Below are 115,343 nucleotides of genomic sequence, written 5' to 3'. Positions count from 1 at the left end.
TGCACCTTGGCGCACATGCATAATGGTTACGCCTTTCGGGCAAATAGCTTGTACTTCATCCAGCAACTGGCGCTTTACGCGTTTTTCGAGAATAGATTCGAGCTCAAAACTGGTATCAAAGTGATTCTCAATCGAGTTTTTGCTGGAATGGGTTACTAGAATAATTTCCGTGAGGCCAGCGGCCGCACATTCGTTCACAATGTATTGAATTAGCGGTTTATCTACTAAGGGCAGCATTTCCTTTGGAATGGCTTTCGTTGCTGGCAGCATCCGTGTGCCCAGGCCCGCAACAGGAATGATTACTTTGGTAACGGGTTGTCCTGATGTTGTCATGTGAAATCCTTGATTTAGTTTTTTAACAGTTTTTGCGCCTGCACCATGGGTATTAAAAAAGCGCTGAAGGAAGCATATGTTGCAAGTGTACAATAGGTTGCTAGCAAACAGAAAGTGTATGCTGTGTTACAATGTTGTGAAGCAAACAATTAAGGGTTAAAGATATGATTTACTTCTCTCCTCGGAATATTCCAGCATTGCGCTCGTATTCGGCTTTGGAACGTATTCATATTGTTTCGAATGCGGCGAAGTTAATGCCTTTTGGCCGCAAAGCGGTGGCTAATGTTTTAAAAGTTATTTTGTTAGTAGCGCTATTTTGGGCCCTGCTATACGTGCAAGGCATTGCGTTAAAGATTGTGGCGTTATTGGCTGTGGGCTTACTTTATCCATTGGTTTTACAACCCATAACTACCTCGCTGGCGGTGCCTTATGTGCCAGAAGCTGTGCGGGAATTTGAGCGCGGTAAAGCATATTCAAAAAATGAACCCGGAGATGATGTTGAGGAAGATGAAAGCTCGTAAAAGCTCATTACTTCCTCAAGTAAACATCCCCGTAAAAATAAAGGCAGCTTTGCGCTGCCTTTATTTTTATCGTTTTTTCGAGCCTAACCCTATCCTTAACCACGGGTGGCAATAATTACCGCACGCTTCGGTGCAGGATAGCCCTCAACGGTTTTGCTTCGATCACTGGCATCAAGAAAATCAGCCAACGATTGGTTTTCCATCCATTCTGTTGCTCGTTGTTCTTCTAAGCTAGTTACGCATTCATCTACTACGCGCACATTCTTCATGCCTAAGCGCTCAAGCCAATGCACCAAAGCCGCCGATGAAGGAATAAACCATACATTGGGCATTTGTGCATAGCGTTCACCGGGTACAAGTACGGTGTTCACATCGCCATCAACCACTAATGTTTCTAGCACTAGCTCGCCTCCTGGCCGCAGCTGATCAATACATTGCTGCAAGAAATCGATTGGCGAACGGCGGTGATAGAGCACGCCCATACTAAATACGGTATCGAAGGCGGCAAGTTTCGGCATTTGCTCAATACCTAGAGGTAGCAATTCAATATTGTTGGCGAGTTTCTCGGGAACAAAACGGCGAATAGCACGAAATTGGCTAACAAATAACTGGCCGGGATCGATTCCCACTGCTAGTTTTGCTCCGGCTCCAAGCATGCGCCACAAGTGGTAGCCGCTGCCGCAACCAATATCAAGAACATTGCGGCCTTGTAAATCGGCAAGGTGGGGTGCTACTCGATCCCATTTCCAATCTGAACGCCACTCGGTATTAATGTTCAGGCCGAATAAATCAAAAGGGCCTTTCCGCCAAGGCATTAATTGCTTCAACAAGCCGTTCATGCGTGCACGATCGTTATCACTGGCTTCGATTTCCGCACCGATACGAACGGCATTTTCAATATCAATATCAGTGGCGGTGAGTTCTGGTAGCAAGGCGATAGTGCGTTGCCACTTTTTAAAATCACCGTGCTGGCTTTGTTGTTCCCAATCACGCATTGTTGCCGGCAATGTTTCCAGCCAATGGGCCAAATTGGTTTGCGTTAAACGCGCATAAAAGCTGTTGTAATCACTCATAGCCATTAGCCTTCAGCCTTACTATCTTTGATGGCAATCCATGAAGTGAAATTGAAGCAGCGGAACCATTCCTGCACGGTGCTGAAACCGGCATCGGTTAAGCGTTGAATGTGTTCTTCAGGCGTATTTAGGCGCATTACGTTTTCTAGTGCAGCACGCTTTTGGCTGATTTCTAGATCGCTGTAGCCATTATTGCGTTTGAACTCGTGATATAAATCGATTAACAGGTTATCCGCCACGGTATCCTGGTGTTTTACTTTCTCGGAAATAACCAACAACCCACCAGGCAACAATTGATCAAATATTTTTTGGATAATTTCATTTCGCTGTTCCGGCGGCACGAATTGCAGTGTAAAATTCAAAACAACCATGCTGCAGGGTTGCATCGATAATGTGGCGATATCGGCACATTGCACCTGCACTGGAATATCTCCACGATAGGCGTTTACGTAGTTTTGGCAACGCTCCACCATAGCTTCAGAATTATCTACAGCAAAAATTTCCACACCTTCGGTGCGGCAATGTTGCTTGATAGATAAACTGGCAGCGCCTAGCGAGCAGCCTAAATCATAAACTACGCTATTCGGTTTAACATATCGTGTGGCAAGGCGGCCGATGGTATCAATAATAGTAGCGTACCCAGGAATCGAGCGGCTTATCATATCTGGGAACACATCCGCTACTTTCGTATCAAAGGCAAAATCACTAACTTTATTCAGTGGTTGCGCGTAAACAGAATCACGCTGTGATGATTGATTTGGTTTCATTTACGTATTCTTACATTAATTGTGTGCCTAACAGGCTACACTAGAGATATAGAAGTAACTGAGAATGAATAAATTGTACCTGAAACTAAAGTTTGCAACCATAGCCATGGTGTTTGCCCTAATTGTAGTGGGCATCAACGTGTTCGGTGCGGTTTCTAACGTGAGTGCGCAAACCACTATTAATGAACCAATTCAGAAAATTATCCAAAACACTTCCCCCATTTCAGTGCCTACTGATACCTATACTGTTTTTGAACAATTGTGCTTAGCCGATCATATTGAATATTCCGAAGATGCCTTAATGGGATACGTTATCGGAGTGCCCGATAATACAACCCGATTCCGTTTACTACGTGCTTATCCGGAATTAACGTTCCGTGTTTTTAATGCCGAACAAGGCTTAATTGGCAGGCCGCTGGCAGATGTGATAGCGGCAGATGCGCTTTATGTTTGGTGGTGCAGTGCGGAACAAGCTGCGCAACATGTGAGCCAAGGCAGACGAGTATTGCAGCTTTCACGGCCAATCGTTAGTTCAATTAGCCTCAGTAATGAAGTGTTGAGTGATTACTTTTATTCAAATGCCGAGCTTATTTCTCTGCGGCCGGAAGAAATCGAACGATTGGCGGCTGTAGGCACTATACAAATTGGTTTACCCGATGATTCTTCACCCATCATTTCAAGAGATAACAATGGGAATCCGATAGGCCTAGATCACGATTTTATTACGCTAATTGCGCAGCGCCTTAATTTGAGGGTTGCGTGGGTAAACTGTGGTGGTTGGCAAGAATGTGTGCAGGCCTTAGAAGCTAGAGATATCGATGCACTTACTTTCATGACACCCACACCAAGCCGATTATTATTCAGTCAGTTTACTGTGCCTTATTGGCAAGTTGATTGGGCGCTGATGAGCTTAGAAAATAGGCCGATTCGGTTGGATGATTTTTCGACAGAGAAACAGTTAACGATCGCTGTTTTGGCCAGTTACAGTATATTAGAAACGGCAGATGCAGCGGAGAACGTTACCGTGCTAGCGGTGAATTCACCGGAAGAGGGATTAAATGCCGTTTTAGAAGGCCGCGCCGATGCATATTTAGATAGCTTACCGTTGCTAATGAACCGCATTCGGGAATTAAACCTGACAGGTGCCGTAGTGCATATCGCCCGTGATTTGCAGGGTGATCAGGTGAGCATTGGTGTACGTTCTGATTGGGCGGCTATTGTGCCTTTACTCGATCGTTCAATACTTGCCATTACCGATGATGAAACAAGAAGAATTGAAGAAAATTGGTTCGATCCTGAACTCCTGCGTGAAGGCTTGAATCGCGAGGTTGTTAAGCGTTGGGCAGTGATTATGGCGATAGCTGTATTATTGGTTTTATCGGTAATATTAGCTTGGATGTCACACCTACGCCGAGAGATTCAACGGCGGAAAATTCGTGAAGCTGAAATTCGCTACAAGGCTTATCATGATGAGCTTACTGGGCTTCCTAACCGCATGCATGTTATTGAAAAAGCGCAAAAAACATTAATTACTCACGCGCAGAACAAACGAAAATGTGCGCTTCTATTTATCGATCTTGATGGCTTTAAAGCGATCAACGATAACGAAGGCCATGATGCCGGTGATGAATTGTTAGTTGCGGTTTCACAACGTTTGCAAAGGGTAATAAGAAAAACCGATACAGTAGCGCGTTATGGCGGCGATGAATTCGTTATTTTAGTTACCAGCCTTACTTCGGTAAAACAAGCGCTAAATATTGCCGAGAAAGTATTGAGCCGAGTTTCTATGCCTTATCGCTTGGCTACTGGTGAAGCTAAAATTGGTGCCAGTATCGGGGTGGCTATCTTCCCTGATCATGGCCATGAATATGATGAACTCCTCAGTGCCGCCGATGATGCCATGTACGCGGTAAAAGAATCTGGAAAAAATGGTGTTGTGCTAGCTGAAGTAAGATCAGCCGATTAAGTACAAGCTAATCAATAACGGCGGGTGACTTTACCCGCCGCTCTCCTTTATACTTACCCATTAATTAAGCAATGCCCCAAACGCAAATTCTTGAATAACGGAAGTGGATAAACATGCGCAGTCATTATTGTGAGCAGGTAAACGAACAAGAGCTTGGAAACCAAGTAACCGTAGCCGGTTGGATTCATAAACGGCGTGATCTCGGCGGGCTAATTTTCGCTGATGTACGCGATCGCACTGGTTTACTGCAAGTGGTGTTCGATCCTGATTTACAGGAAATGTTTGCCGAAGCGAATAAGTTGCGCCAAGAGTTTTGCGTGCAAATTAAAGGCGAAGTGCGGGCGCGTCCTGAAGGGCAAATTAACGAGCGCATGGCTACCGGTAAAGTAGAAATGCTAGCCAAAGAAATTACTATTTTGAACCGTTCCGCACCCTTGCCAATCGATTACAACCAGCAGGTTAGTGAAGAACAACGTTTGCGCTACCGGTATCTTGATTTACGCCGGCCAGAAATGAATGAAAAAATCCAGTTTCGTGCTCGGGTAGCAAGCGCGGTTCGCCGTTACATGGATAGCCGAGGTTTCCTTGATATCGAAACGCCTATGCTCACTCGCGCAACCCCTGAAGGCGCGCGCGATTACTTAGTGCCAAGCCGCACGCACAAAGGCAAATTTTTTGCGTTGCCACAATCGCCACAGTTGTTTAAGCAGTTGTTGATGATGTCGGGCTTCGATCGTTATTACCAAATCGTGAAGTGCTTCCGTGATGAAGATTTGCGTGCCGATCGGCAACCTGAGTTTACCCAAATTGATATTGAAACCACGTTCATGTCGGCAAACGATGTGCGTGCGCTTACTGAAGATATGGTGCGCAATTTGTTTCAAGAGATGTTGGATGTTGATTTAGGTGATTTCCCAATCATGCCGTATAGCGAAGCCATGAGCCGGTATGGTAGCGATAAACCCGATTTGCGTAACCCGCTAGAATTAGTTGATATCGCTGATTTAGTAAAAGATATTGAATTTAAGGTGTTCTCGGGCCCAGCCAACGATAGCAAAGGCCGAGTAGCCGCTATTAAAGTGCCCGGTGGCGCGAGCTTGAGCCGTAAACAAATCGATGAATACACCAATTTTGTCGGCATTTATGGCGCGAAAGGCCTAGCGTGGATGAAAGTGAACGAGCGAGCGAAGGGTATGGAAGGCCTGCAATCGCCGGTATTAAAATTCTTTCCAGAAAACGTGGTTAATGAGCTTTTAGCACGGGTTGATGCCGCTGATGGCGATATTTTACTGTTCGGCGCGGATTCGAAAAATGTAGTAACTGAAGCCTTAGGTGCACTGCGCTTGAAGCTTGGCCAAGATTTCGATTTAGTAGAAGATAGCTGGAAACCATTATGGGTAGTTGATTTCCCAATGTTCGAAGAAACCGAAGAAGGTTTCTTTGCATTACATCACCCATTCACTGCGCCTATTGGTGTAACCGCTGAAGAACTGAAAGCGAACCCAGCTACAGCCCTTTCAAATGCCTACGATATGGTCCTTAACGGCTGTGAAGTGGGTGGGGGTTCTGTGCGTATTCACGATAACGCCATGCAGCAAGCAGTATTCGGCATTTTAGGTATCGATGAAGCGGAAGCTCAAGAAAAATTTGGCTTCCTACTCGAAGCTTTAAAATACGGAGCGCCACCGCACGCAGGTTTAGCATTCGGCCTTGATCGCTTAGTAATGCTCATGGTGGGCGCAAGCTCAATTCGTGATGTTATTGCCTTCCCGAAAACTACTACCGCGCAGTGCCCGTTAACCGATGCGCCGGGGTATGCAAACCCATCAGCGCTTGCTGAACTTGGTGTAGCGGTTATTGAAAAAGGTAGTGAAGGCTAATTGAAGAGCAGCGGCACGGGAGGTATCAATGACACGCATTGTGCTGGGAATTGATCCTGGGTCGCGTATTACTGGCTATGGTGTGGTGCAATTGCATGCCGGCAAGCTTACTTATTTAGGCAGTGGTTGCATCAAATTGGCACGAGCGGGTGGTTCAACCGATATCCCATTGGCGAGCCGCCTGAAAATGATTCACGATGGCGTACAAGAATTGGTAAAGCAGTTTGAGCCCACTGAGTTTGCCATTGAGCAAGTATTTATGGCGCGCAACCCTGATTCTGCTCTTAAACTTGGCCAAGCTCGGGGTGCCGCCATAGTAGCGGCGGCTATCGCAGAATTGCCAGTGCACGAGTATGCAGCACGAGCGATAAAGCAAGCAGTGGTGGGCACCGGCGGTGCCGCGAAAGAGCAAGTGCAGCACATGGTAAAGCACATATTAAAGCTACCGCGCATGCCACAGGCCGATGCTGCCGATGCGCTGGCCGTAGCCATTTGCCACCTAAATACAAATCTTCTTTTAACCAAGCGTTAAGCTAAAGGCAATGTCATGATCGGACGATTACAAGGCACACTAATAGCAAAACAAGCCCCAGAGCTGGTGATTGATGTTCATGGCGTTGGCTATGAAGTACAAATGCCCATGACGTGTTTTTACGAACTTCCTGAAATTGGCCAACCGGCTACCTTATGGGTGCATTTCGTGGTGCGCGAAGATGCGCAGTTACTCTTTGGTTTTAACACCCTTGATGAACGCGCGTTATTTCGTCTATTAATAAAAGCGCAGGGTGTTGGGCCCAAAATGGCACTTGGAATTATGTCGGGCATGAGCGCGCCGCAATTCGTGCAAAGTGTGCGCACTGGCGATTTAACAACCTTGGTAAAAATTCCTGGCGTAGGTAAAAAAACCGCGGAACGTTTGCTGGTAGAAATGCGTGATCGATTAAAAGATTTCCGCGGTGCGGAAATGGATACCGGCTTGCCTGGTGCAGCCGCAGTAACGCCATTGAATTATACTGATATGCCGCCCTCGGCACGCGATGAAGCATTAAGCGCGTTATTGGCGCTCGGTTACAAAGAAAACCAAGCACAACCGATTTTGAAAAAAGTATCTGTAGAAGGTATGAGCTCAGAAGAGTTGATTCGTGCCGCACTAAAAGCAATGATGTAGCCTGAACCATTGAAAATAATGATGCACGTTTGCTATCAGCGCGGCATGAAGCAGTACCCTAAATAACTAAAATATTATGCATGGTGTGAATAATGATTGAAGCAGATTCGATGATGCCAGAACGTCCGGTGCAACCAAAAGCAACCGGTGATGATGAAATCATTGATCGCGCCATACGGCCGAAACGGTTAGCCGATTATACCGGCCAGAAACATGTTGTAGAGCAACTCAGTATCTACATCGAAGCGGCGCGAGGCCGCAGCGATGCCCTTGATCACGTGCTTATTTTTGGGCCACCCGGCCTAGGTAAAACTACACTTGCGAATATTATTGCCAACGAAATGGGCGTGGGAATTAAAACCACCTCTGGCCCAGTATTGGAAAAAGCCGGCGATTTAGCCGCGCTACTCACTAATTTAGAACCCCACGATGTATTGTTTATTGATGAAATTCATCGATTAAGCCCAGTAGTAGAAGAGGTGCTTTACCCAGCTCTGGAAGATTATCAGCTTGATATTATGATCGGCGAAGGCCCGGCTGCTCGCTCGATTAAACTCGATTTGCCACCGTTTACGTTGGTTGGTGCTACCACTCGTGCCGGCGCGCTTACTTCGCCTCTGCGCGATCGCTTCGGCATTGTGCAGCGCCTCGAGTTCTATTCAATTCCTGAACTTACCTCCATTGTGCAGCGCTCAGCAGGCTTCTTAGAAATGGATTTAGTGCTTGATGCTGCCAAAGAAGTAGCAATGCGTTCGCGTGGAACACCGCGTATCGCAAATCGATTGTTACGCCGTGTGCGCGATTATGCACAAGTAAAATCGAGTGGGCCGATTACTGCAGAAGTAGCTTCGGCAGCGCTTGATATGATTGATGTGGATAAAGCAGGCTTTGATTACATGGATCGTAAGCTACTGAAAGCGATTATTGAGAAATTCATGGGCGGCCCCGTTGGTTTAGAAAACTTAGCGGCGGCTATCGGTGAAGAAAAAGATACCATTGAAGATGTGCTGGAGCCTTATTTGATACAGCAAGGATATGTTCAACGCACACCACGTGGCCGAATTGCAACGAACCATGCTTACGCCCATTTTGGTTTCAGTAAACCTTAGTTGTTGATTGGCGTTTAATTACACCTTATCTTGCTCGATCTCGGCTACTCGACTACGAAGCAAAAAAAAGCCCGCTCTAAAAAGAGCGGGCAAAGGTTGTAACAACAACAAGGAGGAAATCTTACATCAGGGAACTATTTACAACAGGAACTACTTACAACAGGAACTACATTTAAAACTATTTCGTAAGCTTTCGCTTACTAGTAAGGTACGCGACAATCGAACCTTAAATTTGTTGTCCAAGGCCGTGCCTTGAACTTGGGGCGTATTATAAGGCTTATCCGACCAGTATCAAACGAGAAAAATTACCGGTTCGCATTAATATTTTTAATGTGTTAAAGGTTTGTAATGGTTGTTTTTGCAGCAACAAATTCGCAACAAATAGTAATAATCCATTTAAATCATAAAGATAGATAACGCGGCTGTTTTTTGAGCGATAAGAAAAACTCTTGTGAACTTAATAGCTGCCGAACTGCTGATTAGCGAGCCATTGCCGTTGGGCGTTTAAAACTAACTAGAAAAGAATATTTAAATTTATTTTACCTTAATTGTACCCTGCTTAATTTCCGTTAATGAGTGAGGTATAGTACCTTGCAGCATCGCTGAGCAATAAAACATGCTGAAGAAAGCGCTGGAAAACGCGGTAGCTAAGATTATAAAAAGGGCTGTAATGGCGGAAACAAACGAGATAGCGGATACACAGGCATTTTCTTGGCCAGTTCGGGTGTACTACGAAGATACTGATGCAGGTGGCATTGTCTATTATGCCAATTACCTGAAGTTTTGTGAGCGAGCACGCACTGAATGGTTGCGATCATTAGGAATTGATCAAGATGTTTGGTTGGATCTACAAATTGGTTTTGTAGTTCGCCACGTAACACTTGATTTACGTGCGCCGGCTCGCTTTAATGATGCCCTATTGGTAACCGTTGAGCCCCAGCGTATACGCAAAGCATCGCTTGAATGCGTACAGCAAATTTTTAATCAGCAAGGCGAATTATTGTGTGTTGCCGAAGTCAAAGCAGCATGCGTGAATTTAAGTACTATGAAACCGGTAGCAATTCCCGGTCCAATATTAGAGGTAATCCGGCGTGGAAGCTGATATGTCCTTCATTGGCTTGTTTTTAGAAGCCAGCTTAGTTGTAAAAGCAGTAATGATTTTATTGGTTTTGATGTCTATTCTTTCGTGGGCACTCATTATTCAACGCCGAAAAATATTAAATGGCGCTCAACAAAACGCGTTGGAATTCGAAGAACGCTTTTGGTCCGGTGTCGATCTAGCCAAGCTCTACAAAGAAGTAACTGCTCGTGGGGGCAAGGCTGCTGGCACTGAACATTTATTCCAATCGGGCTTTCGTGAATTTGCACGATTACGGCAAGTGCGTAGCATGGATGCGGTAAGCGTTATGTCTGGCACCCAGCGGGCCATGCGCGTGGCTCATAGCCGTGAAGTAGATAGCCTCGAAAAAAATCTTTCTGTGTTGGCCACTATAGGTTCCATAAGCCCTTACATTGGTTTATTCGGCACCGTTTGGGGCATCATGAATTCATTTATTGCACTCGGTAGCGTGCAGCAAGCTACGTTGCAAATGGTTGCACCGGGTATTGCCGAAGCACTTATTGCTACGGCAATGGGCCTCTTTGCCGCCATACCTGCAGTAATTGCCTACAATAAATTTTCCACGCAAGTAGCGGCTATTGATGGTAGCTACATTAACTTTGCCGAAGAATTTACCGGTATCCTTCAGCGCCAAGCGGCTACCGCCCCGGGCCAAACTGCAGGCCGTGAGCAGGGTGCAACGCGGGAACAGGAGGCGTAATAATGGAAGCCTTCATTCCGCGCAAACGGCGTAAGCCGGTATCGGAAATCAACGTAGTGCCCTATATTGATGTAATGTTGGTGTTGCTCATTATCTTCATGGTTACCGCGCCCTTGATTACCCAAGGCGTAGAAGTTGATTTACCGCAAGCGCAATCGGAAGCGATTAGCGATGATACACGGCCGCCAATTGTGGCCTCTGTGGATCGCGATGGTAACTACTTTTTGAACGTAGGTGGGAATGCTGAAGAGGCAATGTCGGCGGTTGATTTAGCTACTATAGTAGCGGCACATTTGCAGCTTGATCCAGAAACACCGGTAGTGGTGCGCGGCGATGGTGCCGTGCCATATAATCAAGTTATTCAGTTAATGGTGTTATTGCAACGTGCAGGGGCTACTCAGGTAGGCCTCATGACACGTCCGCCGGAGTAATGGAATGGCCAAGGCAACAGGGAAAACACTAGGAAAGCGCTTTAGTAACGGAATCAACAAAGATTTGCCATGGCGGCCGATTGGCTTTTCGGTGTTGCTACATTTTGTTTTAGGCACCGCTATTGTGGTGAGCATGGATTATACACCCACGTTGCCTGAAGTGCGTGAGCAACCAACATTGGAAAGCTCAGCTGATGATTCGCAAGCGGCACCACCGCAAGAAATTGTGAATGCTGTAGCGGTCGATCAAGCGCAGCTAGAAGCGCAAGTGCAGCGTATTCAGGATCAACGAGCTGCCGCACAGCGTGCGGAAGAACAGCGCATTGCAGATTTAGAACGCCGCGCTCGTGAAGCCGAGCAACAACGGCAACGCGAAGAGCAGCGAGCCCGGCAAGTAGCCGCGGAGCGCGAGCAAGCTGCGGAACAAACACGGCGAGCTCGGGAGCAAGCACAACAAGCTGAACGTGAACGCGCCGAAGCCGAGCAACAGCGGCAACAAGCGGCTGAACGCTTACGCCAGCAGCAAGAAGCGGAGCAGCGCGCAGCCGCAGAGCGGCAACGGCTAGAAGAAGAACGCCGAGCGCAAGAACAAGCAGCACGAGAACGAGCTGAGCGCGAACGGCAGTTGCAAGAACGCTTAGAGCGGGAGCAAGCAGAGCGGAACAGAGCACGGCAACAACGGGTGCTTACCGAGGTAGAGCGTTACCAAGCCCTGATTCGCAGTGCCGTGCAACGCAACTGGATAGTAGATTCAAGCATGCGGGGGCAATCGTGTGTATTAACCATTAGCCTTGCCCGCGATGGCTTTGTAACCAACGTACAAGTAGGAGAAGGTGATAGAGCGGTATGTGAATCAGCTCGCGCCGCGGTTCTGCGGGCAGGGAATTTGCCTGTATCAGATGATGCTGATGTTTATGAGCAGTTAAGAAATTTCCGATTGCGGGTAGAACCGCAATTTAATTAAGTGGAGAGCCGATGAAACGCGTATTGATTGGAATTTTAGTAATTTGGGCATCGATAAGCGCCGCATATGCGCAAAGTACCCTCGAAATCGTGATTACCGAAGGCCAGGATAGCGCTCGGCCAGTGGCTATCGTGCCATTTCAATGGCTCGGTGAAGGCGAAGCACCTTACAATTTTGCTGAAATTGTAATCGCTGATTTACGCCGTAGCGGCCGCTTTAACCCAATTGATACCGCGCAAATGCCGGGGCAGCCGGGTAAAGATTTGGATGTTGGCGATTATGCAGCATGGGGCCGTTTAGGCGTAGAAGCTATGCTTGTAGGCGAAGTGAGCCCGCTCTCTGGTAATCGCTTTCAAGTAACTTACGAGCTTATTGATCCGCTTCGCGGGCAAATAACCGGCGGTACAGCGCAAGCTTTGGTTGATGGTGCGTTAATCAATAGCAACGATCATGTTATTGATGGCCGTAGCTCGGTTGTGAGCCCAAGTCAGTTCCGCCAATATTCGCATCGTATTTCTGATGTTGTTTACGAAGCATTAACGGGCGAGAGAGGGGCATTTTTAACCAGAATCGCCTATATTTACGTAGATTTCGATGAAGAAAACCCTTATCACTTAATGGTAAGTGATTACGATGGTTACAACGAACGAGTATTGTTGCGTTCACCAGAACCCTTGATGTCGCCGAGTTGGTCGCCAGAAGGAAACCGGTTAGCCTATGTAAGCTTTGAAAATGGCCGCCCTGAAATTTTTATTCAAGATATTTATACCACTGAGCGGGTAAAACTTACCTCATTTCGAGGTATCAATGGCTCACCTTCGTGGTCACCCGATGGTACTAAGATGGCCATGGTGTTATCGAAAGATGGCGCACCAGATATATACGTGATGGATATCGCCAGCCGCCGGGTTGAGCAGATAACCGATCATTGGCGTATTGATACGGAACCGTATTGGACACCAGATGGTAAATCACTTACGTTTACTTCAGAACGGGGTGGCCGGGCTCAGATTTATCGAGTTGATTTAGATTCAAAACGCATTCGCCGCGTTACCTTTGATGGTGAAGCCAACTTAGGTGGCGTGGTAACTCCCGATGGTAAGGGAATGGTGGTAGTAAACCGAAACAATGGGCAGTTTCACATTGGTCGGCAAGAATACCCCAGCGGGAATTTTCAAGTGCTCACTGAAACGAGCTTGGATGAATCGCCAAGTGTGGCACCGAACGGCAGTATGATTATTTACAGTACCACCTACAACGGTAAGCAAGTGTTGGCGTTGGTATCGATGGATGGGCGTTTCCGAGCTCGCTTACCTTCCCGTGATGGCGAAGTTAAAGCTCCGGCTTGGTCACCGTTTCTCTAAACTGAAAAACGTGATATTTTTAAACTAATGGTTCACTTTCAACTTTGAGCAGGTTCGCAAAATGCAGTTAAATAAATTTTTAAAAACATTAGCAGTTTTAGTTTCCGTAGCCACTTTGGCCGCATGTTCTAGCTCACCAGATGAAGATATGGATAGTTCAAGCTCTGGCCGCACTGGCAGTGAGCAAACCGATGGAACGCGTGGTGGTGTAACAACAGGTGCTGCAGATCGCATGCAATCACCAGAAGAACAACGCCAACAGCGTTATGCTGAATTGCGTCAAGAACACATCATTTACTTTGATTTCGATGAATCAACAGTGCGTGGTGAGTTCGCTGAATTGTTAACAGCACACGCTGATTATTTAGCGCGGAACCCATCAGTAACGGTTGTTATTGAAGGCCATACCGATGAGCGTGGCACGCCAGAATACAACATTGCTCTTGGCGAGCGCCGTGGTAACTCAGTTGCTACTTACTTGCGTAACTTAGGTGTGCTTTCTTCACAAATCGAAGTGGTTTCATTTGGTGAAGAAAAACCATTAGCGCGTGGAAGCAGCGAGCGTGCTTGGTCACAAAATCGCCGTGCGGTTCTTGTTTACTAATTCTGGTTTACTAGTTCTGGTTTACTCGTGCTAGTGTGCTAAGAAAGGCCTTTACGGTTAAAGCTACACGTCCGGTAAGCAAGGTAAAAGCTGCTTACCGGCATGTATAGGAAGAATAGAAAATATGTTGATGAAACTCTCAGGCTTAGTAATTGCTATTGGTTTTAGCACTGCGGTTTTTGCCCAAGGTGCACCGGTGGTAAGTGTGGCGAATGCTCAAGGTAATGAAACAGTGCAGGAACGCCTTGATAGGCTTGAGCGTTTACTGGCAGGGAGAAACCAAGGGCAAGGCGAAATGCTGGAACAGCTTGGCCGTTTGCAGCGTGAACTCAGTGATCTTCGCGGCACTTCAGAGGAACACGCGCACCAACTCAATCAGATTTTGCAGCGCCAACGTGATATTTATCAGGAGCTCGATAGGCTCTCTCAACAAATTCGGCAATCTGCGGAAGCACCAGCAGTAACGCTACCGAATTCAAATGTGAGCTATTCTGATAATGAAAGCGAGAATGTGGCTTACGATCGAGCCGTAGCGCTTGTGTTACAAGAGCGCCAATACGAACGTGCGATTCCGCAATTCCAAGCATTTTTAGAGAACTACCCAGGCTCTTCGTATACCAGTAACGCTCGCTATTGGTTAGGGCAGCTATTTTATGCGCAAGAAAACTATAGCGAAGCAAAAGCAAACTTCACCACTGTGGTGCGTGATTTCCCCGAATCGAATAAACGGGCAGATTGCCTACTTAAACTAGGTATGATCGCTGCAACCGAGAATAACCGTAGCGAGGCACAACGTTACTTTAATCAGGTGCGCTCTGAATATGCAAACTCCACCGAAGCTGAAATGGCTGGCCGCCAGTTGGAGAATTTGTAATCAGCGGAAAGTTAAAGAAAAGTTAGAAAATACAGGTTTCGATTATAAATCGAGCGAAAGGGCCGTTAAAAGCAAAAAAATACAAATTAACGGCCGATTCTTTCTTGCATCACAGCGATATTTCAGTAAACTATGCCGCCGTTGCCACAGCAAAGTGTAAACACTTTATATTTCGTTTTTGGTGATAGAAAAGTTTGAATGTGGGTCGTTAGCTCAGTTGGTAGAGCAGTTGACTTTTAATCAATTGGTCGCAGGTTCGAATCCTGCACGACCCACCACTTTTTCAATCCGCATGTAGTGTAGCGTCACGTGAAACATTCAAATCTCGAATGTGCAGCATCGATATGCATCATCGCAAAGTATCAAATAGATCGTTAGTCCAGATGGGTCGTTAGCTCAGTTGGTAGAGCAGTTGACTTTTAATCAATTGGTCGCAGGTTCGAATCCTGCACGACCCACCATCTCAACGTTCTGATCTCCCATTGTAATATGCACGTAACCTCCTGAACTAAACCACACATCTTTATCGAAATATAAATTCTATTCAATCGCTTTTGTAGCTTAGTGTTTGCCGTGAACAAAGCCTGCACATGCGTTATACTATATACAACGCAAGCCTGCCCGCTAATTAGGCTTTTGAAGCGGCTTATTATGAGTAGCGAGCAACATACTAGCCAAGTGAAAGTGGAAGAGACATGACCCAAGCACAAGTTTTAGCGCCGTTGGAGTTTGATTTCCCAGCCAAGCCTAAACCGCTTAGTGAAGCGGAAAAAAGCGCACATCGCGAGCGAATTAAAGCATTGCTGAAAGCAAAGAATGCCGTGCTGGTGGCGCACTATTATACTGACCCAGAAATCCAAGCCCTGGCTGAGGAAACGGGTGGCTGTGTAGCCGATTCATTGGAAATGGCGCGTTTCGGTTCCGAACACCCGGCGGAAACCCTAATTGTTGCTGGTGTGCGCTTCATGGGCGAAACGGCAAAAATTCTTACGCCGGAAAAAACCGTGCTTATGCCAACACTTGAAGCTACCTGCTCGTTAGATTTGGGCTGCCCGATTGAAGAGTTTTCAGCATTTTGCGATCAGTACCCTGACCACACCGTTGTGGTGTACGCCAATACGTCGGCAGCGGTAAAAGCTCGTGCGGATTGGGTTGTTACTTCCTCTATTGCGGTTGATTTGATTGAGCACCTCGATAGTGCCGGTGAAAAAATTCTTTGGGCACCAGATCGCCATTTAGGTGGATATCTGGCCAAGAAAACCGGTGCAGATATGGTGCTTTGGCAGGGCGCTTGTATTGTACACGATGAATTTAAGGCAAATTCTCTACGCCAGTTAAAACAACAATACCCAGATGCAGCTATTTTAGTACACCCAGAATCGCCGGCTGCTATTGTTGATCTAGCCGATTCTGTAGGTTCTACATCGCAGTTGATTAAAGCCAGCCAAGAGTTGCCGAATAAGCGTTTTATTGTAGCTACTGATAAAGGCATTTTTTATAAAATGCAGCAACTTTCGCCTGAGAAAGTATTTATTGAAGCGCCAACAGGTGGCGATGGTGCAACTTGCCGAAGCTGTGCACACTGCCCATGGATGGCAATGAACGGTTTAGCAGCCATTGAAAATGCATTAGAAAATGGCGGTGCCATGCATGAGATTCACGTAGATGCAGCACTTGGCGAACGCGCTATGCAGCCACTAAATCGTATGTTGGATTTTGCCCGCTCTTTGCGTTAACCGGATTGAAAGCAATAACGGCAATGATAATGAATAACCTAAGGGCTGAGATTTCTCGGCCCTTATTGTATGAGGTGAAGAACGATATGCATGATGCTCTCGAAAAAGAAGGCGAACACGAGCACGGCCCGCATTGTGGCCACGAGCATGGCGAAATAAGCGATGGCGATGAACAACCAAAAGCATTGCTTATTGGCTATGGCGATATCGGCAGCCGCTTAGCGCCGATGTTAGTGGAGATTGGTTTTGCCGTAACCGGCGTGCGCCGCAATGCGAATTCAGCCAGTGAAATTGAAGGCGTTGTCGTGCAAGCGGGCGATGTAAGCCATGCGGATACTTGGGCAAAGCTCATGCAAGAGCAATGGGATCTTATCGTAGTAACCCTCACACCCTCGGAATACAGTACTGAAGGCTATCATCAAGGGTATGTAGTGCCTATGCAGCAACTTGTGCAACACCTGCCAGCAGAGAGCGATACACTGATTCTCTATGTTTCCAGCACTAGCGTATACGGGCAGCGTGAAGGTGAATGGGTGGATGAAAGTTTACCCGCCGAACCAAGTTCAGCCAGCGGTGAGCAATTGTTAGCAGCTGAGAATACGTTACGAGCGGGTTTGGCTGGGAAAAAAGCACACCTAGCTATTGTTCGTGCAGCCGGTATTTATGGGCCAGGCCGTGAACGCATGTATCGTGCAATTAGCGAAGGCACTTACACCATTACACCGGTGTGGCATAACCGCATTCATGCTGATGATTTGGCTGGCGCGCTCGAGCATCTGGCGTTGCAACATTTTATGGGTGCAACCCTAGAAGAAGTGTATATTGCCTGTGAAGATGAGCCGCTGTTTGGCGAAGATTATGTGCGCCGCATAGCCGCACAAATCGGGCTAGATCCAGCCACTGTAGTGGCTAAGTTGCCCAGAAGTAACGAAGTGGGCCCTCGCGGCAGCAAGCGCCTGAGCAATATGCGCTTGCGCAAATCTGGGTGGCAATTACTGGGTGATGAGTAAGCCGCAGAGTGCCATTACGCGTCTTTATTTATTTTGTAAATAAAGTAAATAGCGTAAAAAATACAAATAGCCAACACTGTTGCTAAACCAGTAAATGAAAAGAAAATCACTGGGTCACGAAAGAATTCTTGTAGTAAGTTCATAGCAATGCTCCGCATTTATTGGAATGGGCTTAGTATAAGAATTCCGCTATGCGTTTGAGATGATACAGATCAATAGTTGGCTCGATGATTTTCATGTTGTTTGTGGTTAGAATGCTGTATTCATTAGAAAACAGATAATATAAAACACGCATCAGGGAAGCTCATGGTTAATGAAGAAGTGAAAAAATGGCGGCTAGCACCCAGCCAAATCATTCTCGGGCCGTTAATTGCCGCCATTGTGCTTGCTGCCGTAACCCTATCTGGCATGCCAGCACCAGCTGCTTGGACATTTGCTGTAGTAGTTTGGGTGGCCTGGTGGTGGATAACCGAAGCATTGCCATTACCGGTAACCTCATTACTCCCTTTCGTGTTGCTGCCGCTGGGCGGTATCTTAAGTTTTCAAGAATCTAGCCGCGCTCTTGGCGATCCAGTTATTATCTTATTTATGGGCGCATTTATGCTCGCCAAAGCTGTGGAAGCTAGTGGCGTTCACCGCCGTATGGCGCTCAATCTAGTTGCCTTTGTTGGTGCTTCCGATGGCCGCCGGCTTGTGCTTTCGTTTATGCTGGCTTCAGCGGTGTTATCTATGTGGATATCGAATACCGCTGCCGTGCTAGCCTTGTTACCAGTGGCGCTAGCGCTTGCAGAAGCCAGCGATGATCACCGGTTTCAACGCGCATTATTGCTAGGGTTAGCTTATTCTGCATCGCTCGGCGGCGTAGCTACGTTAATTGGTACACCACCAAACCTTATTTTTGCCTCAATCTATGAGCAAATATCCGGTGAATCCTTTGGTTTTGCGCGCTGGATGGGCATCGGTATTCCTATGGTGTTACTTGGCCTCCCGGTTATCGGCCTATGGCTAACCCGAGGCTTGAAACTGAACGTGCCATTAGAGCTGCCTAAACTTGGCAGCATCAGCGCCTATGAAAAGCGCGTGCTGATGGTGTTCGGTGCGGTGATTTTCTTATGGGTGTTTCGCACGGAACCCTTCGGTGGTTGGACAGGCCTAACCGGCACCCCGCTAGTGGGCGATTCCACCATTGCACTCGCAGGCGTTGTGGCTATGTTTATGGTGAGCAATGGCCGCGAAGGGCGCTTGCTAACCTGGGAACAAGCAGTTGATATTCCATGGGGTATTTTATTGCTATTCGCTGGTGGTATTTGTTTAGCGGCCGGTATTATGCAAAGCGGTTTAGGCGATATTATTGGTGGTGCGCTCAGCAACTTTGGTGGTATGCCATTGTGGTTGTTCGTGTTTATTTTAACCATTAGCGTATCGTTCTTAACCGAGGTTACCTCGAATACCGCCACCGCCACATTGCTGATGCCTATTTTAGCGGCCACTGCGATGGCTACCGGTTTGCCGATTGAGGTGTTAATGATTCCAGCTGCCATTGCTTGCAGCTGTGCTTTCTGCCTACCTGTAGCTACACCACCAAACTCGATTGTATTCGCCTCCCAAAAAGTAACGATCAAAGAAATGAGTCGCGAAGGCTTCGTATTAAATATTTTCTTGGCGGTAATCACTACCTTTGTGGTGATGGTGTTTGTTTAACATCCTACCGTTTTGTCGAACGAAGGGTTCTCACCAAATCCGCACTCACCATCAGATACAAAAAAACCGCCACAAGGGCGGTTTTTTTGCTTGTGCGGGTCGGGATTGACTCGGGCCATCCATGGCCCTTCGCCCTGCGGGCGCACTCGCTTTGCTCGCTCGTCCAAAACGGCACTCCTGCCGTTTTGTCGAACGAAGGGTTCTCACCAAATCAGCACTCACCATCAGATACAAAAAAACCGCCACAAGGGCGGTTCTTTTGCTTGTGCGGGTCGGGATTGACTCGGGCCATCCATGGCCCTTCGCCCTGCGGGCGCACTCGCTTTGCTCGCGCGTCCAAAACGGCACTCCTGCCGTTTTGTCGAACGAAGAGTTCTCACCAAATCCGCACTCACCATCAGATACAAAAAAACCGCCACAAGGGCGGTTCTTTTGTATCTGGCGGAGAGAGAGGGATTCGAACCCTCGATACGGGGTTACCGTATACACACTTTCCAGGCGTGCGCCTTCAGCCGCTCGGCCACCTCTCCTGCAAGGCGCGTATGTTAGGGAATTAAGCTGTGGGAATCAAGCGAAAACGGCTAATTTTTACGAATGCGAGCAAACCGCAGAAAAAACGCTCAATTCGTCGCTGTAACAAAAAGTAACAAATTATTGTTTTACAAGGTGCACCAAAATCGAGACACTCAGCGCAGGATAAAAATAAACGAAAGGAACCCGTAAATGAAATATTTTTCTCGCAAAAATTCCATTCAATCAAAATTAGCAATAGCGGCATTAATTGGTTCAGCAACTATGCTTTCAGCAGCTGCAGCCGCCAATACAGCGCCAAATTTTAATAACGTGGGTGTTAGCTACGTTAGCTTCGATATTTCTAATCAAAGTATCAGTGGCTATGGTTTCGAATTTGAAAACATGCTCACGGATAAGCTATATGTTGATGGCGATTATGTAACAGGCTCAGATTCATCTACCTTAACGATCAATAATACGCAGGTGCGGAGTAAATTCGATTTCGGAATCGTTACCGCAAATATCGGTTACCAGTTCTTTCAACAAGATTCGGTTGTTGGTTATGTATCGGGCGGTTTTGCGAACCTAAACTCTGAAACAACCATTACTTTAGATAACGCACGGAACCGAGAAACTAGCAATAGCAATGGCTGGAACGCGCAAGTGGGCCTGCGCCAAGCGCTTACCGAGCGCCTTGAACTTGATGCAAGCGTTCGTCATATCCAAGCTTCTGGCGAGGATGATCAAATTATCAGCTTGGGCGCTCGCTACAAGCTAGCTGATAAGTTTGCAGTGGGTGTTAACTACTCTCAACTGGGTGGTGATTTTAGTTACTTAGCAGCTACTATAAGCTATCGTTTTTAAGATACGCAGGCTTGAAAAATCATAAGCGCTGAAAGCTTTAAAGGCTTCAGCGCTTTTTTTAAAGTAATTCAGCATGTGCCGCATGGGTTGCTGGTGCCCAAACGCTCTGTTGCACATAGCCAATGTGTGGAAGCTGCATTATCCACATAACCAAGCGCGATTGGCCAATGCCACCCCCCACTGTTTGCGGTAGTTTTTCGGCTAGCAATAACTGATGCCAAGGCTTCTCAGCGTCATCGGCGCGGCCGGCGCTTTGTAGTTGTTTTAACAATGCGGCACGATCAACGCGAATGCCCATGGAGCTGAGCTCAAGCGATTTGCCCAGCACTGGGTTCCACACCAAGATATCGCCATTTAATTGCCAGTCATCGTAATCAGGCGCGCGTATATCGTGAGCCTTACCATCGCTGAGTGCAGCGCCAACGTTTTGAATGAATACCGCGCCATGTTCTTTGCTGATCGCATGTTCACGTTCCTTCGGGCTAAGGTTAGGGTAACGTGTTAAGAGTTCTTGGGTAGTAACAAAGTGAATTTTAGCGGGCAGGGTTAGTACCGGTATGCGGGTAGTGAAAGTTTCGGTATAGCTTTTTAAGGTATGTTGAAGTGCTGCATATATTTGCTGCACGGTATAATGCAATTGCGCCTCAGTGCGCGTTGTTTTCGCGATCACCTGTTCCCAATCCCACTGGTCAACTAACACCGAATGAATTTCCGAAAGCGCTTCTTCATCAGGCCGCAGCGCTTTCATCTGCGCCACTATGCCCTCACCAACAGCAAAATCGTAGCGGCCAAGCACCGCGCGCTTCCACTTCGCCAGTGAATGCACCACTTCATATTGTTGCTGTAAGGAGCTCACAGAAACTTGCACCGCCTTCTCGTAACCCGAAAGTGTATCTTGCGTGCCTTGGCTCGGGTCTGTGAGCAGGGGGGCCTGCACCTCGGTGAGGTTCAATGCTTCACTGAGTGCTTCAGTGAAAGTTTGTTTAATGTAGCGAATTTCCTGCTGACGGCTGATAAAAGTTGCTTTCATAGTTGTGCTCCAATGCGTTATTTTGTGTTATTAGTTTTATCGCTAACTAGAGCTTATGTTCAATACTGAATCATAAATTAGCTATTGCGGTATAATTAAATTAAAGATAAAAGCTAAAAGGTTAGATAAAATCTAATTATTCATTGAGATTGGGGCAGGGTATTAGATGATCGATAATTTAGATAAATCCATTTTGAACGCATTAACCGAAAATGCGCGGCAATCCTACGCCGAAATTGCCAAAGAAAACGGTGTTTCACCGGCAACTATTCATGTTCGGGTAGAAAAATTGAGGAAAGCAGGGGTTATTACTGGCGCACGGCTAACCATTGATCCGAAAAAGTTAGGCTACGATATCACCTGCTTTATCGGCATCACTTTGCGGCAAGCGGGTGATTATCCATCTGCTTTAAAAAAGATCGAGGCGTTACCTGAAGTAACAGAAGCCTACTACACCACGGGCCAATACAGCGTATTTATCAAGGTAATGGTCCGCAATATCGAAGATTTGCAAAAGCTACTCATCGAGCGCCTGCAAGTAATCGATGAAATTCAATCCACAGAAACCTTAATCTCCCTGCAAACCCCAATACAACGCAGTATCCGGGCTTGAGCTGCTTTTTCGGGGGAGGTAATGCCTTCTCATGGACGCCGTGAATACATCCATGTAGGCTTGGCTGCCGCATCCCTGCGGCAGACACCCTGCGAAGGCAATATCCTCCCCCCGAACCGCAGCTCACCTCAGCCTTTGCGCAAATGCAGCAATATCTGCCTCTAGCTAGTGCCGATGCCGCCTATTGCCTAGTATTTGGCAAAGAAATTTCTTTATCAAACTTGAGCTTTGTGGTTTAGTAGGAACTCACAATAAAAACAAGGAGATAGAAGAATGTCTAGTGTTCAAGGAAAGTTCGGCCCGGCTTTTATTCAAGCGTTAATTTTATGCGTTGTGCGTTTCTTTACCATTCCATGGAGAATCTGGAAAGGTGCTACCTTTCGCTTGGCGGCGATGCGTGAAATGAACGAGGAAGATAAAACAGCGGATGAAACATCTGAGTTTCCGGTGTTTACTTGGATTAAAACTGCGTGGGACGGCATCATATTTTTAAGCTGGCCTGTAGTGGCGCTTATTGCTGTTATTGTATTGCTCGGTGGCTTGTTCACCAGCTATGCAGCTACTGCGCTAGGTGTTTTTGTGCTTACGTTGATTTACGGGTATTTCTCGGTGATCATGTTGTCTTTGTTCAAAGAAAGCCTAATTTTATTGCTAACTATTGCAATCAATGTTGAGCGTATTAGCAAAAAAGGTACGTTCAATAGCACAAACGAAAGTTAATTCTTTCGTTCAATTAAAAGGCTAATCGCTTCAGCGGTTAGCCTTTTTTTATGCCCGTGCTTTACCGAGAATGGCTTTACCAAGAGTAGCTTTATCGAAGCACCATTCGAATTAGCCTTGGCGTTGCAAAGGCATTATTGCGCTTTTAAGGGCTTCACAATAATTGCGCTGAGGGCTAGGAATAGGGCGGAAATGAGCAGGCAGGCAACAAACCCGGCAGTTTGGAATACTAGGCCCGATAGAATAGTGCCGATGAGGCGGCCCATGGCGTTAGCCATGTAGTAGAAGCCAACATCGAGTGATACGCCATCAGCGCTAGCGATACGTATTATTAAGTAGCTGTGCAACGAGGAATTGATAGCAAATAGCATAGCGAACAGCAGTAGGCCAATGACAATGCTTAATTGTGGGCTAACTCCCCAGGCGCCGCCAAATTGCAATAACACGGCTATGGTAAGTGGCACCAAGGTAAGTAATGCCGCCCATAAAAACGCAGAGGCATCGGCTTTGGCTATCTTCGGGGCTATGGCTTGGATAAAACCGTAAAAAATAACCCAAATCGCCAAAAATGCGCCTACTTGCCAATGATCCCAGCCAAACACTTGGCTTAGGGTTACGGGTAGGGCGATAACAAACCAAACATCGCGGGCACCAAAGAGGAACATGCGCGCGGCGGAAAGTATGTTAATGGCGCGGCTTTTCGAGAGTATTTCTTTGAATTTCGGCTTCGCCTTGGCCACCCCAAGCTCGCCTTGCAGCAAGAATAAGCTGGCAATCCACACCACGGCAAGCAAAGCGATCATGGCATACAGCGCGCCCACAAAACCGAGCACTGTTAGCAACAAGCCTCCAAGGAAAAAGCCCACGCCCTTCAGCGCATTCTTCGAACCCGTAAGTATCGCCACCCACTTATACAAAGTACCGTGCGCATCGCCGGGCACTAACATTTTAATCGCGCTTTTCGCGCTCATTTTGTTTAAATCTTTGGCAATACCGGATATCGCTTGCGCGAACATCACCCAAATAATACTCAAAAATTCGGTGGGTACGGTAAGAGCGGCCAGCGCAATGATTTGCAGCACCAAACCTATTTGCATGGTTCGATTGAGCCCAATGCGCGCACCCAAATAGCCACCAACTAAGTTGGTTACCACGCCAAAAAACTCATAAAACACAAACAACATGGCAATTTCGAGTGGGCTATAACCAAGCTGATGGAAAAATAGCACCACGAGCATCCGCAGCGCACCATCGGTAAGCGTAAACGCCCAGTAATTGCCGGTAATCACTAAATATTGCTTTATGTTCATGCTGAGGCTCTGTTTTTTACTACTATCGGAAAAAGTGAATAATTTCTCTTGGTATAACCCATAACTAAACGGCGCCCCGGCACAAGCATGGATTTCACATAAGAGGCTGAATGAATAGCGTTTCGGAGTAGGGAATATGCGTTCGCAGGGTGTCTGCCGCATGGATGCGGCAGCCAAGCCTACATGGACGTATTTACGGCGTCCCTGAGAACGCATTTCCCTGCCCCGAATTAGCTATTCACTCGCCAAGCCTTTAACTTGAAAGCCGTGCTTGTGCCGCGGCGCCGTTCACGCTTATTGCGCGATACGTTTTACCAAATCGATGGTGCGACAAGAGTAGCCCCATTCGTTATCGTACCAAGCATAGATTTTTACCTGAGTGCCGTTGATTACTAAGGTTGATAACGCATCTACGATGGATGAACGTGGGTCTGTTTTATAATCGATAGAAACCAATGGCTTTTCCTCGTAACCAAGAATGCCCTCTAATTCACCTTCAGCGGCTGCTTTTAATGCAGCATTTACTGCTTCAGCTGTAGTGCCTTTTTCCACTTCAAACACCATATCAGTGAGCGAAGGGCAATCGATAGGCACCCGCACCGCATGGCCGTTAATTTTGCCTTCAAGCTCAGGGAAAATAACGGTAATAGCTTTGGCTGAACCTGTGGTGGTTGGAATCAATGAGCCCAATGCACGTGCGCGGCGAATATCTTTGTGTGGCGCATCAAGAATACTTTGCGTGTTGGTAAGTGCATGAATGGTAGTCATCGATGCATGCTTAATTCCGAAGTTTTCTTTAATTACTTTAACCACAGGGCCCAAGCAATTTGTGGTGCACGAGGCCGCGCTCACAATTGAGTGTTCGCGCGGGTCAAATTCTTCATCGTTTACACCCACAACAATGTTTGGAACGCCTTTGCTTTTAACTGGCGCAGTTACCACAACATGGTCAACACCTTGGTCGAGAAGTGGTTGTAAGGCTTCAGCAGTTTTGAAAACACCTGCCGCTTCAATAACTACATCACAACCCGACCAATCGGCTTTATCAAGCTCGCGTTGTTGGCTGAATTTTATTTTGTGGCCATCGATAATAATGTTATCGCCCTTAGCGCTTACCTCGTGTGGCCAGCGGCCATGGGTTGAATCGAATTCAAGTAGGTGCGCCATCATTGCGGCATCGGCACCGGGATCGTTAATCATTACAAATTCAAGTTCTTCGCTGGCATACCCAGCGCGCAATGCCAAACGGCCAATGCGCCCGAAACCATTAATGCCTACACGTAATTTTTTACTGCTCATATCGGCTTCCTTTTGTGTTACGAATTGGTGCTATTTAAAATTAGCAAACTTGTTATCAAGCATAGCTGATGTTGTATTTCTTTGTGTATCAATTCACTGAAAATATCGTTTTAAATTGTATGTTTATACATTACGGATTTTTAGCCCGGAGGTTCAAAACTGGCCCGATGCGGTTCGATAATGCAACCAGCGAAAGCATCACTGGCACTTCTACCAAAACCCCAACCACAGTGGCTAGTGCTGCCCCTGAAGTAATGCCAAATACGCCGATGGCCACGGCAACGGCGAGCTCAAAAAAGTTTGAGGTGCCAATTAAGCAGGCCGGGGCCGCAATGCGATGAGGTAAGCGCATAAACCACGCGCCGCCCAAAGTAATGGCGTAAATAAAGTAAGTTTGTACTATTAACGGAATAGCGATTAACAACATTACAAATGGGCTTTGAATAATCGATTGCGCTTGCAAGCCGAATAGAATCAATACGGTAAGGCAGAGGCCAATAATCGAAATCGGCTTAATTTTACTCTGGAAATTAGCTAGGTTTTGCTGCGCTGGGGTTAACGGCTTTGGGGCTTCTGAATCACGTTCCGGTTCACTACTCGTATCACTTCTAAGAAAAGCTCTACGCACTAAAACACCGGCAATCAATGGCAGTACTACATAAAGCACAACGGATAATGTAAGGGTTTCCCACGGCACCGATAAATCGGTGAGGCCAAGCAGCATACCGGCAAGGGGGGCGAATGCAAAAATCAAAATTACATCGTTAACGGAAACTTGCAGCAGGGTATAGCTGGGATCGCCTTTAGTGAGCTGGCTCCAAACAAAAACCATTGCGGTGCAAGGGGCAACGCCAAGAAGAATTACCCCCGCTAAATATTGGGAGGCATCTTCACTGGGAATAAGGTTGCCAAAAATAACGAAGAAGAACAGATAACCGAGGCCGAACATAGTAAAAGGCTTAATCAGCCAGTTCACCACCAGCGTGAGAATAAGCCCTTTTGGTTCTTTTGTGGCGGCTTTTATCGAACGCAGTTCAATGTGGGTCATCATGGGGAAAATCATCGCCCAAATCAGCACAGCCACCACAAAATTCACTTGCGCAAATTCAGCTGCGGCAATGGCATCAAAAATTGCGGGTGCCAGAATACCAAGGGAAACACCGCCAGCAATGCAAAGAGCAACCCAAATAGAAAGGTAGCGTTCAAAAATACCCATGAAGCTTCGCTCCTTATGCTTAGTGTATTTATTTTATTGGTTAATTCGCTGAACCCGCATCAGCAGCAACTGGGCCGCGAAGCCATACCGGATAAGCGTTCATTCGCGCGCATCAACGCCGGGCCAAATTGGGTTTGTTCACTTTGCAGTAACGCGTCAACCCAAGCCGGTGCCGAGCTAGCAATTCGATAAAACATCCATTGCCCGCGGCGCTCCGATTCAACCAAGTTCGCCCCACGCAAAATATTAATGTGCCGCGAGATTTTCGGCTGCGAAAGATCCAGCGCCGCCGTAAGCTCACATACGCAAAGCTCTTCAGCACTAAATAACATCAACATAATCTGCATCCGGGTTTCATCACCGAATGCTTTGCAAATCGAAATGGCATTCTGCATCGCCAGCTCCTCAAAAAAATCTACCTGAAATTATATATGGATATGCGTATATATCAATAACTATATATTAAACTTACGCAATAGCCCTATAATTAATTTATTTCATACGTCATTGACTTATGCTTGAATTGTGATGATAATTCGAATCATACGCCGGTGGCTTACTATGCTGTTTATAGAAACCTCAATTTTTACGAAGCGCGTAAAGGCGCTAATGGACGATGAAGAATATAGAGAACTTCAACAAAGCCTAGCGGATCATCCGAAACAAGGAGCCCTGCTTCGTGGAGGAGGTGGAATTCGTAAAATGCGATGGGCTCGAGAAGTAACTGGTAAGAGCGGTGGTTTTCGAGTGATTTACCACTACGCAGAGAAAGCTCAGCATCAACGAATGTTATTTATTTTTGGAAAGAACGAACAAAGTAACTTAAGTGATTCGCAACTCAGTCAGTTGCGGAGCATTGTAGAGAGGTGGGTCGCGTGAAAGATGCATTATTTAATGAGTTATTAGAAAGTGTCGAGCAGATGGATGAGATTACGAAGGGTGAGCGGGAGCCAAGCCGCGAAAACTTCGTTGCCGCAACTCGAGTGAAGCGCATTCGCCAAGCCGTGAATTTGAGCCAGCCAAAGTTTGCGAAACTGATAGGAGTAGAAGTTTCTACCTTGCGCAATTGGGAGCAAGGCCGCCGCGAGCCTACCGGCCCAGCTCGAGTGCTAATTAAAGCTATTGAAAAAGATCCAGAAAACGTTTTAAAAGCATGTAGTTCAGTGTAGCTCTTGGAAATAAATGTGATGGTGAGTCACGCGAACAATTTCTAATTTGGAACACCGAACTAATTCCCTCCAACTGGCGCAAACCATACTCACCACCTACACTAATGATAAGCACATGAAGATAACGAGGGGGCCTTATGAATTGGCTAACCAGAATGTTGTTAGTAGTGGCTGTAGCCATGCTGGTGGGCTGTACACCAGCAAACGAAAACCAACCGGAAAGAATTACCGAGGAACATCATCAATCGGCAACTCATGATGGTGATCATCATGACGATGATCATGCCATGATGCGTGAAGTAGATCCTCCATGCCGGCTCGTATTAGGCTTTGAAAGTTGGGAGCCTTATCAATATACCAGCGTTAGCGGCGAAGTAGGCGGCGTAGATATAGAAATAGCGAAACGTGCTGCTGCCCATATCAACTGCGTTCTAGAAGCCCGCCAAGGTACTTGGCGCGAACTCTTAGAATGGATGCAAGATGGGGATATCGATTTCATCATGGGCGCATCAATAACCTCCGCCCGCGAAGATTACGCATGGTTTTCTATCCCTTACCGAAACGAACAATTCAGCCTCTTTATTCGCAGCGAAGAGGCCCCGCGTTACCTTATGGACGATATTGAAGGGTTTTTAGCAGCAGGCCATAAAGTGGGCGTGGTTAATGAATACTTTTATGGCGAAGAGCTACAAATGCTGATGTACGATAGCGAATTCACCGATCAATTTGTGGGTGCTCGCTTGAACGAGTTGAACTTGGCGCGCTTGCTCGATGGTGATATTGATGGTTTCCTAGAAGATAACCTAGTAGCGGCTTCAATTATTCGCCGTCGAAGCTTGGAAGATTCAATTCATCGCCACCACATCGGCTTGCCGGCCTCTGAAGTTTACGTGATGTTCTCAAAAAGCGCGGTAACCGAAGAAGAAGTATTAGCCTTCAACGCAGCCTTGCGCGAACTCATGAGCAATGGCTACATCAACGATCTCATTCGCCGCTACGGAGGCTGATGTATTCGCAGGGGCTGTTGAGTAGCTTTTTCGGGGGGAGGTATTGGTTTCTCAGGGACGCCGCAAGTACATCCCTGTAGGCTTGAGCTGCCGCATCCATGCGGCAGACACCCTGCGAAACCAATATCCTCTCCCCCGAAGCGCCACTCAACAGCCCCTGCGAAACCAATATCCTCCTCCCGAAGCGCCACTCACTAGCTCGAGCATGCATTGCGGTTAGCGAGCTGATATAGTCGGTGCACTTTCAATTTTGCCGCTAGAATGATTCTAAGATCATAAACTAAAGCGGAACCAAGAGCCGAATCATGAGCGAATTTTTTGCCGCACTCCTTGCCGTAGGCGCAGCCGAACTCGGCGATAAAACCCAATTTATTGCATTGCTACTCGCCGCCCGTTACCCCAAACAGCGGGGCGCATTAATTGCTGGCATGATGCTCGGAATGGTGCTGATGCACGGCGTAGCTAGCGTAATCGGCTTTTACGTTGGTGATTTGCTTGCCGTCGATTGGCTATCGTATGTGGTGGGCGCACTCTTTATTGTAATGGGCCTTGCAGTTTTAATACCCGAAAAAGAAGAAAAAATAGAAACCAATAAGAAACTCTTCAAGCTCGGCGCCTTTTTCGCAGCTTTTTTGTTGTTAAGCGTTTCGGAAATTGCCGATAAATCACAAATCGTAACTATGATGCTTGCGGCGCATTACCAGAGCATCTTTCCAGTAGCCGCAGGCGCAGTAATTGGTATGAGTTTAATACTCATACCGGTTATATTCTTGGGGGCTTGGATCACCAACCGCATCCCCATGAAAGTTGTTCGTATATTCGGCTGCGTGGTGTTTATAGGCCTTGGTTTGCTTGCCATTTTTAGTGCATAACGTGAAGATACAAGTTCGCAGCTAGTTTGCAGGTATATAAACAGCAACTAAACAGGGAGCAACAGCATGTTATTCATGACACTCGGCGGCATCGGCCTGCTCTTGCTCGGTATGGCGATGATGACGGAAGGCCTGAAAGCGGCGGCTGGCAATGCGCTCAGCGGTTTGCTTGAACGCTCCACGAAAACTCGCCTGCGCGCTGCTTTTACCGGGTTTAGCATTACCGCGGTAGTGCAATCATCGAGTGCTGTTATTGTTACTACGTTAGGTTTTACCAACGCCGGCATGTTGCGCTTGCGGCAAGCTGCATGGGTAGTGTTTGGGAGCAATCTAGGCACTACCATGACAGCCTGGATAGTGGCCATTATCGGTTTGAAGCTAAACGTGCAAGTTATTGCGCTGCCGCTTATTGGCGTGGGCATGCTGCTGAAACTATTTTTCAGTAAAGGCCGCGCGCCGCACATTGGCTTTGCTTTGGCGGGTTTTGGCGTACTGTTTTTGGGCCTCGGAATTCTTCGCGATGCGTTTATTGATGTAGCCGATTACCTGCCACTAGAGCAGCTTGGCAATACGGGCGTGCTTGGCATTGTGCTGGGTGTATTGGTAGGGGCGTTGCTCACCGCGTTAATTCAATCATCGTCGGCGGCATTAGCGATTATTCTTACCGCATCGGTAACCGGCGTGCTTACACCGCTTTTAGGTGCGGCGCTGGTAATTGGTGCTAACGTTGGTACTACAGCTACCAGTTTGTTGGCCTCAATTGGCGCTACCGCTAATGCTAGGCGGCTGGCGCTTATTCATGTTGCTGAAAAGGTGCTCACGGCGGTAATTGCCCTCGTTTTGTTAGTGCCGTTGTGGTGGGTTTCCAGTTGGCTAGCAGGTGGCGAAGCGGGGCAAAATATAAGTATGGGCTTGGCGTTGTTCCACACTATATTTAATTTGCTCAGTTTAGTTTTGATGTGGTTTTTAGCGGAATCGCTTATTCGCCGTGTTGAACGCTTTATTAAACAGCCGGCGCTTACTTCAGAAAAACCACGGTATCTCGATGACACAACGCTTTCCATGCCAGCCATGGGTGTTGCGGCTATGCACTCAGAGCTAAAACGGGTTTTCAAGCAGCTATTGGGCCGGGGCCGCAAAATTCTCGACCCCGAAGCCGAAGCGCCACCCGAACCCGATTTTCACACCACGGCCCTGTTAGAATATATTCAAGAATTTGGCAATAAACTCAGCGCTACAAGCTCGATGGCTGATCACGCCGATACATTTTTAAATTTAAATTGGGCGCGCGAAGAAAGCGTGCAGTTAAAAGCCTTATTGCACGAGCTTTCTGCCATCAACCAAGCGCAATTGCATTTGGCTATTGCCGGAACCTTGGGTGAAAAATTCCAAAGTTTAATGCGCTCAAATAAGCTCAAGGAAATGTCGGCTGCCGAGCGGGCGAGTATGCTTGATGAAATTGAAAGAGCTCGGCGCGCAAGGCGCACCGAATTGTTGGCGAATATTCATGCGGGTTTAAACAGTGCCCCTGAAGTTACCACCCAATTGCGTATTATTAGCTTGCTAGAAGAATGCGCGAAGCGAATAATACGCATCACCGCGGTAATTTACCCAGCGCCAGAACAAACGAATAACTCAGAACAAACGCCAGAAGTGGAGAACGCCTAAATGTTGTTAGCAAGTATTGCGGTTATTTTTGGATTGGTATTATTAATTTGGTCCGCCGATCGCTTCATTGAAGGGGCGGCAGTAACCGCAAAACATTTTGGCATGTCGCCGTTGTTAATCGGTATGCTTATCATCGGTTTTGGTACTTCAGCACCAGAAATGGTGGTTTCTGCCTTTGCGGCCGCGCAAGGTAACCCCGGCCTAGCACTGGGTAACGCCTTTGGTTCGAATACGGCGAATATTGGTTTGGTGCTCGGTATCACCGCATTAATTGCACCAATCACGGTGCAATCGAGCGTTTTGCGTAAAGAAATGCCCATTCTAATTGCCATTACCCTACTTGCTGGTTGGCTGATTCTCGATAACTTTATTAGCGGCTGGGATGCACTCATACTGTTGGTGGTGTTTTTCGGTGTTATGGGCTGGTCGATTAAACAAGGGCTCAACGGCAACGATACGCTGGGTCTTGAAACCGATGCCGAAGTAAGCAGCCATCAAATGCCGATTGCGCGAGCTATTATGTGGTTATTCGTAGGCCTATTTTTATTAATCGCTAGCTCGCGGGTGTTGGTTTGGGGCGCGGTAGAAATTGCGGTGGCCTTTGGCGTTAGTGATTTGGTTATCGGCCTTACTATTGTGGCCATCGGCACTTCGCTACCGGAATTGGCCAGCGCCATCGCCGCTATTCGCAAAAACGAACATGATTTAGCGTTAGGTAACATTATTGGTTCGAACTTATTCAACACCTTGGCCGTAGTAGGTATAGCGGGCGCTATTCATCCGTTCGCTATCGATCCGGAAGTGCTCACTCGCGATTACCTAGTAATGGGCGTATTCACACTATTAATCGTAGCCTTTGCGCTGCGTAGGAAAAAAGCCAAGCGGCCCGGGCGGATAAATCGTGTAGAGGGCGGCTTGTTTGTGGCAGGTTACTTGGGTTATTTGCTCTGGGTTATTCTTTAGGGTAGAGCTCAAAGCACTCTTAGCTCAAAGCACTCTGAGCGGAAAGAACGCTGAGCCAAGAGAATACGGGGCCGAAAGAACGCTGGGCCGAAAACACAAAACGAATTAAATAGAGGTAAGTAATGTCGAAAACCGAAATAAATGAAGCCACCGAACTCACCGCCACGCGGCTTATGTGGGCGGGTTTAATTCCGTTTATCGGCACCGCCATACTCGGCGCTATTGGTGTATGGCAAATGCAGTTGGCGCATGCTTTTTTGATTTACAGCGCGGTTATTTTATCGTTTTTAGGCGGCATTCATTGGGGGTTAGTGATGGCCAAAGGCCTCGAGAACCCGCAAGGCTCGCTGATTATATGTATGATCCCGTCTATTGTTGCCTGGGTTTCGGTGGCGTTTTTGCCCACACTTTGGGCGCTTGGGGTGTTGGCTATCGTGTATATGTTGTGGCTGAAATACGATGTAAAACGCGTAGGGCAGGCATGGTATGAAAAAGTTCGGCAACCGGTAACCTTCGTGGTAGCTGGCTGCCATTTCTTGTGGTTCATCACTATCGCCACCGAATTGCGTGTTGGCTAACCGAGGCATGTCAATGAATATTCAGGTGCTCGGTTGTTCTGGTGGTTTGAGCGATAAAAATGGCAGCACCTGTATTCAAATTGGTGATTACGCGCTTATCGATGCCGGCACCGGCCTAAGCTCGCTTACCATCGAAGCCATGCGGAAGATTCGTTACATTGTGCTCACTCATTCGCACATGGATCATATTGCCGCGCTACCATTATTCCTAAGTAATATGTTTGAGAATGTCGATCATCAAGTGCAAGTATTTGCCCAAGCACACACCATCGAAACCTTAAAAACGAATATCTTTAACGATAATATCTGGCCCGATTTCACCCAGTTTCCCTCGGCCGAAGCACCAATCGTAGAGTTTATAGAAATTGCGCCGGGCGATACTTTTACACTGGCAAGCCCAGAACAACAGAACGCACAAATTCACGTATTTGCAGTTGATCATACGGTGCCCACAATGGGTGTAAGTGTACGCATGCAAAACCAACATTTTGTATTTAGTTCCGATACCACTGAAGGGCCTATTTTCGATAACGCCTTGGCCGAAGTAAGCAAGCTGGCGCCTGTTGATACCCTTATGCTCGAGTGCTCGTTCACGAATAACAAACATGATCTGGCGGTGCACACCAAGCACATGACACCGAAAATGCTGAAAGGCACTTTAACGCGTATGCAGCAAATGCCGAAAAACTTATGGATTTCGCACCTAAAGCCAAGCAGCGGTGATGCATTAGTAGCGGAAGTGTTAGCGTTGGCCAAAGAGTTTCAGAACGAAATAGACGTGGTGTTATTACAGCAAAGCTAACTTGTGTAATTCAACTGATGCAATATCTACCATTTAAGCTCAACCCGTTAAACGCTGTTGGTTATTTAACGGGTTGAGCTTTTGAAATGAATACTTGTTAGAATCTAAAACGCGTAATTGATGCCAAAGGTTGTGCTCTTCCAACTTCTAGAGAAGTTAGAGTTAGCTGGTGCGAAATCTGGAAGAACTTGGTAATCAACAAACACATTTAAATGTTCTGTAAGTTTGTAACTTAAACCCACCCCGTATGCTAAGCCGTCAAAGGTGTCGGTTATTTGGTTAGGAATATAACTGGTGAGGTTCTCATTTTCGTCAAAAACTCCTGCGTGGTTGCTGATATCCAAGGTTGTTCTAGAGTAACCGGCTAGCCCATATACACTGAATGTCTCAAATAAAGGGTAAGAGGCCTTAAACATGATGGATGCTTGATCGCCGATTTCTTCTTTGTAACGAAGCAGTTCGTTATTTAATTGCGATTGAACATAAGTCGAATATCCCGAAGTGCCTTGGGCATAGCGCCCTTCGAGCGCGAAGTGCTCCGTAAACTGATAACCTGCAATTAACCCAGCGGTATTAAAATCTCGGCCAGATACCGAAAATTCTTGTGCATTATACGATGCGCCAACATACCAATTATCCATGGCTTGCACAGAAGTTACAGAAGCTGATAGCAAAACTGTGAGAGTTAGAGGGAGTAATTTTTTCATGTTATTTCCTTATACTTTTGTTTGAAAACGTTATTGCGACCTTGCTTAAGTTAACAATAGACGCCACTCCCTCCGTTAACAACAGGTTAAATTCCCGTTAATCGTGTAAAATATGCACACTGCCTGATAATCCGCATCTCATTATTTTTATTGTAGTTTTGCCATCCATTTGTGTACTCCTAGCCTACTAAGCACCTTACTCATTCCACCCATGCGAAAAATTTTATAAAAAAATACTGTAATGAGATTGATTCTCATTTGAAAATAAGTATACTGCTCTTCATCGAATTAAGAATCATTCCTATTTAGATTTAGGGTGATTCAAAAACCTAAAAAGTGTTGGAGAGATACCTAAATGTCATTTCAAGCTCGCGCACCAATGGTGCAAACTTCCTTATCTCGTAAAAATCTAAATGCCACGAACAAGCTTTCAGTTCTAACCATGGCGGTTACCGCCGCGCTTGCCGCCAACATGTTTGCCGGTACTGCTATTGCGCAACAAGAGCAAGCAGCAGAAAGCCAGCCGCGCCAAGGCATTGAGCGTATCAATATTTTAGGCTCAGCGGCCGCCGTGAACGAAGCGCCGGGCTCGGCTTATTACATGAGCGAAGAAGAATTAAGAGAATTTGAATACACCGATATCATGCGTGCTCTTGGAAACGTTCCGGGTGTGTATGTACTAGAAGAAGATGGATGGGGATTGCGCCCAAATATTGGTATGCGTGGCACAGGTGTTAACCGTTCGGATAAAATTACGGTAATGGAAGATGGCATTCTTTCTGCTCCAGCGCCTTATTCAGCACCTGCCGCTTACTATTTCCCTACCTTTGCGCGCATTGAAGCCATGGAAATATTGAAAGGCTCTTCATCTATTCAATACGGCCCGCGCACTACAGGCGGCGTATTAAACCTAGTATCGCGCAGCATCCCTAACGAAGATCTTGCTGGCTTTGTTGATATCGGTGCGGGCGAACATGGTTTTGGTAAATTGCATACCTACATGGGTGGCAGCGGTGAACGTGCCGGCGGTGTTTTTGAAGTATTGCGTTACCAAGCCGATGGTTTCAAAGATGTAGCTAATGGTGAAAGCGGTTTCTATCGCAACGATATTATGAGCAAAGTGCGCGTTAGCCTTGATGATGCCGGCCGCCACCAAGTTGAATTCAAGTTTAAGTATTCCGATGAAGTAAGCGATGATACCTACATGGGCCTCACCGATGCGGATTATCAAGCAAGCCCGTATGCTCGTTATGCTGCTTCGCAACTCGATGAAATGTCTACCGAACATACATTATTACAAGCCACGCACCAGTGGGCGCTAGCCAGCGGCGGCGTGCTTACCTCGGCGATTTACCGCAACGAATTTGCCCGTAATTGGTACAAAGCGGATCAGGTGGGTGGTGTATCACTATCAGGCGGCGGTTTAGAATTAGCCTCTGCATTTGAAGCAGGCGCAGCGGCCGATGAAACCCTAAGTGTGCGGGTGAAGAACAATAACCGTAGCTATTTGAGCCAAGGCGTGCAAACCCAATACGATTTCGCCATTAACGGCAATGAGTATGTGCTCGGTGCGCGTTACCACGAAGATGAAGAAGATCGCTTCCAGTGGGTTGATTTATACGATATGGATGCGGCACTCAATATGGCATTAGTGAATGCCGGCGTGCCGGGAACCGATGCAAACCGCGTTGCAAGTGCCGAGGCCTTTGCAGCTTTTGCCAAAGCGCGCATGTATTTCGATGCGTTAACGCTCGATTTCGGAGCACGGGTTGAAGATATTAAGGTAAAACGGGAAGATTTCGGCGCTGATTTGCAACGCTTAGGCACGCCAGGCTTGCGCGAAAACAGCACCAGTGCGTTTTTACCTGCAGCGGGCTTAACCTATCGGTTAACCGATTCGTGGGTAGCGCTTGCCGGTGTGCAAAAAGGCTTTGCGCCCGCTGCACCAGGTAACAATGATCAGCGAAATGAAGAAAGCTGGAACTACGAAGCGGGTGTTCGCTATGCCGGAACCCTTGATTTTGGCTACATTAGCGGTGATGCGCGCTTTGAAGTAATCGGTTTCTACAGCGATTACAGCAACATGCACGGTAACTGCACAGCGGCGCAAGGCTGTGATTTAAGCAATATTGGCGCGCAAGTAAACGCGGGTGAAGTAGAAGTTATGGGTGTGGAAGTACTTGGTGCTTATAGCTATGCCTTAAACGATGCCCTCGATATCGCCCTCGATGCGGCTTACACCTTCACCAACGCTGAGTTCCAAAATAGCTTTAACTCAAACATTGGCATTTGGGGCAACGTTACCGCCGGTGATGAAATTCCTTACCAGCCCGAACAGCAACTGCGTACCGGTGTTGCACTGAAAGGTGGGTTATGGAGCCTTGCCCTAAACGCTCGCCACTTGGGCGAAATGCGCACAGTAGCTGGTGTTGGCAATGTGGCGGCGGATGAGAAAATTGCAGCGCGCACATTGTTCGATATGGCAGCGCGCTACCAGCTCACGGATAACCAATCGGTTTATGTATCGGTAGATAACCTAACCGATAAAACCTACATAACCACGCGCATGCACGGCGGCGTTATGGTGGGTAAACCACGGCAATTCAACATTGGCTACCAAGCTCGTTTTTAAATTAACAAACGAAACCTAAATCCGCGCTCTGGCCGTAAGAAAAGAGCGCGGTAAATGATAACGATTGTGATTCAGCAATTGTTATTGGTAAAAGGGTCATTTACAATGCCCCACACAAACGCAAGGAGATTCAAATGCGCAAGCTAATGAAGTTGGTGTCAGTGATGGCTTTCTCTGGCACCGTGCTTTTAGGGTGCAGCCCAGCCAGTGAAAACGCGGGCTCTGAAGGCGCTAACAGTGGCCAGAGCAATGGTGAGAATACTGGTGTAGTGAACCTATATTCTTCGCGCAATGAAGGCCTCATTAAACCTTTGCTCGATGAATTCACAGCAGAAACAGGCATTCAGGTGAACTTGCTAACGGGTTCAGGCAGCGGTTTATTATCGCGCTTGCAAAGTGAAGGCGCGAACACGCCAGCGGATATATTCCTTACCGTTGATGCCGGTTCATTGCACCGCGCGAAAGAAGCCGATTTGTTCCAGCCGGTAATCAGCGAAACCTTAAGTGCCGCAATTCCTGCTCACCTACGCGATGCAGATCGCCATTGGTATGGTTTAAGCATGCGCGCACGGCCAGTATTTTATTCGCGTGATCGGGTAAACCCAGCAGAAATCACTGACTATTTAAGCCTTGCCGATGAAAAATGGCGTGGCCGTATTTGCGTGCGTTCATCCGATAATATTTATAACCAATCAATGGTTGCGGCTATGATTGCGCACCACGGCGAAGCTGCCACCGAAGAATGGGCGCGCGGTTTAGTGGCCAATTTTGCTCGTAACCCGGTGGGCGGCGATCGCGATCAAATTCATGCAGTAGCCTCTGGGCAGTGCGATATAGCGATAGCGAACACTTACTATTTTGGCGGCATGAGCTTAAGCACTGATAGCACTAACGAAGATACGGTGAGCAAAATAGCCATTGCTTGGCCTGCGCAAGAAACTACCGGTGTGCATGTGAATGTTTCGGGCATTGGCTTACTGAAAAGCGCCAGAAACGAAGCAAATGCATTGCAGCTAATGGAATTTTTAGCGCAAGTTAGCTCGCAAGCTTGGTATGCCGAAGTGAACTCAGAATACCCGGTGAACCCAGCGGCACCTTGGAGCGAAACCTTGGAATCGTGGGGCGAATTTAAGGCCGATACAATTTCCATGAGTGTGCTTGGCGAAAACAATGCGGTTGCCGTGCGTTTAATGGATAGAGCCGGCTGGCGCTAAAAACCCAGTTCTAGCTTCGGCGCACACACCTCAAAAAACCAAATCAGGAAGTAAATGGTTAAAACAATTAGTAAGGCAAGCAGGCAGCTAATTCAGCGGTTATGGCGCAAGTGGCACGATATTTCGTTGCCATTGGTGGCTATCATTATCTGCTTGCCGCTAATTGTTGTTGTGGCAAGTTTTTTTATTGGCCTCGGTGGTGAAGAGCAACGCGCTACGCTAAGCCACTTATTCCAAAATGTAATTGGCGAATATGTTTGGCACAGCCTTATTTTATTAGTGGGCGTTGGCCTGATGGTGATGCTCATGGGCGTTACCGCCGCGTGGCTCACAACCGCTTGCGAATTCCCCGGGGTGCGCTGGTTGCGCTGGGCGCTATTGTTGCCCCTCGCCATGCCGGCTTATATCACCGCCTACACCTACAGCGGCATGCTCAGCTTCGAAGGCCCTGTGCAAAATGCCCTGCGAGCGTTAACAGGCTGGGGCTTAGGCGATTATACCTTCCCCGAAATTAGGTCGCTTACCGGCGCTGTGCTGGTAATGGGCTTTGTATTATTTCCCTACGTTTATTTAGTTACCCGGGCGGCATTTATTGAACAATCGCGCGCCGCCATTGAAGCTGGGCGCACTTTAGGCCTTGGCCCGTGGCAAAGTTTCTATCGCATTGCCCTACCCATGGCGCGGCCAGCGATTGCTACCGGCGTTACTTTGGCGCTCATGGAAACCCTAGCCGATTACGGCACCGTGCATTTTTACGGGGTAACCACATTTACCACCGGCATATTCCGCACCTGGTATGGCATGGGCGATCAAGTGGGTGCCTTGCAGTTAGCTAGTTTGCTGTTGAGCGCGGTGGTGGTTTTAATGCTGGTAGAACGCATATCGCGCAAGCAATCGCGGTATCACCATGCTGGGCGCAATAACCAAGCTACGCGGCCCATGAAACTGCAAGGTGTTAAAGCCTTTTTAGCCTTTAGCGCCTGTTTTTTACCGGTGCTATTTGGCTTTTTATTGCCGGCGTTGCAACTTTTAAGCTGGTCGGCAGATAGGCTCGATGTGTGGGGCGATGCCGCATTTTGGGGCTTGGTGCGCAACAGTTTAGTGCTGGCCGCACTTGCCGCATTTATCACCGTAACTATTGCGTTGTGGCTTTGCTACGGCAAGCGCGTGGCAAGCAAACGCCGGCAAACTAAGCGCACCCGCATTACCCAAGCTTCGGTAAGTTTCGCTTCTTTAGGCTATGCCATTCCTGGGGTGGTCATCGCCGTAGGGGTTATGGTGCCGCTGAGTTGGTTGGATAACCGCATTATTGGCTTTAGCGAAAGTGTGTTTGGGCTGAATCCGGGGCTGATATTCTCGGGCACTATTGTGGCGCTGTTGTTTGCCTATACAGTGCGGTTTTTATCGATTTCTATTCAAACGGTAGAAAGCGGGCTTACGCAAATTAGCCACGCTATGGATGAATCGGGTAGAATTTTGGGCTTAAAATCTCGCGAAGTGCTTACCCGCATCCACTTTCCGTTGTTGCGCACGAGTTTAATTACCGCCGGTATTTTGGTGTTTGTTGATGTGCTCAAAGAGTTACCGGCCACGTTGGTGTTGCGGCCTTTCAATTTTAATACCTTGGCGGTGCGGGCATACGAAATGGCGGGCGATGAGCGCTTGGCCGATGCTGGCCCAGCGGCGATTATGATTGTGTTGGCGGGGTTAATTCCGGTAATTCTGTTGAGCCGGGCAATGAATCGGCGGCAGCATCTGCATAATGAAGAAGGGCGTATTGTTGAGCCGAAGCCGAGCGATTTGCGTTTTGGTGAGCCGAGCCCAGGTAAAATATACGAGCCGCTTTAGGCGCTGAATGGCACCTAAGTGTTAGCCGAATAAAGCTGAAGGAAAATCATGAGCCAGTTAAAGCTAAGTAATGTAGAAGTTGGATTTGGTCGGCAAACTATTGTCGATGGCGTGAGCTTTTACCTTGGCGAAGGCGAAATTGGCTGCTTGTTGGGGCCTAGTGGCTGTGGCAAAACCACGTTATTGCGCGCTATTGCCGGGTTTGAGCCGGTAACTTCTGGCCGTATTGAGCTGAATAAACAGTTGGTGAGCTCACCGGGCCAGCACATTCCGCCAGAGAAGCGCGGCATTGGCATGGTGTTCCAAGATTTTGCGCTGTTTCCGCATCTTACTGTGTTTGAAAATGTGGCGTTTGGTATCCGTAACCAGAGCGCGGAAGAGCAACGCCAACGGGTGAACTTATTGCTGAGCCATGTTGGGCTGGCGGGTTATGGCCCACGCTATCCGCATCAGTTATCTGGTGGCCAGCAGCAGCGCATTGCGCTGGCGCGCGCCTTGGCACCGAAGCCGAAGTTGTTGTTGATGGACGAGCCGTTTTCTTCGCTCGATGCGGAGCTGCGGGAATCGTTGGCGGCAGAGGTGCGTAATTTGCTGAAAGAAGAGGGCATTACGGCGCTTTTGGTTACGCATGATCAGCAAGAAGCCTTTGCTATGGCCGATAGAGCGGGGGTTATGTATCACGGCCGCTTGTTGCAATGGGATACACCTTATGGTTTGTATCACCGGCCGGCGCATCATTTGGTGGCTGATTTTATTGGTGTGGGTGTTTTATTGCATGGTTCGGTTACTGAAGAGCTGAAGGTGCAAACGGCGTTGGGCTTGTTGCATGGCGATGAAGTGGTGCGTGGCACTGAGGGTGAAGCGGTTGATGTGCTGATTCGCCCCGACGATATTGTAATTGATGATACAGCGGAACGGCGCGCGAAGATTGTGGCGCGGGGTTTTCGTGGCGCTCACTTTTTGTATACGGCCGAGCTTGCCGATGGCAGCCACTTGTTGTGTATGGCGCCTTCGCATCATCAATACGATATTGGCCAAGAAGTGGGCCTGCGCCTAAACCTTGATCACTTGGTGCTCTTCCCTTCGGGCTTCTGCGATACTTGAGGCCATGGCTCGGCTCAGGCCTGCGCCGAGCGCTGAAGTTTGCGCAGGTTAAGGATAATTTCGGGACGCCGTAAATACTTCCATGTAGGCTTGGCTGCCGCATCCATGCGGCAGACACCCGATCTTATTCCTTATCCTACCCAAACGGCACTCGGCGCTGGCCTAGAGATCGCAGGCGCAATCTATGGTTTTGTCTGGAAAGAGTTTCTGAAGAATATCTCTAAACTCACGTTGCACGTTAGCATCACCGTGCACTAGGCGCACGTGTTTTACCTTTTCGGCGCTTTCGATAAATTCAATGAGTTCTTGTTGGTCGGCATGGGCGGAGTAGCCGCCTAGGGTGTGAATTTCAGCTTTTATCCAAATGCGTTTGCCTTCGAGATCTACGTAACCACCTCGGGGGCCGTATCGTTGAATATCGCGGCCTGGGGTGCCTTCGGCTTGGAAGCCCACGAAAAGTACATCGGTGCGTGGGTCGGGTAGAAGGGCTTCTAGGTAATTTACCATGCGGCCGCCGGTGCACATGCCGCTGGCGGCGATAATAATGCAGGGTTCGCCGGTACTTTTTAGGTAGTTTACTAAGCGTTCGTGCTCGGCATGGCTGTTCACGATGTGCATGCGAGCGAAGTTGAGCGGGTGGCGGTTATCTTCTAAGCGGCCGAGTGCTTCGGCATCCCATAAATCGCGCATTTTTCGGTATTGCTGGGTGAATTCGGCGGCCATGGGTGAATCGACAATCACTACGATATCTTGCCAAATGCTGTTCTTCTTGGCGCATTCTTCTTTTTTGCACTGGTGAATTATATCTTCAAGCTCGTATAACAATTCTTGGGTGCGGCCGATGCTGAAGGCGGGTATGAGCACGGCGCCGCGATCGGAAACGCAGTGTTCAATTACTTTTTTCAGGCGCAATTGCCGTTCGGCGCGGTTTTCGTGGTTGCGGTTGCCGTAGGTTGATTCAAGTACGAGCATATCGGCGCGTTCTAGTGGGGTTGGGTCGGGTAGTAATGGCGAGTTTTTGCAGCCTAAATCACCGGAAAATACAAACAAGTCGGGGTCGTTGTCGCGTTTCTCTGGCACCGAAAAATCGGTGCCAGAGAAACTAGACAACGACCCCGTTTTCTTGGCCACCTCGCACTCTACATACGAAGAGCCGAGTATGTGGCCCGCTTGGCGGAAGCGTATGCGCAGTTCGGGCAGTATCTCTTCCCAATCGTCATAATCCACTGGGTGCATCAGGCCGCCCAAAATTTTCAACACTGCATTAATCAGCTGAGCATTTCGTGTGAGCCCTACTTTCAGGGCGTCCTCAATCACCATCGGCAGTAAATGCGCGGTGGCGCGGGTGCAATAAATGGGGCCTCGGTAGCCAGCAATAAGCAACCAGGGTAGGCGGCCTACGTGGTCGATGTGGCAATGGGTAATGATAAGTGCTTTTATGTTATCGATTGGAAAATCAATTTCTTGGTTATTCGTGCCTGCATTACCATTTACAGCATCGGCACCCGATGTTTCGGCCCCTTGAAACAAACCAATATCGATTAATACCGAATCGTTCTCGGTAACTACTAGTTCGTGGCATGAGCCCGTAACGCCATTTGCTGCGCCGTGATGAATTACGTCCATGTTTCTAGCTCCATAATTGTTATCTCCATGATTGTTATTTTTTTAAAGTTATGTTTTTTAACCGAATAAGGTAAAAATTTAATTTCCGTTGTAGAAAAAATCAACAAAAAATTTGTAAGCTATCGCCTAACTTTCTTGGCAAACTGAACTCTTTAGCCTTCAATCAAACCGTTGCTTCATAGATATTGGCTAAAACTCAAAGTTAGTGCTAATATAGGTGTTATATTCCCATTATTTTCGGAGAAAGTAGGAATAAAATCCTATTAATTTTATGGCTAAACGAAACTGGGACAAAACATTGTTTCCAAATCAGCAAAAACTGATGAAGCACTTTGGTGAAGATTTATTGTTAGCAATGAAGCGCCGCGGTTACACCAAGGCTCTTGTTAGCGATCGAACTGGCTTCGATCCAAAAACCGTGAAACGTGTATTCGATGGCGATCCTTCGGTGAGTATTGGGGTTTATGTCATGGTGATGGCCATTCTGGGTCTTGAGCAAAACTTTAATGATTTGGCATCCAACGATCCTTTGGGTCGTAAATTACAAGATATTGAATTACTTAAGGGGCGGAAATGAAGCAAAAGTCGGTTGAAGTTTACGCTCATTGGCATTCCATATCAGAGCCTAAGAAAATGGGGGTTTTGGCATGCGAAGAAACGCGTGGGCATGAGGTGTTTTCTTTTGCATATGATGAAAGTTTTCTGGCTTCCAAACATCGCGTTGCGCTTGACCCAAGCCTGAATCTATATCGCGGAATTCAATATAACGACGATACAAATCAAAATTTTAGAGTATTTTTAGATTCTAGCCCAGATCGTTGGGGCCGGGTACTTATGCAGCGTCGGGCAGCACTTCTTCATCGAATGGGTAATCGAGAAACAGCCCGCTTAAGCGAACTCGATTATTTACTCGGTGTTCACGATCATTGCAGAATGGGCGGCCTGCGATTTCGAACCAATACCGAGTCCGAATGGTTAGATAACAGCACTGACCTCGCAGCGCCTCCTCTTACATCATTAAAGAAGTTGGAGTATGCGGCATTACACTTGGAAGATGATCCTGATGTTGACAATGCGCAGTATCTAAAATGGTTAAATATGTTGATTGCGCCGGGTTCTTCTCTTGGCGGCGCTCGTCCAAAAGCAAATATTATTGATACTGAAAACGGATTATGGATTGCGAAATTTCCCAATAAGAATGATTCGATTGATGTTGGAGGATGGGAGAGGGTGTGCCATATTTTAGCTAAACAAGCCAAGGTAGAAATGGCACCTGCTTATGTAGAGAGATTAAACACACCGCACCATACGTTCATCACTAAACGTTTCGATCGCAAAGGCGATTCACGAATTCACTTTGCATCGGCAATGACATTATTAGGATACTATGATGGAAAGCATCAAGGCGCTAGTTACCTAGAGCTTGCCGAGTTCATTGTCATGAACGGAGCATTGCCAGATAACGATTTAGAGCAATTGTGGCGAAGAATTGTTTTTTATATCGCGGTATCGAATACTGATGATCATCTGCGCAATCACGGATTTTTATTAACCAATCATGGTTGGAAACTTTCCCCTGCCTATGATATCAATCCAGAATCAGATAGCTATGGGCTAAGCTTAAACATAAGTGAGCACTCGAATGCGCTTGATTACGAACTGGCATTTTCGGTAGCGGAATACTTTCGGATTGATAAAGCTAGTGCTAACAATATTTACGATGAAGTTATGTGTGCGGTGCGTACTTGGCAACAAGTGGCGACTAAACTTGGGCTTAGCCGTGAAAGCCAACTATTAAAAGCCAGTTGTTTCCGCATATAAATTAGGCTTATTTTCCAGCTATTAAATAGTTTTAAACTGTCTCCCAAAATCAGGGTCACGATTGCAGATACTATCGGGGTAAAGTACACTGCCGCCTCAGGAATAAAGGAGCTGGCCGGTATGGAATCATGGTATTTGTTGCACTGTAAACCACGCGAAATTGAGCGCGCTGAATGGCACCTTCAGAATCAGGGGTTTACTACGTTTTGCCCACGCTGGAAGGTGCAAAAACGGGTGGGTGGCAAGCGAAAAATAGCGCTGGAACCTTTGTTTCCCAACTATCTGTTTATCCAAGTTGATTTAGCCAAAGATAACTACACCTCGCTGCGCAGCACGCGCGGCATTAACGGCTTTGTGCGCTTTGGTGGCCAACCTGCGCGCGTTCCTGATTCAGTCATTAGCGACATTCAGTGTCGCACCAGTGCGGATAATGAAAGCGAAGAAGGCGTTAAAGGCCTGTATGCAAAAGGCACGCCGGTAGAAATCCTCACGGGGCCATTTGCTGGCCTAAAAGGCCTGTACGATATAGCCGATGGCGAAAGCCGCTGTTTTGTGCTGCTCGATATGCTTGGCAAAGCACAGCGCCTCGAGCTCGATGAGGGCGATATCATCGCCAGCTCGTAGCAAGAAAATGGGGTCGTTGTCTGTGTAGTCTGGCACCAAAAAGGTGCCAGACTACACAGACAACGACCCCAACTTCCCCGCACCGCATCATAAGTACACTATAACGGTGTTTTATCCTAAAAACTTAAAATAACTCCCAAAATCCTACTTTAATTGACTTATGGTCACTTTTCACTCAAGATTGCTTTAAATCCTATTAAAGTGAACTTTTAATATGAGCAACAACCCGAAAAAAGGTAAAGCTGTGAAGGCAGCCGCTATGCCAGATCTGAGTACAACCTTTTCTCCGCAGCAGCTTGCAAGCGCAATAAAAGCAAAGCGCACGGGTATGATGCTGCGGGTAGTTGATGTGGCCGCAGCGCTCGAGCTATCTCGGCAAACCATCATTAAAATTGAAAAGGGCGATACCACCGTGAATTTCAGTAATCTTCTGCGGGTGATGGAGTTATTGGGGTTATCGTTTCGAATCATCACCGATGGTGCTTCACCCAAGAGTGTAGAAGATAAAAATATCGGAGAGCCGAGCAATGAGTGGTTCTAACAAACGCGCAAGCTTAGAAAAAGCTAGCACTCTCAATGTTTTCATCGGTGCAAATAAGAAAATTGCCACCCTTAGCCTACCTATTGGATCAGAAACAGAGCTATCGCTCAGTTATGAGCCTTCCTGGGTAGAACAAGGTTTTCCGCTTTCGCCACACCTGCCGTTTCATCAAGCTATACCTTCCAGCGCGGTAAGAAATTATCTGCAGAATTTGTTACCTGAAGGGCAAGGTTTAGAGGATATTACGACCAACACTACGGTCTCTAAAAATAATACGTTCGGTTTAATTCGGATAATTGGCGCTGAAACGTCTGGAGCCTTGTCGTTTCGTAGTCCCAACGCACAACCGATAGAAAATGGATTTAGGCCTATCACGAGCGCCGAACTTTCAGACAAACTAGAGCGCCATCAAAAATCTGGCGAACCTATTACCCTATGGGATGGGCGCACGCGTTTATCGGTTGCCGGTGTGCAAGATAAACTCAACCTACTTGAATTTCACGGCGAAATTGGGTTTGGAGAAGGTAATTTATGCTCCAATAAAATTTTTAAGTTTGAAACAGGCAAAGCGCCGTTTATCGCTGCAAATGAGCTTTTTACCATGCTGTTGGCGAAACACTCGGGGTTAGAAACTCCGCAAGTTGAAATTCGTGAGTATGGAGCCGTCCGAACCTTTGTTGTGGATAGATTCGATCGTTATTACATACCCGAACAAAATATAGTGAAACGCCGCCATGTTATCGATGGTTGCCAGGCCACAAACTTGCCGCCTTCTTATAAATACGAACGTCAGTATGGGGATCAAGGCGATGGAAAATACATACGCGATGGCGTTTCGTTTCCGCGGTTGTTCGCTGTGAACACTATAAATAGGGAAGCTTATCAATTAAAGCTTCTGCAGTGGCTTACCTTTAATATTGTTGTTCGAAACTACGATGCACACGGCAAAAACCTAAGCTTCTTCGTTGGAACGCACGGATTAGAGCTCACACCGTTTTATGATCTGGTAAATATCGAAGCGATTCTTGTTGAGATTGAGCGTGGAAATTCGAAAACGAAGAGCCCAAGTGCACGAACTTATGCAATGTCGATAGGTGATTATGAGGCAGGTTCTGAGGGGAATTTCGAAAATCCTATAACGGCCTATATGCTCGCCGATTTTGCCCAATCGTTTGGAATATCTCCAGCCCGTACCCAACTAATTATGGGAAAACAAATCGAAGCGATCGTCAAAGCGATTGCTGGGGCCCGCAACGAAGCCTTAGAAAAAGGCCTTACAGAGCCTGAAATTGAGCACATTGACTTGTGCGTTAGCATTATTGAAAGCGCTGTAAATGAACTTAGTAACGAAATGAAGCAAATTCCGGCAATGGCAAAGCGGCTTTAGGTCGGGGTCGTTGTCTGTGTTGTCTGGCACCAAAAAGGTGCCAGACTACACAGACAACGACCCCAACTTCCCAGCCGGCCTAAATCATCCGAATTATGGCATCGGTAGAAGCATCAAATTGCTCATCGCTTTCGCCGTGCATGCGCTTCAGCGCAGTAATCGCTACTTTCTTACCTTGCTCCACGCCCGGTTGATCAAACGAATTCAAGCTCCAAATTAGCCCCTGCACAAATATCTTATGCTCATAGGCCGCAATCATGGCGCCGAAGCTTTCTGGGGTGAGCTCTTTTAATGCAAATAACGAAGTAGGGTGTTTACCTGGGTAATGCTCGGTTGGCGTTTCACTCTGTTCACCAAACGCCATTAAGCGTCGGTGTGCCAAGCAATTGGCCACCGAAAGCTTTTGCTGTTGATCAAGAGCAAAAGCCACACTGGCCGAAAACTTCGGAGCCGCACGGTGCAATACACACACAAAATCAGCCGTAAATTGATCATAACCTTGGTGCAAATGCTGAAAAAACGCATGCTGGCCGTTCGGGCCAAAGCCACCCCACACAATGGGTGCCGTAGGCGCACAAATAGCCTCGCCGGTAGCCGTATATTGCTTACCGTTCGATTCCATATCCAATTGCTGCAAATACGAAGGCAAATGGCGGAAGCGGCCATCGTAAGGCAGTATGGCTATGTTATTAATGCCGCGTTCTTCGCGGTTATACACCCCTAAAAGGGCCATTAACATCGGGATATTCTCGGTAACTGGCGCCGTATCAAAATGCGCATCCATTTCGGCTGCGCCGGCCAACAAACGCTGAAACACTTGCACGCCGCAGGTAGTAGCAATAGCTAAACCAATGGAACTCCACATTGAAAAGCGGCCACCTACCGATTCCTCAAACACCAACTGGTGCGCAGGCGGAATGCCGTAATCTGTCATTTTCTGCACATTCGCCGAAACACCAATAATATGGTGCTCAAGCCATGCTTTTTGCCATTCGCTAGCCACTTCTGGGCTTAAAGCAGAAAAGTGTTCTTGCACCCAGCATTTCACGGTTTCCACGTTCGCGAAGGTATCGCTAGTGCCGAATGATTTCGAGGCAATAATAAACAGAGTGGTTTCTGGATCACAAATAGGCAGCACGGCATAAAGCTGGCCGCCATCCATAGAAGAAACAAAATGGGTATGCAGCTCATGCTGTTGAATATCAGAAGCAAACTCGCGCAGGGCAAAGCTTGTCATCAACGGGCCCAAATCAGAACCACCCACGCCAATGTTTACTACATCGGTAATAGGTTTGCCGGTAGCGCCAAGCCAGTTGCCAGAGCGCAATTTAAGAACCGTGCGGGCAAACTTGGAATTATCAGCACCGCCTAAAGCACCGCCAGCAGAGCCAGTATCTCTCAATACAGAATTACGGCTACGCGAAAGCACGTGGCTAACTTCGCGGCCTTCCGAGATATTCATATAGCGGCCATTCAACAACTCGGCTTTACGCTCAGCAAAATCAGCAGGCAAACGCGCCGCCGCGAATTCAGTTACCGCTTCACGGGTTAGGAACTGGTAGCTCCAATCGAATACTAGATCGCCGCAGGTGGCTTCGTGTAAAACGAGCGTGTTTTTATCAGTAACAACCGCGTTAGCAGTGTGTTTTTTCTTGGAATTAACAGAAGAACAAGAGCTTGCCATGAGATTTCAAATCCTTTGATTATCCTTAAACGCATACATTTTAAACAGAACACATTTAGATACAAAAATATTGTTATAAATTTAACACACAAATATGACAATCCGCACGTAAATACGATAGAATCGCTGTCTGTTGAATGTGAATTGAAAGCAATAAACATTATATTAAATAGCCCAAAACGATAAAGCGGCTAAAAGTATCGGCAAAAAAAAACCAAAGGAATTTTTATGAAGATTGCAGTAGCAGGGACAGGCTATGTAGGCCTTTCAAATGCAGTGCTCCTTGCCCAGCATAATGAAGTGTATGCCCTCGATATAGTTCCTGAACGAGTGCAAATGCTAAACCACAAAAAATCCCCGATTGTTGATAAAGATATTGAAAGCTTTCTTGCTAATAAGCCTCTGTGTTTGAATGCTACGCTCGATAAAGAAGAAGCATACCAAGGCGCGCGCTACGTAATTATTGCCACGCCAACCGATTATGATCCGAAAACCAATTACTTTAATACCAGCTCGGTAGAAGCAGTTATCGCCGATGTGTTGGCGATAAACCCCGAAGCTGTAATGATTATTAAATCCACCATACCGGTGGGGTACACCCAAGAATTAAAAGCAAAATTCAACACCGAGAACATTATTTTTTCGCCAGAATTCTTGCGTGAAGGTTTGGCGCTGCACGATAACCTGCATCCAAGCCGTATTATTGTGGGTGAAAAGAGCGAACGTGCCGAAGTTTTTGCTAATTTGTTACAGCAAGGCGCAGTGAAGCAAGATGTATCAGTGTTATTTACCGATAACACCGAAGCAGAAGCTATTAAGCTGTTTGCGAATACCTATTTAGCTATGCGTGTTGCGTATTTTAATGAGCTTGATACCTATGCGGAAGTGCATGGTTTAAACAGCAAACAAATTATAGAGGGCGTGAGCCTAGATCCGCGTATAGGTAACCATTACAACAACCCAAGCTTTGGTTATGGGGGGTATTGTTTACCGAAAGATACCAAACAGCTACTGGCTAACTACGATGAAGTGCCACAAAACATGATGCGTGCCATTGTAGATGCCAACCGTACCCGTAAAGATTTCATTGCCGATGCGATTATTGCCAAAAACCCGAAAGTGGTTGGCGTGTATCGGTTAGTGATGAAAACAGGTTCAGATAACTTCCGAGCTTCAGCAATACAGGGCGTAATGAAACGAATTAAGGCAAAAGGCATCGAAGTAGTAGTATACGAGCCAGCGCTAAAAGAAGATAATTTCTACAATAGCCGAGTGATTAGTGATTTTGCAGAATTTAAGCAAACCAGCGATGTTATTATTTCCAATCGCTTAGCAGCAGAGCTAAATGATGTGGCGGAAAAGGTGTATACTCGCGATTTGTTCAATAGCGATTAGTTATAAATAAGAACAAGCCCAAGAACAAGAAAAATAAAAAGCAAAACCAAATTAGAAACGAAATTAAACAAATGAAGGCATTAGGGCCTGTAACCTAGGGGCGGTAGCGTGCCTTTTTAGTCTCTCTGCCTTCGCTAATAAACATTTACAGATGAGTAGTTAGCAATAAATTCTTGCAAAGAAATCCTTTCAAACCAAACTCGAGTAAAATAAAAATATTGTGGAACCCAGCATGAACAGCAACCAAGAATACCCGCAGCAGCCTATTGTCGATGGTGAAATTGATTTATTAGAATTGTTTAAAACAATATGGGCAGGGAAATGGCTCATTATCGCGATTACGGCGATGTTTGCTTGCGGTTCGGCGCTGCTTGCGCTGAACCAGCCGAATATCTATGTGGCAGAAGCTAAACTAGCACCTACCAAAGAGAGCCAAGGCGGCATGGGATCTTTGGGTGGCCAGTTGGGTGGGCTCGCTTCGCTTGCCGGTATTAATATGCCGCGAGGGCAGGTGGATAATTCGCAACTCGCGCAAGAAATTATTAAGTCGCGCGCGTTTTTAACTGATTTTGTGGAGCGACGCGGCATTCTAGCCGATTTAATGGCCGTTGAAAGCTGGAACCCTATTAGTAGCCAAGTAGAGTATGCAATTGATGTATATGATGCGGCGACGCAAACTTGGTTACGTGAAGTAAAACCGCCGCAACAATCCAAGCCTACCAGTTGGGAATATGTAGAGGCATTTCGAAATATCCTAACTGTAAATGGAGATGCGGGTTCTGGTTTAGTAACGCTTAGCGTAGAGCACCGTTCCCCGGTGGTTGCCAAACAATGGGTCGATTGGTTAATTGAAGATATTAATAACGAAATGCGTCGCCGCGATGTGGAAGAAGCGCAAAGCAGCATTGCCTTTATTGAGCGTGAAATGGCCAATACGCGGTTAGCTAACACACAGCAGGTATATGCCTCGTTACTCGAACAACAAACTCAAACTATTATGCTCGCCAACGTACGTCCCGAGTATGTATTTCGGGTGATAGATCCTGCCGTAGTGCCTGAACAAAAAGCGAAACCTAAACGCGCGCTGATAGCAGCTGTAGGTACCGTGCTCGGTGGCATGTTGAGTTTGTTTTTGGTGTTGGTGTTGAGTACGATGCGTAAGCATCGTGAAACGGCTTCTGAATAAGCAGTTGAAGACAAAAATTACTAGTAGCGAGAAAGTTGCAGTTATGAGTTGAGGTTTGGGTTTGTTAATTTTTAGTTATTGGATTATGAAAATATGATGAAATTTGCATTATTAGGTTGTGGGCGTATTGCCAAGCGCCACTCAGAATTATTAGGCCATGGTAAGATTGAAAAGGCAAAGCTGGTTGCCGTCTGCGACATTGTAGAAGAAAAAGCAAAAAAAATTGGCGAACAATTCGGTGTGCCGTACTTTACAGACATGAATGAAATGCTTGCTCAAACCGACATAGACGTTGTCACGGTTTTAACCGAAAGTGGTTATCACGCCAAGCACGTCATTGAAATAGCAAAACATAACAAACACATTGTGGTAGAAAAACCAATGGCCCTAACACTTGATGATGCAGATGCCATGATCAAGGCCTGCGATGAAGCAGGTGTCAAATTATTTGTAGTTAAACAAAACCGCTTCAACGTACCGGTAGTTAAAGCCAGAGAAGCCATAGAGGCAGGACGCTTTGGTAAACTGATTTTAGGAACGGTGCGCGTTCGTTGGTGTCGTCCACAAGCTTATTACGATCAAGATCCATGGCGTGGTACCTGGGCGTTGGATGGTGGCGTATTAACCAACCAAGCCAGTCATCATGTTGATCTGTTAGAGTGGATGATGGGCGAAGTCGAAAGTGTTCATGCGATGAGTTCAACCGCCTTGGCTAAAATTGAAGCGGAAGACACTGCAATCGTAAACTTGCGTTTTAGAAACGGAGCATTAGGCATTATTGAAGCCACCACAGCGGTGCGCCCAAAAGATCTAGAAGGTTCATTATCCGTATTAGGCGAAACAGGTACAGTTGAAATCGGCGGCTTTGCCGTTAATCAAATGAAAGTTTGGAACTTTACCGAAGAGCAAGAAGGTGATTCGGATGTGATGGAAAAATATTCTGTTAATCCACCGAATGTCTACGGCTTTGGACACCAGGCTTATTATGACCATGTTGTAGACTCGATTCTAAACAACAAAAAACACTTGGTTGATGGATTACAAGGTAGAAAAAGTCTTGAGCTGATCAATGCCATTTACGAGTCAATTGAAACCAAAAAAGAAGTCTTTTTACGCTTTAAACCTAAACATTGTCGTCTTGGTCAAAAATAATGCAACAAATGAACCAGCCTAATCTAAAAAGCGTTTCAATTCGTGATGACGTGGTTTTTGGGGAAAACGTCACAGTTGTACAACCGGTGAATCTCTACGGTTGCGAAATCGGTGATAGAGCATTTATCGGCCCGTTTGTAGAGATTCAAAAAGAAGTCAAAATTGGCCAGCGCACGCGTGTACAGTCGCATGTATTTGTTTGCGAGCTAGTCAGTATCGGTGATGACTGCTTTATTGGTCATGGTGTAATGTTCATTAATGATATATTCGCAAAAGGTGGTCCGGCTCGCGGCGATACCATGCTTTGGAAAAGCACCAAAATTGGTAACCATGTATCTATTGGAAGCAATGCTACCATTCTACCAGTTGAAATTTGCGACTATGTTGTCATCGGTGCAGGTGCAGTGGTCACTAAGAATATAACCCAGCCAGGCATATATGCCGGTAACCCGGCCCAGAAAATAAAGGATTTAAAACCAGATGGTTAAGTTTTTAGATTTAGCGGCACAATACCAAACCATTCAACAAGAAATCGATACCGCCATCCGTGACGTGATTGCCAAATCCGCGTTTATCGGCGGAGAATACGTTAACCAGTTCGAGCAAGATTTCGCCGGCTATAGTCAAGTTGAGCACTGTATCGGTGTAGCCAATGGCACGGATGCGATTGAAATCGCGATTGAAGCCCTAAATCTACCGCAAGGGTCAGAAATTATCGTACCGGCAAACTCGTTTATTGCCAGCTCCGAAGCGGTCACCCGACAAGGGCATAAAGTCGTGTTTGCGGATTGTGATCCGCAATCATACGTCATCTCGATTGAGGATTCCAAAAAACGCATAACACCAAAAACAAAAGCCATAATCGCCGTCCATCTTTACGGTCACCCGTGCGATATGGATGCGCTACAAACGCTAGCCGACCAACACGGGTTATACATTATTGAAGACTGTGCTCAATCACACGGTGCAGAATACAAAGGCAAACGAATCGGCTCAATTGGCGACATCGCCACCTTCAGTTTCTACCCTGGTAAAAACCTAGGTGCATATGGGGATGGCGGCGCAATCACCACCAACAATGCTGAACTCGCCAGAAAATCCCGCATGATTGCCAACCACGGTCGCATCGCCAAATACGATCACGAATTCGAAGGGCGTAACTCGCGCTTAGATGGGCTACAAGCAGCTATTTTGTCAGTTAAACTCAAATACTTACCGGAATGGACACGGAAACGCATTGCCGTAGCCGATTACTATCTTGCGCATTTAAAAGATATCCAGAAAATCACCTTACCCGTTAGACAAGACTGGGCAAAACAGGTTTATCATTTATTCGTCATACGTACCGAACAGCGTGATGATCTGGCTAAGTTTTTGGGGGATAAAGGCATACAAACTGGCGTACATTACCCGCTTTCATTACCCAAGCTAAAAGCTTACGACTACATCAATCAAGCGAGTGAAGATCTGTTTGCTAATAAAACCGATACTATGCTACTCAGCTTACCTATTGGCGAACACCTAAACGAAGAAGACTTAGGTCAAGTGGTTGCGGCAATCAAAGAATATTTTGCATGAACATCGCAGTAATCGGCGGAGGCATTAATGGCATTATGACCGCTTGGGAATTGCTCAAGCAAGGGCATAGCGTTACACTATTTGAAAAAGGCAAGGTTATGCAACAAACCTCGTCGGCTTCCTCCAAATTACTGCATGGCGGACTACGTTATTTAGAAAACTTTGAATTTCGTCTCGTCAAAGAAGCCTTAAAAGAACGCCAATGGTGGATACAGCAAGCACCACATTTAGCGCAACCGTTAAAACTCTACATCCCTATTTATCAAAACAATCGCCGTCCAGCGTGGATTTACAAACTCGGCCTATGGCTTTATGACTTATTAGCCGGAAGAAAAAATATCGGCCAACACCAAAGCTTAACCCAACAGCAAATCCACCAGGCCTGCCCAGAACTCAAAACCGAAAACCTAGTCAAAGGATTCAGCTATTATGACGGTCAAATGGACGACTACCAATTAGGTCTCTGGGCACTCGAACAAGCCAAAAAACAACCAAGCCTGATTATAAAAGAGCACACCGAAGTCACCAAAATCGACATACAAGGCAACCTAACTCTTGCCGATGGCACAACAAATAGCTTCGACAAAATAATCAATATCGCAGGCCCATGGGCAGAACAACTACTCAAAGAAAGCAACATAAAATCAAACTACACCCTAGACCTAGTAAGCGGCAGTCACATACTCGTAGAAAGCAACGTCATTCCTGCGTCGGCGGGAATCTCAAACAAAACTAATGAAAAGTTTGGCTACTTCCTCGAAATCCTCAACGAACGCCGTATGTTCTTCGTTTTACCCTATCAAGGCAAAACTCTAATCGGCACAACAGAACAGCGTCAAACGATAAACGACAACATACAACCCAGCGAACAAGAAATAGACTACCTAATCAACGCCTACAACCACTATTTCAAAACGCCCATTAACAAACAAAATATCGTGCAAAGCTTTGCAGGTGTGCGCCCGCTCATCAAAAGCACCGATAACCCAACCAAAGCCACTCGTGAATACGCCATACAACAAAACAAAAATCTAATAACCGTATTCGGCGGCAAATGGACAACTGCAAGGCAGTTAGCTTTGAAGTTGCCTGTAACACTAAAAAAAGATAAATAACTTATGCACATTCTAATCTTACCTTCTTGGTATCCAAAGCACCCATCAGATGTAACCGGTGTATTTTTTCGCGATCAGGGGTTGGCTTTGCAAAAGCATGGCCATCACGTTGGCGTTATTGCGCCACAACTTGAAACGCTTAGAACTTTATTTAAAAAAACAAACGCCAAGTTCTCCTTAAACTTTGAATTGGATGATGGCATGCCCACTTATCGCCATCCTTTGTATGCATTTTTACCGCGCTTGCCGTATGGAAATTACATTTTATTTAAATGGTTGGCGAAGAGATTAATCAAACGTTATATTGCAGAACAGGGCAAGCCAGACATTATCCATGCGCATTCTGCGATTTACGCTGGCGCTGTTGCTGCAGAATTATCACATGAATTAAAAATTCCTTTTATTGTCACAGAACATAGTAGCGGTTTTGCAAGGAAACTCTATGCATCTTGGCAAGTGAAGTTGGCAAAAAAGGCTTTTACGCAAGCAAAAAAATGTATTGCGGTCAGCCCTGAATTAAGTAGTTTATTAGAAACACAAATCCCTCACACACGTGGACAATGGACGTGGATCCCAAATATGGTTGCAGATAGGTTTAATCAACCATCACCGCGTGATACACAATCCCGCTCGATACGTTTTTTAAACCTAGCCATGATGAATGATAATAAGGGGCAAGCTGATTTGATTAATGCGTTTAAGCAAGTAGTCGAAGATAAGCTGCAGTCCGAGTTGTGGTTAGCTGGTGATGGGGCACTTCGTACCAATCTTGAACAACAAACTCAATATTTAGGTATTGCAGATAAGGTTCGTTTCCTCGGTATGGTTCCACCAGCTGCGGTACCAGGCCTGCTTGAAGAGGTCGATGTGATGGTTGTGTCTAGTCATTATGAAACCTTTGGTGTAGTCGCAGCAGAAGCATTGATGGCAGGGGTGCCTGTTATTGCCACACGTTGCGGTGGGCCGGAATGCATCGTGACCGAAGCAGATGGGATATTGGTGCCGATAAAAGAACCACAAGCTCTCGGGCAAGCTATGTTTCAACTTGCACAAAATATTGCGAACTATGACCCAGTTGAAATATCAAAACACGCTAGAGCTCGTTTTTCAGGGGAAGCGGTGGCTGAGCAGTTAACAAAGTTGTATCGAAGTGTATTCTTTAGCAGAAAGAATGACGAAATAGCTTTAGAAGATGTTTCGCAAAATGAATGCCCGTAAAGTATTAGCTTTTTCTGTTGGGCCGATAGGCGGAGCGGCGTTGGGGTTGATTACTTTGCCGATTGTGGCGTGGTTTTTTTCGCCGGAGGACATTGGGCGTTTGACGATGTTGCAGGTGGCAGTGAGTTTTGCCTTGTTACTTTTCAGCTTGGGACTAGACAAAGCCTATGTGCGTGAGTTCCATGAAGTAGAAGATAAAGCAGGCCTGCTGAAAGCGGTGTTCATACCCGGGTTTGTGATTTTATTGTTAGTGTTAGCAGGCTTGGTATTCAGTCCTTGGTCGCCATCGTTATTGTTGTTTGGTATTGATTCGCTGTTTTTAACGGTTTTACTATACGCCTCGATTCTGTTGTCGTTTGGCTCGCGCTTTTTGGGTTTGATTTTGCGCATGCAGGAGCGCGGCTTCGAATATTCAATGAGCCAGTTATTACCAAAATTACTGTTTTTACAGATCGTCCTAGGTTATGTTTGGCTAGGTGCAGACGCGGTTTTTGATAATCTGATCATGGCTAACTTTTTATCTTTGCTGGCGGTGTTTTTGATTTATGCATGGACCACGCGTAAAGATTGGTTGCCAGCTTTAAATGCTATTATCGACAAAGCCAAACAGTCACAGATGATTCGTTATGCAATCCCCTTAATTGGCAGTGGCTTAGCATTTTGGGGTTTGACCATCATGGATAAGTTGTTTTTGCGAGCGCTATCTGGGTTTGAAGAACTAGGGATTTATGCTGTTGCGATTACATTCGGAGGTGCGGCTTTAGTCTTTCAAGCGATTTTTTCAACTATTTGGGTGCCAGTTGTTTACAAATGGGTGGCAGAAGGCGTAAACCCACAAAAAATAAAACATGTGATTGATTACGTAACACTCGCTGTTGTGGCGATTTGGTCATTGGCGGGAATGTTTTCTTGGGTGGTGGCTTATCTATTACCGCCAGAGTATATGTTAGTGCCATATATCTTGTTGGCAGCGATGGCCTACCCCTTGCTTTACACGCTATCGGAAGCGACGGGAATAGGTATAGGCATAAAGCGCAGATCTATGTTTTCGTTGTTAGCCGCTATTTTAGCGTTAATTGTCAATGCGATTGGTAACTGGTATCTAATTCCGACTTATGGGGCCGCAGGCGCGGCAATGGCATCTGCTATCGCTTTTATGGTGTTTTTTATTATAAGAACAGAAGCTAGTTCAAGGTTATGGGAAAGTTTTGAACGGCGGCGCATGTATGTCTTTGTGATAGTGTTGATTATATTTAGTGTGTTTTTTAACACGATTGCAATAGAACGCCTTTCATTTGTAGTGTTTTTCTATTTTTTAGTGTTAGTGGCTTCGCTGTTCGCCTATAAAAGGCAACTTCTAGAAGGTTCTGCTTTTTGTATCAACAAGTTGTTTAAAAGATGATAGAAAACAGTCACCCATCTGAAGCCGAAACTTCTGGTTTATAGTTGTATTTTTATCTTATTAGCCGGCGAGCATATGCAGCTTGATGAAATACATAATTAAGTAATCAAAGATGGTGACATATTGACCTAGAAAGATATTGTGTTCGAACATGTTGTTTTTTTTGAACAGTAGGGTAAACAAGTTTAAAGTTATTTTAAAACCGCCCAGTTGATAAGATTAAAGATAATAATCCTATCAGTTCAAGTTTGATTATGATTTACGGACACTAGAAACTATTCTTAGTAACTCGGGTTATTCAGGTCCTTGTTTTTATTGCACAAAAGTGGGTTTATTACATCGGTAACAATATACCCTTTTGATGTGCTTGTGTGAGACTAAATACTATCCTGAAATACTTGCTCAAGACAAAGAAGTTTGCGAGACACAGCCTCCAAAATTTATTAGCACTGGGCTGGTCATTTTTTAAATAGCGGGGATTTCAGTCAAATTTAGAGTAGATTCATTTTTGGGAATGTTAGTAATTAAGAAGGCGGAACTTGAAAAGTGGTGAAAAAAGTTATTTACATTTCATTTATATGTAAACACCATATAGGTGTTCGAAAAAAAATCGAAGAGCAGGTTAATGAATGGCGAAATACAGGTATTGAAGTTTTGGTTGTAAATGATCTATGTGGTTATGGAGCCATAATCAAGTATTTGTACAGATATTATACCTTTATAAAATTTTTTTTGTTTCGCTGTAGCTCTGATAGCTTTGTGTACATAAGGCAAACTGTGTCTTTACCCCTGTTTGGTGTTTTTTCTCGATTAAGAAAATATAGTTACGAAGTCAATGCTGATATATCAAAAGAAGCCTCAACGCTCAGTATATTCCAAAAAATACTATTTTTATTGTTTAAAGACTCTTTATTGAAAAATGCTGATAAAGTATTTTTTGTTACTGAAGAGCTTAAGAGTAGATACCAAAATTCTTCAAAATTTAACTATGTGTTTCCTAATTGCTTAAAGAAACTTGGGTCAAAAAAGAAGTTGCCTAGAGGAAGAGATATTGTTTTCGTCGGCAATGAAAATCAAAAATGGCAGGGCGTTGATATTTTCTATGAGTTTGTGAAGGCTTTGCCAATGTTTAATTTTCATGTTGTTGGAAACATTTCAAGACCGCTAAATTTCAATTGTCATAATATTGTTTTTCATGGGATTTTAGACGGCACTGATTATTTCAATTTAATGTCAGAAATGGATTTTGCAATAGGTACTTTAGCTTTTTACAGGTCAGGTCTTTCAGAGGGGTCAGCATTGAAGGTCAGAGACTATGTTGCTTTTGATTTACCTATTGTTGCTGGTTATTTTGATACCGATTTTTCTGCTTCACCATTCTACTTAACAGTATCAACTAACCCGCTAGATCTCGATATAGAAAAAATTCAGGATTTTTTTTTACAGTGGGAAAGAAAAAGCATTCATGATTATCTAGACAAAGCCAACTTTTGTAAAAATAGAGAAAGCTTAAGAGTGCAGTTGATATGTTGTTAATAATGAATGCAGATAATAAGCGTAAGACTTCTGTAATGAGATAGGTCGAAGAGAGAGCAGCTATAGACAGGTGATACTAGCTGTTTTTGATCAAGAAAGTGAGCTCAACATGAATTATAAGGACTTTTTGGATGGACAACGCCACTCGATTTTGTAGCTAAACTTAGAGAAGCTTTCGCCCAGAAAAATTAGACGTTGGGCATCAAAAATTAAGCGGTAATTGCAAAGAGCTTTATTATTTCAGGTTGTTATGAACCTTTGAAGACTCATTTGAAAATGCTAAAGCGGCGTTCGAACAGTGTAAAAAACTGTACGTGTGACAAAACCAGAATAGCGTTCGAGTAAATGTAGAAGCCTTGCCTAGAGTTTACATGAGCGACCTGCAAGCGTATTGGCCGGCTAGTGAGCTGTAAATGGGTGTATACCCACATACTCGCGAATCTCAAGAAAGATATTCAATCACACGCACGCTTGTGTCATAGACTGAGGCGGTACCAGAAACCCTCACATAGGCATTGAGGCCGAATATGATCGGGCAGCTGAGTTTATCAACGACCACACATTGGTGAACATACCGAACGCTTCAACGATTTGGAAATAAATATGGTAAGAGTGGAGCCGGCATTATAGCATCCGTGCTTGAGCTAAAAAGCAGTTTCTTCGCAATCCGAATCTAAAGAGAAAAACGAAGGTAATGTTGTCATAGCATTGATTAAAATGTCACTATCGTTTCAACTACTTGTGTATACATCAACTACGGATATTAGACTACCTCACGAATCAACCATTTTTTAATAAAAATCCCCTACCTCTTTGCAATGGTTATTTAGTGTGAAGTTAAGCTCAATTACGCTAATAGATGAGTTTGCAGGCTATCGTATACAGCGCGCCAAAAAGATTAAACAGACTCAGCATAGCATTAAAGAGTGATCAGCGTAGAGCTTTATCTCCTAGGTAGTAATGCACTTTAAAGGCTCGATGACTCACATCCTGCGACTAACTTCAAAATATCCGTTATAATAACGACTCTTTTTAACGAAAATGTGGTTAAGTTTAAGACTTCTTTGTTATTGAACGCTTTGCACACAGAACAGATTTCAACCGCAATGGGCATGATCTTATCGGTAGTGTTTGAAACGGTTTAAACCGCATATTCTCGCAAGACTTAATGAGAGCAATTACGGATACGACATGTAGAAGTGTTCCTAATTTAAGTATTCAACTCTTTCGCCTCAAAAGTGATCAGGCTTTTTTATTTCTATGCTTTGCTTTGAAACAGCAATCGAACGTTATGTTTCCATTTGTTAAAGCGCGATACTTAGCAGGCCTCTCGGGACCGAATCAGCTAGTAAAGACGTATGCTTCTAAAGTAAAACTTAAGGTATTCACCTGAACTCTATTCAATCAGGCCAACAAATACCTGAATCGCGGTGCTTTAGCAGCACTGGTTCAAAATACTGGATGAAGCACGGACGATATTTAGCTTAGGCAGAGTCCTTACAAAGAGCATTTGACTTACAATTCTCTAAATTATTCAACGCCAGCTGAGTACGAAAGCAGGTGGTATAGAAACTCAAATCTCATTGAAGGTATGTTGCCCTTTCAAGGGAAAGGTAGTGTTTATGTCATTAATTTCTTGTTTCTATTTTTACTTTATTTATAAGTTTGATTTAAGTAAAAATAAAATATTTTCAATTGCAGCATTTTTACCAATTTTTTTACTCGGTTTTTCTTTTGACCTTATAGCGTTAGGATATTTAGATCATATGATGGTGTATGATCAGTTTGAGGTTAATCTGTACCTATTTATAATAATAAATATAATTTTAATATCTGGTGTCAGTGCCATTTTTTTCACAAATAAATTTTTGAAGTTAAAGAACAGCTCAATTACACGAAATAAAATAAATGATCTTCGCTCTTTACATGTGGTTTATCGGGTGCTTTGTATTTTAGTTTTTATTGCATTTTTGGTAAACTTCCAACGTGTAGGGTTTTCCTTAGAACTGCTTATTTATTCTCCTCGTGAGTATGAATTGTCGTTTGGAAAGTATACAGCAATAAATTATATATATTTCCTAAATGTTTTAGCGGTATTTTTATATGTATACTTGAATTATTTTAAAGTGATTAAAAAGCTGGATTTTCTGTTTTTCATGACTGTAATAGTTACTTCAGTTTTTTTTGGTAACAAGTCCGCCTTTTTAGATGTGTTTTTTGTGATTATTTTTACATACCTGTTAATGGAGGGCGTAACCAAAAAGATTTATTTGAGTATAGTAGCTCTCATTCCAATTGTGTTTGTCTTTTTTGAGTTTGTTAGAGGTGGGGGGATTGATGGTATATTTGGATACTTAGTTCAGGGTTATGTAAACTTCTATTATAAAATCGTATCAATGGATTTTGTTTATCAATCATTTTTTGTTTTTATATCTAATGGATTCAGTTTAATTCCTGTGGAAAATGAAATATTGGTTGCAAAAATAGAGAAAGGGTTTATTTTAAACGATAAATACAATACGTTCACAAGTTTTTATGAGCCTTATGGTGTATTTTCATTTTTTGGATGGTTTATATTTTTTGTTTTCACTTACTTCGTGATTAACTATTTCTCGCATAAGCATAGCATACTGCAATTTATTTCAGTCTTATTTGCTTGGGTTTTGTTCCTGTCGTTTTTCTCCTATCGATTTGGAGCATTTAAATATCAATATTTAATCTTTGTGGTTGTAATATTGTATTTTATTTTAAATAGATTGAAATTTAAGAAAAAGGTCAAGTGATTGGTATGGATAGTAAAGATCTCAATTTCAAATTAAATTATTATCTAGAACTCAAAGAGTTCGCCAGTAAAGTGAAATCTTCTGATGCTTATGTATATGAACAGGGTGTTTATAAGTATAAGATCAATAATGTTTATCCGTTAAATAATTTATATAACCCTGAAATAGCCTTTGTTCCGGTTGTAAATTTCTTAATGGCTCTGGAGCTAATAAATCAGTATTATGATTCAAGAAATGAAGTACTCTTATCAGAAAGTAAGTTACTGATTGAGAACTCAATTAAACATGCTCATGTAGATAAAGATAAAATGTATTTTCGTCATGAATATTATCAGCCGCTTTATTTGCTTAATAAGGGGTGGGTATCAGGTATGGCGCAAGGATTGTTCATATCAGCATGTGTAAGATTGTATCTTATAACCCAGGATGAAGTTTTTTTTCAATATGCAAAATCGGCTTTTGATGTAATGATAATGCCTGTAGAGCAAGGTGGCTGCATGCTAACATTGGAGGAAGGGGTCTGGTTTGAAGAATATCCTTCGAAAAAAAATAATTCTTTTGTTTTAAATGGTAATATTTTTTCAGTTTTTGCATTAAATGATTTTAATCAAATATATGATTGTCAAGAGCTATTGTATCAATCAATTCGTAAACTGAGTTCAACTATTGCAGAGTTTTATGTTTTTGAAGGTTGTTGCCGGTATGATTTAAATAATGCAATTTGTGATGAAAATTACCTGAAATTGCATCATGATCAATTGGATGTATTAATTAACGATTTTGGATTGAAAGATCTAGAGCCTTTTATTAACATTACAACCTCATGTGCTCCGACTTGTAATAACTTAACTTACTCGTTTAAATTTGACAGGGTGATCAGGAGAGTTCATAAGCTAATATTTATTTTGTTGATCGTCGTTAAAAAGCTAGCAGTAAAAAAATAATACTAATTATGTCAGCGATATTGCTCATTTTAATTAGCTAAGTCGAAAAATCCTGTTGCAAACAAAATGTTATTTAACTTTGTCTTACAAATAATTCCGTGAACTGTTCGCGTCGTGTCACTGATTGTAGTGATCAAATTAGATAGTTTAAATTCAGGTTTTTTATGAAAATACTTATAATAGGTGGACGTGGTTTCATTGGTCAAAAACTTGTGGACTCCTTAGTTAAGCACTCCTATGCTTTTGATGTTTTATCGCGCTCTCCAGTAGAAACTGTAAATCCAGTCCCGAAATTTATCAAAGGCGATCTTTTAGCTGCTGATTTGGATTTTGATCGTTTAGTTAGTAAATACGACGTTATTTTTAACTGTGCAGGTGAGCTGTATAATAAGGATTTAATGTATGCGCTTCATGTCGATGCAACAGCACAATTAGTTTCTGCATGTAAAAAAAATGCAAAAAAGCAAAACCGCAAAGTTCATTGGGTCCAGTTGAGCTCGGTCGGTGCGTATGGACCATCTAAACCCAAGGCGAATAAAAAGCGACTAGTTACTGAAGAAACAACTCCAGCACCAATTGGTGAATATGAAGTGACTAAAACATTAGCCGATGAAATTATCTTGAAAGCGGCGGATGAATTTTTTAGTTATACGATTTTGCGTCCCTCAAATGTTTTTGGGGCTCAAATGCCCAACAGCTCTATCAGACAGTTGGCAGCGGTTATTAAAAGAGAGTTATTTTTTTATATCGGAAAGCCAGGCTCAACTTCTAATTATGTGCATGTTGATGATGTGGTTGATGCCCTAGTTCTATGCGGGTTTGATGCGCGCGCAAGAGATCAGGTTTTTAACTTATCAAATGATTGTCCTCAGTCAGATGTGATCGATGCTTTGGCAGAGGGGCAAGGTTTATCTGCGCCAAAGTGCAGATTGAATGAGTCTGTTGCTAGAGTTATTGCATTTCTGTTTTCTTGGTTTCCAGGGTTTCCTTTAAAAGCCTCCCGTATTGACGCTTTAGTTAATCGAACTAATTATGATATAAGTAAAATTGAACGGGTTGTTGGGTTTAAACCTTCACGTGATGTGAAAAACACAATAATGGAGGCCCTTGAATGACTGATACTCAAAACAAAGAAGCGCCTAATCAACCTTATTTAGGTAATGTAAAAATAGCGCGTGTTTCAACGGTCGCATTTTTTATAGACACACAGCTGCATTCGCAAATTAGCATGACCATTCAGTCAGGTGCAAAAGTTTCTATTATTGCCAGTGATCCAGCGTTGAATCGTCCGATTGAAGGATCTGACTATTTCTCCATTGATATTCGGCGCGAAATCAGTCCATTTGCAGACTTATTGGCTCTAATAAAGTTATGGAAATTATTTAGAGAACAAAAATTTGATATTGTTCACTCTACAACGCCTAAGGCTGGTTTGTTAAGCGTACTAGCTGGAAAGTTTGCTGGCGTGCCTATTCGTATTCATTCGTACACTGGTCAGCCTTGGGTTACGCTTAATGGTATAAAACGTACCTTAGCCAAATTAGGTGATAGGGTTATTGGCTTTCTGACCACCGCGTGTTATGCAGATAGCGAGTCACAAAAGGCATTCTTGGTTTCCGAAAAACTTGTCTCTGCTGATAAGCTATCGGTGATTGGCAAGGGCAGTCTTGCTGGGGTTGATATCAAACGCTTTAACCAAGGACGATTTAGTAAAAGTGAGCGCGATTCTATTAAAGAAAGCTTTGGAATTTCTCAAGATTCAACTGTTTTACTCTTCGTGGGCAGGATTGTTAAAGATAAAGGTGTTCTTGAGTTAATTGAAGCCTTTAAAAATTTAATTGCGAGAAGCAGCAACACTAATCTTTATTTATTGATGGTTGGTCCAAAAGAATTACTTAATGATGAACTAGGGATTGAGGAGAATTCAGATATTTCACAAAAGATAATATTTACTGGATATACCGATTTTCCCGAACAGTATATGGCTGTCTCTGATGTGCTTTGTATTCCAAGTTATAGAGAAGGTTTTGGTACAGTTGTAATTGAAGCAGCTGCAATGGGAATTACGACCATTGGCTCAAATATTTACGGTTTATCAGATGCTATTGTGGATGGTGAAACGGGGGTTCTCGTGAAACCCAAGAATGTGCAGGATTTGACACAGGCTATAGATAAAATTGTGAGAGAGACTGATTTGCGTAAACAATTAGGCAATAACGCTCAAGCTAGGGTGTTAAACAATTTTTCAAATGAAGTTATTAATCGCTTAGTTATTGAAGAGTATTCTGTCTTGTTAAGTAGGTTAGAAAAAGTAAATGATTATGGCGGATAAAATATTTTTAACCGGTGCAACTGGGTTTGTTGGTTCGGCTTTGCTTAATAGATTTATTGCAGATGGCGCTAGTGTTAAGGCTTTGGTGCGTAGTGAGTCGGTGGGATTGCCAGGTGGCGTTGAGAAGATTTTCGGGGATTTATCGGGGTTGGTGGGGGATTTTCAAGTCGTTAAAACGCCGCGCTTCGCTCGCGATGACGAAGAAAGCAATGGTTGCAAAGGCAGCGATTCGGTTGGAGATTCCCCCGTTACGCTAGCAATGAATTTGAAGGGTTGCGATGTAGTGGTGCATACTGCCGCGCGGGTGCATATTATACGTGGTGAGGGGACGGAATATCTCCGGGTGAACCGGGATGCGACCTTAGTTTTGGCGCGTTTAGCCGCTGAGGCTGGGGTTAAGCGGTTTGTGTTTGTGAGTTCGATTAAGGTAAATGGTGAAATGACGAGACCTGGTAACGTTTTTGTTTCTGAGATTTCTCAAACACCTACTGATCCTTATGGGTTGTCTAAGCGGGAGGCTGAGCAAGGGTTATTGGAGATTGCTAAACAATCCGGCATGGAGGTGGTGATTGTTCGCCCACCTCTGGTCTATGGTCCAAATGTGAAAGGGAATTTTGCTGCCATGGTCAATTGGGTTAAAAAAGGCGTGCCTTTGCCCTTGGGTGCGATGCGTAATGCGCGGTCGTTGGTGGCGTTGGATAACTTGGTGGATTTTATTGCGGTGTGCGCAGACCCCGCGCGCTCACCAAAGGCCGCGAATGAGGTATTTTTAATTTCGGATGGGGTTGATGTGTCCACGTCTGAATTATTACGTAAAGTGGCTAGAGCCCTTGGGGTGAAGTCGCGGTTGTTTCCGATTCCGGTCGGCTTGATGAGTTTCACTGCGCGCTTATTGGGTAAAGGCGCGGTGGCGGATCGCTTGTTTGGTAATTTACAGGTGGATAGTTCTAAAGCGTGCGATTTGTTAGGTTGGAGGCCGGTAGTGACGATGGATGAGCAACTACATAAGATGTATGAGGGCGATAGAAAAAAATGAATATAGCGTTACGTATCATTGATTTTTTTGCCTCATTGCTTGGGCTGTTGTGTCTATTGCCTGTTTTACTGTTGTTGACCAGCATTGGCTATTTTGACACGGGCTCCCCAATATTTCGTCAAGAACGTGTAGGCCAAAATAAAAGGCCTTTTACGTTGATAAAGTTTCGCACCATGAGCCCTAATACGGAGTCTGTAGCAAGCCACTTAGCTGATGCAAACTCGATCACTAAGTTCGGATATTTCTTACGGAAAACAAAACTTGATGAATTTCCACAGCTTTGGAATGTTTTAAAGGGTGAAATGAGCCTTGTTGGTCCCCGCCCTGGGTTGTTTAATCAAACGGCTCTTATTGAAGCGCGCGATAAGTTAGGGGTATATCATGTGCGCCCTGGCATTACAGGCCTTGCTCAGGTGAATGAAATTGATATGTCTACCCCTGAATTGTTGGCGGAAACAGATGCAAAGATGATTGCTGAACTGAACGTTCGCAGCTATTTTAAGTACATCTTTCTTACAGTTGCAGGCAAGGGGAGTGGTGATCGTGTTCGCCCCTCGAAATAATTATTAATTATGATCCGTAAACTTATTACTTTACCCCGTAATCAAAAGCGCGCCGTAGCTGTAGCGATTGATGTGTTGGCGCTTATTTTTTCGTATGCGTTTGCGTTAAGCGTGCGCTATGAAACGCTGTATATTCCTGCTGAGCCAGATGTAGCCTGGGCGTTTTTACTCTCGTTGCCGGTATCTTTATTGTTGTTTGTGCGCTTTGGTTTATATCGTGCCGTAGTGCGGTATATGGCACTTTCGGCTTTGTTGGTAATTACCCTTGGGGTGCTTAGCTCGGCGGTGGTGCTGGCAGCTGCTATTTGGGCGTTGCAAGCGCCGGTTCCCTATAGCGTGGTGATAAATTACGCGCTCATGAGCTTGGTGATCGCAGGTGGTTTGCGGTTGTTAATGCGGGCCATGTATGAGCAAAAAGTAAGCCGCCGTAAACAGCGCGTTATCATTTATGGTGCTGGCTCGGCTGGGAGGCAACTAGCGCACTCATTAATTAATGGCGCTGAATATCACCCAGTATGCTTTATTGATGATGATCCAACGTTGCAAGGTTCCACGGTGTTGGGGCTGCGCGTATGTTCACCACAGAAAATTCAAGAGCTACTTACTCAATTTGAACCTAAACTGGTGTTGCTGGCTATGCCAAGTGCAACTCGTTCTCGCCGTCGTGAAATTTTAGATACGCTTGAACCATTGCGAGTTTCTGTGCAAACCATTCCGGGTATGTCGGATATGGTGAGTGGGAACATGCAAATTGATGAACTACAAGATGTGCGCATTGAAGATTTGCTTGGCCGCGATCCGGTAGAGCCGCGCAAGCGCTTAATGGAAACCAATATTCGTGATAAAGCCGTTTTGGTAACTGGTGCAGGCGGTTCGATTGGCTCTGAATTGTGCAGGCAAATTATTCAACACGAACCAAGGGTTTTGGTGCTAGTAGAAGTTTCAGAATACAACCTCTATGCCATTGAAAAAGAATTACAGGCCTTAGTTGCTGAAGCTGCAACACAGGGTAAAACTGAGATTTTAATTAAGCCGGTTTTAGCCAGCGTGCAAAACCAAAATCGCCTTACGCGATTAATGCAGCGCTTCGCCATCAATACGGTTTACCATGCAGCCGCCTATAAACATGTGCCTATGGTTGAATTCAATGTGGTGGAAGGAGTGCGCAATAATATTTTTGGCACCTTGCGCACGGCTGAATCAGCTATTGCCGCAGGTGTAAGCGATTTCGTGCTCATTTCTACAGATAAAGCGGTGCGCCCTACCAATGTAATGGGGGCTACAAAACGATTTGCCGAGTTAGTACTGCAAGCGTTAGCGCTTCGCGAAGGGGTAAGCACTCACTTTTCTATGGTGCGCTTTGGTAATGTGTTAGGTTCTTCTGGCTCGGTTGTGCCTTTGTTTCGCCAACAAATTGAAAACGGCGGGCCGGTAACCGTAACCCACGCCGATATTACCCGCTATTTTATGACAATCCCGGAAGCTGCCCAGTTGGTAATTCAAGCCGGAGCCATGGGAAGTATTAGTGCTGCAGAGCAACACAATAATGGTGGCCAAGTATTTGTACTCGATATGGGTGAGCCAGTGCGTATTGTAGAGCTAGCCCAAAAGCTTATTCGCTTGATGGGGTTGGAAGTAAAAGATGAACATAATCCCCATGGCGATATTGCTATTGTGTACAGTGGTTTGCGCCCAGGTGAAAAGCTTTACGAAGAGCTATTAATTGGTGATGATGTGCAGCCTTCGAATCACCCACGCATTTTAACAGCGCGTGAGCTACATTTGAGTTGGATGGAGCTTTCTGAGTATTTACAAAAACTCGATAGCTTTTGCACCGCATTTAGCGTTAACGAAATTCACCAGTTATTGCAAGAAGCACCGTTGGCCTTTGCGCCAACCAGTGATATTTGTGATTTAACATGGCAACCTCAGCGGAAAACAGCAGTTGCGGATATTCCTCATCTTGATGATGAGTTAGAAGAAAAATTAAAGTAGATTATTAGCTCATTAATTTAAAAAAGCCTTCAGGAGAATGCGGTGAAACGTGGTTTATTAAAAATAGGATTCGCTTTAGTGTGCGCAAGTGGTTTAACCCTTGCTAGTTCATTAATGCCCATGCAGGCTTCGGTAGCTCACGCGCAAGCATCGGCTCAGCAACTAACGCCTGCGCAAATTGAGCAATTTAAGCAATTACCACGCGCTCAGCAAGAGGCGCTTGCTCGCCAGTATGGCATTGATTTAAGTATGCTCGAACGCCAAGGCAGTAGCCGTGGTGCGCAAGAAGATCCTGAAACTTTGCGCCCTCGCGATGGTTTAACCGATGAGCAGCGCCGCATGGCAGAAGAAGATGCGGAATCTGAAAACGATAAGAAAAAGAAGCGTGAGCCTGAATTAAAGCCTTTCGGTTACAACATTTTCGCCGCCCAGCCCACTACTTTCGCACCAGTAAATAACGCACCAGTGCCTGGGAGTTACCGAATTGGTGCTGGTGATTCGGTGTTAATTCAAATGTTTGGGCAAGAATCGATTTCTCATAACTTGGTAGTTGATCGAGAAGGGCGTTTAACCATTCCGCGTTTGGGGCCGTTAACTGTGGCCGGCTTAACCTACGATGAACTGAAAGCATTAATTCAAAACCAAGTAAATACCCGCATGATTGGTATGCAAGCAGCGGTTTCTATGGGCGAGCTGCGCAGTATGCAAATATTTGTGCTTGGTGAAGCGCACCAGCCGGGGGCTTATACGGTGAGTTCATTAACCACCATTAGCCAAGCTTTACTGGCTAGCGGCGGCGTGAGTGATATTGCATCACTTCGGAATGTGCAATTAAAGCGTTCTGGTGAAACCATTGTTGAATTTGATCTCTACGATTTGCTCATTCATGGCGATGCTAGTAAAGATCGTTTGTTGCAGCCGGGCGATGCGGTGTTTATTCCAAGCCGTGGGCCATTAGTTGCAGTAAGTGGCGAAGTAGTTCGCCCAGCGCTTTATGAACTAAAAGCCGGTGAAACCTTAGCCGATGCCATGAACTTTGCTGGTGGCGCCTTGGCTTCAGGGCATTTACCTTCAGTGCGTGTACTCGGCGTACGCAATGGCCAACGGCAAGTAAGTACGGTAAATGCGGTTACTCAGGCCGAACGCTTGTTGGGCGATGGCGATGAAGTATATGTGCCACGTATTTCTGAAGCGGTGGATAATGCGGTTATGCTTTCGGGTGCGGTTACTCGGCAAGGGGCAATGGAATGGCAACCGGGTTTACGCATCAACGATATTATTCGTAGCCCTACCCAAGATTTATTGCCAGAAGCCGATTTGAATTATGGCCTAATATTGCGAGAAGACCCTGAAACCTATACTTTAAAGTTATATCAGTTTGATTTGTCTTCCGCGCTACGCGGTGATGCTCAGCAGAATTTGGCGTTGCAGCCGCGCGATGAAGTAATTGTTTTCAGCCGTTTTGAAGAAGAATCGAAGCGAATTCAAGCTGGTTTTGCTACCGATGAGGAAGTCGAAGAATACGAAGAAGAGAATAATGAAGTTGGATTAAATAATTCGTTATTGCCAACTGCAGAACGATTACCAAAAGATAAACTCGTGCTTTACTCAAAAAACTCCCGTCAAACTCTGCTAGAACGCCTGTTTGCACGGTTGCATACGCAAGGGGGGATTGACGGGACTGGCCGTTCGGTGAGTATTAGCGGTGAGGTGCGTTTTCCTCGTGAATACCCTATGGTTGAAAACGCTTCGGTTGCGAGCTTTATTGCCGCTGCCGGTGGTTTGCGTGATTCGGCTTATTTAGCTCGTGCTGAAATTACCCGCACGGTAACGGAAGATGGCGCTGCTAATACTGATTATATTCCGTTTAATCTTTATGATGCCTTACTAGGGAATGCATCGGTGCAAATACGTGCCCGCGATCAAATTAGCGTGTTCCGCATTCCTGAATGGCAAAATACCGTTGAAGTGATTTTAGAAGGCGAAGTGTTGTTCCCTGGCACTTACGCGGTGCGCCGTGGTGAAACCTTGCTCGATGTTGTTGAGCGCGCGGGTGGCCTCACTGATTATGCTTTTGTTGAAGGGACAGTGCTAACTCGCGAAGAGATTCGTGAGCAGGAACGTATGCGCCTTGCTTCGCTTAGTCAAGAGCTGCGGCAAGAAATGGCGAGCATTAGCTTAACCGAAGGTGGTGTTACTAATTACGGCGAATTAAACCAGCTCTTAAATGATTTAAGCGGTGCTGAGCCGGTTGGCCGTTTGGTGGTTGATTTAGCGCAAATTCTAAGCGGTGATCGTTCACGCGATATTGAATTGCGCGATGGTGATCGTTTAGTAGTGCCGGGCCAACGCCGCACCGTTTCGATTATTGGTGAAGTGCAAATGCCTTCTACCTATCGTTACGATGAAAGCTTGAGCGTTATTGATTACATTGAACGCACGGGTGGTGTAAAACGCCGTGGCGATGATAAGCGTATTTTTGTGGTGCGTGCCGATGGCTCGGTAATGCCTTATGCTCAGCGCCGCGGTTGGTTTAGCAGCACGGGCCGGGTAGATTTACGCCCAGGCGATACCATAGTGGTGCCATTGAATACTTCGTATAAAGATAATATGGAATTATGGGCTACTAGCACACAAATTCTGTATCAAATGGCAGTTGCAATTGCTGCTGTGAATAGTATTTAGTATGCGGCTTACGCCTATATTTATGCGCACTTGTGCTTTGGCTGGTATTTTTTTGGTTAGCCTTACTAGTGTAATGGTTGCCAGCCCAGCCCATGCTACGCCATGGGCTGATTCCGACGATGTGCAAGTGCGCCACAACTTGCAGATTCTGGCTGATGCGGGCGTGGTAAACCTTTCGGTAAGTACATACCCACTTATGTGGGGTGCGCTTATGGAGGTTTTGCAAGGTGTGGATACTCGCAACTTACGCCCGCATGAACGCAATGCTTATATGCAAGTAATGGCTGCGCTTGAGTTTCACCAACAGGGTGGCTACACCGGCGGCCAAATTAGCGGGCAAAGCAACAATGATGGGGAACGAGGCTTTGGCCAACGCCAACATGAAAAAGGCGCGATTGAAATTACCCGAGAATTAAAAGGCGATCATTCTGCTTTTCGTTTACAAACTGCTTGGCGCACCGGCCGCGAAACGCGATTTGGCCGCCAAGATAAGCAAGAACTTAGTTTTGCTGGTTCCTATTTAGCTACGGTGGTTACCAGCGAAGTATTAGGTAGTTGGGTGCTTTCGGCCGATCAGCTTTATACCTGGTGGTCGCCTAGCTATGAGAACGATGGCATGCATACCCGTTCTGCGCGGCCTTTGCATGCGTTACGTGTAACCCGCGCGGGGGCAAGCTCGAGTAACTTACCGATATTAAAGTGGCTGGGGCCATGGAGCGCCACGGCCTATGCAGGCCGCAGTGAGCGCTTGGTAGGGGCTCCTGAGTTGCTGATTAGTGACTTTGAGGGTGTAAACGATATCCTTGTAACTGATGCTCCGGCAGCTCGTGAGGAAGCCTTTGGTATTCGAGTTACCGCTAACCCTCACCGTTCATTACAGCTCGGCGCACGCTTTACTGGTGCGCATTTAGTACATACTTCAAAAAATGCGGCTATTGATGTCCGGGTTGTGTTGCCGAAGAAGCTTACCCCAGGGCAATTAGCCGTTTATGGCGAGTTGATTACCCACCAGAGCGATATTGATAATACCTACCATACCCTGGGTGCCGATTATAGCTTTGCGTTCGGTGGTGGCTCTGGTGCTGGTTCTGGTGCTTCTAGTTCCAGCAAACGGGCGTCGGCTATTACCAACGCCCGGGTATATGCCGAGCATTTGTATCATCAACAAAAAGAAACCATTGCCGTAGGCTACAGCCAATTTAATACCGCAGGTTTTGGTATTGATGTGCGCCTGCGCAACATTCGTTACCAGCCTAACTATTATCGTGCTATTGATTGGCAGAACCTTACCTATACCGATGGCGCTAATACCTTTGTTTCGGCTCAAGCGCTGCAACAGTATTTAGCGGGCCGGCAAGAACGTCAGCAAGCCGACATTACTTTCTATGTGCCATTGCGTGAAGGCCGTTTGAGCGCTGGCGTGCAAGCTTGGCGCGATAGTTATCGTTCTGATGTTGATTCTGGTGTTGGGGCTGCGGGCAATTCAGCAAACGATACTGATGTTAATGTATTTTTAAATTGGGAAATTCGCTGGTAAATGATGAAAATATTAGTAACCGGAACCGCCGGTTTTATTGGTTTTTATACTGCAGTTAAGCTTCTTGAGCTTGGCCACGAAGTAGTGGGGCTCGATAGCATTAATGATTATTACGATGTAAACCTTAAGTTTGGCCGTTTGGCGGAATCGGGCATTGCTCGCGATGCTGTGGCATACGGTAAGCAGGTGCAATCGAGCTGCTATGCGCACTATCGGTTTGTGCAGTTAAAGTTAGAAGATAAAGCCGCGCTCGATGCTTTGTTTGCAGAAGAACGATTCGATGCCGTGTGTAATTTGGCCGCTCAAGCGGGTGTGCGCTATTCATTAGAAAACCCGGCAGCGTATACCGATTCTAATATTGTTGGTTTTCTGAATATTCTTGAAGCTTGCCGGCACTTTGGCGTGAAAAATCTTTGTTTCGCTTCTAGCTCTTCGGTTTATGGTTTAAATGAAACCATGCCGTTTTCAACAAACCATGGTGTGAACCACCCGGTAAGCCTTTATGCGGCCACGAAAAAATCGAATGAATTGATGGCCCATGCCTATGCTCATCTTTATGGCATTCAATGCACCGGTTTGCGCTTTTTTACTGTGTATGGCCCTTGGGGGCGCCCCGATATGGCGCCGTTTATTTTTACCAAGGCAGCGTTTGCTGGCGAAACCATTAAAGTATTTAACAACGGGAAAATGAAACGCGATTTCACCTACATTGATGATATTGTTGAAGGGGTTGTGCGAGTTATTTTAAACCCTTGTGTAAGCGATAAAAATTGGAATAGTTTGGAAGCAAACCCGGCAAGTTCTTCTGCGCCTTATAAGATTTACAATATCGGTAATAGTGATTCGGTAGAGTTATTAGAATTTATTCAAGCGGTGGAAAACGCCGCCGGCGTAACCATTCAAAAGAACTTTATGCCCATACAACCGGGCGATGTAGTAGCTACCTTTGCCGATGTTACCGAGCTTGAGCAGGATATGGATTATCGGCCAAATACTTCTGTGCACGAGGGTATGCAAAAAACCGTGGCTTGGTATCGGGATTTTTACAAAATCACTTAAAACAAATTAGTTAAAACAAAAATGCCGCTTCAATTGCAATTGAAGCGGCATTTTTTATGTTTACAACTTTTAATTTTTGAATCACTGAGCTTAAATCACGTAATTTAAGCTCTTGGTTCTCGAACAAAGGCCATAAACGCCATATTCATCCTACATTCTGCTAACCAGAACAATTACTAACTATTAATTACCAGTAGTGGTGGTAGTAGAAGTAGTTGTAGTTGTAGTTGGTGTAGTAGTTGTAGTTGGAGGCGGAGTAGTTCCTGGAGGCGTAGTAGTAGTGCCTGGAGGAGTAGTTACGATTGTTTCTTCATCACAATCTTCGCCGAACAAGCATTCGATCTCATCAAGTGGATCTTTGCTTGAGCTGCCAACAACCGCTGCAAGTGCGGCTAAAGAAGCAATTGATGCAATACCACCTAATGAACCTAGGGTTCCATTAGCGTTGTTTTGCGCATTGTTTCCTGCAGCTCCGTCCTGTGCCATGGCCGGGGCAACAGAAACTAGCAATGCTGAAACTAAAGCTATAGCTGTTTTTCTCATAATTTAACATCCTTCATTAAGATACATGTATCGCTTGGCAATTCCTGCCGAGCATCTTTGATCATTGCATAGTTGCAGTAAAAAGCAAGTGAATTTTTAGTTGTGATTATATTGGCTTACCGTTTACTTCCCTATTATTCCCGGTTTTGATACGGGGAACGCTCATCGGTGGTATACCATAATTGCACGCGACGTTGCAGTTGCTGGCCGCCATCACGGGTTAGTGGGCTCCAGCCAAAGTTTACGCGGCTGCGTGAAGGCGAAATAGTAAAGAGATCGAAAGGAATATTAATAAAGAAACCTTTGTTAAACGAACCCTCACCAAAATCGGCGGTAGACATATCGGTAAAGGCGGCAAAAGCCCCTAGCGTTACCCCACTATCGAAGCGGCGTTGGAATATAATGTTTAAGCCTTTATCGCCGGCTAAAAACTGGCCAGCGCTTAAGGTTAACAAACCGCCATCGAGCCATTTGAAGTGTTGCCCGGCATCGTAATAAAGCGAGGCAAAACCAGTAGTTACTTCGTAATCGCGGAAACCAAACCTGCCGTTGAAATCACGTTGGCGTACGCGGTTAATATCTACCCCATATGAAAACGCGCTATTTAATGGCCGATATAGCACCTCTGCGCCTAGGCCACCGAACATTTGTTCAAGGTATCCGCCATAAGCACTTACATGCAGCTTCGGCGTTATGGCTTTGTAATAACTAGCTTGCAGGTTTTCTAGCCATACATCACTTTGTGAATATTCGCGGGTGAACGTGCGCACCCTTGGCACTGGCGATTGATCACTATCTACGGTGAAGTTGAACTTATCGTAGTTATTAATGATGTTGATACCAATATCACCATGTAACTGCCAGTTTCTATCAATTTGCCAAGTGCTAAAGGCGCTGGCCATGAGTTGATAGAACATAAAGGTTTCTGGTGAACCATAGCCTTGCTTTAAGTGCGGGCGAATACCCCAGCTTGGTGCGCCGGTGGTATCTTCATAACGCAGGGCCCAGCTTTCGCTTTCATTGGTTGGCCTAGGTGTTGGTTCTGTGCGCTCAATGCTTTTCCACGCTTGTTCAGGGGCGTTATCTGGATCGGCGTTGGCAATTTGTAGGCGATAAGCATCGGCATCGAAGGTGTAGCTTACTATAGGTTGTTTTGAAGCCTGCTCAACGATTTCAATTTCTTGCACACTTGTAGGTAATTCAGCAAGTAACGCGCGGGCTGTGCGATCGAGGCGTTCGCTAGGTGAGCGGAAGCGTCCTGCATGGGTATATAAGGTAACTCGATGGCGCAACGCTTCTTGATTTTCTGCGTTTTGCTGGGAAGCTTCGCTATAAGAGGTATCGTTGAATTCCATTTCTTCAACAACATACTCGTTGTAATGATAGCTGCGTTGAATCTGTAGAACTCGATCGAGCCGTTGGTAGTTAACCTCTTCGAAACTTTCGCTTCTGGGAGCTTGCCCAGCATCGGCCAATACTGCAGCTGGCCGTTCAGGGTTAAGTTGAATTTGCGCCATGTTGTTGAAGTTGGTGGTGATGTTGATACCAAAGGTAAGCACATCGCCACGTTCGTAATTTAGGCTTAAATCAATGGCGTTGTTGAGCTGCCAATTAGCCCCAAAGTTAAAGGCTGTGCTTGGATTTATGGTAACGCCTGCACGATCTTGTGAATAATCGTTGCTTTCAAACTCTAGTTTTAGGCGCAAACGATCGATTGGGGTTTGATATTCAACCCCAGCGAATAAGCCGGCATCGCCCCGAAACCACTGGCCTACCTCAAGTGTACCACCACGGCCACTATATCCGCTTGGGCGATCGCAGAAGGAACTGGAAGGGATACAGAATGGGTTTTTAAAATGATCGGCGGTGCCCATGCGGCCAAAACCGAGGCCGAGGGTGAAATCGAATGGGCCCCACGCTTTGCTGGCGGCAATATATTCACTGCTAAGTAGGCCGGTGCCAGCGAAATCAATTAAACCTACCGAGATTTCTGGGAAGTAAGTGCTTTCTTTGGCTAGGCGCACTTTTACATCGAAGCCTTTATCGGTAAGAATGCTGGTGCCTGAGAAGCTCGGATCGCGACTGTACAACCGATTCGGCATACGCAAATAAAACGCGCTGGCTTCGAGCCAATCAAATAGCTGCACAGAAACCGTGTAACGATAATATTCATTCATATCGTTGTAACTGATATTAAATGCGCCGGCTTCGGCGTGGCGGGCTGTGGGCATTTGAATTAAACCAATGCTGCCGTAGTTATTGTATGTGTGGCGGCGGTTTTCAGTATTTTCTAGCGTGGCGTTTACTGCCAATTCGCTGTTGTTTTGCCGTTCCCAGCTGCTGTGCTGGTTTATCGACCATGGCCGCAATAGTTGCCCCCAATTGTGCTCTGGGCGCAGGGTGTTGGCTGCGGCCGCACTTTTGTTTGCGGAGCTTGCGTTAGCGGTTGTATCGGCATTGCTATCGCTAACAAAATAACCCAACAGCTGATTCAAGTTTTCGGCAAACTCCGGAATGTTTTCGCGGGTTGCTTTATCGAGGCTATGCCCAAGCTTGCCTAATGGCAATAAGCCCCATGCCGAGCCCTCGCGCAAACCAACAAATAGCATATCGCCCGGCTGCACTTGATGGCCGCCAGCGTTGTGGCTACCCCAAGGTAGGGCTACCGCAGGGCTTTGCCGATGGGCGGCGCTGGTGCGCACTAGGGTTACTTGCTCGGGGTTATGCTCATCGAGCAATACATTGCTTTGCTGTTGCGCCAACATATATCCGCGCACGGTTTGGTTAGCTACAAATGGCTGCTTGCCATAGGCTTCGGTTAAGCCATATACATACACGTGTTCGGGCTGGCTGGGTAAAATAAATGTGTAGCTGCCGGCTTGCAGCAACGGGTTGTAGTTTAAATCTAGGCGCGCTTTGTAGATATTCGGCGCACCATAGGTTTGCACACCTAAACGCCAGGTTTGAATTTGTTCGCGTAGGCTTTCGGCGAGTAGCGGTTTGCTTTGCGCGAGTAGGGTTAAATCGTTCATTACTTGGTTGCGCGCGGCTTCGGCTTCTTCTTGCCTATCGTTCAAAATTAACCGCGCTGCAGGCCAATAGATATCTTGCGCTGAAGCGCCTTGTTGCTCACGTTGCTGATTTAGCTGTTGCTCGGCGAAGGCGAGTAGGGCTTGCAGGCGAGCGGGCTCTTGCAGCTCGATGGTGATTTCTTGGGTGGCCTGCTGTTGCTGTTGTTGCTCTCTTTGTGCGCTTTCTCGCTGCTGTGCGCTTTCTCGCTCTGTTTGCTCACGCGCTGGCTGAGGGCTCTCTGCCCGCTGAGGGCTCTGTTGTGCGCTTTCTAGCGCGGCGCTGGCGGCAAACGGGGTGGCAACGCTTAACGCGAGTAAACAATAAAGCGCGTTATGAACGGCAGCATTCAAGGGAGAGCGTTTGAAGCTAGTTGGCATATTTGGATTCGCTTTCTTGTTATTAATTTTTTTATTCACTATTTGCGTGTTTCTTATTTGCTTGTTCATTACTTGTTTGTTCATTATTGGGCCCCAGCCGAATCGCGGCCTACCCATTTTACTTGGATAAGGCTGATGTATTCATTTTCAGGCAGGATCTTTTGCTTGCTGCGCGCCACATGGCCATCGGCTTCGATATAAAAATCATTTTCAAAGGCAACGCCCGAGGCGGTGAAGTGCCCGGTTTCTACTACATGGTAAACAGTGAACTCACCGGACGGAAAGCCCATTGGCTCGGGGCCGGACACAATACGAAATTCTGAAACTACATTTTCACTGCGTTGGCGATCGCGGTCGACATAATCGATTTGCCGTTCCCAACGGGTGTTGCAGGTGCTGTTGTTGGTGTGGCTTTGAATGATGCAGCGTAGTGGATCGTTTTCGCGGTTGTTCACATATACCAAATCGTGCTGGCCGAGTTTGGCGGCGCTGATTTCGGCTTTTTGGCCCAAGGTTTTAATCACTCGGCCATTTTCGGTTACCACGGTGATGCTATCGCGGCTTATCCAGCTGTATTGCTTTTCTGTGCCCACGGTATCGATGTAGCCGAGCACTACTAATACGCGGTTGCTGCCATCGCGGCGGATATATTGGGCAGAATAAGGAAATGCTTCGATATCGGCGGGGGATAAATCGCTATCGTTACTTTTCGCCGTTTGCAGGGCGTAATTTATGGTGTTTTGAACATCGCCAAATACCGATGTGCAGCCGCTTAAATTAGGAAGCAGTAATAACGCCGCTGCCCCTAGTATTCCCTTCATATAATTCAAACTTATTCTCCAACTTGGCTGTTTTTAACGCGCTTTTATTGACCGCAACCGGGGTCACCCAATCGGAAGTAAAAAGCGGCGTTCTTTTTTATTAATTGCCAGTATAGCTGTGCAATGTACTTACCTCCATACCATGAGTGTAAAATTAATGCGTAGTAGTGGTTTAAGCAAGCGTGATGGGGAATATCTTGCTAGTATTTTTATGTGGCTCTTCTTTGATTTGCGAATGTAACTAAAATGGATTACCTTAATGAAAGTAACCGAAATCAATTACTTTCGTATATGTAATTAAAAATAATTACTTTCGGGGTGTCAGTTTTGGAATGGAGTATCTATGAGTACTGAGGTAATAGCAGTAATTACAGGTGATGTTGTAGATTCCCGCACTTATCGTGACCATGACTACGATAGTATGCTTGAACTCTTGCAGGTGGTGTTGGGTGAGGTAAAAAGAACAACGCTTGGTAGTTTTGACGTGTTTCGCGGTGATTCTTTCCAGTTTGTTACCAGTAATATTAAAGAGGTGATTACCGCAGCGTTGATTATTCGGTTAACGATGTTAATTCATTCTCCTAGCGTTGAAGTAAGGCAGAGCATTGGTATAGGTGCGCTTACTAGCCGGAGAGAAAATGTGAAGTTATCTACGGGTGATGCTTTTATTCTTTCTGGTAAAGGACTAGAGAGTATGAAGGGAGAGCTTTTGGCGATTCATACTCTAAACGAGACGTTTCAAAATAATATAGTGTTACTGACTAGGTTCCTTGATGTTCACTTATCAAAACTGAAATATGCACAAGCTCAGGCACTGTTGGCACACATTCAACATCCAAAGTTAACCCATAAGCAATTGGCTAAAGAGCTTGCGAAAAGTAGGGTAAATACTACACAGTTATTAACAGCAAGTGATTACAAATTAGTTGATGCCTATATTCATTTTTTCAAAAGCAACTTACCCAAATCAAAGGATTTGCTATAGATGTTTGAACTACCTTTTCTGATATTTCTGTTGATCGCCCATATCATAGGCGATTTTTATCTTCAGCCTCGGCATTGGGTTGACGATAAGCGAGAACGAGGAGTTCGCTCGCTGTATTTGGTACATCACGCAATTATTCACTTGGGTTTAACGTTTACCGTTACCGCAGGTTGGCTCTTGTTTTCTGGTGCAAGCTTAATGCTCATTTGGTTTACTTTGACAGTTGGTGTTTCACATTATTTTATTGACCTAGCAAAATCACATCTTCCGGAACGAAATAGATACTTTTTAATAGATCAATTCCTGCATGTACTTATTCTGGTTTTACTTTGGCTAGCGGTAACAGAACAGTTTCAAAATATCTCCTACATTTTTGGGTATATCGATTGGTTTTCAATTTCGGTTGTAGTTCTTTCGTTTCTTTTCGTAATGAAACCAGCATCGATTTTTATAGCAATGTTATTAAAGCCACTGATTGCCGATCTTAATCGAGTGAGTGAACAAGTGAATGGAGCTTGTAATGTGGATGATAAGAGCGCTAGAGATTGGAACGAAGGCCTTGTGAATGCAGGGAAGATGATAGGCATCTATGAACGACTAATTGTACTTACGCTAATTCTCCTTCAGCAATATGCGGCTATCGGTTTTGTAGTGGCCGCGAAATCAGTATTTAGATTTGGCGATCTACGCAAAGCAAAAACTCGAGCACAAACCGAATACGTAATTGTTGGAACATTTGCGAGCCTTGCCCTTGTGTTAGTTATTGGTTTGATGACCTTATATGCGCTGGAATTAGGTTAGAATAATAGGTAACACTTTATGGTATGGGGTTTGAGTATGTGGAACGAGCAACAACGGGCGGCAATGGCTGCGCTAGGCATACCGATTTATGAGTTTAAAGGTGGCGATGTTTCGGCAGAGCCCGAGGCTGTGGAGCCTGTTGCCGAGAAGCCTTCAGCTCGTGAGGAGCCCTCAGCTCCAAGTACAGAGCCTTCAGCTCAGAGCAAAGAGCCTTCAGCTGAGAACAAAGAGCCTTCAGCGGCAGAAGAAACCCAAGCGCCGCAACCAGCGCATTATCGCCTTGGGCCATGGTTTTTGGTGTTCCCGAATGATATTCCCGCCGCGAGTTTTGATTGGTTACGGGATTTATCATCGTTTATTGGTGGCCGGCCGGTGCAAGTTTCTCATGTTTCGGCCGATAAGGTGGCTATAGATTGCAGCGCGTATGCGCAAAACCAACTTAGCCCTGAACAAAAACAAACGCTTTGGGCGGAATTGAAACCGGCGCTGAATTAGCAATAGTTAGCGCATAAATGATAAGAAGCCAATGACAAAAGAAAAGCAGCGTTTATTTATTGCCGATATTGATCGCCTCACTCCGGATATGATGCAAATTGAAAAGCAATCACATGCGGTGCCTTGGAGCGGGCAAGTATTTGGGCTTTGTTTTGGAGGCGGCTACCGAGTGGTGGGGTTGTATGCCATAACCGAAACTGGCACGCGCTTGATTGGCTATACGGTGGTGCATAAAGTTCTTGATGAGCTTAGTTTGATTAATATTGCTGTAGACCCAGAATATCGCGGCAACGGCTATGGCCGTGTGCTGCTAGAAAACGTGATTGATTACGCCTCGAATGAGCAAGGCGAGCAAGAATGGATGATCTTCCTCGAGGTGCGCGAGAGCAACCGAGCCGCAATCAGCCTATATGAATCACTCGGCTTTAATGAGATAGGGTGCCGCGTAGAGTACTACCAGCCCACTCGCCCCGGCAAAAGCCGCGAAAATGCGCTGGTAATGGCCCTCGGCGCTTAAGCGCTATTTTAGGTGAATGTTAACAAATAAAATAAATACTTATACTTTTATCAAATTAAACACCTATACTCGGTGACTTTTGATAACTCACTCATCTTGCCACGCGCTAGGTGGGTTTCAGTATAGGTATAATCCTGGATGTTGCTGCGAATCTGTTTGTTCTTCCTACTTTTTGTTTCTGCCTCTGCTCAAGCGGATTACGTTGTTTCTGGTGCCCCAACCGCTTATGGCCCTGATTACAATGGGCTCTACGTTGAAGCTGGAGAGCGCGGGGGCAAACCTTATTATAAGCACAGCTCCGTCGAATTGTTTTTATCCTTCACTGGGATATGGGTTCTCAGTTCATATCCAGATATGCCTTGGGGAGATTTTGAAAACTATAGCGACGCCGAATTACCACCAGAAACGGGTTGGAGGGGTATGCCGGGCGCAGAAAATATCCGCGTAACAATTGCAGGCCCCGCTTTACAGTATTCAGCTGCTAAGTTCCTCGAATCTTTAAATAACGATGGTTCACTAACCGGGCATATTTCAATTACGCACAATCAATTTGATGAACAAGGTTTCGCTGGCGTAGCGGATGAGAACTTTATCGAATCGGGTAAAGTGCTCGTGGGTAATGTGCCGGATGGATTAACTGCGGTGGTTCGCTATGTTTCACCAAGCGAACTGAACTTCACATTTGTTGGTGTAGCAGTTAACTCGGCACAAATAAACAATATAAACTCAATTTCGGTTGAATTTATGGATTCCGCATTCGCCGGTATCAATGCATCTGCAGCACTAACCAATTCTGCAAGCGTAAGCGATATTGCGATTAATTTCCGTGATGAACTTTTCGTGGCTGCCAGTGGTGCTGATTACACAAGTATTCAGGCTGCATTAAACGCTGCAAAATCCTACGACATTATTACGTTAGCTGCAGAAACGTTCACTGAACCTAATATTACAGTAACGAAAAATATCGTGATTCGTGGTGCCGGTGCCCGTAAAACAATAGTTCAAGCACAGACAGATGATTTACTCTTGTCTGCCAGGGTTTTTTCGGTTCATAGCGGCTTGGATATGGTTATTTTTACCGACTTAACCGTGAAAAATGGCCTGCAAACGGGTGTTGGTGCGCGAGGCGCCGGAGTTCATGCGCTTTCTCCAGTTATATTTGAAAATTGTCGAATAACCAACAATACGATCAAGGGTTCCGGGAATTTATGGGGCGCCGGCTTAGATGGCTTAATGGGCGCTTCGCTGCGGAATTGCTTGGTAGATAACAACCAGATTAATTCCGCAGGCTCAAATGTTTATTTCTCGGGTGGCGCTGGAATATCTTTTCAAGGGAGTTTTCATATTGAAAATACAACGATTACCAATAACCACCATAGCATTGATTCTGGCGCTGTAAGCAACCAGCTTTATGGGGCCGGTATTTTCAGCCGTAACCAGGGTAATGGTTTTATTGTGAATTCAACCATTACCAATAACACCACCAATGGTTCTGGTGGTGGTATTGCGGTGCAGTTAATGAGTGGCGAACTTCGTATTACAAACTCGATTTTATTTGGCAATGCTGCAGGCTTTAACGCGGCATCGGGTGATTTATGGTCAGAAGTAGGTGATGTGGTATTTGAATCCTCAATTCTAGGGGAACTTTTTTACACATCAGCAGGGGCATCGGTTGAACATTCGCGTTCGTTGTATACCGACCCTGCGCTTGATGTGTTGGCGGATAATGGCGGGCAACTGCAAACTCACGCGCTGCTCGCTGGGAGCCCAGCGATAGGTGCGGGGATTGTGGACGCGTTGGTGCCCGATCTCGATCAACGTGGCTTCAGCCGATCTGGCGCGCCGGATATTGGTGCGCATCAATACGATGCCACGGAGCCTTATTACGTTACTTATGATGCGAATGGTGGTGTTGCCGATAATGTACCGGTGTTAGGCCATAGCCTTTCGGTTGGAAAATCATTTACGGTTAGTGCGCAAGGTGCACTTAGCAATGGTGATTTAGATTTCTTCGGGTGGAACACTGAACCGAGTGGCGCGGGTACCAACTATTCTGCTGGTTCTGTAGTTGTAATGCAGGATAGTGATTTAACTTTGTATGCGCAGTGGGAACCGGTTGTTGTTATTACGCTATATTCATTGAATTACAGCTCTGCGGGCAACGGGAGTATTGCCGGAGCTGTTGATCAGGAGGTTGCATCGGGTGCATCGGGCACTTCGGTTGAGGCTGTGCCTGCTTTGGGTTATTCGTTTGTTTCTTGGAGCGATGGTTTGGAAACGGCTACACGTCAAGATACGAACGTAGCGTTTAATATTGCGGTGCAGGCGAATTTCGAGATTAATCAATACGCGGTTAACTTTGTGGTAAATGGCGTTATTACCGAAACTCAAACGGTTGCGCATGGTGGTGCTGCTGCGATTCCGAACACACCCGTTGTTCCGGGTTACACATTTACTGGCTGGGATCGAAGCTTCAACGAGGTTGTTGGCGATTTAACAGTAACGGCAGTATTTGCCATTAACAGTTTCACAGTTACCTTCGTTGATCACGATGGTGCGGTATTGAAAACCGAATCGGTGGCTTATGGTAGCGGCGCTTCTGCACCTTCAGTGCCAACCCGCACCGGGTATAACTTCAGTGGTTGGGATCGCGGTTTTAGTAATATTACCGCGGACATCACCGTTACCGCCGCCTATAGCATCAACAGCTTTACCGTAACCTTCGACCTTAAGGGTGGAGTGCGAACGGGTGGGGGTGAATTGGTTCAGGGCGTTCAGTATGGTGCAAACGCTTTAAAGCCGGAGTTTGATGCGCCGGAAGGGCGTGTGTTTATTGCCTGGGATCGTAGGTTTGAGAACGTAACAGAAAATATCACGGTTAGTGCTAGTTATCGTTTATTACCAACAGGCGAAAATATTTCTGCGGAATTAAACCAAGACGATGATGCCGTTATTGTTCCTAGCATAGCGGGGGAACCCGGTGCTGTGCTTAATTTAGTTGTGGTTACCCCACCAACGAACGGAACTTTAAGTGATACTGAACAAGGCTGGGCGTATACACCTAACGAGCGGTTTAGTGGCTTTGATGAATTTGAATACTATGTACAAGATGGTGAATTTAAATCTGCAACGTATCGTGTTGATATTGCAGTTTACTGGGTGAACTCTGCACCAGTGGCGGTAGATGATGGGTTTTCATTGGAACGCAGTAGCGACGATACATATTCTTTGCCCGTGTTATTAAATGATTATGATGCAGACGAGGAAGCATTAACCCTTATTACTGCGCAAACAAATGTAGGCTCTGTTTCGATTGATAGCGGGGCACTTTACTTTAAAGCACCAGAAAATTTTGTCGGACAGGTGAACTTATCGTACGTTATCAGTGATGAATCAGATACCACTGCAAGTGCTTTGGTTGCATTGACGATCACGGGTGAACCTGATGGCGATGCGCCTCGCATTGAAGCTTCGTCGTTTGTTCGGGTAAATGCTACTGGATTACAAACACGAGTGAACTTAGGCACTGCTTCGGCAATTGATGTTGATGGCCGCTCTATTCCTGTAGCTTTAGTTGAAGGGAATAATCTATTCGAGCCGGGTGAGCATATTGTTTTCTGGCGAGCTATTGATAGTGCAGGGCGTGAGAGCACGGTTTCTCAACAGGTGTGGGTAGATCCGATGATATCACTAAGCCGCGGACAGACTGTGGGGCCATCTGGTTCGGCATTTATTCGTATTTTCTTGAATGGTAACTCGCCGGAGTATCCTGTGGCGGTTCCTTATACTGTAGTGGGAACAGCGCTGCCTAGTAGCCATAGTTTGAAAGATGGTGTTGCCTATATCGATGAAGGGCTCGAGACACATATCGAGTTTGAGATTCATGATTCGTTGAATGGAGAAAACGAACAATCGATAGTGGTTGTTTTATCGCCCGACTTAAACCGCGGTGCTGTAGATCGCTCAACGATTTTAGTTTCGCCTCAACCAGTAGTGCCATCAACTCGATTATCGGCATTTCAGGATGATGAACCTCGCCTAATAGTGGCAAAAAACGCTGGTATGGTTGAGATACGTGGGCAGCGTGAAACAGCGCAAATTGATCATGAGCTTAATCACACTTGGATCACCGAGATTGACGGAGTAGCGGCGAATAATGAACTAGTATTTAGCTTCGACCCAATCAATGTTGCTTCTGGAATTCATAAAATTAGCTTATTAACGTCCTTGAGTGATAACGCTATTGGAAATCATGAAGCGTTTGTATTCATTGATGTTCGCGATGTGCTTCCTGTTTTGGGTGATTCTGATTCAAACGGTAATGGTATTCCAGACCGGCTGATTGGTCTTGGTGATGCAAATAATAATGGTATTCCAGATTTTCTTGATGGGATGCGCTCGTGCAATGTGATTTCTCAGCAAATTCTGCAACGGAACTCGTATCTTGCAGAAATTGAGCCCGGTGTATGTATTAGCCGAGGCCGCGTAGCTATGGAGAGCAGTTTAGGCGCAATTCAGCTTGCACCAGATGCTTCTTCGCATTTAGTTGAACTGGATGATGAGTTTAAGAATGTTGGGGGCGTATTTGATTTTATTATTACCAACATACCTGAGGCGGGTGAAAGCGTTTATGTAGTGGTACCGCAGCAGAATGTAATTCCAAGCGGGGCGGTATATCGAAAATACATTGATGGCGTATGGCAGGATTTCGTGGTTGATGAACATAATCGAGTATTCAGTGCGTCAGGTGAGCCTGGTGTGTGCCCTCCGCCTGCAGGTGCGCAATGGCAGCCGGGATTAACAGAAGGGCACCATTGTGTTCAGTTGTACATTCAAGATGGTGGCCCTAATGATGCTGATGGCAAGATCAATGGCAACATTTTAGATCCCGGTGGAGTAGCGGTTATTGCAGGAGATAACACACCACCTCGTGCGAGCGATTTAAGCGTAAGCATGGTTTGGAATCAAAGTTTGTCCATTTACGTACTTGAAAGTGCGATTGACGATGATGGTGATGATCTTCGCTTGTTATCGGCCACCGCAGATATAGGCGAAGCCGATATCGTTGATGGTGAGTTTCTCCGCTATACCCCGCCAAGGGGCTTTGGTGGCATTACTACTATTGCTTATAGTATTGGCGATGGCTTTGGCGGTGTGGCATCTGCGCAGATTAGTGTTGATATTTTGGGTAATGCGCCTCCTGTTGCTGTAAATGATGTGGCATCCACAGATGACCAAACTCCGATTATTATTGATGTTCTCGCAAATGACCATGACCCGGAAGGAACCTTGAACACCGTTGTAGCGGCGGTGGCAGAACAAGGGCAGGTAGTGGTTTTGGCGGATAATCGATTGCGATACACGCCTCGTGTTGGCTTTGGTGGAACTGATATTATTCGCTACACGATTGAGGATGAATTGGGTGCGCAAGCTTCTGCCGAAGTTTCGGTTTCGGTGTTAGTGATGGAAACTATTTCAATTCAGCAGAAAGCTTCGAAAGGGAGTTGGTCGCTTATTTTGATGCCGTTTGTTCTACTGATCTGGCTGAATCGTCAGCCTGCATTGATGGGCTTTTTGCGCCGCGCAGTTAAGCGAGGACAGATGAATACCTTTGTTGTAGGCGCGATTTTAGCAACGTCAATGGCAACTTCCTTGGTATATGTTCAGCCTGTATACGCAGGCGATAGCAGCAGTGCTGGAATGATGAATTGGGAAGTGGAGTTGGCCGGCGGCACGAGTACAACGAAAGATTCTCGCGCGCGAATAGAAAGTTTGTTACCGGAAAACTCGCGTATAGAACGTTATAAAGGGCGTGATTATGCCTTTATGCTGCATTTTAGTTACCAGATTGCACCGAATCTGCATGCAAAGGGTGGTTATGTAGATTTGGGCTCTGCCAATGTTGATTTGTTGGTTAATACAACTACTTCGCAGGCAACGTTTGAAGAACTGGCGGGAACTGTACCAATTTTAGGTAGCGGTTTTACTATAGGTTTAGCGAAGCGCTTTGATATTAGCCGAAAGTGGCAAATCGGTGCAGAAGTAGGGATGCTTGATTGGAAGGCGAGCACACGAAGCGCTTCCTCTACCGGTGCCACTATTAAAACGGAGTACACCGGTATAGACCCATACTATGGGGTGAGCCTTGGTTTCCGCTTTACAGATGCGGTGAGCCTGCGAGTGCAATGGAACCATTTTCAAATGAAACGATCAGTTGACGCATTTACTGTGGGTGTTCGTTATCAGTTTTAGCTTTGATAGCAAGATAATCGTTGAATAAACTGGCGAATATCTTGCTATATCTCTTCGAATTACACTTCCTTCGTGTGCGTGAAGGTGATTTCTGGGAAGCGCTCTTGCGTTAGCGATAAATTCGCCATGGTGGGCGCGATATACGCTAAGTGATTGCCGCCATCGATAGAAAGGTTGTGTTGCGCTTTGCGTTGAAATTCTTCGAATTTCTTGGCGTCATCGCAATATACCCAGCGCGCAGTAGCAACCTGAATGTTTTCGTAAATCGCTTCAACTTTGTATTCGGCGCGCAAGCGGTGAACTACTACATCAAACTGCAGCATACCCACAGCACCGACAATTAAATCGTTCGAAGCCAGCGGGCGGAATACTTGCACTGCACCTTCTTCAGAAAGCTGCACAAGGCCTTTTAATAACTGCTTTTGCTTCAACGGATCTTTCAAACGGATGCGGCGGAATAGTTCTGGCGCAAAGTTTGGAATACCAGTGAATTTAAATTCATCGCCCCACGTGAACGTATCGCCAATCTGAATGGTTCCGTGGTTGTGCAAACCAATGATATCGCCAGGCCATGCTTCATCTACGTGCTCGCGATCACCGGCAACGAAGGTGAGGGCATCAGCGATGCGCACTTCTTTACCGAGGCGCACATGCTTCATTTTCATGCCTTGTTCGTATTTACCAGAAACTATGCGCATGAAGGCAACCCGATCGCGGTGCCGTGGGTCCATATTCGCTTGAATCTTAAACACAAAGCCTGAAAACTTTTCATTCGCCGCTTCAACAAAGGTTTCTTTATCGGTATTTCGGCCCATCGGCGTTGGCGCCCATTCCACAAGGCCATCGAGCATGTGATCAACACCGAAGTTACCGAGCGCGGTACCGAAAAATACTGGGGTAAGCTCGCCGGCTAAAAACAGCTCCAAATCAAATTCGTTAGAAGCGCCTTTCACTAAATTGATTTCATCGCGAAGCTCATCGGCATAACTGCCAATGCGCTTATCTAGTTCTGGGTTATCGATGCCTTTTAAAATATCTACTTCTTGAATGCGGTGGCCTTGGCCTGATTTGTAGAAAATAATTTCATCACGGGCAATGTGGTAAACCCCTTTGAAGTTCTTACCTTGGCCAATCGGCCAGGTAATCGGGGCACACATGATTTTCAGAACATTCTCTACTTCATCGAGCAATTCCAGCGGATCGCGAATATCGCGATCGAGCTTGTTCACGAAAGTAAGAATTGGTGTATCGCGCAGGCGGGTAACGTCCATCAATTTAATGGTTCGTTCCTCAACACCTTTGGCGGCATCGATTACCATTAGGCAGGAATCTACCGCGGTAAGTGTGCGATAGGTATCTTCCGAGAAATCTTCGTGGCCTGGAGTATCGAGCAGGTTTACCAATGAATTGCGATAAGGGAACTGCATTACCGATGTGGTAACCGAGATGCCCCGCTCTTTTTCCATTTCCATCCAATCTGATTTAGCGTGCTGGCCAGATTTTTTGCCTTTTACGGTGCCGGCTTTTTGGATTTTTTGCCCGTGCAACAATACCTTTTCGGTAATGGTGGTTTTACCCGCATCGGGGTGAGAAATGATTGCGAAGGTTCTTCGCATATTTATTTCATTGATTAAGCTTTGCTTCGACATGCACCCAACTTATCTTAATTATTTGTTTTTACTGGCAAAAAGTGGCTTTAGTTTATTGTTTATCAGCCCTAAAAAAGCCCCCAGCGAATTGCCGCGCATTATACAGGCTTTATCTCGAAATATGTAGGGATAGCGTTCTTGGGGCATGGAGAGTAAGTAGCTTTTGTTTCACCCCAGTTAAGGCGGCTGAAATCGTAGATGTTCTTGATATCATCCTTAGCAGCAGGAGAGATAATTAGGTTATATGCATCCATGCAAAAAAATTATCCTTTAATTTCGTGAAAGAACTTCTCCAAAGCTTCACTAGAATCAATAGGAGTACCTTCTCCACGTTCGAGCTGTCGAGCGCCCACTTGCAGCTGGTTGCGTAACGTGGCGAGCTTTAATTCGTTTACCCAGCTTTCATGAGTTTCCATAAAGCGCAAAGCTTCGCGAATAACTTCGCTAGCATTATTATATAGGCCGGTTTCAACCTTTTCTTTAATTTTAAATTCGAGCTCGGGAGTGAGAGATATGTGCATATTTAAGCCCTCTTAAATGCTCTTTTGACAAAAGATAGTCTATGGCTACATAGATTGTCAAACTTTGGTTTTGATCTAGGTTTTTACTTACAAGTTCTGGTTGTGTTGATCAAAAGCTTCGAGCGATTGTTAACAATAAGGGCCTGTGGCATGCTTGTTCTTCTTTGAAGTTGTAAGGATATTTATTTTAGATGCAAACGCATTCAGCTGAGCCGAAATCCCAGAAAAAAGCGCAACACAAAGCCGCAAAGGCGAAAATTCAGTATCACCTGACGGCTCTGTTCGAAAAAGAACAAGCTGTGCCTGAGCGGTTGGCGGCTTTGGTGGAGTTTCTGCGCCAGGGTGGTGTGGCCCATGCGGCTGAGCGGATGGACGAATTGATTGCGGATTTGCAGCAGAATACGGAGCACGCACAGGCCTTAGGCGAACAGCTTCATGGCCAGTTAGTGGGGCTAAATCTGTATCCAGCGTTGGTGAACTTGGGTATTTTTGCGCGCCGGGCGCTGCTAAGAGAAATGGCTACGCGGCTGTATGATAGGCTGATTCCACCGCCGCGCGAAGAAGGGAGCTCGTTGGATTTGTTGGCGCAGCTATTTCACCGGAAGCGAGATGCAGAATGGCTAGCAACAATTCAGCCAGTGCAATGGTTGCGGCTTTATGCGGTGCTTGCTCGGGCGAGTAGCGAAGAGAGTGTTCAGGCTGCGGAAGTTCACTTGCGGCAAGAAATTCTCTACGTATTGGAAATGCTGGCGATATGGATTGCGGCTGAGGAGCTTGAGCCTGAGCTGATGCGTATTGATAAAAAACTCATTGATATCGATTCGCCATTTATTGCGTTGCAGCGAGAAATGCAAAGTTTTACTCAGCATGAAGCTCGACGCATGGAGGGGGCTGATTTACCGCCTTTTGATGCCGGCCATTTGTGGGTAATGCTTGAGCAAAGCCAAGAGCAGGTAGATAGAATTCGCCGCCGGGGGCGAGGCGCTGCGGGCTCTTCACTGGCAGTGGCGCATTTGTTAGAGCGGTTAGAACAAACGATTGCCCGCATGAGTTCGTTGCTTTCGCTGCTTACTACTGAAAGTTCGTTGTTGGTGATGAAGCGCAGTGTGGCGCTTTGGCAGCACTTAGTGCTCGCTACCACAGTGAAGAATAGTATTGTTGATGTGTGGCGCACCAGCACGGCCATGCTCTCGCGCAGTGTTACGCAGAATAAAAGTGTTCATGGCGAGCATTACATTGCCCGCGATGCAAAAAGTTATTTCACCATTATGCGCTCGGCGGCTGGCGCCGGTTTTGTAATTGCGTTCATGGCGCTGCTGAAAATTTATATCGAAAGCCAAGGCTTTGCGCCGCTCGCCAATACCGTGTTGGTGAGTTTGAATTATGGCCTAGGCTTTGTTCTTATTCATTTATTACGTTGCACTATTGCTACTAAACAACCGGCAATGACAGCCGCAAGTTTCGCAGCCGAAGTAGAGCGCGGCGATAACGGCCGCGCCATTAGCCGTAAGCTTGCGGTGTTGCTGGTAGATGTGAACCGTTCGCAGTGGGCCGCCGTGTGGGGAAATATTTCCACCGCACTGCTAACCGCTGCTGTTGTGTGTTTTGGCGTGTATTGGTGGCTTGGTAGCAGTTTGCTAGATGCTGAGGCGGTAAGTTATCAGTTATTGGCAATCGAACCGATAAGTGGCTTGGCTTTATTTTATGCGGCTATTGCTGGTGTTTGGCTATTTTGCTCTGGGCTTATTGCTGGCTATTTCGATAACCGCGCCGATTACGTGCAACTTCGGGAGCGTTTGTTTCAACATATATTGTTGCGCTGGTTAGGTGAAGAGCGCCGTGAACGCTTTGCTAACTACTTGCACGAAAATTACGGCGCAATTATGGGTAACTTCTTCTTCGGTGTGCTGCTGGGCGTTACCGGGTATATCGGATACCTTACTGGCTTGCCGTTGGATATTCGCCACGTAGCGTTTTCTTCGGCTAACCTTGGTTTCGCTAGCTTTAGCGATTTCACCGGCTTGTACAATTTTGTGGTTGGCTTGTTGTTTGTGCTGATGATCGGCTTTGTAAACCTGTGGGTAAGCTTCACGCTGGCGCTACTGGTAGCCATGCAGGCTCGCGGCACTAGCATTCAGCGTTTCCGACCTTTATTTCGCTGCTTAGGGCAGCAACTGAGAGAAAAGCCTTTAAGCTTCTTTTTCCCAATTGCTCCAGAAAAAATGCCGGAGAAACCTGCCGATAAAAGGGGTAGCGAGCACTAACGGCGGTTAGTACTGCGCCTGCCATAGCTTCTGGTATGCGCCTTCGGTATCGTACATTTGTGCTTGTTTTTTTAGGTTGAACCAACTGCCGCCGCGCGGGTTGGCCGCCAAGCCGCCGATGTATTGCCAGTTTCCGTAGTTGCTGGCCGGATCGTAATCGAGCAGGTTCGCTTCGAACCAAAGTGCGCCCCAACGCCAATCGATACCCATATCGTGAATTAGTGCCGAAGCTACGTTTTGCCGGCCGCGGTTGCTCATAAAGCCAGTTTTCGCAAGCTCGCGCATGTTCGCATTCACAAACTCATTGCTCGTCTCGCCCGCGCACCATGCCAAGAAAGTGGGGTCGTTGTCTGTGTTCTCTGGCACCTTTCCGAGCGCTTTGGCGGAACCCTGAAAAAGATCGGCGCCGTGTTCGGCCGCAAGGAACTGAAAGAAATCGCGCCAGAGCAATTCTACGATTAGCCATTCGGTGGAAGCATTTGCGCCATGCTCAGCTTCGTATTCGCGCACTGCCTGCAATACTTGGGCTGGAGAAATACAGCCAAGATTTAGCCACGGCGATAACTTACTCGAGTAATCTGCGCCAATTAGGCCATTCCGCGTTTCTTTGTAATGCCCAACAGCGCTCGCAGCGTAATCTTGCAAACGGCGCTGGCCGGCAGTTTCGCCGCCTTTGAATGGTAATACTGAGCGGCTATCGGTATCGGCGTTGATAGCGATTGGGCTTTGTTTGAGAGAATGGTGTCTGGCACCGTTTTCTTGGGCCACAGCGTTTTCTATGATGTTTTCAGCCGCAGTGTTTTCTCGGGTGCGAGGTGTTTGCTTTTGGTGTGCGAGAAGTTGGTGCCAGACACCGTTTTCTTGAGGCTCGGCGTTTTCTCGGGCCACGGCGTTTTCTTGAGCCACGGCGCTTGTTTGAGAAACGGAGAGCGGGTTAAGCCTTAGCGTAATTGCCTGGGTATCGGGGGCCACTTTGCGGCGAAATTTGCTAAAGCTACCCAGGGGTGAGGTGTGGCGTTCGTAAACCTCAGCTTCGGCAAGCAAGGTATAGCATTCGTGCTGCACAAATGTTACGCCAATAGCGTTAAGCGCTTGCAACACTCGTTCTGCTGCGGCCACTTCTTCGTGGGCGAATAAGCGTTGGGTGTGCACATGCGTAATGTTCAATTCTTGGCAAAGCTTTGGCAGTAGTGTTTCGGGCTCTTCAGCTTGAACAATAAGCTCGCCACCCATTTGCTGAAGTTGCTGCTGTAAATCTTGTACCGATTCCCACAAAAACTTTGCCCGTAGCGGTGCACAACGCGGCATGCCAAGCCAGGTTCCGGTATATTGCTGATCGTAGCAAAACACACCAAGAGGCTTCGCATGCTGGCTATCAGCCGCAGCTTCTAGCGCGGGGTTGTTGGCAACGCGCAAGTTGCGCCGAAACCATACCAGTTGATTTGAGTGGGTAATCGCCATTTTCTTCCCCTATTTCTTGCTATTTTTGCTTTCGCGAAATGCTGCAAAATCAACCGCAGGCTCAATATCCTGTGCACCTCCGCGAGGTAGAGCACGTACGGGTTGCTCGGGCTCTGCGTATTGCAGCCGGTTAATCAGTGTGGTGCTGTGGTAGCCATCAAGCCCAGAAATCGCCAAGGTATCGAGATCTTCAATGGCCACATAGCCATCGCCTTTCATAGCTGCTTCGGCGAACCGCACCCACTCAATTTCGCCAATCACAAACTCAGTGCCGTTCACTTTAAAGGGCACAATTTCAACCAGCCGCAGCCCCATTTGTAGCGGGCTTTCAGCCACAGCTGGCGCCGCAAAACCGGTGTGCCAATGCGGCGTAAGGCCAGTAGCCGCAAACTCGCAAATATCGGGCGCAAAGCTAGCGCTAGTTAGATGCGCAGCGTTCAACATGTTCGCACCCACATGATTAATGGTATAAACCCCGAGCGCTTCAATGTTGGTTACCGTATCGCGCTGCACCGGCTCGCCAGTTTCGGAGGTGCGCGGACGCATTACCATACCAATCAGCGGCGGGTTGGCACCCAAATGTACTACCGAGCTCACCATGGAAAGATTCAAATTTTTATTCGCATCGGCACTGCCCACCAAGTTGGCGCTTTTAAAGCCGGAAAGGCTATTAATTAAGCGCGCCCGAAATCGTCGAGGCAGGGTATTAAAATCATGCTTTGTAAACTGCAATTTGCTCATGAGTGTCCTTGTTTTGTATTTTTGCGGCTAAAAGCCAATGCAAATTATCTAGCTCGAAGTTGCACTTTTATTCCGGTTTCGGCGACACCGTTCCGAGCAATAGCGCACCTCATCCCAAACCTTTTCCCACTTTTTGCGCCAATCAAATGGCCGCTGGCAGGTTGCACATATTTTGCTCGGTAAATGCTGTTTCTTCATTTTCGTTCGCTTACTCAATGTGGCGCTCAAGAATAGTTGGCAAATTTGCCCGCACCAATGGATCTTTTCGCCACTTCCAAAGGTTATCACGCGCCCGTTTGCCAGTTTCCTTTAAATCAATAATCGGCTCGGGATAATCGCGGCCGAGTTGGAAATCATGCAGAATCTGCTCAAACGGTGGCATTATCCAGGGCTCATGAATATATTCGTTGGGAATTCCGCGCAGTTCAGGCAGCCAGCGGCGAATAAACACCCCCTCGGGATCATGCTCTTGCGATTGCTTCACCGGGTTATAAATCCGAATCGTGTTAATGCCCGTTATACCCGCCTGCATTTGAAATTGTGGGTAATGAATACCCGGCTCAAAATCCAAAAATAGCCTGCCTAGATGGCTTGCGCCCATGCGCCAATCGAGAAACAAATGATGGGTTAAAAAGCTCACTAACATGGCGCGCATGCGAAAATTAATATAACCGGTTTGTTGCAAGCATCGAATACAAGCATCAACTAACGGAAACCCGGTTTTGCCGCGCATCCAAGCGCTGAGGTGATCAATATCACCACTGCGGTGCAGCTTTTGATAACCCAAATTGAGCGGCTCGAACTGTAAGCGCGGTTCCAGTTCAAACTTTTGGATAAAATGGCAATGCCAGCGCAAGCGCGATAGCACCCCACGCATCGGCATTTTCCAGCAATCTTCCTTGCCCTTGTTTTTGCAGGCCTGATAAACCTGACGCACGCTCAAGTTACCAAATGCCAAATAGGGCGAAAGCCTTGAACAATGGGTGCGGCTAAGCTCAGGTTTAGAAATAAATTTATGATACTGGCGGCCACGGATTTGCAAAAAATCATATAACCATTTGCGCCCAGAAAGCTCGCCGCCATGTTGATAATTGGGGTTCGGGGTTACCCAAGCTTTCGGCGCTAACCAAGCAAATTCGCCGCTTGTGAACTCAAGCACGGGCCGGAGGTTTTGAAAATCGGCCTGCACTTGTTCCTGATGCATCTTCTGATACCAACGTTTCCGCCACCCTTCGCGGTTTTTAAGCGCACGTTCAATGCCATTGTGAGCAAACTCCTGCAAATTTACACCATTTTCTTTTGCCCATGCCGCAATTTGCTTATCGCGCGCGAAAGTGTTCGCGAGCCCAGTTTCTTCATAACTAAAAATGTTCTGAATACCGTATGTTTGCTGCAAATGCGCAAACACTGCTTCCGCATTGCCGTGTAATACTTTTACTTGTTGTTGAAATGGCTCTAACTGCCGGTTCATTTGCGCAATGGATTGCATAACAAAGCGCCAGTGGTGCTCACCGAAGTGGGTATCTTCGAGTAGCATGGGCTCAACGATATACAACAATAACGTGGGCACGCCTTTATCACACGCAACCGCAAGCGGCGCATGATCTCGAAGCCGAAGATCGCGTTTGAACCAAACTATATTCATCATTAACGGATTTACGTGCTGCAGGCTTTTTTAGTTCATAGAAAGTAGTGTCTGACACCACTTTCTATGGCACGGTGATTGGCGTTTCGGGGCGTTTCGGGGCGAGATTGGCGGTTCGGGGGGAGGATATTGGGTTCTCAGGGTGTCTGCCGCATGGATGCGGCAGCTCAAGCCTACAGGGATGTACTTGTGGCGTCCCTGAGAACCCAATACCTCACACCGAAAAAGCCACTCGCCCCCAGGCCGCCACCCTCGCCCCCGAAAAAGGCACTTACTCTCGGAGCAATATAAGGGCGTGAGCTATTTTAGCGATATCGGCTGGCTCGTTGCGGTTGCCCTGATTGCCAAACAACGGCATATCGGGGCTATCGGTTTCGAGCACTAGGGATTCTAAAGGCACTTTGGCGATGGCTGCGCGAGTTTTTTGGGCGCGTGGGTAAGTGATTACTCCGCCTACACCGATTCGGAAACCAGCATCTACCCACTGCATTGCTTGTTGATAGCTGCCGGAAAAGGCATGCACGATACCGCTGCTAACACCGGCTTTTTTCACCATAGGCAGCATTTTATCGAGGGTTTTGCGGTGATGAAGAATTACCGGCAAATTCATATCGGCGGCAATGTGTAATTGTTTTTTGAAAAGCTCTACTTGTAACTCAAATAAAGGTTGCGTGGCATCGAGGCCAATTTCGCCAACGGCCAGAGCGCCTTTTTCAAGGAATGTAGGCAATAACGCTAAATCATCGGCAAAATCGGCGAAAGTAGGTTCGCGATTTTGTATTCGGTCGCGCAAAAAGTAAGGGTGTAAGCCAAACGCCATGCGCCAACTTGAATATTGTTGCGCCAATGCAAACAGCCGGGGCCATTGGGCTGCACTGATGCCCATTACCAAGAACCGTTCCACACCTTCGGCCTGTGCTCTGGCTAATACAGCCTCGCGATCGGCATCAAATATGGGGAAATCGAGATGGCAATGGGAATCGGTTAATTGGATTCTGTTGGTTTCGGCGTTAGGTGATTCAGTAGGGGTGGCCGCATTAGCGATTTCCGCGAGCACTTGGCTGGCAGAGGGAAATTCGCCGAGTAAGTTTGAACTATTTATTGCCGCGCTCATTTTTGCTATTTGCATTCTTAGTATCGGGCGTTTCGTAAACTTGAATATCGGCTTGTGTGCTTTGCGCCATGCTCTCTGGGGAGGGCACAGAAATAGCTCGGCGCTTGCGCAGGAACGAGAAGGTTACGAGTACACCGGCTATGAAAGCTAGAAACAGCAAAAACGCTTGTTGTTGCAGCGAGGCTCGGTGATATGGGCGTGATTGTGCGGTGATACGATCGTAATCAAAGGTGATACGCACGAATCCGAGCAAGTGTGAGCCGGTTTCGCTGCGATCAAGCACGGGTGAAACCATAGGCACTGCCCACATTGAATCGGGCAGGTTTGCTAAGTAGGTGTGCAATGGTAAATCGTGGCCCACGCGAATAATGCTGCGGCCCATTTCATCTTGAATGCTTACTTCTAGAATGGCTTCTTGGCTTTGTAAATGTTGCGCTAAATTCTCTAAACCGTTGTAGTTATCTTCAATAAACCATATCTTAGCTTCGTTTTGGGCCTGCGCCATAATTACGCGCGCTAAGTTTTCGGTATGCGCTACGAGTACCTCTTCGCCTTTTTGATTGGCTTGATACCAACTATTAGCGATAATGCCGATTAGCGTTAGCGCAGCAGCAATTAGGATGATGCGGCGATACATACGTTCGCCTGGCAACATCCAAGGCCGTTTTTTACTTACTGTATTTTTTTCTGTTTGCGCTATATTCATAACGGCAACTTTAGCTCAGCGGAACGCTTCAGGCAATCGCCTGTTAGAATAATAATTAGCGCAAGTGCGCAGGCACCTTGAATTACGTAGCTTAAATGAATAAGGCAAAAGAATGAGCACATTACCGGATATGTTAAAACCCGGCTTAGCTGTATTTGATATGGATTCCACCCTAATTCAGTTAGAGAGCATTGATGCCATTGCCGCGGCTGGTGGCAACGGCGCTGCAGTGGCAAAAATAACTGAAAAAGCGATGCGCGGCGAGTTGGATTTTAAAGAAGCCTTGCATGAACGGGTGAAAATGTTGGCGGGTGTTTCGGAAGAGGTTATTTTCGGCCTTGCCGATAACCTACCATTTACCGAGGGTGCCGATGAACTTATGCGCTTTTTGCGTAAATATCGCTGGCGTATTGCAATTGTTTCGGGCGGCTTTACCTGGTTTGCTGATATGGCGGCCATGCGCTGGGGTGCTGATTATGTGGCCTGTAATGTGCTAGAAGTTGTAGATGGCAAGCTAAGTGGGCGCTTACTTGGGCCGATTATTGATGGCCAAGCTAAGGCCGATGCACTGGAAGCATTAATGCGCCAATACGGTTTGCCGCGAGAGCAAGTAATTGCTATTGGTGATGGCGCGAATGATATCCCAATGATTGAAGCTGCGGGCTTCGGTGTGGCATTCAATGGGAAGCCAGCGTTGGTGAAGGTTTCCGATTTACAAATTGAAGGTTCGCTGGCGAAACTGATTGAAGTTTTAGCCTAGCATGCGATAAAGCGCATCGGGTGCATAATCCGGTGTGTGGTTACATTCTGGGAGTGGCCAATATACTGCGCCAAAATCATCGACCGCGGCTAACAAAAAGTTTTCGGGCTTGCGCAGCGGCTCAAATAGCGGGCCATGTAGCGATTCCGCAATACAAACTTCACCCGTTTTACCATCGGTAAATTTGAGCACTAATATATAGCCAGGTTTGGCTATTACAGTGCTTACTTTAGGCAATGTCATGGGCTTACTCCAACGGCTTTATTTTGTTTAATGGCTGCAATGCTTGTGCCAGATCCCAATCGCACATCAATTCTTCGCGGTTGCTAATGATCCACTCAACCACCATTAATAGTACACGCTTTGGTAAATTTCCAGCAATTACTTCGAGAGTTTGCTTACACACCAAACACATCAAATATATTTTTATCACTAAGAACTTCTGCGGCAAGGCCGTGGGCAAAAACTTCGCCGTTGTTGAGCAGCACGGCGTTATCGCAAAAGGTTTTTCCCGCGTTTAAATCATGCATTACTACTAAAACGGTGCCGCCTTTTCGGGCGTGTTGTTGCAGTAAATTCATTACTGCTAGCTGATGGCGTGGATCGAGCCCCGCGGTAGGTTCATCTGCCAAGATTATTTTTGGTTTGCCGGCAAATACGCGCGCGAGCAGGGCGCGTTGCAATTCCCCAGTGGATATTTCGAATACTTTGCGTTCGGCGAGGTGCAAGCAATCGGTTTCAGCCATGGCTTGTTGCACAGCCGCTTGTTTTTCTTCTTTACTCCAACTTTCGCGCGTTAAAGTTCCAAGTTCTACCAATGCACTTACTTTCAGTGCCCATGCCGGGGTGATTTGTTGGCCTAAGTAGCCCACTTCAGATTGGGGCAAATTGTGAAACTCGGTGGCTTTTCCATACTCAGCAGGTAGAACTCCGGCTAAAATCTTCAATAACGTGCTTTTCCCGGTACCATTTTCGCCGAAAATTCCGGTAACTTTGTTTTTTTCGAAGTTTAGCGAGATGTTTTTTAGAATTTCGCGGCTGTTGTAAGCGAAGTTCAAATTGCTCACGCTAATAGCATTGGCTTGTGAATTGGTATTGTGGTTCATTTAGGGTTCCCCCACAGGCTGCCGGACATATTGTGGCGCACCAATAACATTAAGAAGAATGGGCCGCCGATGAGCGTGGCCATAACCCCTACCTGTAGTTCGGCACCGGTTGGCAATAACTGCACGAGTATATCCATGAGCAGCACCAATAAAGCGCCGGCAAGCATACTGCTGAAGAGCAGCCGGCGTGGATCGCCGTGAACGAATGGCCGCAATATGTGCGGCACTACTAAACCGACAAAGCCAATAACGCCGGTAACAGCCACTGCGCCACCCACTAATAATGCGGTACCGGTAAGTAATTTTGCGCGTTCAAGGGCACCGTTGAAGCCCATTGATGTTGCAGTTTCTTCGCCGAGGGTGAGGGCTTGTAAATAGCGGCCGCTGGTGAAAATTAGTATCGCGCCAATGAGTAAGAACGGTGAAATGAGCATGATTTGATCGAGATCGCGATTGGCCAGCGAACCCATGAGCCAAAAGCTTATTTCTTGCATGGCAAAAGGGCTTGGCGCCATGCTGAGTGCGAGCGCAATGAGCCCAGATAGAAAGGCGGAAACGGCCACACCGGACAAAATGAGAGTGGTAATGCTGGCGCGCATGCCTGCAATGAGCACCACGATGAGCAAAGCTGAGGCGCTGCCGAAAACGGCGGCGATTGGTAAGAGCCAGGAATACCAGGTAGCGAAGCCGAAATAGAGCACGATTACGGCGGCAAGGGCAGCTCCAGAAGAAACACCCAGTATGCCAGGCTCTGCCAATGGGTTGCGCAATAAGCCTTGCATGCCGGCACCTGCTAAGCCTAGCGCCGCGCCGGTAATGAGCGCGAGTAAGATGCGTGGAATACGAATATCAAAGAGGATTTGTTTGCTAATGGCGGTATCCGAGAAAGTGGTGTCTGGCACCAACTTCTCGGGGGTGGTGTCATAGAAAGTGGTGTCAGACACCATTTTCTCGGGGAAGCCGAGGGCGGTGAGCACGTTTACATCGGCGCTGCCCACCCAAAGTGCGGCAATGGCGGTGATGGCGATTGCAACGCCGAGAATCATTCGGTGCAGGTTCATGGGCGGTTTTCTCTTTCCTGTTCTGATGTTAGCTGTGCGGCCGATGCGGCTTCGGAATCTTGGGCTAATTGGGAAGATAGAATATGAATAGCCTCGGGAAGCCGTTGGGCCATGCAGCCACTTACTTCGCGGGGCAAATAAAGCGCTGTTACGTGCGGTAATTGTTGATAATTGCGCAGTGATTTATGCATTAAATTAAGGTTCGCTAGGGCAAAGCTTTGTTGTGCTTGGAACACACATGGATTTTGATTATCGCCGCAGCTCTCTTGTTTGGCGGCATGCGTATTTGCTTCAGCGGCAACTTCCGAAGTTACCAACTTGCCTTCAAGTAATAATATATCGGGCTGCCATTGCAAAATGTCTTCTAACCCTACTTTAACCAAGCCATCGCCTTTGCGTGCCGCTAGGTTTTCTAAGCCCATGTGTTGAAACAGTTCGTTGAGTAGATTGTTGCCGCCAAAACTCCATTGGTTAACCTGCATAGCGAGCACAGTTGGCCACCGACCTTCGTTTGCATAAGCTTTGTTTGCATAAGCCTCGTTTGCAGAACTCCCGCTTGGCGCGGAAATTTCGGCAATATCAGCTTGCGCTAATTCCGGTTGTTGGAGCAATTCAGCGAGCTCTTGAAAAAACCTGCGGGAACCGGCAAAGCTATTGGGTTCATCGAGCACGGCTACGGGTAAGCCATTATTACGAAAATTATTGATGCGAATAGGGGAGTTAAATTGCCCAGCAATAATCATATCGGGCTTTAACTGCATAATTTGTTCAATGCGGCCGTGGTGTTCGGCAACTGGATAAAATTCAAAATGCTCATTTTGCCAGCGTTCGAGCACGTAATCGATGCAGTAGTTCATGGAAACAATGCGTAGTTTTTGCTGAGGAACTGGATCAGTATTTTCGTTGGCTTGCGCACTTTCTTCAATGGCTTCCTCGCCTTGGTTAAATATTGCTGAAGAATTAGGCTGCGAAGAGTTTGCCGCATGGGCAACCGCAAAACTAGCTAGCAAAAGGGCTAACAGCACCATTGATGTGAACTGCAGAGCGAGCATCGGCTGCTGAGAAAACTTCGGTAATGCGCGAGTAAAACTGGATGTGTTGATTGGGAAAATGCTGAACTGGGTTCCCCTCATCTTGCGCTTCCCTTATTATGGTTATTAGTTCGGTTGCTGCCCGCAGTTTCTTAGCGTTGCGCTTCATTTGCACTTTAGTTTATCAGCCCGCTAGTTTATTAGCACTTTAGCAGAGAGAAAAATATGGCCAAGGCAAAGCAGAAAACCGCCTATGTATGTACCGAATGTGGAGCTGATTTCCCGCGCTGGCAAGGCCAATGCAGTGAATGTGGTGAATGGAATACGGTGAGCGAAGTGCGTTTGGGCACTGCGGCTCCGAGCACCGGAGGCCGCAGCCGCACTGGCTTTTCGGGGCTAACTGAATCAAAAGTGCAAACCCTAAGTGAAGTGGATTTGCAAAATGTACCGCGCTTTTCTACTAGCTTTCAAGAATTCGATCGGGTATTGGGCGGAGGCATTGTGCCGGGCTCTGCAATTTTGATTGGTGGCTCGCCAGGTGCGGGTAAGAGTACATTGTTGCTGCAAACCATGTGCAAGCTAGCCGAACATATGCCAGCGCTTTATGTTACTGGCGAAGAATCGTTACAACAGGTAGCCATGCGCGCACAGCGGCTGAACTTGCCCACCGATAAACTCCGTATGTTGGCTGAAACCTCGGTAGAACTCATTTGCCAACTAGCGGATAAAGAAAAGCCGAAAATTATGGTGATTGATTCGATACAGGTAATGCACCTTACCGATATTCAATCAGCACCCGGCAGCGTTTCGCAAGTGCGCGAAACCGCCGCGTATTTAACTCGCTATGCCAAGCAAAACAACGTTGCTATTTTCATGGTTGGGCACGTAACCAAAGATGGGTCGCTGGCCGGGCCAAAAGTATTAGAGCACTGCATTGATTGCTCGGTAATTTTGGATGGCGATGGTGATTCGCGTTATCGCACGCTGCGCGGCACCAAGAACCGCTTCGGCGCCGTAAACGAGCTCGGTGTTTTTGCCATGATGGGCGATGGCTTAAAAGAAGTGAAAAACCCCTCGGCTATATTCTTAAGCCGTGGCCAAGAACATGGCAGTGGTTCGGTGGTGCTTACAGTTTGGGAAGGCACGCGCCCGTTGTTGGTAGAAATCCAGGCTTTGGTAGACCATTCTCAGCTTTCAAACCCGCGCCGCGTTGCTGTTGGCACCGAGCAAAACCGTCTGGCTTTGTTGCTCGCCGTATTGCACCGACACGGTGGTTTGATGCTCGGTGATCAAGATGTATTCGTAAATGTAGTAGGTGGCGTGCGGGTAGTTGAAACCAGCTCAGATTTAGCGCTATTGCTGGCGATTGTTTCTAGCTTTCGCGATCAGCCGATTCCACAAGATATGGTGGTGTTCGGTGAAGTAGGGCTTTCGGGTGAAATTCGGCCGGTGCCAAACGGTGGTGATCGCCTAAACGAAGCGGCAAAACATGGCTTTAAACGCGCCATAGTGCCGATTGCAAACGTACCGAAAAATGTGCCGGCGGGCATGCAGGTGCAAGGCGTGAAGAACATATCTGAAGCGTTGGAGTTGGTTTAGTTTTTTGGGGGCTGGCAGTTAGCGCGCTCTGGCAGCATGCTTCAAACGCGAGGCACAAAAAAAGCGCAACGGGTTAAAACCATGCGCTTTTAAAAAATTGGCAGGGGCGGAGGGATTCGAACCCCCAACCGTCGGTTTTGGAGACCGCTGTTCTACCAATTGGAACTACGCCCCTGCAACAGCGCTGAATTATACCGAGCATCTATACCGCGGCAAGTGTTTTATGCACAAACTAAAACGTTTGCACGGTTTTTAAACGATTCATTCGATAGCGGCGTGAATTTCTCTCATACTTAAAAACATTTTTGCAGTGCTGCTCTCGCTTTCCTCATTCAAACGAACAAAACCTAAAGTTCTATAGAAATCGATAGCTGCAAGGTCTGCATCTAAATAGAGGCCATAAATGCCTATTTCTTTTGCGGCTTTGTGCACGCGATGGAATACATCTGCCATCAGTTTCTTGCCAATACCTTGGCCTTGTAGCTCATTTTCAACGCCAAGCATTATCAATCGAGCGCAGGGGATATCGCGCGGAAAGCTTCCCGATGAGAGTGAGAGCATATCGCTAGCTATTAATTTAAACGAGCTTAGCGTGTAAAAAGCTGAGAAACGCCCATTATTTTCGCTATTGAGCAATACATAAGCTTGAGAAAAGCCATTAGCCACTTGTTTTTTCAAAGAGCTATGAACAAATTTGTTAATAACTCTGTTGCCGCAATCGAAGTTCTTTTGCTGATAATAGGTTTTATTGACGTCATATTGTTCAATCAAAAATCTATTAGCTTTCATCAATTGGCCCCAGCGCCATTAGCTCTTTCAACGCTTTTGTAGGAGCAGACGGTTTCGCCAGAGCTTCATAAAGCGCTTTTTGTTCCTCAGCTTGTAATTGAGATTGCATAACTACTTCACGAGCGGCTTTTAACGCCGGCTCTATTATGAAGGTGGTCATGTCGACGCCCCGTACTAAAGCAGCTTGAACTAGTAGCTCTTTGTTTTGCTGTGTTGTTTTCAAATCTAAACGTGCATCTTTCTTTATTGTTAATGCCGTCATTGTACTCACCTCGTTAGGCTTTTACCTTTAGTTGAACGTAAGTTTAGTTCAATGCAAAAAAATACGTTTGTTGTACGTACATAAGAATAGCAAAGGCACAAAAAAACGCAAGCATACGTATTTTGTACGTATGCTTGCGCGCAAATTAGCTTCTAAATTTATATTCTGCTGGTGAACTTATTTAGTGCCAAATATCTTATCTCCAGCATCGCCAAGGCCTGGCAAAATGTAGCCGTGCTCATTTAAGCGCTCATCTTGCGCTGCGGCATAAATAGTTACATCAGGGTGTGCTTTTAAAACCCGTTTCACGCCTTCTGGCGCCGCAACTAAAACCAAAATACGAATCTCTTTGCAGCCATGTTTTTTTAACATATCCAGCGTGGCTACCATAGAGCCGCCGGTAGCCAACATCGGGTCGATTACCAGCGCCATGCGCTCATCTATATTACCCGCGAATTTTTCGTAATAAGGCACCGGCTCTAGTGTTTCTTCATCGCGATAGAGCCCAACAACACTCACTTTCGCACTTGGAATCAGCTGCAACACGCCATCGAGCATACCCAAACCAGCCCGCAATATCGGCACAATAGTAATCTTTTTACCCTTCAGGCGCTGCACACTAATCGGCGTATCGTTCCAGCCCTCAATTTCCGCGGATACTAATTCTAAATCTTGGGTAGCTTCATAGGTTAAAAGGTTGCCAAGCTCGTTGGCCAGTTCACGAAAATCTTTGGTGCTGATATCGGCCGCGCGCATCAAACCAATTTTGTGCTGAATTAATGGATGCTTGATTACATGAATGCTCATTAGGGCCTCTTTAAATACATGAATTTCCCCAAGTATAACGGAAATTCCAGCGCGTGGGGGAGAGGCTTTGTTTGGGGTGGGCGAATACCTTGTTCAGGGACGCCGTAAACCCATCCATGGGGGCTTGGACGGCGCATCCATGCGCCGTACACCCTGACCAAGGTATTCGCCCATCCCAAACGCCTCTCCTCGGCAGTACCCGTTATTGCTGGCCAGCTTCCGGTTACGCACTCCCTCGCACTAGCTCTGTCGATGAACTCACCCTCACAAACGCCTCTCTTCGGCAGGCCCCGTTATTGCCGTCCAAGTATTAGTTTGTTTTAGCTATAAGTAACTCTGCGGCATAGGCTGAGTGGTGTTGAGGTTGAAGGCATGCCGAAATAATTGTTGCTGGCGTGAGGGAGAGAAGGCCCTCAGTTCAGAAATGTCCGCGCCAAGGATGGCGCGGATCATAGCGCCACATGGATGTGCTTGAGCGGTTCTGTACTGAGGGCCTTTTCACCCGGAAGCCGGCAAACCTTCCTCGGACCACAAGCCTTCAATCTCAACACCAAGCACAGGATGCATTGGCGTGGGGCTGTGGTACAATTACTGAGATTTGTTATTTCTAACAGGAACTGTGAGGCGTATGGCTCAGTATATTTATAGTATGTTGCGGGTGAGCAAAGTAGTGCCACCGAAACGTACCATTTTAAAAGATATTTCCCTTAGCTTTTTCCCTGGCGCAAAGATTGGTGTACTTGGCCTTAATGGTTCGGGTAAATCAACTTTATTACGCATTATGGCTGGCGTAGATACCGAGTTTGAAGGTGAAGCACGCCCGCAAACGGGTATTAAAATCGGTTATTTGCCGCAGGAGCCAAAACTGGACCCGAACAAAACTGTTCGTGAAACCGTTGAAGAAGCCCTGAGCGATATTAAAGATGCATTGGCCGAACTTGATCAACTTTATGCAGCTTATGCCGAAGAGGATGCGGATTTCGATGCCCTAGCCAAACGCCAAGGTGAGCTTGAAGCGATTTTGCAGGCCAAAGAAGGCCACAATTTAGAGAACGCGTTAGAGCGCGCCTCGGATGCCCTGCGTTTACCGCCTTGGGATTCTACTATTGAACACTTATCGGGTGGTGAACGCCGCCGTGTAGCGCTTTGTCGTTTATTGTTAGAAAAGCCTGATATGTTGCTACTCGATGAGCCTACCAACCACTTGGATGCGGAATCAGTAGCGTGGTTAGAGCGCTTCTTGCACGATTATGAAGGCACCGTGGTAGCGATTACCCACGATCGTTATTTCCTTGATAACGTAGCTGGCTGGATTCTGGAACTCGACCGTGGTTACGGTATTCCTTGGGAAGGCAACTACTCGAGCTGGCTTGAGCAAAAAGATGCTCGCTTAGCCCAAGAAGAGCGTGGCGAAGCTGCGCGGCAAAAATCGATTAAGAAAGAGCTTGAATGGGTGCGCCAGAATCCGAAAGGGCGCCAAGCCAAGAGCAAAGCGCGGCTTAACCGCTTTGAAGAGCTGCAATCTGGCGATTACCAAAGCCGTAACGAAACCAACGAGCTATATATTCCACCTGGGCCGCGCCTTGGCGATAAGGTGTTGGATGTTACCGGCCTGAAGAAGAGCTACGGTGATCGGGTAATTATCGATGATTTAACCTTCAGCATGCCGAAAGGTGCGATTGTGGGTATTATCGGCCCGAACGGTGCGGGTAAATCTACTTTGTTCCGCATGATTAGTGGCAAAGAACAGCCAGATGCGGGCACGATTGAGTTGGGTGAAACTGTTCATTTGGCTTCGGTTGATCAGTTCCGCGATGATATGGACGATAAGAAAACGGTTTACCAAGAAATCTCGGATGGCCAAGAGATTTTGCGTATCGGAAATTACGAAGTACAAGCCCGCGCCTATGTGGGCCGCTTTAACTTCCGTGGTAACGATCAGCAAAAGTTCATTGGTGAGTTATCGGGTGGTGAACGTAACCGGGTGCATTTAGCCAAGCTATTGCGCGCTGGCGGCAACTTATTGTTGCTCGATGAGCCTACCAACGATTTGGATGTGGAAACTCTGCGAGCATTGGAAGATGCATTGCTCGAATTCCCTGGCGCTGCCATGGTAATTTCGCACGATCGCTGGTTCCTAGATCGCATCGCTACGCACATTCTAGATTACCGCGATGAAGGCAAAGTAACCTTCTACGAAGGTAACTACACGGAATACGTAGATTACATGAAGAAAACCTACGGCTCCGATGCCATGGATCCACACCGCATCAAATACAAAAAAGTTACAAAATAACTCCAAAGCCGCGGCCCAAACCGCGGCTTTTTTGTGCTGGGAGTGGCTGCAGAGCCGCTTGGCGCTGTTTGATGCAGTTAACAACTAACGCCCACCGCTTCCGCTGATCTGCAGAGGTCACTCTAGAACCGCTCAAGCACATCCATGTGGCGCTATGATCCGCGCCATCCATGGCGCGGACATTTCTAGCGCGCCCTCTGCAGATCAGCTCGCGCGCTGCACGTCAGTTGTTAACTGCATCAAACAGCGCCAAGCGGCTCTTCAGCCACTCTCAGCAAAAGAGCAGCGATATCGGTTATTGATGCGTTGTCATGTCAACTTCGTTGCTGAACGGGAGCGGGAAAACGACTTGCGGTGTTTGAATGGGGGGGGGTGAACCACTATTGGCGGTGTTTAACGTGTGTAGTAGCGAGTAGGCAGCGTGCGAGCTGATCGCTCTAGGCCGCTCCAGAAATGTCCACGCCATGGATGGCGTGGATCATAGCGCCACATGGATGTGCTCGAGCGGTTCTGGAGTGGCCTAGAGCGATCAGTGGAAGCGATGCCTGCTTGCTGCTGCGCACGAAACCAGCCAGTAGTGGTTCAGCCCTCCACCCCTCGAGCTACCATTCATGGTGCGAATAGGGTATACTGTGGCATTAAATTTTGGCTGATATTTCACCGTTTATTAGGAGTACGCATGTCTGGTTCTGAGATGACAATTGCTAAGTTTGACCCCGAGTTGTGGGAAGCAATGCAGGCCGAAGTTGTTCGCCAAGAAGAACACATTGAGTTGATTGCATCAGAAAACTATACCAGCCCACGAGTGCTTGAAGCACAGGGTTCTCAGCTTACCAACAAGTATGCTGAAGGGTATCCGGGCAAGCGTTATTATGGCGGTTGTGAATATGTAGATATTGCTGAAACTTTAGCTATTGAACGCGCAAAAGAGTTGTTTGGTGCTAAATACGCCAACGTACAACCACACGCCGGTTCGCAAGCTAACACCGCAGCATTCATGGCCATGTGTAGTGCCGGCGATACCATATTGGGTATGAGCTTGGCGCATGGTGGCCACTTAACGCATGGTTCGCACGTGAACTTTTCCGGTATTAACTACAATGCCGTGCAATATGGTTTGCATCCTGAAACCGGTGAAATCGATTACGAACAAATGCGTGCATTAGCAATTGAACATAAGCCAAAAATGATTATTGCTGGTTTTTCTGCGTATTCAGGCATTGTTGATTGGCAGAAATTCCGCGATGTAGCCGATGAAGTAGGTGCTTACTTTTTAGTTGATATGGCGCATGTTGCCGGTTTAGTGGCGGCAGGTTTGTATCCAAACCCGGTGCCAATTGCCGATGTAGTAACCACTACTACGCATAAAACGCTGGCGGGCCCGCGCTCAGGTTTGATTTTGAGCGGTAAAGACGACCCGGAGCTACACAAGAAATTAAACAGTGCCGTATTCCCTGGCAACCAGGGCGGGCCGTTGATGCATGTGATCGCGGCCAAGGCGGTGGCGTTTAAAGAAGCGCTGCAACCTGAATTTAAAGTTTACCAACAACAAGTGCTGAAGAACGCGAAAGCGATGGTGCGGGTAATGCAGGAGCGTGGTTATGATATCGTTTCTGGCGGCACCGAAAACCACTTGTTCTTAGTTGATTTAATTAAGAAAGATATTACTGGTAAAGATGCCGATGCCGCACTTGGCCGCGCATTTATTACCGTAAATAAGAACTCGGTGCCTAACGATCCGCGTTCGCCGTTTGTTACTTCAGGTTTGCGCTTGGGCACGCCGGCAATTACTCGCCGGGGCTTTAAAGAAGCACAAGCGGAGCAAGTTTCAAACTGGATTTGTGATGTATTGGATGCCATAAAAGATGGCGTTGGCGATAATGCAGTGGAAGCTCGTGTACGCGAAGAAGTTAAAGCGTTGTGTGCGCAGTTTCCGGTATATGCAAAATCGTAAGTTAACTGAAGGATAACTGATGCATTGTCCGTTCTGTGCTGAGCAAGATACAAAAGTAATTGATTCGCGGTTGGTAGCCGATGGTATGTCGGTTCGCCGCCGCCGTGAATGTAATGCTTGTAAAGAGCGTTTTACAACGTTCGAAAGCGCAGAATTGGTAATGCCTCGGGTAATTAAAAGCAATGGCGCGCGCGAACCTTTTAACGAAGATAAGTTGCGCGCTGGCCTTTTACGCTCATTGGAGAAACGCCCAGTGAGTTTAGAAGCAATGGAGCAAACCATTAATCGAATCAAATCTAAGCTGCGCGCTACTGGGGAACGAGAAGTATCCAGTAAGTTAATCGGCAGTTTGGTGATGGAACAACTCAAGCAACTAGATAAAGTTGCGTATATTCGCTTTGCGTCGGTTTACCGTTCGTTTGAGGATATTCGTGATTTTGGCGCGGAGATCGCACGCTTAGATGACTAAAAATAATTTTACGGATACCGATATTCATTTCATGGAACGCGCGCTGGAACTTGCAGCGCAAGGGCGTTTTACTACTCATCCAAACCCTAATGTTGGCTGCGTGATTGTTGATTTTTCTGCAGAGAAAAATGGCGAGATCGTAGGCGAAGGTTTTCATCTGAAAGCTGGTGAAGCGCATGCGGAAGTTAACGCATTAGCAGAAGCGGGTGATCGAGCGAAGGGCGCAACTGCGTATATCACTCTGGAACCTTGCAACCACACTGGCCGTACACCACCTTGTGTTGATGCACTGATAAAAGCCGATGTGGCGCGTGTTGTAGTAGCCATGGAAGACCCTTTCCCGAAAGTAGCTGGCGCAGGTGTAAAACGCCTGAAAAAAGCCGGTATTAAGGTGGAAATGGGTTTGTTGGAAAAAGAAGCGTATGCGGTTAGCCGTGGTTTCTTTACCCAGCAGAAATTGAAGCGTCCGTTTGTGCAATTGAAAATGGCGGCGAGTTTAGATGGCCGTACAGCACTTGCCAACGGCAAGAGCAAATGGATAACTGAGCGCGATGCGCGTTGTGATGTGCAGGTAGGCCGCGCGCAAGCGGGTGCTATCTTAACTGGTGCCGGTACTATTTTAGCCGACGATCCAGCATTAAACGTTCGCCACACTGAATTTCCGAATGGTGTTGAATACATTGGCGAAGTTCGCCAACCAGTGCGGGTGATTATTGATCACCGCAGTGAAGTGCAGCCTAGTGCGCAAGTATTTAAAGACGGCGGCCCGGTTTGGTTGATTCGCACTAAAGCAAGCGGCATGGAACTGCCAGCAAACGCTGAAGAAATTATCATGGATACCGGTGTTACCGGCCGTGTTGATTTAACGGCATTGCTGCAGTTGATAGCCAAGCGCGATATTCATACGGTTTGGGTTGAAGGCGGCGCACGTTTAGCTGGCGCCATGCTAACAGCGGAATTGGTAGATGAATTGATAGTTTATACAGCTCCGAAATTGATGGGTGATAATGGCGTGGGCATGTTCCATTTGGGCCAAATCACTTCGATGGATAACGTTCCAGTTTGGGAGTTTAGCGAGATCACTCAAGTTGGTGTTGATGTGAAAATGGTATTGCAGAAAACCGCGGGCTTTGGCTTACGCTAATACTTGTTTCAGGTTTTGCATAGTTCCAACAGCGCACGCCACATGTTGTAAATGAGGATACCTAGATGTCGAGTTTGAACACTACAGAAGAAATCATTGCTGATATAAAAGCCGGTAAAATGGTTATTCTGATGGACGATGAAGACCGCGAAAATGAAGGTGATTTAATACTGGCGGCGGAATGTGTAACCCCGGAAGCCATTAACTTTATGGCTCGTTATGGCCGAGGGTTGATTTGTTTAACACTCACTGAAGATCGCTGCCGGCAGCTGCAATTGCCTCTGATGGTTGGCCAAAATAATTCCCCGTATGCAACAAACTTCACCGTTTCTATCGAAGCGGCTGAAGGCGTTACTACGGGGATTTCTGCAGCCGATAGAGCGCGCACGGTGCAAGCGGCTGTGGCGGCGAACGCAAAACCGAGTGATTTGGTAATGCCTGGCCATATTTTTCCATTGAAAGCTCGCCAAGGCGGCGTTTTAAACCGCGCTGGCCACACTGAAGCAGGTTGTGATTTGGCGCGTTTAGCTGGATTTGAAGCAAGCTCAGTAATTGTGGAAATTCTGAATGAAGATGGCACCATGGCGCGGCGCCCAGATTTGGAAAAATTTGCTGCAGAACACGATATTAAAATGGGCACCATTGCCGATTTAATCGAATATCGTTCAGTGAAAGAACACACCGTTCACCGAGTTGCGCAATGTAAATTACCTACGGCTTATGGTGAGTTCGATTTAGTAACTTTCCAAGATACTGTAGATGGCCAAGTGCATTTTGCCTTAGTTAGCGGCGAAGTTAACGGCGATGAGCCCACTTTAGTGCGGGTGCATTTGCAAGATACTTTCAATGATTTGCTAGCTACTGAACGAGCTGCGCGCCGCAGCTGGCCGCTTTACCGCGCTATGCGCCGTATCGCCGAAGAAGGTGGCGTGTTCGTATTGTTAGGTAAGCAGCAAACGCCAACTGATTTAATTGATCAGGTGCGGTTCTTTGAGCAACAAGATCGTGGTGAAGCGCGGGTGGGGAATACCCAATCGAGCGAATCGCGAAATGTGGGTGTAGGTTCACAAATTCTTGCTGAACTTGGCGTGCACAAAATGCGTTTGTTGAGTTCGCCGAAGAAATACACTGCGCTTTCAGGCTTTGGTTTGGAAGTTGTAGAGTTTATCGAAGATAAATAATACGTTATAGATGTGCGAAACGCGCCGTTACCAAGTTTGGTAGGCGCGTTTTTTTATGGGTGTGATTCGGCTGGAATTTTGAGTAAGGGTACTCTTCACTTACTCAAAACGTTCAGCTTTTAAGCAAACGGCAGCAGTGCGGTTGTGTTAATAATGCCTTTCAGCGATAATGCGCGCTGGTGGCCTCATTGGTCCCCTCGCAACATGAACCAGCGAACCCGGTCAGGCCTGGAAGGGAGCAGCCGTAGTTGGGGTAATGTGTGCCGGGGTGCGGCTGGTGAGGCCACCTCCTATTTTGCTCACTTGGAAGCGAAATAGGAGGCCGGTAAGTTATTCCCCACTGGTGTGTTTTTTCATGAATGCCAGTACGCGCGTCATCATTTCCACGTTATTTTCCACCTTGTAGAAGCCATGGCCCTCGTTCTCAACGAGCATTTCTTCGTATTCGATTTCCGCTGCGTCTAAACGCTCTTTTAGTAAATGATAGTGATCTACGTGAGCGCGCACATCTTCAGCTCCGTGAGCGATGAACAACGGTGTTTTGATGTTGGCAACATGGTTGCTAGGTGAACGTTCTTTCAACACATTAATATCAGTACCAAGCACCCGATCAAGGTAGCGCTGGCCGCTCACTTGTTGTGGAATATCACCTGTTTCTTTGATGAGTTCAAGGTCGTAAACGCCAACAAAAGCCCAGGCACAGGCATAGAGGTTTGGTTCTTTTACAATGCCGGAAAGTGCTGAGAAGCCGCCGTAACTCGCGCCGGCAATACACACCGAATCTTCTTTGGCGAAACCCTGTTCCATAATCCAATGTGTACCATCGGTGATGTCGTCTTGCATTTTAGCGCCCCATTCGCCGTAACCTGAGCGCTCAAAGCCAACACCATAGCCACCACTACCGCGAAAGTTAATTTGCAGTACGCCAAAGCCGTTATGCGCAAATGCTTGTACAAAGCTATCGAAGCCCCAGCGATCACGCGGGCCGTGAGGGCCACCATGAACAAATACTACAAAAGGTACGGCTTCGCCTTCCTGGTAGCCTCGCGGCAGGGTTTTGTAACCATGCAGCGTAACGCCATCACGTGCCTCAAAGCTAATAGGGTGCATATTCTGCATTTGCGCCGGGTCGATCCAAGGGCGTGAAGCGGCCAAGAAACGCAATGCTGGTGCCTCCGTATCCAGTACAAAGAATTCGGTAGGCGCTACATCGCTAGAAACCGCAACCATGGCTAATTTGCCGTCTCGGGTCCAGTTGTTAATAGTTACTGAGCTACCGATAAACATTTCTTCCAGTTGGCGCAGCCAAACAATTTCTTTCGCGCTTTCATCAACACTGTGCCACTGCGGAACACCATCGTGGAAACGAACTCCTATAACCCGATTACCAGAGGAATTAAATTTAACCCCATCTACTTCTACGTTATCGTTTGGCAATACTGGGCGGAAATCACCAGTTGCGAGCTCAATTTGGTAAAGCCCTAAGTGCTCGTTATCGCGTGAACGCATATATACAAAATCGCCACTGGCATCAAAACCTACAGGCGATAAATGATCGCTAATTTCGTTAGAGAAGTTCCGCCATTCTGCTTCTTCACTTGGCCGCCACGCGAACTCGGGTTTCATGTCATCATTCGAACCCATGGCAAAGCGCACAACGTTATCTTGATCGGCCATCAAGAAACCGCGGTTTAGCGGCGAAGAAGCAACTTGATTTAAACGGGCATGGTTAACATTTAAGCGCTCGGCTATAGGCCGTGGGCGATCGTGTGCCCAATTCTGTACTAGAATCCAATCGGGTTCATCTGGTAGTAAACTGATGATATCCATGTAACGGAAAATGCGGCTGCCCTGCTGTGTACCAAAGAGCTGGCGGCGGTTACTGCCATCGGCGTTAATAGCATAAATACGGCCAGTTCCTACCGGTTGTTCCAGTGCCCCCGGCTGAACTACGCTAGTAAAAATCAAGCGCTCATCGTTTACCCAACGCACATTGGAAGGGCTTTCTTGGCCGCGTAATTGAAAAGCTGCGGTAATCGACATGGAATCTGGCTTGCTTATATCCAACACGGCGAGGCTTCGTTGCTCATCGTTGGGCACAGTAACGGCTAGATATTTACCTGTGGGGGATATGGCAGCATCACCAAATTCTGCATGCTTGAAGAAATGTTCAAGCGGAATTTCGTTTGCATGAACGGCTGCGCCAAACAAGAAAGGAATACTTAGCAACATGCCAAGCCAAATTTTACGAGCGGTTTTTGAAAATGACAT

General features: G+C 46.4%; 100 protein-coding genes, 4 tRNA genes and 1 other RNA gene (1 of these 105 running past the window's edge). 71 read left to right on the top strand and 34 right to left on the bottom strand.

Annotated features, from left to right (window positions below):
- Positions 1-333: the beginning of a UTP--glucose-1-phosphate uridylyltransferase GalU gene (gene galU / locus A28LD_RS08390; RefSeq protein WP_007420648.1), read on the bottom strand. 573 nt of this gene lie to the left of the window's left edge; the window shows 333 of its 906 coding nt (coding positions 1-333); its start codon is at positions 331-333; its stop codon lies beyond the left edge, outside the window.
- Positions 334-497: 164 nt separating this feature from the next.
- Between galU and A28LD_RS08385 the strand changes: the two genes are divergently transcribed.
- Positions 498-854 carry a DUF6170 family protein gene (locus A28LD_RS08385; protein WP_007420647.1) on the top strand — a complete coding sequence of 119 codons (357 nt, stop codon included), beginning with the start codon at positions 498-500 and terminating at the stop codon, positions 852-854.
- A gap of 95 nt (positions 855-949) precedes the next feature.
- Here A28LD_RS08385 and cmoB read toward each other — a convergent pair whose 3' ends face one another.
- A complete protein-coding gene (cmoB, locus tag A28LD_RS08380) occupies positions 950-1,927 on the bottom strand; it encodes a tRNA 5-methoxyuridine(34)/uridine 5-oxyacetic acid(34) synthase CmoB (RefSeq protein ID WP_040487247.1) in 978 nt (325 codons plus the stop codon).
- A 5-nt stretch (positions 1,928-1,932) separates the two neighbouring features.
- Positions 1,933-2,694, bottom strand: a complete 762-nt coding sequence (cmoA, locus tag A28LD_RS08375) for a carboxy-S-adenosyl-L-methionine synthase CmoA (RefSeq protein WP_007420645.1) — start codon at positions 2,692-2,694, stop codon at positions 1,933-1,935.
- A 64-nt stretch (positions 2,695-2,758) separates the two neighbouring features.
- Between cmoA and A28LD_RS08370 the strand changes: the two genes are divergently transcribed.
- The 17 genes from A28LD_RS08370 (at position 2,759) to A28LD_RS08290 (ending at position 19,321) form a co-directional block, all read left to right on the top strand.
- Complete coding sequence (locus tag A28LD_RS08370) at positions 2,759-4,660, top strand: diguanylate cyclase domain-containing protein (protein ID WP_007420644.1); 1,902 nt, start codon at positions 2,759-2,761, stop codon at positions 4,658-4,660.
- A 113-nt stretch (positions 4,661-4,773) separates the two neighbouring features.
- On the top strand, positions 4,774-6,540 hold the full coding sequence (gene aspS, locus A28LD_RS08365) for an aspartate--tRNA ligase (RefSeq protein WP_007420643.1): 1,767 nt from the start codon (positions 4,774-4,776) through the stop codon (positions 6,538-6,540).
- Positions 6,541-6,568: 28 nt separating this feature from the next.
- Positions 6,569-7,072: a crossover junction endodeoxyribonuclease RuvC gene (gene ruvC, locus A28LD_RS08360; protein ID WP_007420642.1), complete on the top strand. Its 504-nt coding sequence runs from the start codon at positions 6,569-6,571 to the stop codon at positions 7,070-7,072.
- 15 nt (positions 7,073-7,087) lie between these two features.
- Positions 7,088-7,708: a Holliday junction branch migration protein RuvA gene (gene ruvA, locus A28LD_RS08355; protein WP_007420641.1), complete on the top strand. Its 621-nt coding sequence runs from the start codon at positions 7,088-7,090 to the stop codon at positions 7,706-7,708.
- Between the two features lie 92 nt (positions 7,709-7,800).
- A complete protein-coding gene (ruvB, locus tag A28LD_RS08350) occupies positions 7,801-8,817 on the top strand; it encodes a Holliday junction branch migration DNA helicase RuvB (protein WP_007420640.1) in 1,017 nt (338 codons plus the stop codon).
- Positions 8,818-9,433: 616 nt separating this feature from the next.
- Entirely contained in the window at positions 9,434-9,919 is a 486-nt protein-coding gene (gene ybgC, locus A28LD_RS08345) for a tol-pal system-associated acyl-CoA thioesterase (protein ID WP_007420639.1), read from the top strand.
- Positions 9,909-10,637, top strand: a complete 729-nt coding sequence (gene tolQ / locus A28LD_RS08340; RefSeq protein ID WP_007420638.1) for a protein TolQ — start codon at positions 9,909-9,911, stop codon at positions 10,635-10,637. Before ybgC ends, tolQ begins: the two co-directional genes overlap by 11 nt.
- A 2-nt stretch (positions 10,638-10,639) precedes the next feature.
- Complete coding sequence (gene tolR / locus A28LD_RS08335; RefSeq protein ID WP_007420637.1) at positions 10,640-11,068, top strand: protein TolR; 429 nt, start codon at positions 10,640-10,642, stop codon at positions 11,066-11,068.
- Between the two features lie 4 nt (positions 11,069-11,072).
- Positions 11,073-12,032, top strand: a complete 960-nt coding sequence (gene tolA, locus A28LD_RS08330) for a cell envelope integrity protein TolA (protein WP_007420636.1) — start codon at positions 11,073-11,075, stop codon at positions 12,030-12,032.
- An 11-nt stretch (positions 12,033-12,043) separates the two neighbouring features.
- A complete protein-coding gene (gene tolB / locus A28LD_RS08325) occupies positions 12,044-13,396 on the top strand; it encodes a Tol-Pal system beta propeller repeat protein TolB (protein ID WP_007420635.1) in 1,353 nt (450 codons plus the stop codon).
- 61 nt (positions 13,397-13,457) lie between these two features.
- Entirely contained in the window at positions 13,458-14,000 is a 543-nt protein-coding gene (gene pal / locus A28LD_RS08320) for a peptidoglycan-associated lipoprotein Pal (RefSeq protein ID WP_007420634.1), read from the top strand.
- A 124-nt stretch (positions 14,001-14,124) separates the two neighbouring features.
- The gene (ybgF, locus tag A28LD_RS08315; RefSeq protein ID WP_007420633.1) at positions 14,125-14,874 is read left to right on the top strand and encodes a tol-pal system protein YbgF; all 750 of its coding nucleotides are present in this window, start codon (positions 14,125-14,127) and stop codon (positions 14,872-14,874) included.
- Between the two features lie 202 nt (positions 14,875-15,076).
- A tRNA-Lys gene (locus A28LD_RS08310) sits at positions 15,077-15,152 on the top strand.
- A gap of 107 nt (positions 15,153-15,259) precedes the next feature.
- Positions 15,260-15,335 (top strand) — tRNA-Lys (locus A28LD_RS08305).
- A gap of 234 nt (positions 15,336-15,569) precedes the next feature.
- Positions 15,570-16,610: a quinolinate synthase NadA gene (nadA, locus tag A28LD_RS08300; protein WP_007420632.1), complete on the top strand. Its 1,041-nt coding sequence runs from the start codon at positions 15,570-15,572 to the stop codon at positions 16,608-16,610.
- A 29-nt stretch (positions 16,611-16,639) separates the two neighbouring features.
- A complete protein-coding gene (locus A28LD_RS08295; protein ID WP_158091790.1) occupies positions 16,640-17,620 on the top strand; it encodes an NAD-dependent epimerase/dehydratase family protein in 981 nt (326 codons plus the stop codon).
- A 306-nt stretch (positions 17,621-17,926) separates the two neighbouring features.
- Complete coding sequence (locus A28LD_RS08290; protein ID WP_007420628.1) at positions 17,927-19,321, top strand: SLC13 family permease; 1,395 nt, start codon at positions 17,927-17,929, stop codon at positions 19,319-19,321.
- A gap of 439 nt (positions 19,322-19,760) precedes the next feature.
- Here A28LD_RS08290 and A28LD_RS08280 read toward each other — a convergent pair.
- A tRNA-Ser gene (locus A28LD_RS08280) sits at positions 19,761-19,851 on the bottom strand.
- 193 nt (positions 19,852-20,044) lie between these two features.
- Here A28LD_RS08280 and A28LD_RS08275 point away from each other — a divergent pair.
- Complete coding sequence (locus tag A28LD_RS08275) at positions 20,045-20,698, top strand: outer membrane protein (protein WP_007420627.1); 654 nt, start codon at positions 20,045-20,047, stop codon at positions 20,696-20,698.
- Between the two features lie 58 nt (positions 20,699-20,756).
- Here the strand turns inward: A28LD_RS08275 and asnA are convergent, their stop codons facing one another.
- Entirely contained in the window at positions 20,757-21,728 is a 972-nt protein-coding gene (gene asnA / locus A28LD_RS08270; RefSeq protein ID WP_007420626.1) for an aspartate--ammonia ligase, read from the bottom strand.
- Between the two features lie 166 nt (positions 21,729-21,894).
- Here asnA and asnC point away from each other — a divergent pair, with 166 nt between their 5' ends.
- Entirely contained in the window at positions 21,895-22,341 is a 447-nt protein-coding gene (asnC, locus tag A28LD_RS08265) for a transcriptional regulator AsnC (RefSeq protein ID WP_007420625.1), read from the top strand.
- Positions 22,342-22,614: 273 nt separating this feature from the next.
- The gene (locus A28LD_RS08260; RefSeq protein WP_007420624.1) at positions 22,615-23,061 is read left to right on the top strand and encodes a hypothetical protein; all 447 of its coding nucleotides are present in this window, start codon (positions 22,615-22,617) and stop codon (positions 23,059-23,061) included.
- Between the two features lie 134 nt (positions 23,062-23,195).
- Here A28LD_RS08260 and arsJ read toward each other — a convergent pair whose 3' ends face one another.
- The 4 genes from arsJ to A28LD_RS08240 form a co-directional block, all read right to left on the bottom strand.
- Positions 23,196-24,371, bottom strand: a complete 1,176-nt coding sequence (arsJ, locus tag A28LD_RS08255) for an organoarsenical effux MFS transporter ArsJ (protein WP_007420623.1) — start codon at positions 24,369-24,371, stop codon at positions 23,196-23,198.
- A 294-nt stretch (positions 24,372-24,665) separates the two neighbouring features.
- Positions 24,666-25,670, bottom strand: a complete 1,005-nt coding sequence (locus A28LD_RS08250; protein WP_007420622.1) for an ArsJ-associated glyceraldehyde-3-phosphate dehydrogenase — start codon at positions 25,668-25,670, stop codon at positions 24,666-24,668.
- Between the two features lie 130 nt (positions 25,671-25,800).
- Positions 25,801-26,886, bottom strand: a complete 1,086-nt coding sequence (gene arsB / locus A28LD_RS08245; RefSeq protein ID WP_007420621.1) for an ACR3 family arsenite efflux transporter — start codon at positions 26,884-26,886, stop codon at positions 25,801-25,803.
- Positions 26,887-26,945: 59 nt separating this feature from the next.
- On the bottom strand, positions 26,946-27,281 hold the full coding sequence (locus tag A28LD_RS08240) for an ArsR/SmtB family transcription factor (RefSeq protein WP_007420620.1): 336 nt from the start codon (positions 27,279-27,281) through the stop codon (positions 26,946-26,948).
- Positions 27,282-27,414: 133 nt separating this feature from the next.
- Between A28LD_RS08240 and A28LD_RS12425 the strand changes: the two genes are divergently transcribed.
- From A28LD_RS12425 to A28LD_RS08200, 8 genes are all read left to right on the top strand, one after another.
- A complete protein-coding gene (locus A28LD_RS12425) occupies positions 27,415-27,765 on the top strand; it encodes a type II toxin-antitoxin system RelE/ParE family toxin (RefSeq protein ID WP_202796081.1) in 351 nt (116 codons plus the stop codon).
- Entirely contained in the window at positions 27,762-28,055 is a 294-nt protein-coding gene (gene nadS, locus A28LD_RS08230) for a NadS family protein (protein ID WP_007420618.1), read from the top strand. Before A28LD_RS12425 ends, nadS begins: the two co-directional genes overlap by 4 nt.
- 137 nt (positions 28,056-28,192) lie before the next feature.
- The gene (locus tag A28LD_RS08225) at positions 28,193-29,062 is read left to right on the top strand and encodes a substrate-binding periplasmic protein (protein WP_007420617.1); all 870 of its coding nucleotides are present in this window, start codon (positions 28,193-28,195) and stop codon (positions 29,060-29,062) included.
- Between the two features lie 305 nt (positions 29,063-29,367).
- Positions 29,368-29,934 carry a TMEM165/GDT1 family protein gene (locus A28LD_RS08220; RefSeq protein WP_007420616.1) on the top strand — a complete coding sequence of 189 codons (567 nt, stop codon included), beginning with the start codon at positions 29,368-29,370 and terminating at the stop codon, positions 29,932-29,934.
- A 66-nt stretch (positions 29,935-30,000) separates the two neighbouring features.
- Positions 30,001-31,602 (top strand): Na/Pi cotransporter family protein, encoded by a 1,602-nt coding sequence (locus A28LD_RS11985; RefSeq protein ID WP_007420615.1) that lies wholly within the window; start codon positions 30,001-30,003, stop codon positions 31,600-31,602.
- Positions 31,603-32,565: a calcium/sodium antiporter gene (locus tag A28LD_RS08210; RefSeq protein WP_007420614.1), complete on the top strand. Its 963-nt coding sequence runs from the start codon at positions 31,603-31,605 to the stop codon at positions 32,563-32,565.
- A gap of 122 nt (positions 32,566-32,687) precedes the next feature.
- Positions 32,688-33,143 (top strand): DUF3429 domain-containing protein, encoded by a 456-nt coding sequence (locus tag A28LD_RS11980; RefSeq protein ID WP_007420613.1) that lies wholly within the window; start codon positions 32,688-32,690, stop codon positions 33,141-33,143.
- 13 nt (positions 33,144-33,156) lie between these two features.
- Positions 33,157-33,945, top strand: a complete 789-nt coding sequence (locus A28LD_RS08200; RefSeq protein ID WP_007420612.1) for a 3',5'-cyclic-nucleotide phosphodiesterase — start codon at positions 33,157-33,159, stop codon at positions 33,943-33,945.
- A gap of 104 nt (positions 33,946-34,049) precedes the next feature.
- Here the strand turns inward: A28LD_RS08200 and A28LD_RS08195 are convergent, their stop codons facing one another.
- On the bottom strand, positions 34,050-34,652 hold the full coding sequence (locus A28LD_RS08195) for a porin family protein (RefSeq protein WP_007420611.1): 603 nt from the start codon (positions 34,650-34,652) through the stop codon (positions 34,050-34,052).
- Positions 34,653-35,007: 355 nt separating this feature from the next.
- Between A28LD_RS08195 and A28LD_RS08190 the strand changes: the two genes are divergently transcribed.
- The 4 genes from A28LD_RS08190 to A28LD_RS08175 all read left to right on the top strand — a co-directional run bounded on the left by A28LD_RS08190 (position 35,008) and on the right by A28LD_RS08175 (position 41,450).
- Positions 35,008-37,284, top strand: a complete 2,277-nt coding sequence (locus A28LD_RS08190; protein WP_007420610.1) for a TonB-dependent receptor family protein — start codon at positions 35,008-35,010, stop codon at positions 37,282-37,284.
- 134 nt (positions 37,285-37,418) lie between these two features.
- The gene (locus A28LD_RS08185; RefSeq protein WP_007420609.1) at positions 37,419-38,498 is read left to right on the top strand and encodes a Fe(3+) ABC transporter substrate-binding protein; all 1,080 of its coding nucleotides are present in this window, start codon (positions 37,419-37,421) and stop codon (positions 38,496-38,498) included.
- A 54-nt stretch (positions 38,499-38,552) separates the two neighbouring features.
- On the top strand, positions 38,553-40,346 hold the full coding sequence (locus A28LD_RS08180; RefSeq protein WP_007420608.1) for an ABC transporter permease: 1,794 nt from the start codon (positions 38,553-38,555) through the stop codon (positions 40,344-40,346).
- A 48-nt stretch (positions 40,347-40,394) separates the two neighbouring features.
- Entirely contained in the window at positions 40,395-41,450 is a 1,056-nt protein-coding gene (locus A28LD_RS08175) for an ABC transporter ATP-binding protein (protein ID WP_007420607.1), read from the top strand.
- Between the two features lie 162 nt (positions 41,451-41,612).
- On the opposite strand, the gene A28LD_RS08170 is transcribed toward A28LD_RS08175, so the two are convergent.
- Positions 41,613-43,076, bottom strand: coding sequence for an MBL fold metallo-hydrolase RNA specificity domain-containing protein (locus A28LD_RS08170; RefSeq protein ID WP_007420606.1), 1,464 nt, complete (start codon positions 43,074-43,076; stop codon positions 41,613-41,615).
- Positions 43,077-43,347: 271 nt separating this feature from the next.
- Here A28LD_RS08170 and A28LD_RS08165 point away from each other — a divergent pair, with 271 nt between their 5' ends.
- The 5 genes from A28LD_RS08165 to A28LD_RS08145 all read left to right on the top strand — a co-directional run bounded on the left by A28LD_RS08165 (position 43,348) and on the right by A28LD_RS08145 (position 47,449).
- A complete protein-coding gene (locus A28LD_RS08165) occupies positions 43,348-43,653 on the top strand; it encodes a transcriptional regulator (RefSeq protein ID WP_007420605.1) in 306 nt (101 codons plus the stop codon).
- Positions 43,650-44,897, top strand: a complete 1,248-nt coding sequence (locus tag A28LD_RS08160; protein WP_007420604.1) for a type II toxin-antitoxin system HipA family toxin — start codon at positions 43,650-43,652, stop codon at positions 44,895-44,897. The genes A28LD_RS08165 and A28LD_RS08160 overlap by 4 nt, the downstream gene beginning before the upstream one ends.
- A gap of 120 nt (positions 44,898-45,017) precedes the next feature.
- Complete coding sequence (gene rfaH / locus A28LD_RS08155; RefSeq protein WP_007420603.1) at positions 45,018-45,521, top strand: transcription/translation regulatory transformer protein RfaH; 504 nt, start codon at positions 45,018-45,020, stop codon at positions 45,519-45,521.
- Positions 45,522-45,780: 259 nt separating this feature from the next.
- Entirely contained in the window at positions 45,781-46,062 is a 282-nt protein-coding gene (locus A28LD_RS08150) for a helix-turn-helix domain-containing protein (protein WP_007420602.1), read from the top strand.
- The gene (locus tag A28LD_RS08145) at positions 46,049-47,449 is read left to right on the top strand and encodes a HipA domain-containing protein (protein ID WP_007420601.1); all 1,401 of its coding nucleotides are present in this window, start codon (positions 46,049-46,051) and stop codon (positions 47,447-47,449) included. The genes A28LD_RS08150 and A28LD_RS08145 overlap by 14 nt, the downstream gene beginning before the upstream one ends.
- Positions 47,450-47,528: 79 nt before the next feature.
- On the opposite strand, the gene pgi is transcribed toward A28LD_RS08145, so the two are convergent.
- A complete protein-coding gene (gene pgi, locus A28LD_RS08140) occupies positions 47,529-49,133 on the bottom strand; it encodes a glucose-6-phosphate isomerase (protein WP_007420600.1) in 1,605 nt (534 codons plus the stop codon).
- Between the two features lie 228 nt (positions 49,134-49,361).
- Between pgi and A28LD_RS08135 the strand changes: the two genes are divergently transcribed.
- The 19 genes from A28LD_RS08135 to A28LD_RS08040 all read left to right on the top strand — a co-directional run bounded on the left by A28LD_RS08135 (position 49,362) and on the right by A28LD_RS08040 (position 74,649).
- Complete coding sequence (locus tag A28LD_RS08135; protein ID WP_007420599.1) at positions 49,362-50,528, top strand: nucleotide sugar dehydrogenase; 1,167 nt, start codon at positions 49,362-49,364, stop codon at positions 50,526-50,528.
- A 232-nt stretch (positions 50,529-50,760) separates the two neighbouring features.
- Entirely contained in the window at positions 50,761-51,714 is a 954-nt protein-coding gene (locus A28LD_RS08130) for a Wzz/FepE/Etk N-terminal domain-containing protein (RefSeq protein WP_007420598.1), read from the top strand.
- A gap of 93 nt (positions 51,715-51,807) precedes the next feature.
- On the top strand, positions 51,808-52,866 hold the full coding sequence (locus A28LD_RS08125) for a Gfo/Idh/MocA family protein (RefSeq protein WP_007420597.1): 1,059 nt from the start codon (positions 51,808-51,810) through the stop codon (positions 52,864-52,866).
- The gene (locus tag A28LD_RS08120; protein ID WP_007420596.1) at positions 52,866-53,354 is read left to right on the top strand and encodes an acyltransferase; all 489 of its coding nucleotides are present in this window, start codon (positions 52,866-52,868) and stop codon (positions 53,352-53,354) included. Before A28LD_RS08125 ends, A28LD_RS08120 begins: the two co-directional genes overlap by 1 nt.
- Positions 53,347-54,444 (top strand): DegT/DnrJ/EryC1/StrS family aminotransferase, encoded by a 1,098-nt coding sequence (locus A28LD_RS08115; protein WP_007420595.1) that lies wholly within the window; start codon positions 53,347-53,349, stop codon positions 54,442-54,444. Before A28LD_RS08120 ends, A28LD_RS08115 begins: the two co-directional genes overlap by 8 nt.
- Entirely contained in the window at positions 54,441-55,559 is a 1,119-nt protein-coding gene (locus tag A28LD_RS08110; protein ID WP_007420594.1) for a glycerol-3-phosphate dehydrogenase/oxidase, read from the top strand. Before A28LD_RS08115 ends, A28LD_RS08110 begins: the two co-directional genes overlap by 4 nt.
- A gap of 3 nt (positions 55,560-55,562) precedes the next feature.
- A complete protein-coding gene (locus tag A28LD_RS08105) occupies positions 55,563-56,777 on the top strand; it encodes a glycosyltransferase (protein WP_007420593.1) in 1,215 nt (404 codons plus the stop codon).
- Positions 56,764-58,179 carry a lipopolysaccharide biosynthesis protein gene (locus tag A28LD_RS08100; protein WP_007420592.1) on the top strand — a complete coding sequence of 472 codons (1,416 nt, stop codon included), beginning with the start codon at positions 56,764-56,766 and terminating at the stop codon, positions 58,177-58,179. Before A28LD_RS08105 ends, A28LD_RS08100 begins: the two co-directional genes overlap by 14 nt.
- A gap of 549 nt (positions 58,180-58,728) precedes the next feature.
- Positions 58,729-59,715, top strand: coding sequence for a glycosyltransferase family 4 protein (locus A28LD_RS08095; protein WP_139043558.1), 987 nt, complete (start codon positions 58,729-58,731; stop codon positions 59,713-59,715).
- Between the two features lie 1,622 nt (positions 59,716-61,337).
- The gene (locus A28LD_RS08085) at positions 61,338-62,498 is read left to right on the top strand and encodes an O-antigen polymerase (RefSeq protein WP_007420590.1); all 1,161 of its coding nucleotides are present in this window, start codon (positions 61,338-61,340) and stop codon (positions 62,496-62,498) included.
- A gap of 5 nt (positions 62,499-62,503) precedes the next feature.
- Positions 62,504-63,442 carry a D-glucuronyl C5-epimerase gene (locus A28LD_RS08080; protein WP_007420589.1) on the top strand — a complete coding sequence of 313 codons (939 nt, stop codon included), beginning with the start codon at positions 62,504-62,506 and terminating at the stop codon, positions 63,440-63,442.
- A gap of 164 nt (positions 63,443-63,606) precedes the next feature.
- Positions 63,607-64,557: an NAD-dependent epimerase/dehydratase family protein gene (locus A28LD_RS08075; protein ID WP_007420588.1), complete on the top strand. Its 951-nt coding sequence runs from the start codon at positions 63,607-63,609 to the stop codon at positions 64,555-64,557.
- A complete protein-coding gene (locus A28LD_RS08070; RefSeq protein ID WP_007420587.1) occupies positions 64,554-65,774 on the top strand; it encodes a glycosyltransferase family 4 protein in 1,221 nt (406 codons plus the stop codon). Before A28LD_RS08075 ends, A28LD_RS08070 begins: the two co-directional genes overlap by 4 nt.
- Positions 65,764-66,810, top strand: a complete 1,047-nt coding sequence (locus A28LD_RS08065) for an NAD-dependent epimerase/dehydratase family protein (RefSeq protein WP_040487230.1) — start codon at positions 65,764-65,766, stop codon at positions 66,808-66,810. The genes A28LD_RS08070 and A28LD_RS08065 overlap by 11 nt, the downstream gene beginning before the upstream one ends.
- The gene (locus A28LD_RS08060) at positions 66,807-67,373 is read left to right on the top strand and encodes a sugar transferase (protein ID WP_007420585.1); all 567 of its coding nucleotides are present in this window, start codon (positions 66,807-66,809) and stop codon (positions 67,371-67,373) included. Before A28LD_RS08065 ends, A28LD_RS08060 begins: the two co-directional genes overlap by 4 nt.
- A gap of 9 nt (positions 67,374-67,382) precedes the next feature.
- The gene (locus tag A28LD_RS08055) at positions 67,383-69,368 is read left to right on the top strand and encodes a nucleoside-diphosphate sugar epimerase/dehydratase (RefSeq protein ID WP_007420584.1); all 1,986 of its coding nucleotides are present in this window, start codon (positions 67,383-67,385) and stop codon (positions 69,366-69,368) included.
- Positions 69,369-69,410: 42 nt separating this feature from the next.
- Positions 69,411-72,053: an SLBB domain-containing protein gene (locus tag A28LD_RS08050; protein ID WP_007420583.1), complete on the top strand. Its 2,643-nt coding sequence runs from the start codon at positions 69,411-69,413 to the stop codon at positions 72,051-72,053.
- Between the two features lies 1 nt (position 72,054).
- Positions 72,055-73,590 (top strand): capsule assembly Wzi family protein, encoded by a 1,536-nt coding sequence (locus A28LD_RS08045; RefSeq protein ID WP_007420582.1) that lies wholly within the window; start codon positions 72,055-72,057, stop codon positions 73,588-73,590.
- A gap of 3 nt (positions 73,591-73,593) precedes the next feature.
- Positions 73,594-74,649, top strand: coding sequence for an NAD-dependent epimerase (locus A28LD_RS08040; protein ID WP_040487227.1), 1,056 nt, complete (start codon positions 73,594-73,596; stop codon positions 74,647-74,649).
- Between the two features lie 183 nt (positions 74,650-74,832).
- Here the strand turns inward: A28LD_RS08040 and A28LD_RS08035 are convergent, their stop codons facing one another.
- From A28LD_RS08035 to A28LD_RS08025, 3 genes are all read right to left on the bottom strand, one after another.
- The gene (locus tag A28LD_RS08035; protein ID WP_007420580.1) at positions 74,833-75,192 is read right to left on the bottom strand and encodes a hypothetical protein; all 360 of its coding nucleotides are present in this window, start codon (positions 75,190-75,192) and stop codon (positions 74,833-74,835) included.
- A 134-nt stretch (positions 75,193-75,326) separates the two neighbouring features.
- Positions 75,327-78,725 (bottom strand): YjbH domain-containing protein, encoded by a 3,399-nt coding sequence (locus A28LD_RS11975; RefSeq protein ID WP_007420579.1) that lies wholly within the window; start codon positions 78,723-78,725, stop codon positions 75,327-75,329.
- Positions 78,725-79,462, bottom strand: coding sequence for a YjbF family lipoprotein (locus A28LD_RS08025; RefSeq protein WP_040487194.1), 738 nt, complete (start codon positions 79,460-79,462; stop codon positions 78,725-78,727). The genes A28LD_RS11975 and A28LD_RS08025 overlap by 1 nt, the downstream gene beginning before the upstream one ends.
- Before the next feature lie 343 nt (positions 79,463-79,805).
- On the opposite strand from A28LD_RS08025, the gene A28LD_RS08020 reads away from it, so the two are divergent.
- The 5 genes from A28LD_RS08020 (at position 79,806) to A28LD_RS11970 (ending at position 88,512) form a co-directional block, all read left to right on the top strand.
- On the top strand, positions 79,806-80,447 hold the full coding sequence (locus tag A28LD_RS08020) for a hypothetical protein (protein WP_007420577.1): 642 nt from the start codon (positions 79,806-79,808) through the stop codon (positions 80,445-80,447).
- On the top strand, positions 80,448-81,248 hold the full coding sequence (locus tag A28LD_RS08015; RefSeq protein WP_007420576.1) for a DUF3307 domain-containing protein: 801 nt from the start codon (positions 80,448-80,450) through the stop codon (positions 81,246-81,248). It begins immediately after the preceding gene.
- A 36-nt stretch (positions 81,249-81,284) separates the two neighbouring features.
- Positions 81,285-81,743 (top strand): hypothetical protein, encoded by a 459-nt coding sequence (locus A28LD_RS08010; RefSeq protein WP_139043557.1) that lies wholly within the window; start codon positions 81,285-81,287, stop codon positions 81,741-81,743.
- 31 nt (positions 81,744-81,774) lie between these two features.
- The gene (gene rimI, locus A28LD_RS08005; protein ID WP_007420574.1) at positions 81,775-82,260 is read left to right on the top strand and encodes a ribosomal protein S18-alanine N-acetyltransferase; all 486 of its coding nucleotides are present in this window, start codon (positions 81,775-81,777) and stop codon (positions 82,258-82,260) included.
- Positions 82,261-82,398: 138 nt separating this feature from the next.
- On the top strand, positions 82,399-88,512 hold the full coding sequence (locus A28LD_RS11970; RefSeq protein WP_007420573.1) for an Ig-like domain-containing protein: 6,114 nt from the start codon (positions 82,399-82,401) through the stop codon (positions 88,510-88,512).
- A gap of 59 nt (positions 88,513-88,571) precedes the next feature.
- Here the strand turns inward: A28LD_RS11970 and prfC are convergent, their stop codons facing one another.
- On the bottom strand, positions 88,572-90,161 hold the full coding sequence (gene prfC / locus A28LD_RS07995) for a peptide chain release factor 3 (protein ID WP_007420572.1): 1,590 nt from the start codon (positions 90,159-90,161) through the stop codon (positions 88,572-88,574).
- Positions 90,162-90,424: 263 nt separating this feature from the next.
- Positions 90,425-90,682 carry a type II toxin-antitoxin system ParD family antitoxin gene (locus tag A28LD_RS07990; RefSeq protein ID WP_007420570.1) on the bottom strand — a complete coding sequence of 86 codons (258 nt, stop codon included), beginning with the start codon at positions 90,680-90,682 and terminating at the stop codon, positions 90,425-90,427.
- 191 nt (positions 90,683-90,873) lie between these two features.
- Here A28LD_RS07990 and A28LD_RS07985 point away from each other — a divergent pair, with 191 nt between their 5' ends.
- Positions 90,874-92,946, top strand: a complete 2,073-nt coding sequence (locus A28LD_RS07985) for a site-specific recombinase (RefSeq protein WP_007420569.1) — start codon at positions 90,874-90,876, stop codon at positions 92,944-92,946.
- 6 nt (positions 92,947-92,952) lie between these two features.
- On the opposite strand, the gene A28LD_RS07980 is transcribed toward A28LD_RS07985, so the two are convergent.
- The 6 genes from A28LD_RS07980 to A28LD_RS07960 all read right to left on the bottom strand — a co-directional run bounded on the left by A28LD_RS07980 (position 92,953) and on the right by A28LD_RS07960 (position 98,613).
- Entirely contained in the window at positions 92,953-94,407 is a 1,455-nt protein-coding gene (locus A28LD_RS07980) for a DASH family cryptochrome (RefSeq protein WP_007420568.1), read from the bottom strand.
- A gap of 9 nt (positions 94,408-94,416) precedes the next feature.
- On the bottom strand, positions 94,417-95,148 hold the full coding sequence (locus A28LD_RS07975; protein WP_007420567.1) for a flavin reductase family protein: 732 nt from the start codon (positions 95,146-95,148) through the stop codon (positions 94,417-94,419).
- A 48-nt stretch (positions 95,149-95,196) separates the two neighbouring features.
- The gene (locus tag A28LD_RS12160; protein ID WP_083824803.1) at positions 95,197-95,346 is read right to left on the bottom strand and encodes a DUF2256 domain-containing protein; all 150 of its coding nucleotides are present in this window, start codon (positions 95,344-95,346) and stop codon (positions 95,197-95,199) included.
- A gap of 10 nt (positions 95,347-95,356) precedes the next feature.
- On the bottom strand, positions 95,357-96,796 hold the full coding sequence (locus A28LD_RS07970) for a cryptochrome/deoxyribodipyrimidine photo-lyase family protein (RefSeq protein ID WP_007420566.1): 1,440 nt from the start codon (positions 96,794-96,796) through the stop codon (positions 95,357-95,359).
- 268 nt (positions 96,797-97,064) lie between these two features.
- Positions 97,065-97,907 carry a TatD family hydrolase gene (locus tag A28LD_RS07965; protein ID WP_158091789.1) on the bottom strand — a complete coding sequence of 281 codons (843 nt, stop codon included), beginning with the start codon at positions 97,905-97,907 and terminating at the stop codon, positions 97,065-97,067.
- The gene (locus A28LD_RS07960) at positions 97,888-98,613 is read right to left on the bottom strand and encodes an AhpA/YtjB family protein (RefSeq protein WP_007420564.1); all 726 of its coding nucleotides are present in this window, start codon (positions 98,611-98,613) and stop codon (positions 97,888-97,890) included. Before A28LD_RS07960 ends, A28LD_RS07965 begins: the two co-directional genes overlap by 20 nt.
- A 112-nt stretch (positions 98,614-98,725) precedes the next feature.
- Between A28LD_RS07960 and serB the strand changes: the two genes are divergently transcribed.
- Positions 98,726-99,373: a phosphoserine phosphatase SerB gene (serB, locus tag A28LD_RS07955; RefSeq protein ID WP_007420563.1), complete on the top strand. Its 648-nt coding sequence runs from the start codon at positions 98,726-98,728 to the stop codon at positions 99,371-99,373.
- Here serB and A28LD_RS07950 read toward each other — a convergent pair.
- Genes A28LD_RS07950 through A28LD_RS07930 form a run of 5 tightly spaced genes read right to left on the bottom strand, consistent with a single transcriptional unit; the run spans position 99,365 to position 102,673 of the window.
- Entirely contained in the window at positions 99,365-99,616 is a 252-nt protein-coding gene (locus A28LD_RS07950; protein WP_007420562.1) for a DUF2442 domain-containing protein, read from the bottom strand. The genes serB and A28LD_RS07950 overlap by 9 nt on opposite strands.
- A gap of 4 nt (positions 99,617-99,620) precedes the next feature.
- Positions 99,621-99,779, bottom strand: coding sequence for a DUF4160 domain-containing protein (locus A28LD_RS12155; protein ID WP_158091788.1), 159 nt, complete (start codon positions 99,777-99,779; stop codon positions 99,621-99,623).
- Positions 99,772-100,479 carry an ABC transporter ATP-binding protein gene (locus A28LD_RS07940; RefSeq protein ID WP_007420561.1) on the bottom strand — a complete coding sequence of 236 codons (708 nt, stop codon included), beginning with the start codon at positions 100,477-100,479 and terminating at the stop codon, positions 99,772-99,774. Before A28LD_RS07940 ends, A28LD_RS12155 begins: the two co-directional genes overlap by 8 nt.
- Positions 100,476-101,540, bottom strand: a complete 1,065-nt coding sequence (locus A28LD_RS07935) for a FecCD family ABC transporter permease (RefSeq protein WP_007420560.1) — start codon at positions 101,538-101,540, stop codon at positions 100,476-100,478. The genes A28LD_RS07940 and A28LD_RS07935 overlap by 4 nt, the downstream gene beginning before the upstream one ends.
- Positions 101,537-102,673 (bottom strand): ABC transporter substrate-binding protein, encoded by a 1,137-nt coding sequence (locus A28LD_RS07930; protein WP_007420559.1) that lies wholly within the window; start codon positions 102,671-102,673, stop codon positions 101,537-101,539. Before A28LD_RS07930 ends, A28LD_RS07935 begins: the two co-directional genes overlap by 4 nt.
- 123 nt (positions 102,674-102,796) lie before the next feature.
- Here A28LD_RS07930 and radA point away from each other — a divergent pair, with 123 nt between their 5' ends.
- On the top strand, positions 102,797-104,170 hold the full coding sequence (gene radA / locus A28LD_RS07920; protein ID WP_007420558.1) for a DNA repair protein RadA: 1,374 nt from the start codon (positions 102,797-102,799) through the stop codon (positions 104,168-104,170).
- Positions 104,171-104,268: 98 nt separating this feature from the next.
- Here the strand turns inward: radA and A28LD_RS07915 are convergent.
- From A28LD_RS07915 to A28LD_RS12460, 5 genes are all read right to left on the bottom strand, one after another.
- Positions 104,269-104,345: transfer RNA gene (locus A28LD_RS07915), tRNA-Trp, on the bottom strand.
- Positions 104,346-104,431: 86 nt separating this feature from the next.
- Positions 104,432-104,959, bottom strand: a complete 528-nt coding sequence (locus tag A28LD_RS07910; protein ID WP_007420557.1) for a GNAT family N-acetyltransferase — start codon at positions 104,957-104,959, stop codon at positions 104,432-104,434.
- Entirely contained in the window at positions 104,949-105,221 is a 273-nt protein-coding gene (locus A28LD_RS07905) for a type II toxin-antitoxin system TacA family antitoxin (RefSeq protein WP_007420556.1), read from the bottom strand. The genes A28LD_RS07910 and A28LD_RS07905 overlap by 11 nt, the downstream gene beginning before the upstream one ends.
- Before the next feature lie 177 nt (positions 105,222-105,398).
- On the bottom strand, positions 105,399-106,028 hold the full coding sequence (upp, locus tag A28LD_RS07900; RefSeq protein ID WP_007420555.1) for a uracil phosphoribosyltransferase: 630 nt from the start codon (positions 106,026-106,028) through the stop codon (positions 105,399-105,401).
- Positions 106,029-106,352: 324 nt separating this feature from the next.
- Positions 106,353-106,481 (bottom strand): TilS substrate-binding domain-containing protein, encoded by a 129-nt coding sequence (locus A28LD_RS12460; protein ID WP_139043556.1) that lies wholly within the window; start codon positions 106,479-106,481, stop codon positions 106,353-106,355.
- Positions 106,482-106,656: 175 nt separating this feature from the next.
- On the opposite strand from A28LD_RS12460, the gene ettA reads away from it, so the two are divergent.
- From ettA to ffs, 6 genes are all read left to right on the top strand, one after another.
- Positions 106,657-108,324 carry an energy-dependent translational throttle protein EttA gene (gene ettA, locus A28LD_RS07895; RefSeq protein WP_007420554.1) on the top strand — a complete coding sequence of 556 codons (1,668 nt, stop codon included), beginning with the start codon at positions 106,657-106,659 and terminating at the stop codon, positions 108,322-108,324.
- A gap of 679 nt (positions 108,325-109,003) precedes the next feature.
- On the top strand, positions 109,004-110,278 hold the full coding sequence (glyA, locus tag A28LD_RS07885) for a serine hydroxymethyltransferase (protein ID WP_007420553.1): 1,275 nt from the start codon (positions 109,004-109,006) through the stop codon (positions 110,276-110,278).
- Positions 110,279-110,297: 19 nt separating this feature from the next.
- On the top strand, positions 110,298-110,747 hold the full coding sequence (gene nrdR, locus A28LD_RS07880; protein ID WP_007420552.1) for a transcriptional regulator NrdR: 450 nt from the start codon (positions 110,298-110,300) through the stop codon (positions 110,745-110,747).
- Positions 110,740-111,891, top strand: a complete 1,152-nt coding sequence (ribD, locus tag A28LD_RS07875) for a bifunctional diaminohydroxyphosphoribosylaminopyrimidine deaminase/5-amino-6-(5-phosphoribosylamino)uracil reductase RibD (protein ID WP_007420551.1) — start codon at positions 110,740-110,742, stop codon at positions 111,889-111,891. Before nrdR ends, ribD begins: the two co-directional genes overlap by 8 nt.
- 65 nt (positions 111,892-111,956) lie before the next feature.
- Complete coding sequence (gene ribBA, locus A28LD_RS07870; RefSeq protein ID WP_007420550.1) at positions 111,957-113,072, top strand: bifunctional 3,4-dihydroxy-2-butanone-4-phosphate synthase/GTP cyclohydrolase II; 1,116 nt, start codon at positions 111,957-111,959, stop codon at positions 113,070-113,072.
- A gap of 186 nt (positions 113,073-113,258) precedes the next feature.
- Positions 113,259-113,355, top strand: an RNA gene (ffs, locus tag A28LD_RS12150) — signal recognition particle sRNA small type.
- Positions 113,356-113,402: 47 nt separating this feature from the next.
- On the opposite strand, the gene A28LD_RS07865 is transcribed toward ffs, so the two are convergent.
- A partial coding sequence (locus A28LD_RS07865; protein ID WP_007420549.1) for a S9 family peptidase occupies positions 113,403-115,343 on the bottom strand: 1,941 nt, incomplete at its 5' end.

It is taken from the genome of Idiomarina sp. A28L (assembly GCF_000218785.1).
GTDB lineage: Bacteria > Pseudomonadota > Gammaproteobacteria > Enterobacterales > Alteromonadaceae > Aliidiomarina.
The sequence above is the reverse complement of the archived record's forward strand: the minus strand, read 5'-3'. Positions and strand labels throughout refer to the sequence as shown.

What these genes read in the sequence shown, in the direction of transcription:
- A28LD_RS08110 (WP_007420594.1), top strand. Translation starts at nt 54,441, where the DNA reads ATGAACATCGCAGTAATCGGCGGAGGCATTAATGGCATTATGACCGCT.
- A28LD_RS07905 (WP_007420556.1), bottom strand. Translation starts at nt 105,221, where the DNA reads ATGACGGCATTAACAATAAAGAAAGATGCACGTTTAGATTTGAAAACA.
- A28LD_RS08195 (WP_007420611.1), bottom strand. Translation starts at nt 34,652, where the DNA reads ATGAAAAAATTACTCCCTCTAACTCTCACAGTTTTGCTATCAGCTTCT.
- A28LD_RS08035 (WP_007420580.1), bottom strand. Translation starts at nt 75,192, where the DNA reads ATGAGAAAAACAGCTATAGCTTTAGTTTCAGCATTGCTAGTTTCTGTT.
- ribD (WP_007420551.1), top strand. Translation starts at nt 110,740, where the DNA reads ATGACTAAAAATAATTTTACGGATACCGATATTCATTTCATGGAACGC.
- A28LD_RS08150 (WP_007420602.1), top strand. Translation starts at nt 45,781, where the DNA reads ATGCCAGATCTGAGTACAACCTTTTCTCCGCAGCAGCTTGCAAGCGCA.
- A28LD_RS07990 (WP_007420570.1), bottom strand. Translation starts at nt 90,682, where the DNA reads ATGCACATATCTCTCACTCCCGAGCTCGAATTTAAAATTAAAGAAAAG.
- A28LD_RS08250 (WP_007420622.1), bottom strand. Translation starts at nt 25,670, where the DNA reads ATGAGCAGTAAAAAATTACGTGTAGGCATTAATGGTTTCGGGCGCATT.
- tolB (WP_007420635.1), top strand. Translation starts at nt 12,044, where the DNA reads ATGAAACGCGTATTGATTGGAATTTTAGTAATTTGGGCATCGATAAGC.
- A28LD_RS08145 (WP_007420601.1), top strand. Translation starts at nt 46,049, where the DNA reads ATGAGTGGTTCTAACAAACGCGCAAGCTTAGAAAAAGCTAGCACTCTC.
- rfaH (WP_007420603.1), top strand. Translation starts at nt 45,018, where the DNA reads ATGGAATCATGGTATTTGTTGCACTGTAAACCACGCGAAATTGAGCGC.
- prfC (WP_007420572.1), bottom strand. Translation starts at nt 90,161, where the DNA reads ATGTCGAAGCAAAGCTTAATCAATGAAATAAATATGCGAAGAACCTTC.
- A28LD_RS08220 (WP_007420616.1), top strand. Translation starts at nt 29,368, where the DNA reads ATGAGCGAATTTTTTGCCGCACTCCTTGCCGTAGGCGCAGCCGAACTC.
- A28LD_RS08080 (WP_007420589.1), top strand. Translation starts at nt 62,504, where the DNA reads ATGGATAGTAAAGATCTCAATTTCAAATTAAATTATTATCTAGAACTC.
- A28LD_RS11975 (WP_007420579.1), bottom strand. Translation starts at nt 78,725, where the DNA reads ATGAACAAACAAGTAATGAACAAGCAAATAAGAAACACGCAAATAGTG.
- A28LD_RS07985 (WP_007420569.1), top strand. Translation starts at nt 90,874, where the DNA reads ATGCAAACGCATTCAGCTGAGCCGAAATCCCAGAAAAAAGCGCAACAC.
- A28LD_RS08240 (WP_007420620.1), bottom strand. Translation starts at nt 27,281, where the DNA reads ATGCAGAATGCCATTTCGATTTGCAAAGCATTCGGTGATGAAACCCGG.
- tolR (WP_007420637.1), top strand. Translation starts at nt 10,640, where the DNA reads ATGGAAGCCTTCATTCCGCGCAAACGGCGTAAGCCGGTATCGGAAATC.
- pgi (WP_007420600.1), bottom strand. Translation starts at nt 49,133, where the DNA reads ATGGCAAGCTCTTGTTCTTCTGTTAATTCCAAGAAAAAACACACTGCT.
- A28LD_RS08370 (WP_007420644.1), top strand. Translation starts at nt 2,759, where the DNA reads ATGAATAAATTGTACCTGAAACTAAAGTTTGCAACCATAGCCATGGTG.
- A28LD_RS07960 (WP_007420564.1), bottom strand. Translation starts at nt 98,613, where the DNA reads ATGAATATAGCGCAAACAGAAAAAAATACAGTAAGTAAAAAACGGCCT.
- asnA (WP_007420626.1), bottom strand. Translation starts at nt 21,728, where the DNA reads ATGAAAGCAACTTTTATCAGCCGTCAGCAGGAAATTCGCTACATTAAA.
- ettA (WP_007420554.1), top strand. Translation starts at nt 106,657, where the DNA reads ATGGCTCAGTATATTTATAGTATGTTGCGGGTGAGCAAAGTAGTGCCA.
- A28LD_RS08085 (WP_007420590.1), top strand. Translation starts at nt 61,338, where the DNA reads ATGTCATTAATTTCTTGTTTCTATTTTTACTTTATTTATAAGTTTGAT.
- ruvB (WP_007420640.1), top strand. Translation starts at nt 7,801, where the DNA reads ATGATTGAAGCAGATTCGATGATGCCAGAACGTCCGGTGCAACCAAAA.
- A28LD_RS08130 (WP_007420598.1), top strand. Translation starts at nt 50,761, where the DNA reads ATGAACAGCAACCAAGAATACCCGCAGCAGCCTATTGTCGATGGTGAA.
- upp (WP_007420555.1), bottom strand. Translation starts at nt 106,028, where the DNA reads ATGAGCATTCATGTAATCAAGCATCCATTAATTCAGCACAAAATTGGT.
- arsB (WP_007420621.1), bottom strand. Translation starts at nt 26,886, where the DNA reads ATGGGTATTTTTGAACGCTACCTTTCTATTTGGGTTGCTCTTTGCATT.
- cmoA (WP_007420645.1), bottom strand. Translation starts at nt 2,694, where the DNA reads ATGAAACCAAATCAATCATCACAGCGTGATTCTGTTTACGCGCAACCA.
- A28LD_RS08055 (WP_007420584.1), top strand. Translation starts at nt 67,383, where the DNA reads ATGATCCGTAAACTTATTACTTTACCCCGTAATCAAAAGCGCGCCGTA.
- A28LD_RS08060 (WP_007420585.1), top strand. Translation starts at nt 66,807, where the DNA reads ATGAATATAGCGTTACGTATCATTGATTTTTTTGCCTCATTGCTTGGG.
- A28LD_RS08260 (WP_007420624.1), top strand. Translation starts at nt 22,615, where the DNA reads ATGTCTAGTGTTCAAGGAAAGTTCGGCCCGGCTTTTATTCAAGCGTTA.
- A28LD_RS08290 (WP_007420628.1), top strand. Translation starts at nt 17,927, where the DNA reads ATGGTTAATGAAGAAGTGAAAAAATGGCGGCTAGCACCCAGCCAAATC.
- A28LD_RS08070 (WP_007420587.1), top strand. Translation starts at nt 64,554, where the DNA reads ATGACTGATACTCAAAACAAAGAAGCGCCTAATCAACCTTATTTAGGT.
- rimI (WP_007420574.1), top strand. Translation starts at nt 81,775, where the DNA reads ATGACAAAAGAAAAGCAGCGTTTATTTATTGCCGATATTGATCGCCTC.
- glyA (WP_007420553.1), top strand. Translation starts at nt 109,004, where the DNA reads ATGTCTGGTTCTGAGATGACAATTGCTAAGTTTGACCCCGAGTTGTGG.
- arsJ (WP_007420623.1), bottom strand. Translation starts at nt 24,371, where the DNA reads ATGAACATAAAGCAATATTTAGTGATTACCGGCAATTACTGGGCGTTT.
- A28LD_RS07975 (WP_007420567.1), bottom strand. Translation starts at nt 95,148, where the DNA reads ATGAGCAAATTGCAGTTTACAAAGCATGATTTTAATACCCTGCCTCGA.
- A28LD_RS07980 (WP_007420568.1), bottom strand. Translation starts at nt 94,407, where the DNA reads ATGGCGATTACCCACTCAAATCAACTGGTATGGTTTCGGCGCAACTTG.
- pal (WP_007420634.1), top strand. Translation starts at nt 13,458, where the DNA reads ATGCAGTTAAATAAATTTTTAAAAACATTAGCAGTTTTAGTTTCCGTA.
- A28LD_RS08015 (WP_007420576.1), top strand. Translation starts at nt 80,448, where the DNA reads ATGTTTGAACTACCTTTTCTGATATTTCTGTTGATCGCCCATATCATA.
- A28LD_RS11985 (WP_007420615.1), top strand. Translation starts at nt 30,001, where the DNA reads ATGTTATTCATGACACTCGGCGGCATCGGCCTGCTCTTGCTCGGTATG.
- A28LD_RS07950 (WP_007420562.1), bottom strand. Translation starts at nt 99,616, where the DNA reads ATGACATTGCCTAAAGTAAGCACTGTAATAGCCAAACCTGGCTATATA.
- A28LD_RS12160 (WP_083824803.1), bottom strand. Translation starts at nt 95,346, where the DNA reads ATGAAGAAACAGCATTTACCGAGCAAAATATGTGCAACCTGCCAGCGG.
- A28LD_RS08170 (WP_007420606.1), bottom strand. Translation starts at nt 43,076, where the DNA reads ATGGACGTAATTCATCACGGCGCAGCAAATGGCGTTACGGGCTCATGC.
- nrdR (WP_007420552.1), top strand. Translation starts at nt 110,298, where the DNA reads ATGCATTGTCCGTTCTGTGCTGAGCAAGATACAAAAGTAATTGATTCG.
- A28LD_RS08045 (WP_007420582.1), top strand. Translation starts at nt 72,055, where the DNA reads ATGCGGCTTACGCCTATATTTATGCGCACTTGTGCTTTGGCTGGTATT.
- ybgF (WP_007420633.1), top strand. Translation starts at nt 14,125, where the DNA reads ATGTTGATGAAACTCTCAGGCTTAGTAATTGCTATTGGTTTTAGCACT.
- A28LD_RS08135 (WP_007420599.1), top strand. Translation starts at nt 49,362, where the DNA reads ATGAAGATTGCAGTAGCAGGGACAGGCTATGTAGGCCTTTCAAATGCA.
- asnC (WP_007420625.1), top strand. Translation starts at nt 21,895, where the DNA reads ATGATCGATAATTTAGATAAATCCATTTTGAACGCATTAACCGAAAAT.
- A28LD_RS08075 (WP_007420588.1), top strand. Translation starts at nt 63,607, where the DNA reads ATGAAAATACTTATAATAGGTGGACGTGGTTTCATTGGTCAAAAACTT.
- A28LD_RS08120 (WP_007420596.1), top strand. Translation starts at nt 52,866, where the DNA reads ATGCAACAAATGAACCAGCCTAATCTAAAAAGCGTTTCAATTCGTGAT.
- cmoB (WP_040487247.1), bottom strand. Translation starts at nt 1,927, where the DNA reads ATGAGTGATTACAACAGCTTTTATGCGCGTTTAACGCAAACCAATTTG.
- A28LD_RS08165 (WP_007420605.1), top strand. Translation starts at nt 43,348, where the DNA reads ATGGCTAAACGAAACTGGGACAAAACATTGTTTCCAAATCAGCAAAAA.
- A28LD_RS08125 (WP_007420597.1), top strand. Translation starts at nt 51,808, where the DNA reads ATGATGAAATTTGCATTATTAGGTTGTGGGCGTATTGCCAAGCGCCAC.
- A28LD_RS08185 (WP_007420609.1), top strand. Translation starts at nt 37,419, where the DNA reads ATGCGCAAGCTAATGAAGTTGGTGTCAGTGATGGCTTTCTCTGGCACC.
- ruvA (WP_007420641.1), top strand. Translation starts at nt 7,088, where the DNA reads ATGATCGGACGATTACAAGGCACACTAATAGCAAAACAAGCCCCAGAG.
- A28LD_RS08040 (WP_040487227.1), top strand. Translation starts at nt 73,594, where the DNA reads ATGAAAATATTAGTAACCGGAACCGCCGGTTTTATTGGTTTTTATACT.
- A28LD_RS07930 (WP_007420559.1), bottom strand. Translation starts at nt 102,673, where the DNA reads ATGAGGGGAACCCAGTTCAGCATTTTCCCAATCAACACATCCAGTTTT.
- A28LD_RS08105 (WP_007420593.1), top strand. Translation starts at nt 55,563, where the DNA reads ATGCACATTCTAATCTTACCTTCTTGGTATCCAAAGCACCCATCAGAT.
- A28LD_RS07910 (WP_007420557.1), bottom strand. Translation starts at nt 104,959, where the DNA reads ATGAAAGCTAATAGATTTTTGATTGAACAATATGACGTCAATAAAACC.
- A28LD_RS08385 (WP_007420647.1), top strand. Translation starts at nt 498, where the DNA reads ATGATTTACTTCTCTCCTCGGAATATTCCAGCATTGCGCTCGTATTCG.
- A28LD_RS08200 (WP_007420612.1), top strand. Translation starts at nt 33,157, where the DNA reads ATGAATATTCAGGTGCTCGGTTGTTCTGGTGGTTTGAGCGATAAAAAT.
- A28LD_RS07940 (WP_007420561.1), bottom strand. Translation starts at nt 100,479, where the DNA reads ATGAACCACAATACCAATTCACAAGCCAATGCTATTAGCGTGAGCAAT.
- nadA (WP_007420632.1), top strand. Translation starts at nt 15,570, where the DNA reads ATGACCCAAGCACAAGTTTTAGCGCCGTTGGAGTTTGATTTCCCAGCC.
- A28LD_RS08225 (WP_007420617.1), top strand. Translation starts at nt 28,193, where the DNA reads ATGAATTGGCTAACCAGAATGTTGTTAGTAGTGGCTGTAGCCATGCTG.
- A28LD_RS08115 (WP_007420595.1), top strand. Translation starts at nt 53,347, where the DNA reads ATGGTTAAGTTTTTAGATTTAGCGGCACAATACCAAACCATTCAACAA.
- tolA (WP_007420636.1), top strand. Translation starts at nt 11,073, where the DNA reads ATGGCCAAGGCAACAGGGAAAACACTAGGAAAGCGCTTTAGTAACGGA.
- A28LD_RS07965 (WP_158091789.1), bottom strand. Translation starts at nt 97,907, where the DNA reads ATGAGCGCGGCAATAAATAGTTCAAACTTACTCGGCGAATTTCCCTCT.
- A28LD_RS08020 (WP_007420577.1), top strand. Translation starts at nt 79,806, where the DNA reads ATGAGTACTGAGGTAATAGCAGTAATTACAGGTGATGTTGTAGATTCC.
- aspS (WP_007420643.1), top strand. Translation starts at nt 4,774, where the DNA reads ATGCGCAGTCATTATTGTGAGCAGGTAAACGAACAAGAGCTTGGAAAC.
- A28LD_RS07935 (WP_007420560.1), bottom strand. Translation starts at nt 101,540, where the DNA reads ATGAACCTGCACCGAATGATTCTCGGCGTTGCAATCGCCATCACCGCC.
- ruvC (WP_007420642.1), top strand. Translation starts at nt 6,569, where the DNA reads ATGACACGCATTGTGCTGGGAATTGATCCTGGGTCGCGTATTACTGGC.
- A28LD_RS08025 (WP_040487194.1), bottom strand. Translation starts at nt 79,462, where the DNA reads ATGAAGGGAATACTAGGGGCAGCGGCGTTATTACTGCTTCCTAATTTA.
- A28LD_RS08180 (WP_007420608.1), top strand. Translation starts at nt 38,553, where the DNA reads ATGGTTAAAACAATTAGTAAGGCAAGCAGGCAGCTAATTCAGCGGTTA.
- A28LD_RS08190 (WP_007420610.1), top strand. Translation starts at nt 35,008, where the DNA reads ATGTCATTTCAAGCTCGCGCACCAATGGTGCAAACTTCCTTATCTCGT.
- A28LD_RS12425 (WP_202796081.1), top strand. Translation starts at nt 27,415, where the DNA reads ATGATAATTCGAATCATACGCCGGTGGCTTACTATGCTGTTTATAGAA.
- A28LD_RS11980 (WP_007420613.1), top strand. Translation starts at nt 32,688, where the DNA reads ATGTCGAAAACCGAAATAAATGAAGCCACCGAACTCACCGCCACGCGG.
- serB (WP_007420563.1), top strand. Translation starts at nt 98,726, where the DNA reads ATGAGCACATTACCGGATATGTTAAAACCCGGCTTAGCTGTATTTGAT.
- ribBA (WP_007420550.1), top strand. Translation starts at nt 111,957, where the DNA reads ATGTCGAGTTTGAACACTACAGAAGAAATCATTGCTGATATAAAAGCC.
- A28LD_RS08010 (WP_139043557.1), top strand. Translation starts at nt 81,285, where the DNA reads ATGTGGAACGAGCAACAACGGGCGGCAATGGCTGCGCTAGGCATACCG.
- A28LD_RS08175 (WP_007420607.1), top strand. Translation starts at nt 40,395, where the DNA reads ATGAGCCAGTTAAAGCTAAGTAATGTAGAAGTTGGATTTGGTCGGCAA.
- A28LD_RS12460 (WP_139043556.1), bottom strand. Translation starts at nt 106,481, where the DNA reads ATGATCCGCGCCATCCTTGGCGCGGACATTTCTGAACTGAGGGCCTTC.
- A28LD_RS08100 (WP_007420592.1), top strand. Translation starts at nt 56,764, where the DNA reads ATGAATGCCCGTAAAGTATTAGCTTTTTCTGTTGGGCCGATAGGCGGA.
- A28LD_RS08065 (WP_040487230.1), top strand. Translation starts at nt 65,764, where the DNA reads ATGGCGGATAAAATATTTTTAACCGGTGCAACTGGGTTTGTTGGTTCG.
- A28LD_RS08295 (WP_158091790.1), top strand. Translation starts at nt 16,640, where the DNA reads ATGAATAACCTAAGGGCTGAGATTTCTCGGCCCTTATTGTATGAGGTG.
- A28LD_RS08210 (WP_007420614.1), top strand. Translation starts at nt 31,603, where the DNA reads ATGTTGTTAGCAAGTATTGCGGTTATTTTTGGATTGGTATTATTAATT.
- A28LD_RS07970 (WP_007420566.1), bottom strand. Translation starts at nt 96,796, where the DNA reads ATGATGAATATAGTTTGGTTCAAACGCGATCTTCGGCTTCGAGATCAT.
- A28LD_RS11970 (WP_007420573.1), top strand. Translation starts at nt 82,399, where the DNA reads ATGTTGCTGCGAATCTGTTTGTTCTTCCTACTTTTTGTTTCTGCCTCT.
- A28LD_RS08275 (WP_007420627.1), top strand. Translation starts at nt 20,045, where the DNA reads ATGAAATATTTTTCTCGCAAAAATTCCATTCAATCAAAATTAGCAATA.
- ybgC (WP_007420639.1), top strand. Translation starts at nt 9,434, where the DNA reads ATGCTGAAGAAAGCGCTGGAAAACGCGGTAGCTAAGATTATAAAAAGG.
- radA (WP_007420558.1), top strand. Translation starts at nt 102,797, where the DNA reads ATGGCCAAGGCAAAGCAGAAAACCGCCTATGTATGTACCGAATGTGGA.
- A28LD_RS08160 (WP_007420604.1), top strand. Translation starts at nt 43,650, where the DNA reads ATGAAGCAAAAGTCGGTTGAAGTTTACGCTCATTGGCATTCCATATCA.